Annotated in this window: 103 protein-coding genes and 1 riboswitch (2 of these 104 running past the window's edge); of the genes, 84 read left to right on the top strand and 19 right to left on the bottom strand. The window is 68.8% G+C overall.

The genetic code is table 11. From position 1 onward, the window contains the following. The 19 genes from AMD30_RS02850 to AMD30_RS02760 form a co-directional block, all read left to right on the top strand. A protein-coding gene (locus AMD30_RS02850) for a phosphatidylinositol mannoside acyltransferase (RefSeq protein WP_010840927.1) crosses the window boundary here: on the top strand, positions 1-42 show its 3' end. The gene continues 882 nt to the left of window position 1, outside the view; 42 of the gene's 924 nt are visible here — the last part of the coding sequence; its start codon lies beyond the left edge, outside the window; its stop codon occupies positions 40-42. A 46-nt stretch (positions 43-88) separates the two neighbouring features. Next, the gene (locus AMD30_RS02845; protein ID WP_055474653.1) at positions 89-1,213 is read left to right on the top strand and encodes a glycosyltransferase family 4 protein; all 1,125 of its coding nucleotides are present in this window, start codon (positions 89-91) and stop codon (positions 1,211-1,213) included. Continuing rightward, the gene (locus AMD30_RS02840; RefSeq protein WP_055474652.1) at positions 1,213-1,758 is read left to right on the top strand and encodes an NUDIX hydrolase; all 546 of its coding nucleotides are present in this window, start codon (positions 1,213-1,215) and stop codon (positions 1,756-1,758) included. Before AMD30_RS02845 ends, AMD30_RS02840 begins: the two co-directional genes overlap by 1 nt. 94 nt (positions 1,759-1,852) lie before the next feature. Then, positions 1,853-2,764 (top strand): pyridoxal 5'-phosphate synthase lyase subunit PdxS, encoded by a 912-nt coding sequence (pdxS, locus tag AMD30_RS02835; protein ID WP_010840930.1) that lies wholly within the window; start codon positions 1,853-1,855, stop codon positions 2,762-2,764. A gap of 130 nt (positions 2,765-2,894) precedes the next feature. Then, positions 2,895-3,761 (top strand): PP2C family protein-serine/threonine phosphatase, encoded by an 867-nt coding sequence (locus AMD30_RS02830; protein WP_010840931.1) that lies wholly within the window; start codon positions 2,895-2,897, stop codon positions 3,759-3,761. Positions 3,762-3,772: 11 nt separating this feature from the next. Next, positions 3,773-4,540: an FHA domain-containing protein gene (locus AMD30_RS02825; protein WP_010840932.1), complete on the top strand. Its 768-nt coding sequence runs from the start codon at positions 3,773-3,775 to the stop codon at positions 4,538-4,540. Positions 4,541-4,712: 172 nt separating this feature from the next. Then, positions 4,713-5,201, top strand: a complete 489-nt coding sequence (locus AMD30_RS02820) for a helix-turn-helix transcriptional regulator (RefSeq protein ID WP_010840933.1) — start codon at positions 4,713-4,715, stop codon at positions 5,199-5,201. 63 nt (positions 5,202-5,264) lie between these two features. Next, on the top strand, positions 5,265-6,119 hold the full coding sequence (locus AMD30_RS02815; protein WP_014926609.1) for an acyl-CoA thioesterase: 855 nt from the start codon (positions 5,265-5,267) through the stop codon (positions 6,117-6,119). After that, positions 6,116-6,736, top strand: a complete 621-nt coding sequence (pdxT, locus tag AMD30_RS02810; RefSeq protein ID WP_055474651.1) for a pyridoxal 5'-phosphate synthase glutaminase subunit PdxT — start codon at positions 6,116-6,118, stop codon at positions 6,734-6,736. Before AMD30_RS02815 ends, pdxT begins: the two co-directional genes overlap by 4 nt. Before the next feature lie 156 nt (positions 6,737-6,892). Next, positions 6,893-7,648: a YebC/PmpR family DNA-binding transcriptional regulator gene (locus tag AMD30_RS02805; protein WP_010840936.1), complete on the top strand. Its 756-nt coding sequence runs from the start codon at positions 6,893-6,895 to the stop codon at positions 7,646-7,648. 101 nt (positions 7,649-7,749) lie between these two features. Then, a complete protein-coding gene (gene ruvC, locus AMD30_RS02800; RefSeq protein WP_010840937.1) occupies positions 7,750-8,319 on the top strand; it encodes a crossover junction endodeoxyribonuclease RuvC in 570 nt (189 codons plus the stop codon). Beyond that, a complete protein-coding gene (gene ruvA, locus AMD30_RS02795; RefSeq protein ID WP_014926611.1) occupies positions 8,316-8,909 on the top strand; it encodes a Holliday junction branch migration protein RuvA in 594 nt (197 codons plus the stop codon). Before ruvC ends, ruvA begins: the two co-directional genes overlap by 4 nt. After that, the gene (gene ruvB / locus AMD30_RS02790; protein WP_014926612.1) at positions 8,910-9,998 is read left to right on the top strand and encodes a Holliday junction branch migration DNA helicase RuvB; all 1,089 of its coding nucleotides are present in this window, start codon (positions 8,910-8,912) and stop codon (positions 9,996-9,998) included. A gap of 148 nt (positions 9,999-10,146) precedes the next feature. Next, positions 10,147-10,527, top strand: coding sequence for a preprotein translocase subunit YajC (gene yajC / locus AMD30_RS02785; protein WP_010840940.1), 381 nt, complete (start codon positions 10,147-10,149; stop codon positions 10,525-10,527). Between the two features lie 250 nt (positions 10,528-10,777). Next, positions 10,778-12,406: a protein translocase subunit SecD gene (secD, locus tag AMD30_RS02780; protein ID WP_010840941.1), complete on the top strand. Its 1,629-nt coding sequence runs from the start codon at positions 10,778-10,780 to the stop codon at positions 12,404-12,406. Continuing rightward, positions 12,403-13,599 carry a protein translocase subunit SecF gene (gene secF / locus AMD30_RS02775; protein ID WP_010840942.1) on the top strand — a complete coding sequence of 399 codons (1,197 nt, stop codon included), beginning with the start codon at positions 12,403-12,405 and terminating at the stop codon, positions 13,597-13,599. The genes secD and secF overlap by 4 nt, the downstream gene beginning before the upstream one ends. Before the next feature lie 10 nt (positions 13,600-13,609). Then, on the top strand, positions 13,610-15,337 hold the full coding sequence (locus tag AMD30_RS02770; protein ID WP_055474650.1) for an ABC transporter substrate-binding protein: 1,728 nt from the start codon (positions 13,610-13,612) through the stop codon (positions 15,335-15,337). Positions 15,338-15,353: 16 nt separating this feature from the next. Then, complete coding sequence (locus tag AMD30_RS02765) at positions 15,354-15,929, top strand: adenine phosphoribosyltransferase (RefSeq protein ID WP_014926616.1); 576 nt, start codon at positions 15,354-15,356, stop codon at positions 15,927-15,929. Between the two features lie 108 nt (positions 15,930-16,037). Next, complete coding sequence (locus tag AMD30_RS02760) at positions 16,038-18,419, top strand: RelA/SpoT family protein (protein ID WP_055474649.1); 2,382 nt, start codon at positions 16,038-16,040, stop codon at positions 18,417-18,419. A 317-nt stretch (positions 18,420-18,736) separates the two neighbouring features. On the opposite strand, the gene AMD30_RS02755 is transcribed toward AMD30_RS02760, so the two are convergent. Continuing rightward, a complete protein-coding gene (locus AMD30_RS02755; protein ID WP_010840946.1) occupies positions 18,737-19,657 on the bottom strand; it encodes a peptidylprolyl isomerase in 921 nt (306 codons plus the stop codon). A gap of 259 nt (positions 19,658-19,916) precedes the next feature. On the opposite strand from AMD30_RS02755, the gene AMD30_RS02750 reads away from it, so the two are divergent. Together AMD30_RS02750 and hisS are read left to right on the top strand one after the other, a co-directional pair. Beyond that, complete coding sequence (locus AMD30_RS02750) at positions 19,917-20,657, top strand: MBL fold metallo-hydrolase (RefSeq protein ID WP_055474648.1); 741 nt, start codon at positions 19,917-19,919, stop codon at positions 20,655-20,657. After that, positions 20,654-21,919: a histidine--tRNA ligase gene (hisS, locus tag AMD30_RS02745; protein ID WP_014926620.1), complete on the top strand. Its 1,266-nt coding sequence runs from the start codon at positions 20,654-20,656 to the stop codon at positions 21,917-21,919. Before AMD30_RS02750 ends, hisS begins: the two co-directional genes overlap by 4 nt. A 5-nt stretch (positions 21,920-21,924) precedes the next feature. On the opposite strand, the gene AMD30_RS02740 is transcribed toward hisS, so the two are convergent. Both AMD30_RS02740 and ypfJ read right to left on the bottom strand, forming a co-directional pair. Beyond that, positions 21,925-23,598: a DUF885 domain-containing protein gene (locus AMD30_RS02740; protein ID WP_055474647.1), complete on the bottom strand. Its 1,674-nt coding sequence runs from the start codon at positions 23,596-23,598 to the stop codon at positions 21,925-21,927. Then, positions 23,595-24,449 carry a KPN_02809 family neutral zinc metallopeptidase gene (ypfJ, locus tag AMD30_RS02735; protein WP_055474646.1) on the bottom strand — a complete coding sequence of 285 codons (855 nt, stop codon included), beginning with the start codon at positions 24,447-24,449 and terminating at the stop codon, positions 23,595-23,597. Before ypfJ ends, AMD30_RS02740 begins: the two co-directional genes overlap by 4 nt. Before the next feature lie 195 nt (positions 24,450-24,644). Between ypfJ and aspS the strand changes: the two genes are divergently transcribed. From aspS to aroB, 14 genes are all read left to right on the top strand, one after another. Further along, a complete protein-coding gene (gene aspS / locus AMD30_RS02730; RefSeq protein WP_055474645.1) occupies positions 24,645-26,477 on the top strand; it encodes an aspartate--tRNA ligase in 1,833 nt (610 codons plus the stop codon). 170 nt (positions 26,478-26,647) lie between these two features. After that, on the top strand, positions 26,648-30,133 hold the full coding sequence (locus AMD30_RS02725) for a transglutaminase family protein (protein WP_055474644.1): 3,486 nt from the start codon (positions 26,648-26,650) through the stop codon (positions 30,131-30,133). Beyond that, positions 30,130-32,838 carry a circularly permuted type 2 ATP-grasp protein gene (locus AMD30_RS02720; RefSeq protein ID WP_055474643.1) on the top strand — a complete coding sequence of 903 codons (2,709 nt, stop codon included), beginning with the start codon at positions 30,130-30,132 and terminating at the stop codon, positions 32,836-32,838. Before AMD30_RS02725 ends, AMD30_RS02720 begins: the two co-directional genes overlap by 4 nt. Further along, entirely contained in the window at positions 32,835-33,740 is a 906-nt protein-coding gene (locus AMD30_RS02715; RefSeq protein WP_084817182.1) for a transglutaminase family protein, read from the top strand. Before AMD30_RS02720 ends, AMD30_RS02715 begins: the two co-directional genes overlap by 4 nt. A 148-nt stretch (positions 33,741-33,888) precedes the next feature. Continuing rightward, complete coding sequence (locus AMD30_RS02710) at positions 33,889-35,064, top strand: hypothetical protein (protein ID WP_035716982.1); 1,176 nt, start codon at positions 33,889-33,891, stop codon at positions 35,062-35,064. Between the two features lie 7 nt (positions 35,065-35,071). Continuing rightward, positions 35,072-36,457, top strand: coding sequence for a replication-associated recombination protein A (locus AMD30_RS02705; protein WP_010840957.1), 1,386 nt, complete (start codon positions 35,072-35,074; stop codon positions 36,455-36,457). A 121-nt stretch (positions 36,458-36,578) separates the two neighbouring features. Then, a complete protein-coding gene (alaS, locus tag AMD30_RS02700) occupies positions 36,579-39,254 on the top strand; it encodes an alanine--tRNA ligase (protein WP_014926630.1) in 2,676 nt (891 codons plus the stop codon). Continuing rightward, positions 39,254-39,715, top strand: coding sequence for a Holliday junction resolvase RuvX (gene ruvX, locus AMD30_RS02695; RefSeq protein WP_014926631.1), 462 nt, complete (start codon positions 39,254-39,256; stop codon positions 39,713-39,715). Before alaS ends, ruvX begins: the two co-directional genes overlap by 1 nt. Continuing rightward, complete coding sequence (mltG, locus tag AMD30_RS02690) at positions 39,702-41,597, top strand: endolytic transglycosylase MltG (RefSeq protein ID WP_055474642.1); 1,896 nt, start codon at positions 39,702-39,704, stop codon at positions 41,595-41,597. Before ruvX ends, mltG begins: the two co-directional genes overlap by 14 nt. Continuing rightward, the gene (locus AMD30_RS02685) at positions 41,594-42,481 is read left to right on the top strand and encodes a shikimate dehydrogenase (RefSeq protein WP_055474641.1); all 888 of its coding nucleotides are present in this window, start codon (positions 41,594-41,596) and stop codon (positions 42,479-42,481) included. Before mltG ends, AMD30_RS02685 begins: the two co-directional genes overlap by 4 nt. Before the next feature lie 87 nt (positions 42,482-42,568). Further along, entirely contained in the window at positions 42,569-42,973 is a 405-nt protein-coding gene (locus AMD30_RS02680) for a prepilin peptidase (RefSeq protein WP_055474640.1), read from the top strand. Positions 42,974-43,024: 51 nt separating this feature from the next. After that, a complete protein-coding gene (gene aroC / locus AMD30_RS02675; RefSeq protein WP_055474639.1) occupies positions 43,025-44,233 on the top strand; it encodes a chorismate synthase in 1,209 nt (402 codons plus the stop codon). Next, positions 44,230-44,799 carry a shikimate kinase gene (locus tag AMD30_RS02670; RefSeq protein ID WP_014926636.1) on the top strand — a complete coding sequence of 190 codons (570 nt, stop codon included), beginning with the start codon at positions 44,230-44,232 and terminating at the stop codon, positions 44,797-44,799. Before aroC ends, AMD30_RS02670 begins: the two co-directional genes overlap by 4 nt. Positions 44,800-44,810: 11 nt before the next feature. After that, positions 44,811-45,986 (top strand): 3-dehydroquinate synthase, encoded by a 1,176-nt coding sequence (aroB, locus tag AMD30_RS02665; RefSeq protein WP_231632629.1) that lies wholly within the window; start codon positions 44,811-44,813, stop codon positions 45,984-45,986. Positions 45,987-46,026: 40 nt separating this feature from the next. Here the strand turns inward: aroB and AMD30_RS02660 are convergent, their stop codons facing one another. Beyond that, on the bottom strand, positions 46,027-46,557 hold the full coding sequence (locus tag AMD30_RS02660; protein WP_010840966.1) for a B-4DMT family transporter: 531 nt from the start codon (positions 46,555-46,557) through the stop codon (positions 46,027-46,029). 96 nt (positions 46,558-46,653) lie between these two features. On the opposite strand from AMD30_RS02660, the gene AMD30_RS02655 reads away from it, so the two are divergent. The 18 genes from AMD30_RS02655 to AMD30_RS02570 all read left to right on the top strand — a co-directional run bounded on the left by AMD30_RS02655 (position 46,654) and on the right by AMD30_RS02570 (position 66,567). Next, entirely contained in the window at positions 46,654-47,763 is a 1,110-nt protein-coding gene (locus tag AMD30_RS02655) for a M24 family metallopeptidase (RefSeq protein ID WP_055474718.1), read from the top strand. A 21-nt stretch (positions 47,764-47,784) separates the two neighbouring features. After that, entirely contained in the window at positions 47,785-48,348 is a 564-nt protein-coding gene (gene efp, locus AMD30_RS02650) for an elongation factor P (protein WP_010840968.1), read from the top strand. Between the two features lie 3 nt (positions 48,349-48,351). Beyond that, complete coding sequence (gene nusB / locus AMD30_RS02645) at positions 48,352-48,837, top strand: transcription antitermination factor NusB (protein ID WP_055474638.1); 486 nt, start codon at positions 48,352-48,354, stop codon at positions 48,835-48,837. A gap of 118 nt (positions 48,838-48,955) precedes the next feature. After that, positions 48,956-49,540, top strand: coding sequence for a bifunctional pyr operon transcriptional regulator/uracil phosphoribosyltransferase PyrR (gene pyrR / locus AMD30_RS02640; protein WP_010840970.1), 585 nt, complete (start codon positions 48,956-48,958; stop codon positions 49,538-49,540). Next, the gene (locus AMD30_RS02635; protein ID WP_010840971.1) at positions 49,540-50,490 is read left to right on the top strand and encodes an aspartate carbamoyltransferase catalytic subunit; all 951 of its coding nucleotides are present in this window, start codon (positions 49,540-49,542) and stop codon (positions 50,488-50,490) included. The genes pyrR and AMD30_RS02635 overlap by 1 nt, the downstream gene beginning before the upstream one ends. Before the next feature lie 31 nt (positions 50,491-50,521). Further along, on the top strand, positions 50,522-51,847 hold the full coding sequence (locus AMD30_RS02630; RefSeq protein WP_055474637.1) for a dihydroorotase: 1,326 nt from the start codon (positions 50,522-50,524) through the stop codon (positions 51,845-51,847). Further along, positions 51,844-52,464: a PH-like domain-containing protein gene (locus AMD30_RS02625; protein WP_055474636.1), complete on the top strand. Its 621-nt coding sequence runs from the start codon at positions 51,844-51,846 to the stop codon at positions 52,462-52,464. The genes AMD30_RS02630 and AMD30_RS02625 overlap by 4 nt, the downstream gene beginning before the upstream one ends. After that, entirely contained in the window at positions 52,461-53,630 is a 1,170-nt protein-coding gene (carA, locus tag AMD30_RS02620) for a glutamine-hydrolyzing carbamoyl-phosphate synthase small subunit (protein WP_010840974.1), read from the top strand. The genes AMD30_RS02625 and carA overlap by 4 nt, the downstream gene beginning before the upstream one ends. After that, on the top strand, positions 53,630-56,965 hold the full coding sequence (carB, locus tag AMD30_RS02615; RefSeq protein ID WP_055474635.1) for a carbamoyl-phosphate synthase large subunit: 3,336 nt from the start codon (positions 53,630-53,632) through the stop codon (positions 56,963-56,965). Before carA ends, carB begins: the two co-directional genes overlap by 1 nt. Beyond that, positions 56,962-57,822 (top strand): orotidine-5'-phosphate decarboxylase, encoded by an 861-nt coding sequence (gene pyrF / locus AMD30_RS02610; protein WP_010840976.1) that lies wholly within the window; start codon positions 56,962-56,964, stop codon positions 57,820-57,822. Before carB ends, pyrF begins: the two co-directional genes overlap by 4 nt. 475 nt (positions 57,823-58,297) lie before the next feature. Beyond that, positions 58,298-58,612, top strand: a complete 315-nt coding sequence (mihF, locus tag AMD30_RS02605; RefSeq protein WP_004021989.1) for an integration host factor, actinobacterial type — start codon at positions 58,298-58,300, stop codon at positions 58,610-58,612. A gap of 40 nt (positions 58,613-58,652) precedes the next feature. Continuing rightward, a complete protein-coding gene (gmk, locus tag AMD30_RS02600; RefSeq protein ID WP_014926645.1) occupies positions 58,653-59,282 on the top strand; it encodes a guanylate kinase in 630 nt (209 codons plus the stop codon). Positions 59,283-59,323: 41 nt separating this feature from the next. Continuing rightward, positions 59,324-59,623, top strand: coding sequence for a DNA-directed RNA polymerase subunit omega (gene rpoZ / locus AMD30_RS02595; protein ID WP_010840978.1), 300 nt, complete (start codon positions 59,324-59,326; stop codon positions 59,621-59,623). Between the two features lie 15 nt (positions 59,624-59,638). Continuing rightward, positions 59,639-60,910, top strand: coding sequence for a bifunctional phosphopantothenoylcysteine decarboxylase/phosphopantothenate--cysteine ligase CoaBC (gene coaBC, locus AMD30_RS02590; RefSeq protein ID WP_055474634.1), 1,272 nt, complete (start codon positions 59,639-59,641; stop codon positions 60,908-60,910). A gap of 89 nt (positions 60,911-60,999) precedes the next feature. Further along, complete coding sequence (gene metK, locus AMD30_RS02585; RefSeq protein ID WP_044507891.1) at positions 61,000-62,208, top strand: methionine adenosyltransferase; 1,209 nt, start codon at positions 61,000-61,002, stop codon at positions 62,206-62,208. A gap of 64 nt (positions 62,209-62,272) precedes the next feature. After that, complete coding sequence (locus tag AMD30_RS02580) at positions 62,273-64,237, top strand: primosomal protein N' (RefSeq protein WP_014926648.1); 1,965 nt, start codon at positions 62,273-62,275, stop codon at positions 64,235-64,237. After that, on the top strand, positions 64,238-65,197 hold the full coding sequence (gene fmt / locus AMD30_RS02575) for a methionyl-tRNA formyltransferase (RefSeq protein ID WP_055474633.1): 960 nt from the start codon (positions 64,238-64,240) through the stop codon (positions 65,195-65,197). Then, on the top strand, positions 65,194-66,567 hold the full coding sequence (locus AMD30_RS02570) for an RsmB/NOP family class I SAM-dependent RNA methyltransferase (RefSeq protein WP_055474632.1): 1,374 nt from the start codon (positions 65,194-65,196) through the stop codon (positions 66,565-66,567). Before fmt ends, AMD30_RS02570 begins: the two co-directional genes overlap by 4 nt. A 15-nt stretch (positions 66,568-66,582) precedes the next feature. On the opposite strand, the gene AMD30_RS02565 is transcribed toward AMD30_RS02570, so the two are convergent. From AMD30_RS02565 to AMD30_RS02555, 3 genes are read right to left on the bottom strand one after another with little or no spacing between them, the layout of a single operon-like run. Next, a complete protein-coding gene (locus tag AMD30_RS02565; protein WP_055474631.1) occupies positions 66,583-67,218 on the bottom strand; it encodes a dihydrofolate reductase family protein in 636 nt (211 codons plus the stop codon). Further along, positions 67,215-67,694: an SRPBCC domain-containing protein gene (locus AMD30_RS02560; RefSeq protein ID WP_010840985.1), complete on the bottom strand. Its 480-nt coding sequence runs from the start codon at positions 67,692-67,694 to the stop codon at positions 67,215-67,217. Before AMD30_RS02560 ends, AMD30_RS02565 begins: the two co-directional genes overlap by 4 nt. After that, positions 67,694-68,038 carry an ArsR/SmtB family transcription factor gene (locus AMD30_RS02555; RefSeq protein ID WP_035716965.1) on the bottom strand — a complete coding sequence of 115 codons (345 nt, stop codon included), beginning with the start codon at positions 68,036-68,038 and terminating at the stop codon, positions 67,694-67,696. Before AMD30_RS02555 ends, AMD30_RS02560 begins: the two co-directional genes overlap by 1 nt. Before the next feature lie 191 nt (positions 68,039-68,229). Here AMD30_RS02555 and AMD30_RS02550 point away from each other — a divergent pair, with 191 nt between their 5' ends. The 19 genes from AMD30_RS02550 (at position 68,230) to ppc (ending at position 89,792) form a co-directional block, all read left to right on the top strand. Continuing rightward, positions 68,230-69,489: a DUF222 domain-containing protein gene (locus tag AMD30_RS02550; protein ID WP_197282735.1), complete on the top strand. Its 1,260-nt coding sequence runs from the start codon at positions 68,230-68,232 to the stop codon at positions 69,487-69,489. Between the two features lie 96 nt (positions 69,490-69,585). After that, positions 69,586-69,894 carry a hypothetical protein gene (locus tag AMD30_RS02545; protein ID WP_055474629.1) on the top strand — a complete coding sequence of 103 codons (309 nt, stop codon included), beginning with the start codon at positions 69,586-69,588 and terminating at the stop codon, positions 69,892-69,894. Further along, positions 69,894-72,398 carry a TPR repeat region-containing protein gene (locus AMD30_RS02540; protein WP_055474628.1) on the top strand — a complete coding sequence of 835 codons (2,505 nt, stop codon included), beginning with the start codon at positions 69,894-69,896 and terminating at the stop codon, positions 72,396-72,398. The genes AMD30_RS02545 and AMD30_RS02540 overlap by 1 nt, the downstream gene beginning before the upstream one ends. 169 nt (positions 72,399-72,567) lie before the next feature. Further along, on the top strand, positions 72,568-73,188 hold the full coding sequence (locus AMD30_RS02535; protein WP_084817181.1) for a hypothetical protein: 621 nt from the start codon (positions 72,568-72,570) through the stop codon (positions 73,186-73,188). Between the two features lie 53 nt (positions 73,189-73,241). Next, a complete protein-coding gene (rpe, locus tag AMD30_RS02530) occupies positions 73,242-73,946 on the top strand; it encodes a ribulose-phosphate 3-epimerase (RefSeq protein WP_055474626.1) in 705 nt (234 codons plus the stop codon). Between the two features lie 4 nt (positions 73,947-73,950). Beyond that, positions 73,951-74,976 carry a bifunctional diaminohydroxyphosphoribosylaminopyrimidine deaminase/5-amino-6-(5-phosphoribosylamino)uracil reductase RibD gene (ribD, locus tag AMD30_RS02525; RefSeq protein ID WP_055474625.1) on the top strand — a complete coding sequence of 342 codons (1,026 nt, stop codon included), beginning with the start codon at positions 73,951-73,953 and terminating at the stop codon, positions 74,974-74,976. An 82-nt stretch (positions 74,977-75,058) separates the two neighbouring features. Next, a riboswitch (FMN riboswitch) is annotated at positions 75,059-75,215 on the top strand. A gap of 44 nt (positions 75,216-75,259) precedes the next feature. Then, a complete protein-coding gene (locus tag AMD30_RS02520; protein WP_010840992.1) occupies positions 75,260-75,898 on the top strand; it encodes a riboflavin synthase in 639 nt (212 codons plus the stop codon). 20 nt (positions 75,899-75,918) lie between these two features. Then, positions 75,919-77,241 (top strand): bifunctional 3,4-dihydroxy-2-butanone-4-phosphate synthase/GTP cyclohydrolase II, encoded by a 1,323-nt coding sequence (locus AMD30_RS02515; RefSeq protein ID WP_010840993.1) that lies wholly within the window; start codon positions 75,919-75,921, stop codon positions 77,239-77,241. Next, complete coding sequence (gene ribH, locus AMD30_RS02510; RefSeq protein ID WP_010840994.1) at positions 77,238-77,750, top strand: 6,7-dimethyl-8-ribityllumazine synthase; 513 nt, start codon at positions 77,238-77,240, stop codon at positions 77,748-77,750. The genes AMD30_RS02515 and ribH overlap by 4 nt, the downstream gene beginning before the upstream one ends. Next, a complete protein-coding gene (locus AMD30_RS02505; RefSeq protein WP_010840995.1) occupies positions 77,747-78,241 on the top strand; it encodes a PH domain-containing protein in 495 nt (164 codons plus the stop codon). The genes ribH and AMD30_RS02505 overlap by 4 nt, the downstream gene beginning before the upstream one ends. 10 nt (positions 78,242-78,251) lie before the next feature. After that, complete coding sequence (gene uvrC, locus AMD30_RS02500; protein ID WP_055474624.1) at positions 78,252-80,303, top strand: excinuclease ABC subunit UvrC; 2,052 nt, start codon at positions 78,252-78,254, stop codon at positions 80,301-80,303. Beyond that, on the top strand, positions 80,296-81,228 hold the full coding sequence (rapZ, locus tag AMD30_RS02495; RefSeq protein WP_055474717.1) for an RNase adapter RapZ: 933 nt from the start codon (positions 80,296-80,298) through the stop codon (positions 81,226-81,228). The genes uvrC and rapZ overlap by 8 nt, the downstream gene beginning before the upstream one ends. Next, the gene (locus AMD30_RS02490; RefSeq protein ID WP_055474623.1) at positions 81,225-82,250 is read left to right on the top strand and encodes a gluconeogenesis factor YvcK family protein; all 1,026 of its coding nucleotides are present in this window, start codon (positions 81,225-81,227) and stop codon (positions 82,248-82,250) included. Before rapZ ends, AMD30_RS02490 begins: the two co-directional genes overlap by 4 nt. A 70-nt stretch (positions 82,251-82,320) precedes the next feature. Then, a complete protein-coding gene (gene whiA / locus AMD30_RS02485) occupies positions 82,321-83,298 on the top strand; it encodes a DNA-binding protein WhiA (protein ID WP_174316851.1) in 978 nt (325 codons plus the stop codon). 192 nt (positions 83,299-83,490) lie between these two features. Continuing rightward, entirely contained in the window at positions 83,491-84,510 is a 1,020-nt protein-coding gene (gene gap, locus AMD30_RS02480) for a type I glyceraldehyde-3-phosphate dehydrogenase (protein ID WP_010840999.1), read from the top strand. Positions 84,511-84,543: 33 nt separating this feature from the next. After that, positions 84,544-85,755 carry a phosphoglycerate kinase gene (locus AMD30_RS02475; protein WP_014926664.1) on the top strand — a complete coding sequence of 404 codons (1,212 nt, stop codon included), beginning with the start codon at positions 84,544-84,546 and terminating at the stop codon, positions 85,753-85,755. A gap of 3 nt (positions 85,756-85,758) precedes the next feature. Then, positions 85,759-86,547: a triose-phosphate isomerase gene (tpiA, locus tag AMD30_RS02470; protein ID WP_055474622.1), complete on the top strand. Its 789-nt coding sequence runs from the start codon at positions 85,759-85,761 to the stop codon at positions 86,545-86,547. A 131-nt stretch (positions 86,548-86,678) separates the two neighbouring features. Continuing rightward, positions 86,679-86,915 carry a preprotein translocase subunit SecG gene (secG, locus tag AMD30_RS02465; protein WP_010841002.1) on the top strand — a complete coding sequence of 79 codons (237 nt, stop codon included), beginning with the start codon at positions 86,679-86,681 and terminating at the stop codon, positions 86,913-86,915. A gap of 45 nt (positions 86,916-86,960) precedes the next feature. Next, on the top strand, positions 86,961-89,792 hold the full coding sequence (gene ppc / locus AMD30_RS02460; protein ID WP_055474716.1) for a phosphoenolpyruvate carboxylase: 2,832 nt from the start codon (positions 86,961-86,963) through the stop codon (positions 89,790-89,792). A 29-nt stretch (positions 89,793-89,821) separates the two neighbouring features. Here ppc and pgl read toward each other — a convergent pair whose 3' ends face one another. The 5 genes from pgl to tkt are packed head-to-tail and all read right to left on the bottom strand — an operon-like array spanning position 89,822 to position 96,349. Then, entirely contained in the window at positions 89,822-90,559 is a 738-nt protein-coding gene (gene pgl, locus AMD30_RS02455; RefSeq protein WP_055474621.1) for a 6-phosphogluconolactonase, read from the bottom strand. Continuing rightward, on the bottom strand, positions 90,556-91,488 hold the full coding sequence (locus AMD30_RS02450) for a glucose-6-phosphate dehydrogenase assembly protein OpcA (protein WP_010841005.1): 933 nt from the start codon (positions 91,486-91,488) through the stop codon (positions 90,556-90,558). The genes pgl and AMD30_RS02450 overlap by 4 nt, the downstream gene beginning before the upstream one ends. Positions 91,489-91,537: 49 nt before the next feature. Continuing rightward, positions 91,538-93,091 carry a glucose-6-phosphate dehydrogenase gene (gene zwf, locus AMD30_RS02445; protein WP_010841006.1) on the bottom strand — a complete coding sequence of 518 codons (1,554 nt, stop codon included), beginning with the start codon at positions 93,089-93,091 and terminating at the stop codon, positions 91,538-91,540. A gap of 6 nt (positions 93,092-93,097) precedes the next feature. After that, entirely contained in the window at positions 93,098-94,219 is a 1,122-nt protein-coding gene (gene tal / locus AMD30_RS02440) for a transaldolase (protein WP_010841007.1), read from the bottom strand. A 51-nt stretch (positions 94,220-94,270) separates the two neighbouring features. Further along, positions 94,271-96,349, bottom strand: a complete 2,079-nt coding sequence (gene tkt, locus AMD30_RS02435; RefSeq protein WP_010841008.1) for a transketolase — start codon at positions 96,347-96,349, stop codon at positions 94,271-94,273. Positions 96,350-96,658: 309 nt separating this feature from the next. Between tkt and AMD30_RS02430 the strand changes: the two genes are divergently transcribed. Further along, complete coding sequence (locus AMD30_RS02430) at positions 96,659-97,654, top strand: heme o synthase (RefSeq protein WP_010841009.1); 996 nt, start codon at positions 96,659-96,661, stop codon at positions 97,652-97,654. Between the two features lie 7 nt (positions 97,655-97,661). On the opposite strand, the gene AMD30_RS02425 is transcribed toward AMD30_RS02430, so the two are convergent. Beyond that, complete coding sequence (locus AMD30_RS02425) at positions 97,662-98,636, bottom strand: quinone oxidoreductase family protein (protein ID WP_010841010.1); 975 nt, start codon at positions 98,634-98,636, stop codon at positions 97,662-97,664. Between the two features lie 32 nt (positions 98,637-98,668). On the opposite strand from AMD30_RS02425, the gene AMD30_RS02420 reads away from it, so the two are divergent. Continuing rightward, positions 98,669-99,055 (top strand): hypothetical protein, encoded by a 387-nt coding sequence (locus AMD30_RS02420; RefSeq protein ID WP_055474620.1) that lies wholly within the window; start codon positions 98,669-98,671, stop codon positions 99,053-99,055. A 13-nt stretch (positions 99,056-99,068) separates the two neighbouring features. Here the strand turns inward: AMD30_RS02420 and AMD30_RS02415 are convergent, their stop codons facing one another. The 4 genes from AMD30_RS02415 to mptB all read right to left on the bottom strand — a co-directional run bounded on the left by AMD30_RS02415 (position 99,069) and on the right by mptB (position 103,860). After that, complete coding sequence (locus tag AMD30_RS02415) at positions 99,069-100,124, bottom strand: COX15/CtaA family protein (protein WP_010841012.1); 1,056 nt, start codon at positions 100,122-100,124, stop codon at positions 99,069-99,071. Further along, positions 100,121-100,936: an ABC transporter permease gene (locus AMD30_RS02410; RefSeq protein ID WP_010841013.1), complete on the bottom strand. Its 816-nt coding sequence runs from the start codon at positions 100,934-100,936 to the stop codon at positions 100,121-100,123. The genes AMD30_RS02415 and AMD30_RS02410 overlap by 4 nt, the downstream gene beginning before the upstream one ends. Continuing rightward, positions 100,933-101,964 (bottom strand): ABC transporter ATP-binding protein, encoded by a 1,032-nt coding sequence (locus AMD30_RS02405; RefSeq protein WP_055474619.1) that lies wholly within the window; start codon positions 101,962-101,964, stop codon positions 100,933-100,935. Before AMD30_RS02405 ends, AMD30_RS02410 begins: the two co-directional genes overlap by 4 nt. Positions 101,965-102,030: 66 nt before the next feature. Beyond that, entirely contained in the window at positions 102,031-103,860 is a 1,830-nt protein-coding gene (gene mptB / locus AMD30_RS02400; protein ID WP_010841015.1) for a polyprenol phosphomannose-dependent alpha 1,6 mannosyltransferase MptB, read from the bottom strand. 133 nt (positions 103,861-103,993) lie between these two features. Between mptB and AMD30_RS02395 the strand changes: the two genes are divergently transcribed. The 10 genes from AMD30_RS02395 to AMD30_RS02350 all read left to right on the top strand — a co-directional run bounded on the left by AMD30_RS02395 (position 103,994) and on the right by AMD30_RS02350 (position 113,385). Beyond that, the gene (locus AMD30_RS02395) at positions 103,994-104,845 is read left to right on the top strand and encodes a helix-turn-helix transcriptional regulator (RefSeq protein WP_014926676.1); all 852 of its coding nucleotides are present in this window, start codon (positions 103,994-103,996) and stop codon (positions 104,843-104,845) included. After that, complete coding sequence (gene sufB / locus AMD30_RS02390; RefSeq protein WP_010841017.1) at positions 104,842-106,293, top strand: Fe-S cluster assembly protein SufB; 1,452 nt, start codon at positions 104,842-104,844, stop codon at positions 106,291-106,293. The genes AMD30_RS02395 and sufB overlap by 4 nt, the downstream gene beginning before the upstream one ends. After that, positions 106,293-107,480 (top strand): Fe-S cluster assembly protein SufD, encoded by a 1,188-nt coding sequence (gene sufD / locus AMD30_RS02385; RefSeq protein ID WP_010841018.1) that lies wholly within the window; start codon positions 106,293-106,295, stop codon positions 107,478-107,480. Before sufB ends, sufD begins: the two co-directional genes overlap by 1 nt. A gap of 51 nt (positions 107,481-107,531) precedes the next feature. Next, positions 107,532-108,305, top strand: a complete 774-nt coding sequence (sufC, locus tag AMD30_RS02380) for a Fe-S cluster assembly ATPase SufC (RefSeq protein WP_010841019.1) — start codon at positions 107,532-107,534, stop codon at positions 108,303-108,305. 44 nt (positions 108,306-108,349) lie between these two features. Continuing rightward, positions 108,350-109,639: a cysteine desulfurase gene (locus AMD30_RS02375; protein WP_055474715.1), complete on the top strand. Its 1,290-nt coding sequence runs from the start codon at positions 108,350-108,352 to the stop codon at positions 109,637-109,639. A 3-nt stretch (positions 109,640-109,642) separates the two neighbouring features. After that, positions 109,643-110,110 (top strand): Fe-S cluster assembly sulfur transfer protein SufU, encoded by a 468-nt coding sequence (sufU, locus tag AMD30_RS02370; RefSeq protein ID WP_055474618.1) that lies wholly within the window; start codon positions 109,643-109,645, stop codon positions 110,108-110,110. Further along, entirely contained in the window at positions 110,107-110,532 is a 426-nt protein-coding gene (locus AMD30_RS02365) for a metal-sulfur cluster assembly factor (protein ID WP_055474617.1), read from the top strand. The genes sufU and AMD30_RS02365 overlap by 4 nt, the downstream gene beginning before the upstream one ends. Before the next feature lie 103 nt (positions 110,533-110,635). Continuing rightward, positions 110,636-111,028: a J-domain-containing protein gene (locus tag AMD30_RS02360; protein ID WP_055474616.1), complete on the top strand. Its 393-nt coding sequence runs from the start codon at positions 110,636-110,638 to the stop codon at positions 111,026-111,028. Positions 111,029-111,133: 105 nt separating this feature from the next. After that, the gene (locus AMD30_RS02355) at positions 111,134-112,372 is read left to right on the top strand and encodes an acyltransferase family protein (RefSeq protein WP_055474615.1); all 1,239 of its coding nucleotides are present in this window, start codon (positions 111,134-111,136) and stop codon (positions 112,370-112,372) included. 23 nt (positions 112,373-112,395) lie between these two features. Continuing rightward, entirely contained in the window at positions 112,396-113,385 is a 990-nt protein-coding gene (locus AMD30_RS02350; protein WP_055474614.1) for an SGNH hydrolase domain-containing protein, read from the top strand. Positions 113,386-113,400: 15 nt separating this feature from the next. Here AMD30_RS02350 and AMD30_RS02345 read toward each other — a convergent pair whose 3' ends face one another. Both AMD30_RS02345 and AMD30_RS02340 read right to left on the bottom strand, forming a co-directional pair. After that, positions 113,401-114,528 carry a lycopene cyclase family protein gene (locus AMD30_RS02345; RefSeq protein ID WP_055474714.1) on the bottom strand — a complete coding sequence of 376 codons (1,128 nt, stop codon included), beginning with the start codon at positions 114,526-114,528 and terminating at the stop codon, positions 113,401-113,403. Between the two features lie 58 nt (positions 114,529-114,586). Then, positions 114,587-115,343, bottom strand: the 3' portion of a protein-coding gene (locus AMD30_RS02340; protein WP_010841028.1) for an SDR family oxidoreductase. Its footprint extends 53 nt past the window's final position; the window shows 757 of its 810 coding nt (coding positions 54-810); its start codon lies off the right edge, out of view — the gene reads right to left on this strand; it ends in the stop codon at positions 114,587-114,589.

Below are 115,343 nucleotides of genomic sequence, written 5' to 3'. Positions count from 1 at the left end.
CGGCAGCGTGGTCGTGTGGAGCAGGACGGACCGCCACCGTGACCGGCGGGGACGATCGGGATTGGGGAACGACGACCAGGGGAGTGCCATGCGAATCGGGATGATCTGCCCCTACTCCTTCGATGTGCCCGGCGGGGTCCAGGCCCATGTCACCGAACTCGCCGACGTCTTCCTCGACCGTGGTCACGAGGTGAGTGTGCTCGCCCCGGCCGCCCGCGACACCGAACTCCCGGAGTACGTCGTCCGGGCCGGGCCGGCGCTGGCGCTCCCGTACAACGGGTCGGTCTCCCGGGTGAACTTCAGCCCGAAGGGCTACCTGCGAATGCGCCGCTGGATCGCCGAGAACGGCTTCGACGTCCTGCACGTCCACGAACCGAACTCGCCGAGCATCTCGATGCTGTCGCTGATGGTGGCGTCGGGACCCATTGTCACCACGTTCCACACAGCCACCTCGAAGTCGTTGTGGCTGAGCGCTTTCCAGGGGATCCTGCGGCCCTACCACGAGCGGATCGCGGGCAAGATCGCCGTGTCCGAGCTCGCGCGCCGGTGGCAGATGGAGTCGCTGGGCTCGGATGCCGTCGAGATCCCGAACGGCATCAACGTCTCGTCCTTCGCCGACGCGGAGCCCCTCGACGGTTATCCGCACCCCGGAGGGACGATCCTGTTCCTCGGTCGCTTCGACGAACCACGCAAGGGCATCGACGTGCTGATGCGCGCGCTGCCCTCGGTCGTGGCGAAGTTCCCCTACGTGCGAGTCCTCGTCGTCGGCGGCGGCAACCAGGCAGCGTTGCGCCGACGGGCGGGGGCGCTCGCCGAGCACCTCGTGTTCCTCGGACAGGTCGACGACGCGACCAAGGCGCGGGCGCTGGCCTCCGCCGACGTCTACTGCGCCCCCAATCTGGGCGGCGAGAGCTTCGGCATCGTCCTGGTCGAGGCGATGGCGGCCGGGGCGGCGGTGATCGCCAGCTCACTGAACGCCTTCCGCCGGGTTCTCGACGACGGCCGGGCGGGACATCTGGTCGAGACGGGCTCTCCGGACCAGCTCGCCGCCGGTCTGGTCGAGCTCCTCGCCGATCCGGAGGCACGTGAGGATCTCGTCGCCGCCGGGCGGGTGCGCGCCGACAGGTACGACTGGTCGCGGGTGGCCGATCAGATCCTCCGGGTCTACGACACCGTCACCGTGGGCGCCGGTCCCGTCGTGGTGTCGGACTGATGGCCACCTGGATCGTTCTCGGCGTCGTGGCCGTGCTGCTCGTGATCGGCTGGGCCTACCACACGGCGAATCGACTCGACCGCCTCAACGTGCGGGTCGACCTCGCCCGCCAGGCGCTCGAATCCAGCCTCGACCGGCGCGCGGTGGTCGTGCGTGCGGTGTCCGCCGAGATGATCGCGGGCGAGGGGAACGCGGGATACCGCAGGTCCGCGGGCGACGACGTCGCCGCGCAGGCGCGGGAACTGGCGCTCCTGGCCGACCTGGCCGAGCGTGCTGCACCGTCGGAGCGTGAGCACGCCGAGAACGCCGTGTCGGCCGCACTGGCGCGGACCGACCCGAATCGCCGATCCGCAGCGCTCGTCGTCGAACTCGCCGACGCCGAGACGCGGGTGATGATGGCGCGTCGTTTCTACAACGACGCCGTGCGCGACACCCGGGCTCTCGCGCAACGCCGGCCCGTCCGGTGGTTGCGGCTCGGCGGACACGCGACGCCCCCGGAGTACTTCGAGATCATCGAGCGCGTCACCCCAGGCCAGGCGGACTGACCCTCGTCAGGGGCGATCGGCCCCTCACCTAGACTGGTGGGGTACCGCCGCTGCGATCGCGGCAGGTCGAGACTGCGACACGAGGAGATCTTCAGTGAGTCACAACGGCGCGACCGTCCCCGAGGTCGGCCAGGGCACGGCCCGGGTCAAGCGCGGCATGGCAGAGATGCTCAAGGGCGGCGTGATCATGGACGTCGTGACCCCCGAGCAGGCGAAGATCGCCGAAGACGCCGGTGCGGTCGCGGTCATGGCGCTCGAGCGGGTGCCCGCCGACATCCGCGCCCAGGGCGGCGTGTCCAGGATGAGCGATCCGGACATGATCGACGGCATCATCGCCGCGGTGTCCATCCCGGTGATGGCCAAGGCCCGCATCGGTCACTTCGTCGAGGCGCAGATCCTGCAGAGCCTGGGTGTGGACTACGTCGACGAGTCCGAGGTCCTGACGCCGGCCGACTACAGCAACCACATCGACAAGTGGGCCTTCACCGTGCCGTTCGTGTGCGGTGCGACCAATCTCGGTGAGGCCCTGCGCCGGATCACCGAGGGTGCGGCGATGATCCGCTCGAAGGGTGAGGCCGGCACCGGCGACGTGTCCAACGCGACCACGCACATGCGCAAGATCCGCGACGAGATCCGCCGGCTGACGTCTTTGCCGAAAGACGAGTTGTACGTCGCGGCAAAGGAGTTGCAGGCGCCCTACGACCTCGTCGTCGAGGTGGCCGAGGCCGGCAAGCTGCCGGTCACGCTGTTCACCGCAGGCGGGATCGCCACCCCGGCCGACGCCGCGATGATGATGCAGCTGGGCGCCGAGGGCGTGTTCGTGGGATCGGGGATCTTCAAGTCGGGCAACCCCGCACAGCGCGCCGCGGCGATCGTGCAGGCCACCACCTTCCACGACGACCCCGATGTGCTCGCGAAGGTCTCGCGCGGTCTGGGCGAGGCGATGGTCGGCATCAACGTCGACGACATCCCGCAGCCGCACCGCCTCGCCGAGCGCGGCTGGTGAGGATCGCGACCAGATCGTAGGTGGTCAGACGGACCGCCGTCCGCCGCGGCGCCCCCGCCCAACACGCCGAGACCGAACAGTCGACATGCGTAGCGGGTCAGGGGCTCCGCGGCGGTAGTATCTGCTGATCATGGATGCGGCGACCATCGTTCGAGACGCCTCGGTCTCGGGCACACACATCGTGGGTGAATTGCGGCTCGAGTGGTCGGCCGCGTGCAACGTGGGGCGAGTCCGGGAGACCAACGAGGACGCGGCTCTCGCGCTGCCGGGGATGTACCTGCTCGCCGACGGCATGGGCGGACACGACAGCGGTGAACTGGCCAGCGAGGCGGCACTGCTCACGCTGTCGGAGGCCACCAGCGCCGGTGACCTCAAGGCAACCCAGCTGCAACTCGACGACCTGCTGCTCGCCGCCCAGCGCCGCATCGGGGAGATCGACACCGAGACCGAGCGCCGCGCGGGCACCACCGCGACCGGCATCGTGCTCGTCACCCACGAGCAGAGCCCCCACTGGCTGGTGCTCAACATCGGCGACTCGCGGACCTACCGCTTCCAGAACGGGTCGCTCAACCAGCTCACCACCGACCACTCGCAGGTGCAGGAATTCATCGACGCCGGCTTCCTCACTCCCGAGCAGGCCCGAACCGACCCGCGCCGCAACGTGATCACCCGTGCGCTGGGTGCGGGCATGGTCGATCCGGTGGCTGACTACTCGAGCACGCCGGCCTTCCCCGGCGACGTGCTGCTGCTGTGCACCGACGGCCTGACCGGAGAGCTGCCCGACGAGGAGATCGGTGACATCCTGCGCAACGCGGCCGACTCCCAGCAGGCGGCCGAGCGACTCGTCGACGCCGCGCTGGCACTCGGCGCACACGACAACGTCACCGTGATCGTGGTGACCGTCCACGAGTCGGTACCGACCCTGACGATGCCCGCGCTCGACGATTCGGCGCCGGGAGAGGCCGCCGGACAGGCACCGGCCCCCGACCCGAGCTGATCGGAGAGCTGATGACCACGGGGCAGGACCGAGCCGCGACCCCCGCAGAACCGGGCGACGCCGCGCTCGATGCCGGGGCGACCTACGTCGAGTACTGCGGCGAGCGCATCGCCCTCGACGCCGACCGCCGGTTCTTCATCGGGCGTGAGGCAGATCTGTCGATCGACGACAATCCCTACCTGCATCGGCGATTCCTGGTGATCCACAACGAGAACGGGCTGTGGTGGCTCACCAACCTGGGTACGCATCTGTCGGCGAGCGTGTCGGCGGGCGACGTCGGGTTCTCGGCGACGCTGGGCCCCGGTGCGCGGATGCCGCTGGTCTTCGGTGAGACGACCATCGTCTTCACCGCCGGCCCCACCACCTACGAGCTGAGCCTGTTCGCCCGCGCCCCCCAGGTGAAGTCGGTGACGCGTCCGGAATACAGCGGGGGACACACCACGCAGGGGGTGCCGACCCTCACCGAGAGTCAGAAGCTGCTGATCATCGTGCTGGCCGAGGAGATCCTGCGACGCGAGGGGACCGGCGCGAGTGCCATCCCGTCGTCGGCGCAGGCGGCCCGCCGGCTGGGGTGGCCGCTCACCAAGTTCAATCGCAAGCTCGACAACGTCTGCGACAAACTCGATCAACTCGGGGTGAGCGGAATGCGCGGCGGGGGTGGCAAACTCGCCAGCAACCGCCGGACCAAACTCGTGGAGTACGCGGTGTCGTCGCGCATCGTCACCCGCGAGGATCTCCCGCTCATCGACGCCGAGGCGGCACGCAACGCCGCCGGCTGAGTCCGGTGTCTCATCACTGCCCGTCTGACCTGCGGTTTCGTGGTGGGTAGTTCTCCCCACGGGTAGGGGAGTTCTCCCCATCGACCACCCGGGCGAAAGCTCATAATCTTCATCTCATCGCCGGGACAACCCGGGTGACCACCGGAAGACAATGAGTGAAGAGGAAGCACACATGACTGCGATCGCCCACCAGGCCCCCCAGCACCTGCGCTCGGTCAGCGCTCGTCGCGATGCGGAGGCCATCGCGCGCCGGAAGGAAGCACTGGCGCGTCTCGCAGCCCGCCGGATGCCGTTGCCCGGCCACCAGATCCAGCCGTCGCGCGCTGGTCAGCCGCTGGCACTCGGACATCGTCCGGGACATCCCCACCTGCACCGGGCGGTCACCGTGCCCGCCGCCGAGATCCCCGAGGTGGCAGCGTCATCGGTCGATCGGGCCAAGCCCAATCTCACCTCGCGCGAGGTCGAGGTCCTGCGCACCTGGATGCTGGTCGATTCCAAACCCGCTGTGGCACAGGAGCTCTACATCTCCCTCGGCACGGTCAACACCCACCTCACCCGCATCCGTGCGAAGTACGCCGAGATCGGCCGTCCGGCCCCGACGAAGGCGTCGCTGGTGGCCCGGGCCATCCAGGACGGGATCATGACGCTCGACGAGCTCTGATCGTCGCCGGCGCTTCGGTGGGCAGGGGAGTCCCCACCGGGGTCGTGCGCGATACTGGTCTGCGTGGCAGCCATCGAGGACATACTCCAGGTCGAGCAGATCGAGACCGACATCTACCGCGGCGGTGCGTTCCCGAGCCATCTCCGGCGGACCTTCGGCGGACAGGTCGCCGGACAGTCGCTGATGTCGGCGACCCGAACGGTGTCCGAGGAGTTCGACGTCCATTCCCTGCACGGCTACTTTCTGCGTCCCGGTGACCCGGACCGCCCGGCGGTGTTCCTCGTCGACCGGATCCGGGACGGGCGCTCGTTCGTCACCCGGCGGGTGACCGGCGTCCAGAACGGTGAGGCGATCTTCACCATGTCCGCGTCGTTCCACGTCCGCACCGACGAGGGTTACGAGCATCAGGACCGCATGCCTCCCGCGCCGCAACCGGACGAATTGAACGACCGCCTGGACGAACTGGGCGCGGAGGAACGCGCGGTGTTCAAGGAGTGGGCCAACTTCGACCTGCGCATCGTGCCGCGGGAGAAGATGGTCACGTCATCGTATTTCGCTGCGCAGCAACGGGTGTGGTTCCGCTACCGCCACCGGCTGCCCGACGACACCGTCTTCCACGTCGGCACCCTCGCCTACATGAGTGACATGACCCTCCTCGGGTCTTCGCGGGTGCCGCACCCGGAGTCCAACCCGCAGGTCGCCTCGCTCGACCACGCGATGTGGTTCATGCGGCCGTTCCGCGCCGACGACTGGCTGCTCTACGACCAGACGTCGCCGTCGGCGGGGTCGGGCCGAGCGCTGACCCAGGGACGGATCTTCGACATCCGGGGCAGACTCGTCGCCGCGGTCACCCAGGAGGGGCTGGCCCGCACCGGCCGCGCGATGCCTGCCGACCAGCACGCGCGGACCGATCGGTGAGCGGGCCGAGCCGACCGCGTATCGGGGTCCTCGCCCTGCAGGGCGACGTGCGCGAACACGTCTTCGCATTAGAGGCGGCCGGCGCCGACGCCGTGGCCGTCCGACGACCGGCCGAACTCGACGAGATCGACGGGATCATCATCCCCGGCGGTGAGTCGACGACGATGAGCAAGCTGCTCGGCATCTTCGATCTCTTCGACCCGCTGGCGGAAAAGCTGTCCGACGGACTGCCGGCCTACGGGTCGTGCGCCGGCATGATCATGCTCGCGTCCACGATCCTCGACACGCGGCCCGACGCACGCCATCTCGATGCCCTCGATGTGACGGTGCGGCGCAACGCATTCGGTCGCCAGGTGGAGAGCTTCGAGACCGACCTCGAGTTCACCGGCATCACCGACACCGACGGCGCCGCGCCCATGCGCGCGGTGTTCATCCGTGCGCCCTGGGTCGAGACGATCGCCCCCGAGGTCGAGGTGCTGGCGCGCGTTCCCGACGGCCCGGCGGCCGGACGCATCGTCGCGGTCCGCCAGGGGAACGTGCTCGCGACGTCGTTTCACCCAGAGGTGACCGGCGACCGGCGCGTACATGAATACTTCGTGGAGATGGTGCGTCGGTAAGATCGTGCCGAACCAGCGGTAGACCACGAGCCCGGCACGCCGGGAACAATCCACCAGGGCGCCCAACCGACAGGGCGACCGAGTAGAGCCAGGAATGCGCCGGATGCGGGCCGCGGCCCGCCGCACGTGCCGGCGCCGGGAAAGGAATCGACGGACATGAGCGGCCACTCCAAATGGGCCACCACCAAGCACAAGAAGGCGGCCATCGACGCCAAGCGCGGCAAGATGTTCGCCAAGCTCATCAAGAACATCGAGGTGGCGGCACGGACCGGCGGCGGCGACCCGGCGGGCAACCCCACGCTGTTCGACGCCATCCAGAAGGCGAAGAAGTCGTCGGTCCCCAACGACAACATCGAGCGCGCGCGCAAGCGCGGCGGCGGTGAAGAGGCCGGCGGCGCGGACTGGCAGACCATCATGTACGAGGGCTATGGCCCCAACGGGGTGGCCGTCCTCATCGAGTGCCTCACCGACAACCGCAACCGCGCGGCGGGCGAGGTCCGGACCGCGATGACGCGCAACGGCGGCAACATGGCCGATCCCGGCTCGGTGTCCTACCTGTTCACCCGCAAGGGAGTGGTGACGCTGGAGAAGAACGGGCAGAGCGAGGACGACGTGCTGATGGCGGTGCTCGACGCGGGCGCCGAAGAGGTCACCGATCTCGGTGATTCCTTCGAGATCGTCAGCGAGCCAAGCGATCTCATCGCCGTCCGCAGCGCCCTCCAAGAGGCCGGGATCGACTACGACTCCGCCGAGGCGAGCTTCCGCGCGTCGGTCGAGGTGGCGGTGGACGCCGACGGTGCCCGCAAGGTGTTCAAGCTGATCGACGCGCTCGAGGACTCCGACGACGTCCAGAACGTCTACAGCAACGTCGACATCAGCGACGAGGTCCTCGCCGAACTCGAGAACGACTGACGCCGAGACCCCGCGCGGTGTGTTGATCACCGGACTTGTCCGTCCTCCCGGATAAGATCTCGAACAACTGTTCGCAGAACACGATGCCTGGGAGGGTACGAGTGCGCGTCATGGGCGTCGATCCGGGTCTGACCCGGTGCGGTATCGCGCTGGTCGAGTCGGGTCGGGGCCGAACGGTGACCGCCCTCGACGTCGACGTGGTGCGAACCCCGAGCGACATGGAACTCGCCGAGCGGCTGCTCGCGATCTACACCTCCGCGTGTCACTGGCTCGACGTCCACCAGCCGGATGTGGTGGCCATCGAACGGGTCTTCGCGCAGAACCAGGTGTCCACCGCGATGGGGACCGCGCAGGCCGGCGGCGTCATCGCGCTCGCGGCGTCGCAACGTGATGTCCCGGTCCGATTCCACACCCCGTCGGAGGTGAAGGCGGCGGTGACCGGCAGCGGGCGCGCCGACAAGGCGCAGGTCACCGCGATGGTCACCCGGATTCTCGGCATGCAGACCAAACCGCGTCCTGCCGACGCCGCGGACGCGCTGGCGCTCGCGATCTGTCACTGCTGGCGCGGACCGATGATGGAACGGATGGCCGCCGCGCAGAAGCAGGCCGACGCGGCCGCGGCCCGTCACCGCGCGCGGGTGGCCCAAGCACGAGAGGGGAGTCGCGCATGATCGCGTCAGTCCGCGGACCGGTGCTCGAGATCGCCCTCGACCACGCCGTGATCGACTGCGGAGGAGTGGGTTATCGCGTGCTGGCCACACCCGCGACACTGTCCCGGCTCCACCGGGGCGACGAGGCGACGCTGCTGACCTCGATGATCGTCCGCGAGGACTCGATGACGCTCTACGGCTTCACCGAACCCGACGCCCGTTCCCTCTTCGCGCTCCTGCAGACGGTGACCGGCGTCGGTCCGCGACTGGCGATGGCCACCCTCGCGGTCCTCGAGCCCGATGCGCTGCGCCGCGCGCTCGCCGAGTCCGACACCAAGGCCCTCACCTCGGTTCCGGGTATCGGCAAGCGGGTGGCCGAACGGCTCTGCGTCGAACTGCGGGACAAGGTCGACCGGCCCACCGGCGAGCCGTCGGGCGGTGTCACGGTCGTCGGCGGCATCCGCGATCAGGTGGCCGAGGCCCTCGTCGGCCTCGGGTTCACGCCCGGCCCCGCCGAGAAGGCGGTCACCGCGGTACTCGCCGAACACCCCGATGCCGACGCGTCGACGGCGCTCCGGCACTCGTTGTCGCTGCTGGGAAAGGCGTCCTAGATGACCGAGGACCCGGACTACGTCGACGATCGCGACGTGAGCGCGATGCCGGTGCGGTCCGACGGTGACCTCGACGCCGGACTGCGGCCCCGATCGCTCGCCGAATTCGTCGGCCAGCCGCGCGTCTGCGAGCAACTCGAACTCGTGCTCCAGGGAGCCAAGGGTCGCGGCGGGACCCCCGATCACATCCTGCTGTCGGGTCCGCCCGGGCTCGGCAAGACGTCGCTGGCCATGATCATCGCCTCGGAGATGGGCGCCGCGATCCGCGTGACCTCGGGCCCGGCACTCGAGCGAGCCGGCGATCTCGCGGCCATGCTCTCCAATCTCGTCGAGGGCGATGTGCTGTTCATCGACGAGATCCACCGCATCGCGCGGCCGGCCGAGGAGATGCTCTACCTGGCGATGGAGGATTTCCGGGTCGACGTCGTGGTCGGCAAGGGCCCGGGTGCCACCTCGATCCCGCTGGATGTCGCGCCGTTCACCCTGGTCGGTGCGACGACGCGGTCGGGGTCGCTGACCGGTCCGCTGCGCGACCGCTTCGGTTTCACCGCGCACATGGAGTTCTACGAGCCGGAGGAACTGGTCCGGGTGTTGCGCCGGGCGGCGGCGATCCTCGGCATCGAACTGCGCGACGACGCCTCCGGCGAGATCGCCCGCCGCTCACGCGGCACCCCCCGCATCGCGAACCGGCTGCTGCGTCGGGTTCGGGACTACGCCGAGGTGCGCGGCGACGGTTCGATCACCGTGGAGGTCGCCCGCGCGGCCCTCGCGGTCTACGACGTCGACGAGCTGGGGTTCGACCGACTCGACCGGGCCGTGCTGGACGCCCTGATCCGCGCCTTCGGCGGCGGTCCGGTCGGTGTGTCGACGCTGGCCGTGGCGGTCGGCGAGGAGCCGGCGACCGTCGAGGAGGTCTGCGAGCCGTTCCTGGTGCGTGCGGGCATGATCGCCCGGACGCCACGCGGGCGGGTGGCCACGGCAGCCGCCTGGCATCACCTCGGTCTCACCCCGCCGGCAGGTGCGATGAACGCCACCTTCGGGGTGCGTCCGCGCGACGTCGCCGCGGAGACGTTGTTCGACGACCTCTGACCCCACCGGCACCACCTGCGGGGATGACCTCCCCGCAAGACGTGGCACACTGTGTGGAGCACAGCTGAGCTGATGCTGCCCGGATCCGTCCGGACAGGCCGCTCGCTCACGCCGTACATCCCGATACCCGAAGGATTGACTCGCACTCATGGACGCTCTGCTCTTCCCGCTCCTGCTCGCCCTGCTCGCCGGCTTCATGTTCCTGTCGATGCGGAAGCAGAAGAAGCGTGTGGCCGAGATGCAGGAGATGCAGAACTCGGTGTCCACGGGCACCCGCGTCCAGCTGACCTCCGGGCTCTTCGGCACCGTGATCGACGCGAGCTCGCCCGACGTCGTCGACGTCGAGATCGCGACCGGTGTGGTCACCCGCTGGAACCGGCTGGCCGTCATGCGTGTCGTCCCCACCGACGAAGCCGCCGCCACCTATGCGGGCCATGTCGCACCGGAGATCGACTCCGACGACTACGACGTCGACTCGGTCAGCCTGGACAAGCCTGCCACCGACGACGCACGCGACACCGACAAGTAAGCCGAATCCGCGCCGCGTCGGTTCACGACGCGGCGCGCCCACCTGCCCGCGCGGCCGCCCTGGACCTCCTCTGGTGTGTCCCGGACACCGGGCCGATGGTGGCCGTGCCGGTCGAGATGCCTGTCGGCCGGTTGACGCTCTCAAGGAGACCTGAACAGCTGTGACAACTCCCTCTCGGACTTCGGGGAAGGGCCGGACTGCAGGGAAGCGGTCGCGACCGGCTCGAGAGATCCCGCCGTGGCGCCCGCTCGTGGCCTTCATCGGCCTGCTCGCGGTCGTCTACGGACTGATCTTCTTCACCGGCCCACAGACCATCGAACCGAAGCTCGGTATCGACCTGCAGGGCGGTACGCGCGTCACCCTGACCGCGCGGACCGAAGACGGTAAGGCTCCGACCCGAGAGCAGCTCGACCAGGCCAAGCAGATCATCGAACAGCGTGTGAACGGACTCGGTGTCTCCGGTTCCGAGGTCGTCGTCAGCGGTGACAACCTGATCATCACGGTCCCGGGCCAGGACGGCGCTCAAGCCCGCTCCCTGGGCCAGACGGCGCGCCTGTATGTCCGGCCGGTGGTCGGGCAGCCCGTCATGGCGACCCCGCAACCGCCGAAGCCCGAAGGCGCCGACGATCAAGCGGACGCCCTGCCGACCGAGGCCGCGGCAGCCGCGATCGACGAGCAGCGCAAACTGCGTCAGGCCCCCGCGAACGCGAGCCCGCAGCAGCTCGAGGCGCTTCAGCAGCAGATGGCGAAGATGGACTGTTCGCCGACGGCCAACGATCCGCTGCTGGGCAACGACCGCCCCGACCAGTACCTGGTGGCCTGCTCGACCGACGGCTCGGAGGTCTACCTTCTCGGCCCGGAGATCATCGACGGTCGCGACATCAAGAACGCGAACGCCGGAACCGACCCGCAGACCGGCGAATGGGTGGTGACCCTGGAGTTCGAGGGCGAGGCCGCGAGCTTCTGGCCCCGGTACACCGCCGAGCAGGCGCCCAACCGGACCCAGACCGCGTTCACCCTCGACTCGCGCGTCGTGTCGGCGCCGGCGATCAACGAGCCGATCCCGGGCGGTCAGACCCGGATCAGCGGCGGCAGCGCCAGCCCGTTCACCGAGTCGTCGTCGAACGAGCTCGCGAACGTGCTGAAGTACGGTTCGCTGCCGTTGTCGTTCACCGCCTCCGACGCCGAGACGATCTCGGCGACCCTGGGTCTCGCCTCGCTGCAGGCCGGTCTGATCGCCGGACTGGTCGGCCTGATCGCGGTGTTCATCTATGCGCTTGCCTACTACCGCATGCTCGGCATCCTGACAGTGCTGTCACTGGTCCTCGCGGGAGCGATGGTCTACGGCATCATCGTCCTGCTCGGCCGCTGGATCGGGTTCACGCTCGACCTGGCCGGTATCGCGGGTCTGATCATCGGTATCGGTATGACCGCCGACTCGTTCGTCGTCTACTTCGAACGAATAAAGGACGAGATGCGCGAGGGTCGCAGCTTCCGGTCCGCGGTGCCCCGCGGCTGGGCGAGCGCGCGTCGCACCATCTGGTCCGGTAACGCGGTGAGCTTCATCGCCGCCGCCGTCATCTACATCCTGGCGATCGGCGAGGTCCGCGGATTCGCGTTCACCCTGGGTCTGACCACGATCCTCGACGTCATGGTCGTGTTCCTGGTCACCCATCCGCTGGTCGTCTACGCGAGCCGTTCGACGTTCCTGTCGAAGCCGAGCGTCAACGGACTCGGGGCGATCAGCGAGGTCGCCCGCCAGCGTCGCGTGGCCGCGCACCGGCAATCGGGTGCGAGTCCCGCCGCCGGGTCCGCCGCCGCGACGGCCGACGCCGATGACACCACGGACGCCACTCGGGAGAAGGGGACGGTGCGATGACCGGGCCGGACAACAAGGCAGCCGGCGACTCGGCCGTCCTCGACGCCGACAAGGCGCAGGCCGGCGCGGACGCCGACTTCGTCGCCGACCGCGACCGGTCGTTCCTGTCCCGGCTCTACACCGGTACGGGTGCTTTCGAGATCGTCGGACGCCGCCGGATGTGGTACGGCGTGACCGCGGCGATCCTGTTGATCTGCCTGGCCTCGATCGGTATCCGCGGGTTCACCCTCGGCATCGACTTCGAGGGCGGTACCCAGATGTCGGTGCCGGTCGTCTCCTCGGAGATCACCGCCGAATCCGTGGAAGAAGTCGTCACCGCAGCCCTGGGTGAGGCGCCCGAGTCGGTGCAGACCGCGGGCGCCGGTGGCAGCCAGACGATCCAGGTGCGCACCGAGACACTCGACCTCGCCGAGGCGGAGTCGGTGACCCGCGCGCTCGCCGACGAGTTCGGGCCGGAGCTCGCACCCGCCGAGGTGAGCATCTCGGATGTGAGCTCGACCTGGGGCAATGAGATCACCGAGCGGATGCTGATCGCGCTTGCCGTGTTCCTGGTCATCGTCTTCGTCTACATCGCGGTGCGATTCGACCGGGAGATGTCCGTCGCGGCGATGGGGTCGTTGTTCTTCGACCTGGTCGTGACCGCCGGGATCTACTCGCTGGTCGGCTGGGAGGTCACGCCGGCGACCGTCATCGGTCTGCTCACGATCCTCGGCTTCTCGATCTACGACACCGTGGTGGTGTTCGACAAGATCTCCGAGAACACCCGCTCGGTCCTGCAGACCACCCGGCGCACCTACGCCGAACAAGCCAATCTCGGCGTCAACCAGACCCTGATGCGGTCGATCAACACCACGGTCATCTCGGTGTTGCCGATCATCGCGCTGATGATCATCGCGGTCTGGCTGCTCGGGGTGGGCACGCTCAAGGACCTCGGCCTCATCCAGCTGGTCGGCGTGATCGTCGGCGCGTACTCGTCGATCTTCCTCGCCGCGCCGCTCCTGGCGACGCTGAAGGAACGTCGACCCGACGTCGCCCGGCACACCGAGAAGGTCCTTCGGCGTCGCGCCGCGGTCGAGGCCGGCGTGCCGGTCGGCGACGCGCGACCGGTGCGGACCCACCGTCGAGGCGAGACCGTCGACACCGACGACGCGGACCGGGCGGTCCCGACCGGCAAACGCCGCCGCAACCGCTAGTCTCACCGACGTGACCAGTCGGAGCCGGGAGTTCGTCAGGATCCTGAGCCTCGTCGTCGGGCTCGTCACGGTCGCCGGGTTGCTGACGGCGTGCGGCGACGACGGACCCCCGACCATCGACTACGTCGTCGACGCCCGGATCTCGACCTACAACGCGAACACGGTGGGCGGCAACGCCGATGGCGTGCTCATGGCGACCACCCGGTTGCTGCCGGGTTTCAGTCTCCTGGGCCCGGCCGGTCAGGTCATCCCGGATCGTGACGTCGGCACGGTCACCCAGGTGCCCGGCCGGGTCCCGACCCTGCGGTACGAGTTCCACCCCGAGGCGACCTTCTCCGACGGAGTGGCCCTCGACTGCGACGACCTCCTCCTGGCCTGGGCGGCGATGAGTGGACGCCTTCCCGGGTTCACCCCGGCGACCACCGCGGGCTACCGGGACATCGACTCGGTGGACTGCGCGGCCGGCGACAAGAGCGCGACCGTGACCTTCGCGCCTGGACGTGAGTACCGGAACTGGCTCTCGCTCTTCGGCGCCGGCGCGATGGTGCCGGCACACGTCGTGGCCCGGGTGGCGGGACTCACCGACGTCATCGACCCGATCCGCGCCATGGACCGGGCCGCCATCGGGCGTATCGCAGACGCGTGGAACACCGGCTTCGATCTGACGTTCGGCCGGGTCGACCACGCGCACTACCCGGCGTCCGGGCCCTATCGCATCGACCGGTACTCGCGATCGGGCGGTCTGGTCCTGGTGCCCAACGAGACCTGGTGGGGAGACAAGCCCGAGACCTCGCGCATCGTCGTCTGGGGTCGCGGCACCGACGCGACCCGCCGGCTCCCCGAGGGCCGGTTCGACGTCGTCGACGTGACGGCGGGCCTCGTCGACGGCGATGTGGCCGGCTCGGCGGGTGCTGCCGGCCCGGCGTCGCCCGCACGGGCACTCGGGGTGGAGGAGCTCGTCCTGGCCGGTCGCGGCGTCTTCGGTGATGTGCGGATGCGCCGTGCGTTCGCGTCGTGTGTGCCGCGTGCCGACCTCGCGCGCGACTTCGGGGCGGGTGCGCAGATCTGGAATCTCCGTGTGCTCTCACCCGCGGACAATCTCGCCGGGCAGATGAACACGGAGTTCGGTCAGGCCTACCAGCGGCCCGACATCGAACGGGCGCGGGGACTCGTGCGGTCTGCGACCGGTCAGGGCGCGGGTGTGGATCCGGCCACCGGTGAGACGACCGCGTCCGGAGTCGCGCCGCGGACGGTGCGCATCGGCTATGTCGCACCGACCCCGCGATGGGAGCAGATGACCGCCGCGATCGCGGCATCCTGCCGCGCCGCCGGCCTCGTCGTCGACGACGTCTCTTCCCCGGAGCTCGGTCCCGATGCGCTCGGGCGCGACGCCGACGTCCTGATCGTCGCCGGTGGCGCGTCGTTCGCCGCGGCCGGGGCCGCCGACCCCAGCCGCGACGCCTACGCCCTGCGCGGAGGCGACCCGCTGAATCTGTCCGGCATCCGGGAGCCGATGGTGAGCCGGGGAGTCGACCAGCTCGCGACGACCGTGTCGGCGCCCGATCGTCTGCGTCTGGCCCGGTCCATCGAGAACGCGACCTGGGCGACGATGCCGTCGGTGCCCCTGTTCGCGGCACCGCGGGTACGGCAATGGAAGGATCGGGTGGGCAACGTGGTGGCCGGCATGGGCCGCGACGGCACCGGATGGAACATGGATCGGTGGACGATCCGTGGCTGAGCAGGGGAGTGAACCGATGGGTGGTGTCGTGCCCGAACGTACGGCGGAAGCGGTCTCGCGAGCACGGGCGGCCATCGCCGAACATGCCCGCCTCGTCGACGACTTCCCTGCTCCCGGAATCGCTTTCAAGGATCTGACGCCGGTTCTCGCCGACCCGGAAGGGTTGTCGACGATCGTCACCGCGCTCACCCACGGCTGCACGTCGATCGATCTCGTGGCCGGTATCGACGCGCGCGGGTTCCTGCTGGGCGGTGCGGTGGCGCGTGAACTCGAGGTCGGGGTGCTCGCGGTGCGCAAGGGAGGCAAACTGCCGCCGCCGGTCATCGCGATCGACTACAGCCTCGAGTACGGACAGGCCACGCTCGAGATCCCGGCGAACGGTCTGAACCTGTCCGGCCGCCGCGTGCTGCTCGTCGACGACGTGCTCGCAACCGGCGGAACTGCGGTCGCCGCGGCCGAACTGCTGCACCGGGCGGGCGCACACGTCGTCGGGGTCGCGGTGATCATGGAACTCGCCGGTCTCGGCGGTCGGGACACGATCGCACGCGGGCTCGGACCGGACGTTCCCGTCCACGCGGTCGCGCTGGACTGACGGCGTCGACACGATGCCGGCCGGCGCGCGACTAGAATCGACTGAGCGCGCCCGGGCAGGCCGGACGGCTCGCCGTGTGGCGGCAGACAACCGTGAGGAGGACCGCTGATGCCCGATGAATCCGACACGGCGCAGCGCGGCGTGACCCCCGCGGAGACCGCCGGGACGACGACCGAGAGCGCCGACCGGGCGAGCGGATCGGGCGCGGTGGGCTCCATCCAGCCCGGTGCGTCCTCGTCGGCCTCGCGCCGGGTGCGCGCACGACTCGCCCGCCGCATGACCGCCACCCGCAGCCAGGTCCGCCCCGTGCTCGAACCCCTGGTCACCCTGCACCGCGAGATCTACCCGAAGGCCGACGTCGCGCTGCTGCAGCGCGCCTACGACGTCGCCGACGAACGGCACAGCGGCCAGAAGCGCAAGTCCGGCGACCCCTACATCACCCATCCGCTGGCGGTCGCCACGATCCTCGCCGATCTGGGTATGGACACCACGACCCTCATCGCGGCGCTGCTGCACGACACGGTCGAGGACACCGGCTACTCCCTGCCGGCACTGGAGGCGGACTTCGGGCCGGAGGTCGCCCATCTCGTCGACGGCGTGACCAAGCTCGACAAGGTCGCGCTCGGCAGCGCCGCGGAGGCCGAGACCATCCGCAAGATGATCATCGCGATGGCGCGCGATCCGCGTGTTCTGGTCATCAAGGTCGCCGACCGCCTGCACAACATGCGCACGATGCGCTTCCTGCCGCCGGAGAAGCAGGCCCGCAAGGCGCGCGAGACCCTCGAAGTCATTGCGCCGCTTGCGCATCGGCTCGGTATGGCGACGGTCAAATGGGAACTCGAGGATCTGTCGTTCGCGATCCTGCACCCCAAGCGCTACGAGGAGATCGTCCGGCTCGTGGCCGATCGCGCGCCGTCCCGCGACACCTACCTCGCCCGGGTGCGTGCCGACATCAACAACGCGCTGTCCGGCGCGCGCATCAACGCGACCGTCGAAGGACGTCCCAAGCACTACTGGTCGATCTATCAGAAGATGATCGTCAAGGGCCGCGACTTCGACGACATCCACGACTTGGTGGGGATGCGCATCCTCTGCGAGGAGGACCGCGACTGCTACGCCGCCGTCGGCGTCGTGCACTCCCTGTGGCAGCCGATGGCGGGCCGCTTCAAGGACTACATCGCCCAGCCTCGGTTCGGTGTCTACATGTCGTTGCACACCACCGTGATCGGACCCGAGGGCAAGCCCCTCGAGGTGCAGATCCGCACGCACGAGATGCACCGGACGGCCGAGTTCGGGATCGCCGCGCACTGGCGCTACAAGGAGAACGGCTACCGCAAGTCGGGCAAGAAGTCCGACACCGCCGAGATCGACGACATGGCGTGGATGCGTCAGCTGCTCGACTGGCAGCGGGAGGCCGCCGATCCGGGTGAGTTCCTCGAGTCCCTGCGCTACGACCTCGCCGTGCGCGAGATCTTCGTGTTCACGCCGAAGGGCGACGTCATCACGTTGCCCGCCGGGTCGACGCCGGTGGACTTCGCCTACGCGGTCCACACCGAGGTCGGGCACCGATGTATCGGGGCGCGCGTCAACGGCCGACTGGTCGCGCTGGAACGCACGCTCGAGAACGGCGAGGTGGTGGAGGTGTTCACCTCCAAGGCGCCCACCGCCGGCCCGTCGAAGGACTGGCAGACCTTCGTGGTCTCGCCCCGCGCCAAGGCGAAGATCCGGCAGTGGTTCGCCAAGGAACGCCGTGAGGAAGCGCTCGAGGCCGGCAAGGACGCGATCGCCAAGGAGGTCCGCCGCGGTGGACTCCCGCTCCAGCGGCTCCTCAGTGCGGAATCGATGTCGGCGATCGCGCGCGAACTGCGCTACACCGACGTGACCGCCCTGTACACCGCGGTCGGCGAGAACCACGTCTCCGCACGCCACGTCGTCAACCGGCTGGTCGCCTCACTGGGCGGCATCGAGGACGCCGAGGAGGCGATCGCCGAGCGGTCGACGCCGTCGACGATGCCGACGCGGTCGCGGCAGGGCGGCGACGCGGGCGTGATGGTCGACGGCATCGACAACGTGGTGATCAAGCTCGCCAAGTGCTGCACCCCGGTGCCCGGCGACGACATCCTGGGGTTCGTGACCCGCGGCGGTGGCATCAGCGTGCACCGCACCGACTGCACCAACGCCGAATCGCTGCGGCAGCAAGAGGAACGCATCCTCGACGTGTCGTGGGCCCCGTCGCCGGAATCGGTGTTCCTGGTGGCCATCCAGGTGGAGGCCCTCGACCGTCACCGCCTGCTGTCGGACGTCACCAAGGTGCTCGCCGACGAACGCGTCAACATCCTGTCCGCATCGGTGACGACGAGCCGCGACCGGGTGGCCATCAGCAAGTTCACCTTCGAGATGGGCGACCCCAAGCACCTCGGCCACGTCCTCAACGTCGTACGCAACGTCGAAGGCGTGTACGACGTCTACCGGGTCACCTCGGCCGCCTGATCGCAGCGCGGACCGGGCCGCACCGGGAGAACAAAACCCCCGCTCCCCAATCCGAAAGAACCTCATAACCCCTGGTCCCTGAGGTGCGAGGAGCGATAGCGACGAGCCTCGAAGGGCCTGGCGAGGCATCTCACCATGCCCTTCGTGGCTCGCTTCGCTCGCACCTCAGGGAGCAGAGGGGTTTGCCAGCGGCAACTCTCAGGGAGCGAAGGGGTTTGCCAGCGGCAACTCTCAGGGAGCAGAGGGGTTTGCCAGCGGCAACTGCTCAGGGAGCAGAGGGGTTTGCCACCGGCAACTCAGGATCAGAGGCTCGGCGACTACTCGATGGTGGCGGTCTCGATGGTCACGGGGAGTTTGGGCTCGCCGTCGCCGGGCTGACTGCCGACCGGGCCGGGGTTGATGCCGCCGGCGTAGACCTTGTCGAGCACCGCGAGTCCGGGCTCGTCGACCTTGCCGACGATCGAGTAGTCGGGACCGAGCTCGCTGTCGTTGATGACGATGAAGAGCTGGCTCGACCCGGTGTTCGGGTTCTGTCCGCCCTGGCTGCTGTTGGCGATCGCGATCGTCCCGCGGGGATAGATCACGGGCTGCGAGCCGGTCATCGGATCCGGCTGGCCGACCTTCTGCAGGTCGGTCGGCGGCTCGTCGGGACTGGTCCAGCCGGGCCCGCTCATGCCGGTGCCGGTGGGGTCGCCGCACTGCAGGATCTTCAGCTTGTCGCTGGTCGTCATCCGGTGGCACGTCGAGTCGTCGTAGAACTTGTTCTCGATCAGCGAGGTGACCGCCGCGGTGTTGCACGGCGCGCCGTCGCGCTCGAGTGTGATCGGCAGGTTGCCCTGGGTGGTGGTGAAGAGGGCCTGCTCGGTGCCCGACTTGAGGACCCGCTCGTCGGGCTTGGGGGAGGTCCGCTCGTTCTTCGCGGCCGCTTTCAACTCGTCGAGTTCGGCCTGATACTGCGGGCGCTGATCAGCCGGGACGGTGTCGGGCACCTGATCGGGCAGCTGGTCGAAGCGGCTCGGGGAGTCCTCGTAGGCGCAGGTCGTCCAGCGTGCGGCCTCACGGTCGTCCATGATCTTCTTCACCACGACGGCCGTCACGCCCGCGACCACGGCCACCACGACGGCGGTCGACACCGAGGCGATCACGATCTTCCGCTTGCGCCGGGCGAGGCGCTCGGTCTCGAGGCGTTCTTCGAGCTTCCGCTTCGCCGCCTCACGGCGCTCCTCATTGCTGGACACGCGGGTGAATCCTCCTGAATCCCGGCACGAGGTGCCGATCTGCTGCCCGCACGGAGTGCCGATCTGCTGCACCGCACGGAGTGCCGACGGTCTGTCGGCATGGCAGTGCCGACATCGTCGTGGATGTCACTTACTCGGGGGCAAGTGTGCCAGTTGTACCTGAGAACAGGGTGCGGCGGGTGGCGAGCCATGCCGCCTACGCAACAATGGACTCTCGACGTGTGTGCGTCGTCCTGTCCGCGCCGACCCGAGGAGCATCATGCTCATCACCGGATTCCCCGCCGGGATGTTCCAGACGAACTGCTACATCGTCGCCGCCGAGGCGGGATCAGATGCGGTGATCATCGATCCGGGACAGGACGCGGCTCCCCGGGTCCGGGAGTTGCTGGCCGAACACGACCTCACCCCGGTGGCCGTCCTCCTCACGCATGGTCACCTCGACCACACCTGGAACGCCACGCAGCTGTGCGACGAGTACTCCATCCCGGCCTACATCCACGCCGCGGACCGGCCCATGCTCGCCGATCCCGGCCTGGGCATCGGACGCGCGCTGGGCGCGATGATCGGGGACGAGGTGTTCACCGAGCCGGAGAAGGTCATCGAATTCTCCGACGGTGAACCGGTGGAGCTCGCCGGGATCTCGTTCTCGGTCGACCTCGCGCCCGGACACACGCAGGGCTCGGTGCTGCTCGGTGTCGAGGTCGACGTGCCGGGCGAGGCCCGCGACCAGGCCGGACCCGACACGCCCGCGGTGGTCCCGGTGTGCTTCTCCGGTGACGTACTCTTTGCCGGGTCGATCGGTCGGACCGACCTGCCCGGTGGCAACCACCAGCAGTTGCTCGACTCGATAGCGGCGAAGCTGTTGCCGCTGCCCGCTGAGACACTGGTGCTGCCCGGGCACGGACCCCAGACCACGATCGGCCAGGAGAGCGCGAGCAATCCCTTCCTGGCCGGACTCGACAGCCAGAGCGCACGACCGAAGGGACGACACGGACTGTGAGCGGAGCATTTCAGGCCCCCCGGGGCATCCCGGACTACTTCCCGCCGAACTCGGCGGACTTCCGGAGGGTCCGGGACACGCTCACCGACGCGGCGCGTCGCGCCGGCTACGGGCACATCGAACTCCCGGTGTTCGAGGACACCGCGCTGTTCGCGCGTGGGGTCGGCGAGTCGACCGACGTGGTCAGCAAGGAGATGTACACCTTCGCCGACCGCGGCGACCGGTCGGTGACGTTGCGTCCGGAGGGCACCGCGGGGGTGGTGCGGGCAGTGATCCAGCACGGCCTCGACCGCGGTCAGCTCCCGGTGAAGGTCTGTTATGCCGGGCCGTTCTTCCGCTACGAGAAACCGCAGACCGGTCGCTACCGTCAGCTTCAGCAGGTGGGCGTCGAGGCGATCGGCGTCGACGACCCGGCGCTCGACGCCGAGGTCATCGCGATCGCCGACGAGGGGTACCGGCGCCTCGGTCTGACGGGATTCCGGCTCGAGATCACCTCGCTGGGTGACGACGAGAGCCGTCCGCGATATCGAGAGGCGTTGCAGGAGTTCCTGTTCGGACTCGACCTCGACGAGGCGACCCGGGCGCGCGCCGAGATCAACCCGCTGCGGGTCCTCGACGACAAGCGTCCGGAGATCAAGGCGGCCACCGCGGGTGCGCCGCTGCTCATCGACTACCTGTCCGACGACGCGAAGTCGCACTTCGATCTCGTCCTCGCCCACCTCGACCGGCTCGGCGTCGTCTACGAGATCAATCCGCGCCTCGTCCGCGGCCTGGACTACTACACGAAGACCACCTTCGAATTCGTCCACGACGGGCTCGGTGCGCAGTCGGGCATCGGCGGTGGCGGGCGCTACGACGGTCTCATGCGACAGCTCGGCGCCAAGCAGGACCTCTCCGGTATCGGCTTCGGGATCGGCGTCGACCGGACCATGCTCGCGCTGGAGGCCGAGGGCGTCGCGGGTACCGAGGCGGCGCGCTGCCAGGTCTTCGGGGTACCGCTGGGCTCGGCGGCAAAGGCCGAACTCGTCGGTGTCGCAGGCACTCTGCGCGCCGCCGGGATCAGTGTCGACCTCGCCTACGGCGATCGCGGCCTCAAGGGTGCGATGAAGGCCGCCGACCGCTCGGGTGCGCGGCTGGCCCTGGTGCTCGGGGAGAACGAACTGGCCGAGCGCCGGCTGGAGATCAAGGACCTGGGCAACGGCGAACAGCACCGGGTGGCCCTCGACGATGCGGTCGCCGAGGTCCGTCGCCTCCTGGGCTGAGAACGTCAGTCGTCGGGACGGCCGACGACCTCGGCCGCGAGTACGTCCAGGGACACACCGCCGAGAGCCAGTGCGCGCGAATGGAAGTCCTTGAGGGTCCAGTCCGGGTGGAGGCGGAGCGCGTCGGTGCGGGTCTGTTCCCAGACGCGCTGGCCGAGCGCGTACGAGGGGGCCTGACCGGGCCAGCCCAGATAGCGGTCGAGCTCGAAGCGCAGCACCGAGTGGTCCATCGCCACCGACGAGGTCAGGAACGTCCAGGCCTTGTCGGCGTCCCAGATCCCGCCGCCGAGGGACTCCGGCGCGGGCAGACGGCAGTGCACGCCGATGTCGACCACGATACGCGCGGCCCGCAGCCGCTGGGAGTCGAGCATGCCCATGCGATCACCCGGGTCCTCGAGCCAGCCGAGCTCGTCCATCAGCCGCTCGGCGTACAGGGCCCAGCCCTCGCCGTGTCCGGAGGTGAAGGAGGCGAGCTTGCGCCAGGAATTGAGGTCCGGGTCGACGATCGCCGAGCCGAGCTGCAGGTGATGTCCGGGGACGCCCTCGTGGTAGACGGTCGTCTTCTCCTGCCAGGTGTGGAAGACGGTCTGATCGTCGGGTACCGCCCACCACATCCGGCCCGGCCGGGACAGATCCTCGCTGGGCTGGGTGTAGTAGATGATGCCGGTCGACGACGGGGCGAGCCGGCATTCGAGCCGGGACAGCCGGGCCGGCAGGTCGAAGTGGGTGCCCGCGAGGCCGGCGACGGCCGCGTCGGAGGTCGCCTGCATCCAGTCGACGAACTCGCCGCGATCGTGGATCTGATACTGCGGCTGGCGATCCAGCCAGGCGAGCGTCGCCGGCACGCCCTGTCCCGGGAGCAGTCCCTCGGCGATCTCCTGCTGCTCGGCGACGATCTGCTGCAGCCGGGTCATCGCCCACGCATAGGCGTCGTCGGGGTCGGCGTCGGCGCCCAGATACGCCGGCAGGTGCAGCAGGTACCGGTCGCGGCCGACGGCGTCGTCGTCGACGGCGTGATCGAGAACCTCGGTGCGCAGGTAGTGGGCGAACGTCCCGAACGAGGTGCGGGCGGCGTCGAGCGCGGTGGCGAGCGTGCCCGCCAGCGCCGGGTCGGCCGCAATCGGCGCCGTGTTGCCGCCGATGCCGTCGGCCGCCGAATCCGCTTGCCGGGCGACGGCCTCCACCTGCCGGCGTGCCGGCCGCGGACCGTGCCGGAGCCGGTGGGCCAGACCGTCGACGACGCCGGTGAGCGAAGCCGGGATCGCGGTGAGCCGGGACAGGAAGACCTCGCGTTGTTCGCGGGTGTCGGTCGGCATGAGGTCGAAGACGTCGCGCAGTGCCTGCAGCGGCGACGCGATGACGTTGCATTCGCCGATGTGCTCGCCGGCCTCGGCGAGCGCGAGTTCACGACGCAGCGAGGCGCTCATGGTGGCGACGGTGACGCGGTCGATGGCATCGGCGACGTCGGCGCGCGCCAGGGCGGACAGGGTGCCGGCGGCGACCTCGGCGCGTTCGGCGCACCCCTGCGCCGAGAAATCGGTCATCCGGTCGTCGTGCTCGCCGTGACCGATCTCGGTGGCGAACAGCGGATCGAGCGTGCACAACCGGTCCAGATGCGCCTCGGCGATCGCGTCGACGGCGGTGGGCTCGCGCGCGCCCGCGGTGTCGGTGGCGTTCACAGGGCGTCGGTGGCGAACGTGTCGCAGCGATCCGGGTCGCCCGCCTGATAGCCGATGGTGAACCAGCGGGTGCGCTGCGCGGCCGAACCGTGGGTCCAACCCTCGGGATTGGAACCCGGACCCTGGATGGTGTCGTCGCCGATGGCCTTCGCGGTCTGGATCACGGTCGCGATCTGTTCCTCGGTGATGGGCGCCAGCAGCGCGTCGGGACCGTCGTCGGCGTGGTGGGCCCACACCCCGGCGAGGCAGTCTGCCTGCAATTCGACCCGGACCGACCCCGATCGCGGTCCCTCCGAACCCATCCGCTGTCCCTTCGCGAGCGCGCCGGTGAGGTTCTGCACGTGGTGCCCGTACTCGTGGGCCACGACGTACTCCTGCGCGAGAGGTCCGTCGCTGCCGCCCATGCGGCGGAGCTGGGCGAAGAACGTGGGGTCGAAGTACGCCGTCGAATCGGCGGGGCAGTAGAACGGGCCGGTCGCCGAACTCGCCGAACCGCAACCGGTGTTCACCGCATCGGCGAAGATGACCGTCTGCGGCGCCTGGTACTCGGGCCAGAGGTCCGACCACACCGTGTCGACGCTCACGGTGGTCGCCTTGATCCGGCAGATCGTGTTCTCATTGGCCATCTCGTAGGTGCACGAGTCCAGCTGCTGCTGGATCTGTGCCGCGTCGGACGACGTCCCGGGCGCCGGACCACCGCCGCCGAGCAGGTCGCCGGGATTCACGCCGAAGAACAGCGCGACGATCGTGATGAGGAGCCCCGCGCCACCGCCCAGCGCGATCCGGCCCCCGCCGCCCCCGCCGCCGGAGACGTTGCCGGTGTCGATCGATCCGCTGCCTTGGAAGGTCACGCGGCCATTCTGGCACGATCGGCACCCGCCCCTCGTTGGTTGAGCAGCTGAGGAGCGAAAGCGACGAGCCGTGGCGAAACCTGTTTCGGTGAGGCAGCGCCGGTATGCGATTGACGCCTCGGGGCACGGATACGGCACCATGGACACCTGGTCTGCGTTTCCGCCGGCCGATTTCGACTCCGGGAAGGATTCTCAGTGCTCCGCACGCATTCCGCAGGTTCGCTGCGCCGCGCCGACGCGTCGCAGACCGTCACCGTCGCCGGGTGGGTCGCACGCCGTCGCGACCACGGTGGCGTGGTCTTCATCGACCTGCGCGACGCCACCGGGCTGGTCCAGGTGGTATTCCGGGACGAGTCGGTCGCACCGGCCGCCCACCGGCTGCGCGCCGAGTACTGCGTGGCGGTGACCGGCGTCGTCGAGGTGCGCCCCGAGGGCAGCGAGAACCCCAACCTGAGCTCCGGCGAGATCGAGATCAACGCCGTCGAGCTCGAGGTCCTCAACGAGTCGGCGCCCCTGCCGTTCCAGCTCGACGAGACGCCGGGCGAGGAGGCGCGTCTGCGCCACCGCTACCTCGACCTCCGGCGCGAGGGGCCGAGTGCGGCCCTGCGTCTGCGCTCGCGGGCCAACGCGGCCGCGCGTGGCGTGCTCGCCGCGCACGACTTCACCGAGATCGAGACGCCCACGCTGACCCGGTCCACGCCGGAAGGGGCCCGGGACTTCCTGGTCCCGGCGCGCCTGCAGCCGGGCACGTTCTACGCGCTACCGCAGAGCCCGCAGCTGTTCAAGCAGCTGCTGATGGTCGCCGGCATGGAGCGCTACTACCAGATCGCGCGTTGTTACCGCGACGAGGACTTCCGGGCCGACCGGCAGCCCGAGTTCACCCAGCTCGACATCGAGATGAGCTTCGTCGACCAGGACGACGTCATCGCGGTCGCCGAGGAGATCCTGGTCGCGCTGTGGAAGCTCATCGGGGTCGACATCTCGACCCCGATCCCGCGGATGACCTACGCCGACGCGATGCGCCGCTTCGGTTCGGACAAGCCGGATCTGCGCTTCGGGATCGAACTCGTGGAATGCGCCGAGTACTTCAAGGACACCCCGTTCCGGGTGTTCCAGTCCCCGTACGTCGGTGCCGTGGTCATGTCGGGCGGGGCGTCGCAGCCGCGTCGCCAGCTCGACGCGTGGCAGGAGTGGGCCAAGCAGCGCGGTGCGCGCGGTCTGGCGTATGTGCTCGTCGGTGAGGACGGCACGCTCAGCGGGCCGGTCGCCAAGAACCTGTCCGAGGAGGAGCGCTCCGGTCTGGCCGCTCACGTCGGCGCGAAGCCCGGCGACTGTGTCTTCTTCGGTGCGGGAGAGGTGAAGTCGACGCGCGCGCTGCTGGGCGCCGCCCGCGGCGAGATCGCCTCGAAGCTGGGTCTGATCAAGGACGGCGACTGGGCGTTCACCTGGGTGGTCGACGCGCCGATGTTCGAACCGGCCGCCGACGCGACCGCTTCCGGCGATGTGGCACTCGGGCATTCGGCCTGGACCGCGGTGCATCACGCGTTCACCTCGCCCAAGCCGGAGTCGATCGACGCCCTCGAGTCCGATCCCGGCGCGGCCCTGGCCTACGCCTACGACATCGTGTGCAACGGCAACGAGATCGGCGGCGGATCGATCCGTATCCATCGCCGTGACGTGCAGGAGCGGGTCTTCGAGATCATGGGCATCGGCCACGACGAGGCGCAGGAGAAGTTCGGCTTCCTGCTCGATGCCTTTGCCTACGGCGCACCGCCGCACGGCGGCATCGCCTTCGGCTGGGACCGCATCACCGCGCTGCTCGCCGGTGAGTCGTCCATCCGCGAGGTGATCGCCTTCCCGAAGTCGGGTGGTGGCGTCGACCCGCTGACCGATGCCCCGGCCGCGATCACCGCGCAGCAGCGCAAGGAATCGGGGATCGACGCCAAGCCCGCGCCGCGGGGCGGCGCCGGCCGGCCGGACAGCGAGCAGAAGGGTGCCGAGACGGGCGCCGAAGGTACCTCGGCCTGAGCCGAAATGCGGTGGCCGGACGTGAGTTCGGCCACCGCGGGTCCTTCCGCGGTGCTCGCCACCCGGCGCCTTCCGGTCATCTGTGATGAGATCTCCTCCATGGCGCACAGCGGTGGGACCGAGTCGGCTGCCGGGACCGTGGTGACACGCACCGGCGGGGAGGTCAGTCGGTGACGATCAAGGTCGCCCTCGAACACCGGACGGTGTACTCCTTCGACCGGCCGACCAGGATCTACCCGCACGTCGTCCGCCTGCGTCCGGCGCCGCACTCACGCACTCCCATCGAGGCCTACTCGCTCACCGTCGAGCCCGGTGCGCATTTCCTGAACTGGCAGCAGGACGCGTTCAGCAATTACCTGGCGCGCCTGGTGTTCCCGGAGCCGTCGAACTCCCTCGGGATCACCGTGAGCCTGGTCGCGGACCTCACCGCGATCAACCCGTTCGACTTCTTCATCGAGGACTGGGCCGAGTTCTTCGGGTTCGAGTATCCCGCGGAACTACGGCGCGACCTGGAGATCTTCCTTCGCCCGGCCGGTGTCACCGAAGGTGAATTCGCCGGTGCACCAGTACATCCGGAGATCGCGCAGTTCGCGGCCAAGCACCGTCCGGCCGGTCGTACGCGCGTCATCGACTTCCTCGTGCGCCTCAACGCGGCGGTCCGGGACGCCGTCGGCTACACGGTTCGTCTCGAGGCGGGCGTTCAATCACCGGAGTACACCCTGTCCAGCGCCATCGGGTCGTGCCGGGACTCGGCCTGGTTGCTGGTCGCCCTGCTGCGCGAACTCGGGTTCGCGGCGCGTTTCGTCTCCGGCTATCTCGTCCAGCTGACCTCGGATGTGAAGTCGCTCGACGGCCCGTCGGGTCCCGACGCCGACTTCACCGATCTGCACGCATGGACCGAGGTGTACCTCCCCGGTGCCGGATGGGTGGGTCTGGACCCGACGTCCGGGTTGTTCGCCGGCGAAGGGCACATTCCCTTGGCCGCCACCCCACACCCCGTCGGTGCCGCCCCGATCACCGGATCGACCGGTCCGTGCCACGCGACACTCGATTTCACCAACACGGTCACGCGGTTCCACGAGGACCCGCGCGTCACCTTGCCCTACACCGCCGAACAGTGGAACCGGGTGACCGACCTCGGTGCCCTGGTCGACGAGCGGATGGAACGCAACGACGTGCGCCTGACGATGGGTGGCGAGCCGACATTCGTGTCCATCGACAACCAGACGGATCCGGAATGGCGGACCGCGGCGGACGGCCCGCACAAACGGTTGCTGGCCGGACGGCTGGCCGGCCGTCTGCACCAGGCGTATGCCCAAGGTGGGCTGATCCGGCGCAGCCAGGGCAAGTGGTATCCCGGCGAACCGCTCCCGCGCTGGCAGCTCGAACTGATGTGGCGCGCCGACGGTCTGCCGATCTGGCGGGACCCGCAACTGCTCGCCGATCCGTGGGCGACGCCGGAACAGTGCGCGGCCGCGATCGAGACCGAGACCCACGGCCCGGATCCGGAGAACATCGGCGATGCCGGCCCCGCGCGGGAACTGCTCACCGCGTTCGCCGAGGCGCTCGGGCTCCCGGCCGGCCAGGTCGTGCCCGCCTACGAGGACCCGCTGGTGCGCATGCGCGAGCTCGCCGCGATGCCACCCGGTGATCCCGGGACCGACCCGACCCTGCCCGCCGCGCGGTCGTTCGCGCAGGCCGAGATCGCCGTCGACGCCGATTCGACGGAGGGCGACGACGACGAGAGCCTCGCGCCGGCAGTGGATTCCGTCAACCGCAGGCGAGCGCTGATCGCCCGGCTCGACGCCGCCGTCACCGAGCCGAGCGCCCACCTGTTGCCGTTGAGCCGGTCGGAGGACCGGACCGCGTGGCAGAGCGCGGTGTGGACGACCCGGCGAGGACGGATCGTGCTGACCCCCGGCACCTCGCCGGCCGGGTTGCGCCTGCCGCTCAACTCATTGTCGTGGGGTCCGGCGCCGACACTGTTCGAGGCCGACCCGTCCGCACGCCACGAGGACCTGCCGGCCGACCCGTCGGAGGCCCTGGGCCACACCGTGCGCGCGGTGGACCCCGCGCAGTTCCTCCCGCGCACGGCCCTCGTCGCCGAGGTCCGCGGCGGCGTGGTCCACGTGTTCATGCCACCGACCTCGACGCTCGAGGAGTACCTCGCGATCGTCGAACTCGTCGAGGACGCCGCGGCCGCGACATCGACGCCGGTCGTCGTCGAGGGATACGGACCGCCCGCCGATCCGCGCCTCGTCTCGTTGTCGGTGACCCCGGACCCGGGCGTCGTCGAGGTCAACATCCAGCCGACCCATGGTTTCGCCGAGCAGTCCGAACTGCTCGAATCGCTGTACGAGCACGCGCGACAGGTGCGCCTGGGCACGGAGAGTTTCGATCTCGACGGCAGCCACGGCGGCACGGGCGGCGGCAACCACATCACTCTCGGCGGCGTCACGCCGGCGGATTCGCCGATGCTGCGCCGCCCCGACCTGCTGGTGTCGATGCTGACCTACTGGCAGCGTCATCCCGCGCTGTCGTACCTGTTCTCCGGCCGGTTCATCGGCACCACGTCGCAGGCACCGCGCGTCGACGAGGGACGCGAGTCGGCGCTGTACGAACTGGAGATCGCCTTCGCCGAGATCGACCGGCTCGCGGTCAAGAACGCCACCGGCGGGCGATTCGACGGCGCGCCGCCCAATCCCTGGGTCACCGACCGGGCGCTGCGACACCTGCTGACCGACATCACCGGGAACACCCACCGGGCCGAGTTCTGCATCGACAAGCTCTACAGTCCGGACTCGGTGCGCGGCCGGCTGGGCCTGCTGGAACTGCGGGCCTTCGAGATGCCGCCGCACCACCGGATGGCGATGGTGCAGTCGCTGCTGGTGCGCAGCCTGGTGTCGTGGTTCTGGGAGAAGCCCTACCGTGCCCGGCTGATCCGCCACGGCGGTGACCTGCACGGCAAACACCTGTTGCCGCACTACGTCATCGCCGACATCGCGCTGGTCGCCGAGGAACTGCGCGAGGCCGGCTACCCGTTCGAGACCGCGTGGCTCGATCCGTTCACCGAATTCCGCTTCCCGCGTCTGGGGACCGTGCAGATCCGCGACCAGGAGATCGAGTTGCGCAGTGCCATCGAACCGTGGAACACGCTGGGGGAGGAGTCGACCGGAACCGGCACCGCCCGGTACGTGGACTCCTCCGTCGAACGCGTACAGGTGCGGGTCCTGGGCGGCGAGGACGATCGATATCTGCTGACCTGCAACGGGTTCCCGATCCCGCTGCGTGCCACGGGACGTACCGGCGAGCGCGTGGCCGGCATCCGCTTCCGGGCCTGGCAGCCGCCGAGCTCGCTGCACCCGACGATCACCATCGACACCCCGCTGACCTTCGACCTGATCGACACGGTCAACGGCCGGTCGGTGGGCGGCGCGACCTATCACGTCGTGCACCCCGGCGGACGCGCCTACGATCGTCCGCCGGTCAACGCCGTCGAGGCCGAATCGCGGCGCAACGGGCGGTTCGAGGCCGCCGGACACACCACGGGCACCGTCGACGTCGGACTGTTGCGCGAGCGGCAGTCCCGGCAGGCCATCGACTTCGGGGTGCCCGGAATCCTCGACCTCCGGCGGGCACGTACAGTTCTTCGGTGACCTCTTCGCCGGGCAGCGCTTCCGCGGTGTTCGACCGCTACCGCGCCGAGGGCCACACTCTCTTCGATCCGGGCCGGCCGCTCGACTCCTACGACGAACTCCTGGAACCCGGTGGGGAAATCCGCCCGGCATGGGCGGACCTGGCCCGCATCTACCAGCTGCGCGGACCCGACCGCCTCCGGGATTCCGCCGCCCGGCTAGCCGCCGCGGTGAGCGACGACGGCGTGGTCTACAACGAGTTCGACGGCCGCGACACCGTGACCCGCGACTGGGAGGTCGACGCGGTGCCGCTGGTCGTCGACGGCGTCGAGTGGGCCGAACTCGAGAAGGCCATCACGCAGCGTTCTATGCTGCTGGACCTGCTGCTGCGTGACCTCTATCGAGATCAGAAGACAATCGCCGCCGGACTCGTCGCGCCCGAGATGGTCTTCGGGCATCCGGGGTACATCCGCAAGGCCGCGCGCCTGGAGGTCGCCGGCCCGCATGCCTTGTTCCTGCACGCGGTCGACATCTCGCGAACCCCCGACGGCGAATTCGTCGCCTACCGCGATCGCACCCAGGCGCCGTCGGGCGTCGGGTACGCGATCGTCGGTCGCCGGCTGATGTCGAAGACCTTCCCGCAGCTGTTCCAGGCGTGCGCGCCACGGCCGATGGCCAACTTCGCCGCCACGATGCGGCTGGCGCTCACCGAGTACGCGCCGCCGGGGGTCGACGACCCGACGGTGGCGGTCCTCAGTCCGGGCAGCATGTCCGAGACCGCGTTCGACCAGGCCTATCTCGCCTCGGTGCTCGGCTTCCCGCTCGTCGAAGGTGCCGATCTCACCGTCCGCGACGGTGCGGTCTACATGCGATCGCTGGGCCGGTACAAGCGCGTGGACGTGTTGTTGCGGCGCGTCGACGCCGCCTACGCGGATCCGCTCGACCTGCGGACGGACTCCCAGCTCGGCGTCGCGGGCCTGGTCGAGGCGATCTCGCGCGGCACCGTGACGGTCCTCAACACCCTCGGCTCGGGCGTCCTGGAGAACCCGGCGCTGCACACCGTGCTGGAGCGTCTGGCGCCGGTCCTGCTCGACGAGGATCTGCGGTTGAGGTCGGTCACCACCCACTGGGCGGGAGATCGGCTGCAGCGCGGTCTGATCCGTGACCGGCTGGCCTCCCTGGTGCTGACCAACACGTGCACGGGGGAGGAGTTCATCGGTCCGCTGCTCGCCGCTGCCGATCGCGCCGAGCTCGACGCCCGGATCGAGGCGCAGACGTGGCAGTGGGTGGCGCGCGACCTCGAGGCGTTCTCGGTGGCCCCCACGGTCACCCCCGGCAGTGGTTCCGGCGGTCCACCGGCGACGCTGCGCGCGGCACCGGTGTCGGTCCGCGCCTTCAGCGTCGCGCAGGGTCCCGGCTACGCGGTGATGCCGGGCGGGTTGGGCGCGGTCCTCGCCGACGGGGTCGAGGGTGCTGCTCACCATGTGGTTGCCGCCAAGGACGTCTGGGTCACCAGCACCGAGGTGGGCGGGCACATATCGCGCCGTTCGGAGACGCGCGGCGAGCCGGCCGCCGAGGTCGCCGCGGGTGCGGCGGGGCGTCCGGTGACCCGTGAATACTCCGACGTCGCGGCCGCGGCCAGCCCTCGTGTGCTGGCGGACCTGTTCTGGCTGGGCCGCTACGGCGAACGGACCGAGCTGGTGACGCGACTGGCCAAGGTGTCCCGCGAGCGGTATCAGGACTTCCAGTACCGCCCGTGGATGTCGGGAACACCGGCGGTGCCGCTGCTGCTGCACGCCGTCGCCACGGTGACGGGCACCGCGCGCTACCTCGACACCGCCGATCTCCTGATGTCGGGATCGGACCGGCCGCCGTCGCCCGACCAGGTGAACGAGGCGATCGAGAAGATGGCCGACCTCACCGTGTCGCGGTCGGTGCCCGGGACCATCGCGTATTCGGTCGACCGGCTTCTGAGTACGGCCCGGGCGGTCCGGGATCAGATGTCGACCAGCACCTGGATGGTGCTCGCGCCCGTCGAACGGATCATGGCGAGCACGACCCGGCTGGTCGCCCGGTCGCGCACCGACGCCGACGCCGGTGTCGGCGACGCCGCACTCGATCTCGGACCCGACCTGGCCCGCGCACATGACGAGATCCTGCATGGCGTCCTGGCCCTCACCGGACTGCAGGCCGAGTCGATGGTGCACGACCCGGGCTGGATGTTCATGGACGTCGGCCGACGCATCGAACGGGCGGTCACCCTCGCCGACCTCACGCGCGCGATGTTCGCCGAGGCGCAGGACACCGACGTCGAGCAGACGCTGCTGGAGTCGTACCTGGTGGCCAACGAGTCGTCGGTCATCTATCGCCGCCGCAATCGCGGTCTGTACCAACCGGCCAGTGTCGCCGAGCTGTTGCTCTTCGACCCGACCAATCCGAGATCGATGATCTTCTGCCTGGAGCGGATGAACGCCGACCTGTCCTCGGTACCGGAGACCCTTCGGTCGGCCGGTGCCGAACGAGCCGTCCAGGACATGATCGCCGAGCTGCGTCGCGGTGACCCCGCCGACCTGGTGCGCGTCGACGCCGACCGCAGGCGCCCTGAACTCGTCGAACTGATGACGACGCTGCGCACCGGTGCCACCGAGCTCTCCGACCTGCTGACCCGGACCCGCTTCGCCACCCCGCGCCAGGCGCGACCGATCTGGGCAGGTGGGCAGTCGTGAGTTCGCGTGTCTACCGCGTGATGCACCGGACGAGCTACACCTACGACGACGACGTGTCGTCGTCGTACGGGCGTTGTCACCTGACCCCGCGCGACCTGCCGGGCCAGCGCGTGCACTCGACATCGCTGGAGATCGAGCCCGAACCCGACGACCGGTCGACCGGGCTCGACGTGTACGGCAACCACGACAGCTACTTCCACGTCCGGACCTCGCATCGCGAGCTGACCGTCACCGCGCGGTCGGTCGTCGAGGTGGATTCCGTGGACCCGGGTGTGCTCCTGAGCCCGGCGGCCCGGACGCCGTGGGAACAGGCACGACCCTGCGTCGTCGACGGCCGGGAGAGCGCCCTGGCTGCCGAATTCGTCCTCGATCTCGATCCGCCCGAGATCACCGACGCGGTCCGCGAGTACGCCGCCGGGGTCTTCACCCCGGGCCGTCCGCTCGTCGAGGCCGTCACCGACCTCACCTCACGGATCTTCGCCGACTTCACCTACCGGTCGGGTTCGACGGCCATCACCACTCGGGTCGACACCGTCCTGCAGCGGCGCGAGGGCGTCTGCCAGGACTTCGCGCGGGTCGCGATCGCCTGCCTGCGGTCGCAGGGCCTGGCCGCCAGGTACGAGTCGGGCTATCTCGCGACCGAACCGCCCCCCGGCAGAGAAAAGGTCTACGGTGCCGACGCCAGCCACGCATGGGCTGCGGTCTGGATGCCCGACGGCCGGTGGCTGCCCTTCGACCCGACCAACGACAAGCTGGTCGACGAACGTCACGTCACGCTGGCGTGGGGACGTGATTACGACGACGTGCCGCCGCTTCGCGGGGTCATCTACACCGACTCCACGAAGAGCCGCATCGACGTCTCGGTGGACGTCAGCCCGACGGATGGCCTCACGCCGGGCTGAACGGGGCACGGTCTGATGACCCACCTGGTGATCCGTTCTGCCGCAGTGTGTTCGGCAACCGGTTCGGCGATTTGTCAGCTGCGACGTGATACAGATGAACGAATATTGCTGTTGCGACATCGTTGCAACGGGTAGGTTGGTGGGCGACATGACGGTCATTACGGAAAGCCGCATCACCAGCGTGGTGCGGGCGGCAGAGGCGCTGCTGTCACACCGCGCCGGATCAGCAGTGGTCCTCGACGATCCCGAGGACCTCGGTGGCAGCGGACGCACGACGGTGGTGCGGGTCCGGGTCGCCCAGAATCCTCTGAGCCTGGACCGATCACTCGTGATCAAGGCTCTTCCCGAACACGAGGACCCGCAGGCCTTCCATCGGGAGATCGCGTCCTACAAGTACGCGACGGCGCTGCCGAACGAGTCACGCCCGGGCCCGCAGCTCATCGCGTCGGATCCGGACCTGCGCATCATGGTCCTCTCCGACCTCGGCCACGGCCGTTCGATGCTCGAGTATCTCGCCGGCGTCGACCCGGTCGAGACCTCCCGCGCGGTCAGCGCCTGGGGTCAGGCCCTCGGCCGGATGCACGCGGCGACGGTCGGCGGCGAAGGGGACTTCCTCGCGCTGCTGCGCCGCGGACCGTCGGGCATGCACGGACGCGACATCCTGCGCGACGAGGCACTGCGGTCGATCGACTCGGTGGTGGGGCACGCCGCGGCCCTCGACGTCGTGGTCCCGGACCGGGTGGTGGAATCCCTGCGTACCGCGGCCACGCTGTTCGACGAGGGCGACCACCGTGCGTTCAGTCCCTCCGACGTCGGTCCGGAGAACATCCTGCTGAACGACGACGGCGTGCAGTTCATGGACTACGAGTGGGGCGGATTCCGCGACGCGACCCTCGACATCGCCTACGCGGTCGTCACCATCACCGCGCAGCTGCCGCCCCGGGCCTCCGCTCGTGCCACCGACCTCGAGGTGTCGATGGTCGACGCCTGGCGCTCGGAGGTGCATTCGATCTGGCCGGCACTCGCCCACGAGCGGGAGATGCAGCGCAAGGTGCTGCTCGCCCGTCAGCTCTGGGTGTGGCTGTCGACGGTGTGGATGCTGCCGGGCGATCCGGAGGCCGATCACGCCGACGCCGACTTCGACGTGGCCGACTTCGGCGCGTCCGGTTTCACCCACGACTGGGCCCTGCACACGAACGACCCGCGCGTGATCGTCAGCCGCTGGACCGATCTCGCCGCCGCGGCGGGACGTGCGGGTGACGACGAGATCGCCGTGTTCGCGACCGCGATGGGCGTCGCGCTACAGCGCATCTGGCTGGCCTGACCCGCTCGTGGACGGACTGTTCGACCCACCCGACGACCCTCGGGCCGGCTCCGGTGGGCGTGGTGCCGCCGGGGGCCTCACCGCCCCGCCGTCTCCGTCGGCACCCCTGGCGGTCCGGATGCGGCCACAGACCCTCGACGAGATCGTCGGGCAGCAACACCTTCTCGGGACCGGCTCGCCGCTGCGGAAGCTGATCAGCGGTTCGGGCGCGGCGTCGGTGCTGCTCTACGGGCCGCCCGGGACCGGCAAGACCACGATGGCCTCGCTCATCGCGCGAGCCACCGGCGGCCGTTTCGAGGCCCTGTCCGCGCTGACTGCCGGGGTCAAAGAGGTACGTGCGGTCATCGACGTGGCCCGGCGCCGCCTCATCGGTGATGCCAGGTCCGGCGGTCAGCAGACGGTCCTGTTCATCGACGAGGTGCATCGGTTCTCCAAGACGCAGCAGGACGCGTTGCTCGACGCCGTGGAGAACCGCATCGTCCTGCTCGTCGCCGCCACGACCGAGAATCCGTCGTTCTCCGTGGTCGCACCGCTGTTGTCCCGATCCCTGGTGCTGCAGCTGCGGTCGCTGACCGATTCCGACATCCGGGAGGTGCTCACCCGGGCGGTCGCCGACCCGCGCGGGCTGGACGGCAAGGTCGAGGTCACCGACGCCGCCTATGACCACCTCGTCGCGGTGTCGGGCGGGGACGCGCGCCGGGCGCTGACCGCCCTCGAGGCCAGTGCCGACTCGACCGACCGCATCGACCTCGCCGACGTGGAGACCGCCATCGACCGCGCCGCGGTGCGCTACGACCGGGACGGCGATCAGCACTACGACGTGACGAGCGCGTTCATCAAGTCCATCCGTGGTTCCGACGTCGACGCCGCCGTGCACTATCTCGCGCGGATGATCGCGGCGGGGGAGGACCCGCGCTTCATCGCACGGCGCCTGATGATCCACGCCAGCGAGGACATCGGGATGGCCGACCCGACGGCCCTGCAGTCCGCGGTCGCGGCCGCCCAGGTCGTGAACCTCGTCGGGATGCCGGAGGCCAAACTGGCGCTCACCCAGGCGACCATCCATCTCGCGACGGCGCCGAAGTCGGCCGGTGTGGTCTCGGCCATCGGCGCCGCCCTCGCCGATGTCGAGTCGGGCAAGGCCGGCGCGGTTCCGGCCCACCTGCGCGACAGTCACTATCCGGGAGCCAAGAAGCTCGGCAACGGCGTCGCCTACCGATACCCGCACGACGACCCCGATGGTGTTGTACCGCAACAGTATCCGCCCGACGAACTCGTCGGCAGGGACTATTACGTCCCCACCGACCACGGTCTGGAGCGCGAGATCGGGCCGCGGGTCGCGAAGTTGCGGTCGATCGTGCGCGGCGCGGTCTCACGGCGCCGGTCCCGCTGACGGTCCGCGACGACGTCGTCGCGGTCGAGAGTCCCTCCGCTCTGCGGCGACCCGCCGACGGTAGTCTGGGATGTCGCGACATCAACGGCCGCTACCACCAACGGCGAGGACGAGACCCACAGTGCAGACGCATGACATCCGGAAGCGCTTTCTGGACCACTTCATCAAGGCCGGGCACACCGAGGTGCCGAGCGCTTCGTTGCTGCTCGACGATCCCAACCTCCTGTTCGTCAACGCCGGCATGGTCCCGTTCAAGCCGTTCTTCCTGGGTGAGCAGACCCCGCCCTACTCGCGGGCGACCAGCGTGCAGAAGTGTGTCCGGACCCTCGACATCGACGAGGTCGGCATCACCACCCGCCACAACACCTTCTTTCAGATGGCGGGCAATTTCTCCTTCGGCGACTATTTCAAGCGCGAGGCCATCACGTTCGCCTGGACGCTGCTGACCAACAGCGTCGAGGACGGCGGCTACGGGATCGACCCGCAGAAGCTGTGGCCGACGGTCTACCTCGACGACGACGAGGCCGAGGCAATCTGGCGCGACGAGATCGGTGTGCCGGCCGAGCGCATCCAGCGGCGCGGGATGAAGGACAACTACTGGTCGATGGGCGTGCCCGGCCCCTGCGGGCCGTGCTCGGAGATCTTCTACGACCGCGGACCCGACTACGGCGTCGAGGGCGGCCCGGAGGCCGACGAGGACCGCTACATCGAGATCTGGAATCTCGTCTTCATGCAGAACGTCCGCGGTCCCGGCGGCGGCAAGGACAACTACGAGATCCTGGGCCCGCTGCCCAAGCAGAACATCGACACCGGCATGGGCGTCGAGCGCGTGGCGTGTCTGCTGCAGGGCGTGGACAACGTCTACGAGACCGACCTGTGCAAGCCGATCATCGACCTCGCCGCGCAGCTGTCCGGGCGCGCATACGGTGCCGGTTCGCACGCCGACGACGTCCGGTTCCGCGTGGTCGCCGACCACGCGCGGACCTCGGCCATGCTGATCGGCGACGGTGTGCTGCCCGGAAACGACGGCCGCGGGTACGTCTTGCGTCGTCTGCTGCGCCGGGTCGTGCGGTCGATGCGTCTTCTCGGTACCGCCGACAATGAGCCCACCATGGGCGCGATCATCGGTAAGGTCATCGACCTGATGTCGCCGTCGTACCCCGAGCTGGAGACGCAGCGCCGGCACATCGTCGACGTGGCGGTGGGCGAGGAGACCTCGTTCTCCAAGACCCTCGCCGCGGGTTCGAAGCTGTTCGCCGACGCGGCGACCGCCACCAAGAGCGCGTCGCGCACGACCATCAGTGGGTCTGACGCCTTCACGCTGCACGACACCTACGGCTTCCCGATCGACCTGACCCTGGAGATGGCGGCCGAGGCCGGTCTCGCGGTCGACCAGGAGGGCTTCACCTCCCTCATGGCCGAGCAGAAGCAGCGCGCCAAGGCCGACGCCACCGCCCGCAAGACCGGACACGCGGACCTCAGTGTGTACCGCGACTTCCTCGACCGCGGGCCCACCGAGTTCACCGGTTTCGACGAGCTCGTGTCGGAGGCGCGGGTGCTCGGCCTCGTCGCCGACGGTGCCCGGCTGCCCGCCGCGTCCGCCGGACAGGAACTGACGGTCGTCCTCGACCGGACGCCGCTCTACGCCGAATCCGGCGGTCAGATGGCCGACGTCGGCACCATCACCACCGGCTCGGGTGTGCGCATGTCGGTCACCGACGTGCAGAAGGTCGGCAAATCGGTGTGGCTGCACAAGGTGCGCATCGACGAGGGCGAGATCGAGGAGGGCGACGAGGTCCTGGCTGCGGTCGACACGGCGTGGCGGCACGGCGCCACCCAGGGGCACTCGGGGACCCACATGGTCCACGCCGCGCTCCGCGAGGTCCTCGGCCCCGGTGCGACACAGGCCGGTTCGCTGAACCGTCCCGGCTACCTGCGTTTCGACTTCAATGCCACCGGTCCGGTGACCGAGGCCCAGCGCCGCGAGATCGAGGAGATCAGCAACGCCGCGGTCGAGGCGAACTACCAGGTCAACACATTCGAGACCGGGCTGTCCGAGGCCAAGGCGATGGGCGCGATGGCGCTGTTCGGCGAGAACTACGGTGACGTCGTCCGCGTCGTCGAGATCGGCGGGCCCTTCTCGATGGAGCTGTGCGGCGGCACGCACGTCGCGTCGTCGTCGCAGATCGGACCGATCACACTGATCGGAGAGTCCTCGGTCGGTTCCGGGGTCCGGCGCGTCGAGGCGTATGTCGGCATGGACTCGTTCCGATTCCTGTCGAAGGAGCGGGCTCTGCTCGCCGGCCTGGCCTCGTCGTTGAAGGTGCCGTCGGAGGAGGTGCCCGGGCGCGTCGAGCAGCTCGTCACCAAACTGCGCGACGCCGAGAAGGAACTCGAGCGGGTGCGTGCCGAAGCCGCGCGGGCCGCGGTGTCCGGTCTCCTCGACACCGCGACGACCGTCGGTGCCACCCTCGTGGTCGAGGGCCGGGTGCCGGGCCTGGACGCCAACGGGCTGCGTTCGGTGGTGACCGACCTTCGTGGCCGGGTCGCCGACCGCCAGGCGGTGATAGCGCTCTTCTCGCCGAGCGGTGACGGGCCGGAGGCCAAGGTGCCGTTCGTGATCGCCACCACCGCGGCCGCCCGTGATGCCGGGATCAAGGCCGGCGACCTCGTCAAGGAGGTCGCGCCGCTGCTCGGCGGCCGTGGCGGTGGCAAGCCGGACCTGGCCCAGGGCGCCGGCACCGATCCGTCCGGGATCGACGCCGCGCTGATCCGCATCCGTGAGTTCGTCGCCTGATGCCCGACCCGCAAGCCCGGCCCGACGCTGCGCCGCGGACCCGAGGACGACTCCTCGGCATCGACGTCGGGAGCGTGCGGATCGGCGTCGCCGTGTGTGACCCCGACGGCATCCTCGCCACGCCGGTCGAGACCGTGCGTCGGACTCCCACGGGCGCAGACGATCTCGACCGGATCGCCGCCCTGGTCGCCGAGTACGAGGCCGTCGGCGTGGTCGTGGGGCTGCCGAAGACCCTCAAGAACACCGCGGGCGCGGCGGCGGAGACCGCGCGTGCCTTCGGGGACCGTCTCGCGACCCGGATCGACCCGGTGGCAGTGCACTGGCACGACGAACGTTTCACGACGGTGACCGCACAGCAGGCACTGCACGCCAGCGGCCGGACGGTGAAGTCCTCACGCGCGGTGATCGACCAGGCCGCGGCGGTCGCTATTCTTCAGGGGTGGTTGGATGCACGACGGTGAGTCAGGGGAGCCTCCGGTGACCGACGATCGGCGTCGCACACGCCACCGCGACGGCCAGGGCCGCCGCACCGAGGGCATGGACCCCGAGCGTCTGCGGTACTTCACCCAGCCGGCCGCCGGGTCCCCGCACACGCGGCACCGTCGGCGTCGGACCGGCCCGGAATCCGGGGACTCCGCCGGTCGTCGGCCGGCCCCGCCGCCCGTCCCGCCGGCCGAACAGGCGCGACCGGTCACCGGGACGCCCGGACCGCGCGCGACACCGGTCCGCATCCCGCCGGGACAGGCACCCACGCCGCCCCCCGCCCCGCCTCGACCGGCCCCGCCTCAGCGGCCGCGGGTCGAGGACGACGTCGACACCGACTTCACGATGGCTCGCCCGGCCACTCCCGAACCGCCCGTCCGTGGCGCCCGCAACGAGGGATTCCGTTCTGCCCCCGCCGGATACGAATCCGCGGGGAAAGAGCAGGACGACTACGCCGACCCTGGCTACGGCAACGAGAACTACCGCGACGAACACCACGGCGACGAGCACTACCCCGAAGAGAGCTACGCCGAAGAGAGCTACGGCGACCCGCGCCAGGACCGGCCTGCCGACACCGCGCGTACGGTGCGCGACCCGGGCCCGGTCACCCCTGCACCCGTCCGGGAGGCCGAGGAGCACGACGACTGGTGGGCCGGGGTCGACGACGCCGAGGCAGCGCAGCAGACGCGCCGGGCTCCGCGCCGCAAGCGCAGCCGGGGGAAGCGTCGTGCGGTGCTGGCGATCGCGATCGTCTTCATGCTCGCGCTGATCACCGGCGTCGGCTACTACGGCGTGCGCGCGACCGGCCTGCTCGAGTCCCGCAAGGACTACACCAACGCCGCCGGTGCGGGCGACGTCGTCGTCGACATCCCGGACAACTCCACACTCGCCGACTTCGGCCGCATCCTCGTCGACGCCGACGTGGTCGGCAGCGTGCGGGCGTTCGTCGATGCCGCCGGCGGACAGCCGATCTCCGGCGGGCTGTACAAGATGCGCACCCAGATCCCGGCGACCACCGCCGTGGAGATGCTCACCGACGACGGAGCCGAGCACCGTGTCGGGCGAGTGGTGATCCCGCCGGGGCTGCAACTCGATTCGAAGACCGGTATCGACGGCAAGGTCACCCCGGGGATCTTCCAGCTGATCGAGAACGCCACGTCGTTCTCGGTCAACGGTCAGCAGGAGGGTGTGACCGTCGCCGACCTCGAGAAGGCCGCGGCCGAGGCCACGCCGGAGGAACTCGGCGTACCCGAATGGGCCCGTCAGAACGTCGCCGGGATGACAGGCGATCACCGTCGGATCGAAGGGCTGATCGCACCGACCACCTGGGAGCGCGTGGAACCCGATCACACCGCCACGCAGATCCTGCAGGAGATGATCTCCCAGAGCGGGTCGATGTTCGAGCAGTGGGGACTGCTGGACCGCAACAACTCCGGGCTCGAGCCGTACGAGACGCTGATCGCGGCGTCGATCGTGGAGCGTGAGGTCCGCCACGTCGAGGACGCGCCGAAGGTCGCGCGGGTCATCCGCAACCGCCTCGACCGCGACCAGCTGCTGCAGATGGACTCGACGCAGAACTACACCGCCGACATCACGAACATCGATGTGCACGGCGAGGCGTACAAGAACGACAACGAATGGAACACCTACCGCTACAAGGGGTTGCCGCCCACACCGATCGCGGCGGTGGGCGTACCGGCTCTCGAGGCGATGCTCGACCCCGCCCCGGGGGGCTGGCTGTACTTCGTCACCGTCGACACCGCCGGGACCACGTTGTTCGCCAACACCTTCGAAGACCACAAGCGCAATCGCGAGGTCGCCTGCCGCAACAAGCTGGTGGCCACGGGATGTAGTCAGTGACCAGCGGACCCGCCGTGAACACCGTGCCCGCCGACGTCCGTTCCCCGCACGGCGACCACCGTCGGGCCGCGGTCCTGGGTTCGCCGATCACCCATTCGCGGTCACCGCGCGTCCATCTCGCCGCCTATCGGGCGCTGGGGCTCGCCGATTGGCGGTACGACCGGATCGAGTGCACCGCCGAGCGCCTGCCGGAGATCGTCTCCCGCGCGGACGCCGACTTCATCGGGTTCTCGGTCACCATGCCGAACAAACGCGCTGCCCTCGACTTCGCCACCGAACGCACCGAGCGCGCGGAGTTGGTCGGGTCGGCCAACACCCTCGTCCGGGTGCCGTCCGGATGGCGCGCCGACTGCACCGACATCGACGGCATGTCGGGTGCCCTCAACGATCTCGCGATCGGTGCCGACATTGATTCCGGGACAACACCTCTCGCCGTGGTCGTCGGGGCGGGCGGAACCGCCCTGCCGACGATCATGGCGCTCGACGACGCCGGCGTCACCGACGTCGTGGTCGTCGCCCGAGACGCCGGGCGCGCCGCACCCGTCCTCGACCTCTGTGAACGGTTGGGCATGAGCGGCGACATCCTGCCCTTCGAACCCGGCAAGGCCCTCGACCGCCGGTGCCGCGACTCCGCGGTCGTCGTGTCGACCGTGCCCGCCCAGGCGGCCGCCTGCCTGACATCGGCGGTGGCGCGGGCGCGCAAGGTCGTGGACGTGATCTACGACCCCTGGCCGACGCCTCTCGCGACCGCGGTCGACGCGGCCGGCGGAACCGTCGTCGGCGGTCTGGTCATGCTGGTCAACCAGGCCTTCCGGCAGGTCGAGCTGTTCACCGGGCTCCCCGCGCCCCGCGACGCGATGATCGAGGCCCTGAGCGCAGACTGACGCCTGGTCGTTCCGAGACCGTCCACAGGACGTGGGGCTTGTGAACGGACCGGCGGCGAGGTGCCGATGTCGCGCCATGCTCGGCCCATGGGCGAGTGCGCGATCCTGCTGTGGCTGTCGGTCATCGCCGTGACCGATGCCGACACCCACCGGATCCCGAATGTGCTCGTCTGGCCGGGCATCTGCGGTGCGATGGGCGCGTGCCTGGTTCATCCGGGGGCGGCGGTGGCCGCACTGACGGCGGCGACCCCGTACGCGTTCGCGTTCGGCATGCGATGGTGCGGCGGCGGAGACGTCAAGCTCGCCGCGGCCTGCGGCGCGCTCGCCCTGCGCTGGGATGCCGCGCTTCTCGTGGTGGCGCTCGCCTCGCTCGTCGCGGCGGGCACGGTGGTCACCGACCGGATGGGTCGGCGGGACCCCGCCGGTACGGGCGCGCATCCGCACGGACCGGCGCTCGTCGCCGCGACGATCGTCGTCGCCGGTCTGCTGTGACAGGAGCTACCCGTGGTTCGGCGGCGCCGCCGTCGGACGGGGCGCGGGAGCATGGAACAATCGTCCACTGTGTTGCGCTGGATAACTGCCGGAGAATCCCACGGGCCCGCCCTGGTCGCCATCGTCGAGGGCATGGTGGCCGGCGTCGAGGTCACCTCGTCCGACATCGGCGAGCAACTGGCTCGCCGCCGACTCGGCTACGGCCGCGGTGCTCGGATGAAGTTCGAGGCCGACAAGGTGACCGTGCTCGGCGGGGTCCGCCACGGCCAGACCATGGGCGGCCCGGTCGCCATCGAGATCGGCAACACCGAGTGGCCCAAGTGGGAGACGGTGATGGCAGCCGACCCCGTGGACGCCGCCGAACTCGAGGGCAGCGCCCGCAACGCACCGCTGACCCGTCCCCGGCCCGGCCACGCCGACTACTCGGGCATGCTCAAGTACGGCTTCGACGACGCCCGCCCGGTGCTCGAACGCGCCAGCGCTCGGGAGACCGCGGCACGCGTCGCGGCCGGCACCGTCGCCCGTAACTTCCTCCGTCAGGTGCTCGGCATCGACATCGTCTCCCACGTCATCTCGATCGGCGCGAGCGATCCGTATGTCGGTCCGCCACCGCGCATCTCCGACCTCGAGGCCATCGACGCCAGTCCGGTCCGCGCCTTCGACTCCGACGCCGAGAAGTCGATGATCGCCGAGATCGAGGCGGCGAAGAAGGACGGCGACACCCTCGGCGGCGTGGTCGAGATCGTCGCGACCGGAGTGCCGGTCGGCCTCGGTTCGCACGTGAGCGGTGAGACCCGCCTGGACGCCCGGCTGGCGGCCGCGGTGATGGGCATCCAGGCCATCAAGGGCGTCGAGGTCGGCGACGGCTTCACCACCGCCCGCCGCCGAGGCAGCGAGGCCCATGACGAGATGGTGCCCGGCGCCGACGGTGTGCTGCGCTCGACCAACCGTGCCGGCGGGCTCGAGGGCGGCATGACCAACGGCGAGGACCTCCGCGTACGCATCGCCATGAAGCCGATCTCGACGGTGCCGCGCGCACTGTCGACGATCGACATGTCGACGGGGGAGACGGCCAGCGCGATCCACCAGCGTTCCGACGTCTGCGCCGTGCCCGCGGCGGGTGTGGTCGCCGAGGCGATGGTCGCACTCGTCGTGGCCCAGGCCGCGCTGGAGAAGTTCGGCGGGGACTCGGTCACCGAGACCGCCGCGAATCTCGCCGCCTACCGGGCTGCCGTCGACGCGCGCCCGCCCCGGGCATGACCCAGCCCCCGGTACCGCCGACCCCGCCCCCGACCCCGACGCGTACGACGACGGGTCGTCGTCCGGCGGCCGTGCTGATCGGCTTCATGGGGGCCGGGAAGTCCACGGTCGGGCGCGTGCTCGCCGATCGGCTCGGCGTCGACTTCATCGACACCGATGTCGAGCTCGTCCGACGGACCGGGCGCAGCATCCCGGAGATCTTCGTGTCCGATGGCGTCGAGGCGTTCCGGACGATCGAGGAGAACGTCGTCACCGACGTCCTGGACAACCATGGTGGCGTGGTGTCGCTCGGCGGCGGAGCGGTCACCACCGCCGGCGTCCGGGAGGCCCTGACCGATCATCGCGTTGTATACCTTCGGGTCTCGCCCGAGCGCGGATACGAGCGCGTCTCCGGGACCGATCGCCCGCTCCTGGCGTCGGCGGACCCTGCCGCCCGGTACGCCGAACTGCTCGCCGAACGGACGGCCACCTACGAGGCGATGTGCACCTTCGACGTCGATGCCGACGCCGACCCCGACACCGTGGCCGATGCCGTCGTCGTCCGACTCGCCCGCGAACTGATGTGAGGAAGCCGAGAATGTCAGTGAACGCACAGCCGGGGAACGAACAGCCCGGGAACGACCAGGCCGGGAACGAACCCGCAGGGACCGAACCGGTGGCCATCCGCGTCAACGCCGGCGCGCCCTACGACGTGATCATCGGCCGGGGACTCCTCGGCGAGGTGGCCGCAGCTGCACAGGGTGCCGACCGCATCGCGATCCTGTATCAGCCGCCGCTGGCCAAGACAGCCGAGCAGGTTCGAGAGTTCTTGGCGGAGAAGGGGTTCGACGCCCATCGGATCGAGATCCCGGACGCCGAGGATGGCAAGGACCTCTCCGTCGCGTCCTTCTGCTGGGAGGTGTTCGGCCGGATCGGCCTCAAGCGCAACGACAAGGTGATCAGCCTCGGCGGCGGAGCCGCCACCGATCTCGCCGGGTTCGTCGCGGCCACCTGGATGCGTGGCGTCGGGGTCATCCACATCCCGACCACGCTGCTGGCGATGGTCGACGCCGCCGTCGGCGGCAAGACCGGCATCAACACCGAGGCGGGCAAGAACCTCGTCGGGTCGTTCCACGAGCCCGACGCCGTGCTGATCGACATCGGCACCCTGGAGACCGTCCCGCGGAACGAGATCGTCGCCGGGCTCGCGGAGGTCATCAAGACCGGCTTCATCGCCGATCCCACGATCCTCGACATCATCGAGGCCGATCCCGAGGCCGCCCTCGACCCGACGTCGGGGGTGCTGCCAGAGCTCATCCGCCGCTCGGTCCAGGTCAAGGCGGACGTGGTCTCGGCCGACCTCAAGGAGTCGTCGCTGCGCGAGATCCTCAACTACGGCCACACCCTGGGACATGCGATCGAGCGCCGTGAGCGCTACCGCTGGCGTCATGGCGCGGCGGTGTCGGTGGGGCTCGTGTTCGCCGCCGAGCTCTCCCGCCTGGCGGGGCGCCTCGACGACGCCACGGCGGATCGGCACAAGGCGATCCTTGATCTCGTGGGGCTCCCCACGACCTATGACCCGGATGCGTTCGCCGATCTCCTGCAGGGCATGGCGGGGGACAAGAAGAACCGCTCGGGTGTGTTGCGCTTCGTGGTCCTGGACGGGCTGGCCAAGCCCGGCCGACTCGAAGGGCCGGACCCCGGGCTGATCGCGGCCGCCTACTCCGCGGTGGCCGGCGGACCGGCGTCGAAGAGCACCTCGGTACTGCTCTAGGACCCGGTGCCGTCAGCCGGCGGTCACGACCGGTGCCGCCTCAGCGGATGCGCTGGGTCGGCGCGTCCGCGTCGGTGGGGGTGCCGTCCTCGTGGCGGGGTGAATCGTCCTCGTGGACCGACCAGTCGTCGTCGGCGGCGTTCTTGTTCTGGTCGCGCCGGACGAGGAACCGGCCGATCGCCGCGCCGACGAAGGCCGGGACGAAGACGAGCAGTGCGGTGAACGACGCACCGGCGATGAGTTCGACGAACAGGCTGGCCTGCCCGATGCCGGCGAGGACGACCGTGCCGAGGATCCAGGAGATCAGCCCGGCGAGGACACCCGCCAGGACGCCGGCCTGCAGCCAGCGCACGGTGAGGTCCTCGTAGTCGTCGGGATCCGGGTTCGCGCGGGCGTCGCGGATACCGTCGTAGCCACCCCACACCAGGGCGATGAGGACGACGGCGGCGATCGCGATGGTGCGCCAGACGGTCGAGTTCAGCGGCGCCTGGACCACTGCGAACCCGAGCAACACGCGGGCGAGGACGTGAACTGCGGTCATCGTCAGACCGCGCACCAACCACGAAGACATGCGCGTCATCTTACGCACGGGTCGCGTGACAGCGGACACACCTGGTCGAAGTGGTCGGGTTCGCGCGGTTCGGACGCCCGCCGTAGCGTGGCGGGGGTGCCGATCATCCATGACACCGGTGGCCGCCGCGACCGGTTGCGTACCGAGCTGCGATCCGCAGCCGACCCGGTCTCGTTCCTCGTCGTCTCCGACCTCGTCAACGTCCGCTATCTGACCGGTTTCACCGGCTCGAATGCCGCTGTGCTGATCGACGTCGACGATCCCGCGGGCGATCGGATCGCCACCGACGGCCGCTACCTCACCCAGGTCGCCGAACAGGTGCCCGACGTCGAACCGATCATCGAACGCGCGGTGGTCCGTGCGCTCGTCGACCACGCACGGACCGCCGGGGCGGGTCGCGTCGGCTTCGAGTCCGACACCGAGACGGTGGCCGGGCATCGGGCGCTGTCCACGGCCGTCGGGGACTCCGGGGTCGAGCTGGTCGGCATGTCCGGGATCGTGCAGAACCTGCGCGCGGTCAAGGACCCGGGGGAGATCGAACTGCTGCGGGCGGCGTGCGCGATCGACGACGCCGCCCTGGCGCAGATCGTCGCCGACGGCGTGCTGCGGGCCGGGACGACCGAACGTCAGGTCGCGCGTGCCCTCGAGTGGGAGATGTACCGGCTCGGGGCCGACGGCATCGCCTTCGAGACGATCGTGGCGGCCGGCGCGCACTCGGCGATCCCTCACCACCGGCCCACCCACACCGCCCTCGCCGACGGCGATCTCGTCAAGATCGACTTCGGTTCGGTCGTCGGCGGGTATCACTCGGACATGACGCGGACCTTCGTCCTGAGGCGCGCCGCGTCGTGGCAGCGAGACCTCTACGAGCTCGTCGCGACCGCGCAGACCGCGGGCCGGGCGGCGCTGACGCCCGGCGCCGACCTCCGGGCGGTCGACGCGGCGGCCCGGGACGTGATCGACGACGCCGGACACGGCGAGCACTACGTGCACGGTCTCGGCCACGGGGTGGGGTTGCAGATCCACGAAGCGCCGGGAATCGGCAAACTCGCGGCGGGTACACTGCCATGCGGTGCTGCGGTCACCGTGGAGCCCGGTGTCTATCTGCCCGGATGGGGCGGGGTCCGGATCGAGGACACTCTGGTGGTCACCGACGGCGACCCCGACCTGCTGACCGCCACCGACAAGACATTCACCGTCATCTGACTGCAAGGGAACGAATACCACATGGCATCCACCGCCGACTTCAAGAACGGCCTCGTGCTGCGCATGGACGACCAGCTCTGGCAGATCATGGAGTTCCAGCACGTCAAGCCGGGCAAGGGGCCTGCGTTCGTGCGTACCAAGATCAAGAACGTGCTGAGCGGCAAGACCGTCGACAAGACCTTCAACGCCGGCGTCAAGGTCGAGACCGCCACCGTCGACCGTCGTGACATGACCTTCCTCTACAACGACGGCACCGACTACGTGTTCATGGACTCGCAGGACTACGAGCAGTTCTCACTGCCGCCGGCCACTGTCGGCGACGGTGCGCGCTTCCTGCTGGAGAACATGACCGTGCAGGTGTCGTTGAACGAGGGCAACCCGCTGTTCGTCGAGCTCCCGGTCACCGTCGAGCTGATCGTCGCCCAGACCGATCCCGGACTCCAGGGCGACCGCTCGACCGGCGGCACCAAGCCGGCCACCCTCGAGACCGGCGCCGAGATCCAGGTGCCGCTGTTCATCAACACCGGTGACAAGCTCAAGGTCGACTCGCGCGACGGCAGCTATCTCGGCCGCGTCAACTCCTGACCTGTGAAACAACCCGGAACCCGACACAAGGCGCGGCGCCGCGCGGTGGACTTGCTCTTCGAGGCCGAGGCCAAGGAGGTCAGTCCCGCGCAGCTCGTCGCCGAACGCCGCGAGTACGTGCGATCCGACGAGAGCGTCGGCTCGATCCACGACTACACCGCGACCGTGATCCAGGGCCTCGCCGACGATCAGGCGCAGGTCGACGCGGTCATCTCCTCGTACCTGCGGGACTGGACCCTCGAACGACTCCCGGCGGTCGACCGCGCGATCATGCGCCTGGCGACCTGGGAGCTCTTCAACTCTCTCGACGTCGACACGATCGTGGTCGTCGACGAGGCGGTGGAGCTCGCCAAGGAACTGTCCACCGATGACTCGCCGGCCTTCGTCAACGGGGTGCTGGCCAAGATCGCCGAACTCGCTCCGCAGGTCCGCGCGGCCGCGTCCGCCGAGCCCGGTGGTGCCGCACCCGGACGGCCGGAGCCGAACTGATCCGCACCGGGTGTGGCGTAGGTCGCGGGAATTCGTCCGCGTCGCCGCCCGGTGTAGAGTGTCGCGAGACAGACATCCTTTAACGATCCGTCCCGAGAGGCGGAGAAGGAGGTCGGCTGTGGCCAGCCCCGCTCCCAGGGTGCTGCTCGATGCCGCTGACGTGTCGCGCACGATTGCCCGTGTCGCACACCAGGTCATCGAGAAGACTGCTCTGGACTCGCCCGACGCACCCCGCGTCGTTCTCATCGGAATCCCCACTCGCGGAACATCTCTCGCCACCCGGCTGGGTGGCAAGATCGGTGAGTTCGCGGGCGTCGACGTACCGGTGGGTTACCTCGACATCACGCTGTACCGCGACGATCTGCGCGGTAAGCCGCACCGTCCGCTCGAGCGGACGATGGTGCCGGCCGGCGGCGTCGACAACGCGATCGTGATCCTCGTCGACGACGTCCTCTACTCCGGGCGGACGGTGCGCGCGGCGCTCGACGCGCTGCGTGATCTCGGTCGTCCCGCGGCCGTTCAACTCGCGGTCCTCGTCGACCGCGGCCATCGCGAACTCCCGTTGCGCGCAGACTATGTCGGCAAGAACATCCCGACCGCCCGCGACGAGCAGGTCTCGGTGCACCTCGTCGAGCACGACGGCATCGACGAGGTCGTCCTCGGGTCGGCATCGAGTTCGGCTGCAGCAGAAAGTGATTCGTGATGCGGCACCTGCTGTCGACCCAAGACCTCAGCCGCGACGACGCCACCGCCCTCCTCGACGACGCCGAACGTTTCGAACAGGCCCTCACCGGGCGCGAGGTTCGTAAGCTGCCGACGCTGCGCGGGCGCACGGTGATGACCGTGTTCTACGAGAACTCCACCCGCACCAGGGTCTCCTTCGAGGTCGCGGGCAAGTGGATGAGCGCCGACGTCATCAACGTCAGTGCCTCGAGTTCCTCTGCGGGCAAAGGGGAATCGTTGCGCGACACGGCCAAGACCCTGCACGCGGCCGGCGCCGACGCGCTGATCGTCCGGCACCCGGCCTCGGGTGCGCCGGCCCAGATCGCCGACTGGACGACGACGCCGGACGGCGACGGCCCCGCGGTGATCAACGCCGGTGACGGGACACACGAGCATCCCACCCAGGCGCTGCTCGACGCGCTGACGCTCCGCCAGCGCCTCGGGTCGCTCGAGGGCAGGCGCATCGCGATCGTGGGCGACATCATCCATTCCCGTGTCGCGCGGTCGAACGCCCATCTGCTGTCGACGCTCGGCGCCGAGGTCGTCCTGGTGGCGCCCCCGACGCTGTTGCCGGTCGGCGTCGACGAGTGGCCGGTGAGCGTCTCGGGGAGCCTCGACGCCGAACTCCCCGCCGTCGACGCGGTGATGATGCTCCGGGTCCAGGCCGAACGCATGAACGGCGGGTTCTTCCCGAGTGCCCGCGAGTACTCGGTCCGATTCGGGCTGAACGACCGCCGCCTGGGACTGCTGCACGACGACGCGGTGGTCCTGCATCCCGGGCCGATGCTGCGCGGCATGGAGATCGGCTACTCGGTGGCCGATTCGCCCAAGGCCACCGTTCTCGAACAGGTCCGCAACGGTGTGCACGTCCGGATGGCGGTTCTCTTCCGCCTGCTCGTCGGTTCGGATTCCGCGGGAGCCCACCTATGACCCCCCTCGACACCATTGCAGGAGTTGGACAGTGAGCGCCTCCACCGGATCCGTACCGCAGACCGGGTCCGTCGTCATCAGTGCCGTCCGCCCGTATGGCGAGGGAGACCCGATCGATGTCCTCGTCGTCGACGGCGTCATCAGCGAGATGGGCTCGGCGGTCACCGCTCCCGAGGGCACCGAGACGATCGACGGCAGGGGTGGCGTGCTGCTGCCCGGTTTCGTCGACCTCCACACTCACCTGCGTGAACCGGGTCGTGAGGACACCGAGACGATCCGCTCGGGCTCGGCGGCCGCGGCGCTGGGCGGTTACACCGCGGTCTTCGCGATGGCCAACACCAGTCCGGTTGCCGACAACTCGACCGTCACCGACAACGTGTGGCGGTCCGGGCGCGAGGTCGGACTCGTCGACGTGTACCCGGTCGGCGCGGTCACCGTCGGTCTCGCCGGCAAGCAACTCGCCGAGATGGGCATGATGGCCGCCGGTGCCGCCGGCGTCCGGATGTTCAGCGACGACGGCAAGTGCGTCGACGACCCGCTCCTGATGCGTCGCGCGCTGGAGTACGCGACCGGTCTCGGCGTCCTCATCGCCCAGCACGCCGAGGAGCCGCGGCTGACCGTCGGTGCCGTCGCCAACGAGGGGCCGACGGCCTCACGCCTGGGCCTGGCGGGCTGGCCCCGCGCCGCCGAGGAGTCCATCGTCATCCGCGACGCCCTCCTCGCGCGCGACGCCGGCGCCCGGATCCACATCTGCCACGCCTCCACCGAGGGCACCGTCGAACTGTTGCGCTGGGCCAAGGACCAGGGGATCGCGATCACCGCCGAGGTGACGCCACACCACCTGTTGCTCGACGACTCGGTTCTCCACACCTACGACCCGGTGAACAAGGTCAATCCGCCGCTGCGCGAGGTCCGCGACAAGACGGCGTTGCGGCAGGCGCTGGCCGAGGGGATCGTCGACTGTGTGGCCACCGACCACGCCCCGCATGCCGCGCAGGAGAAGTGCTGCGAGTTCGCCCAGGCCAAGCCCGGGATGCTCGGCCTGCAGACCGCGCTGCCCATCATCGTCCAGACCCTCGTGAAGCCCGGCCTCCTCGACTGGCGCGGCGTCGCGCGCGTCATGAGCGAGCGGCCCGCGCAGATCGTCGAACTCACCGATCAGGGCCGTCCGATCGAGGTCGGCGAGCCGGCGAACCTGACCGTCGTCGATCCCGAGACGTCCTGGGTGGTGCACGGTCCCGACCTGGCGAGCCTGTCGGCCAACACCCCGTTCGAGGCCATGACCATGCCCGCCACGATCACCGCGACCGTGCTGCGCGGCGTCGTGACCGCCCGCGACGGTGAGGTGACCCGATGACCGCGATCTCCAGGCGTGGGGTGGTGCCGGCGATCCTCGCGGTGCTGGTGATCGCCTCGGTGATCGCCTCGGTGCTCGGATACGGCAAAATCGTGTTCAACGCGTGGTTCATCGGCGTCGTCGCCTTGCTCGCCATCGGCGTGGTCTCGGTGTTCTACCTGCTGGCCACCGGGAATCAGAAGAAGACCGCGGCGCAGGCGGACGCGATCGGTGCACTCCCGGTGATACCCGCGGACCCGGGCGCCGTGCTCAGAGGTCCAGACACCGGCCTCTACCTCGGCAGCACCATGGCGCCGAGCTGGCAGAACCGGGTGACCGTGGGTGACATCGGTGACCGCGCGTCGTCGGTGCTGACCGAATTCGAGACGGGCATCCTCATCGCACGTCAGGGCGCGAGCGACATCTGGATCCCGCGCGAGTCGATCACCGCGGTCCGGACGGAGCGCGGTATCGCCGGCAAGGTGATGACCGCCGACGGGGTCCTCGCCATCCGCTGGGTCCTGCCCAGCGGCACCGAGATCGACTCCGGGCTGCGCGCCGACGACAAAACGATCTACCCCGGCTGGGTGAACGCCTTCGCCGGGACGCATGACAGTGGACAAGGGGCACAGGAATGAACACAGCGGTCTTGGTGCTGGAGAACGGCCAGGTGTTCACCGGCCGGAGCTACGGCGCAGTCGGCGAGACCCTTGGCGAGGCGGTGTTCTGCACCGCGATGACCGGCTATCAGGAAACCCTGACCGATCCGAGCTACCACCGGCAGATCGTGGTGGCCACCGCGCCGCAGATCGGCAACACCGGCTGGAACACCGAGGACGGCGAGAGCACGGGCAGCGCCGGGAGCACCGGCGTCGACGGTGACTCGGGCAAGATCTGGGTGGCGGGGTACGCCGTGCGCAACCCCACCCGACGCGTCTCCAACTGGCGCGCGACGACCTCCCTCGAGGAGGAACTGGACCGCCAGGGCATCGTCGGGATCGGCGGCATCGACACCCGCACCGTGGTACGCATCCTCCGCGACCACGGGTCGATGAAGGCCGGGATCTTCTCCGGCCCGGCGCTCGCCGACACCGACGAACTCGTCTCCCGCGTGCGCAACCAGCCGGACATGAAGGGCGCCCGGCTGGCCGACGAGGTGACCACCGACAGCGGCTACGTCGTCGAACCCCTCGACCAGCACCGTTTCACGGTGGCCGCGATCGATCTGGGGATCAAGACCAACACACCGCGCATGTTCGCCGAACGCGGCGTCCGCACCCACGTGCTGCCGGCGACCGTCGCGCTCGACGCCATCGCCGACCTCAAGCCGGACGGGGTGTTCCTCTCCAACGGTCCCGGCGACCCGGCCACCGCCGACGACATCGTCGAACTCACCCGCGGGGTTCTCGGCCGGGACATCCCGCTGTTCGGCATCTGCTTCGGCAACCAGATCCTGGGCCGCGCACTCGGCCGCTCGACGTACAAGATGAAGTTCGGGCACCGGGGCATCAACATCCCGGTCGTCGACCACGCCACCGGCAAGGTGTCGATCACCTCGCAGAACCACGGCTTCGCGCTCGAGGGCGAGGCGGGGGAGGAGTTCGACTCCGACTTCGGCCGCGCGCGCGTCAGCCACGTCTGCGCCAACGACGGCACGGTGGAGGGCGTCGAGTTGCTCTCCGGCCGCGCCTACTCCGTGCAGTACCACCCGGAGGCGGCCGCCGGACCCCACGACGCCGCGTACCTGTTCGACAAGTTCGTCACCCTGCTCGAGGGCGACCGTGAGCAAGGAGCGAGTGCCTGATGCCGCGCCGCGAAGACATCAACCACGTCCTGGTCATCGGCTCCGGACCGATCGTCATCGGCCAGGCCTGCGAATTCGACTACTCCGGCACCCAGGCGTGTCGGGTGCTCAAGGCCGAGGGCCTGCGGGTCAGCCTGGTGAACTCCAACCCGGCCACGATCATGACCGATCCGGAGTTCGCCGACGCCACCTACATCGAGCCGATCACGGCCGAGTACGTGGAGAAGGTGATCGAGGCCGAGCGCGACGCGGGACATCCCATCGACGCCGTCCTCGCGACCCTCGGCGGTCAGACGGCGCTGAACACCGCGGTCGCCCTGCATGATCGCGGCTCGCTGGAGAAGTACGGCATCGAGCTGATCGGTGCCGACTTCGACGCCATCCAGCGCGGCGAGGACCGGCAGATGTTCAAGGACATCGTCGAGAAGGTCGGCGGCGAGAGCGCGCGGTCGCGCGTGTGCCACACGATGGACGAGGTCCGCGACACCGTCGCCGATCTCGGTTTCCCGGTCGTCGTGCGCCCGTCGTTCACCATGGGCGGCCTCGGCTCGGGTATGGCCTACGACGACAAGGACCTCGACCGGATCGCCGGTGGTGGCCTCGCCGCCTCGCCCACCGCGAACGTCCTCATAGAGGAATCGATCCTCGGGTGGAAGGAATACGAACTCGAGCTCATGCGCGACAACCGCGACAACGTGGTCGTCGTCTGCTCGATCGAGAACCTGGACCCGGTCGGCGTCCACACCGGCGACTCGGTGACGGTCGCCCCGGCGATGACGCTCACCGACCGCGAGTACCAGATCATGCGGGACCTCTCGATCGACATCCTCCGCGAGGTCGGCGTCGACACCGGCGGCTGCAACATCCAGTTCGCGCAGGACCCGCGCGACGGTCGCCTCGTCGTCATCGAGATGAACCCGCGGGTGTCGCGGTCGTCGGCACTGGCGTCGAAGGCCACCGGCTTCCCGATCGCCAAGATCGCCGCGAAACTCGCGATCGGCTACAGCCTCGACGAGATCGTCAACGACATCACCAAGGAGACTCCGGCCTGCTTCGAGCCCACCCTCGACTACGTCGTGGTCAAGGCGCCCCGGTTCGCGTTCGAGAAGTTCCCGGGCGCCGACGACACCCTCACCACGACGATGAAGTCGGTCGGCGAGGCGATGAGCCTCGGCCGGAGCTTCGCCGAGGCCCTGGGCAAGGTCATGCGGTCGCTGGAGACCAAGGCGGGCGGTTTCTGGGCCGAGCCCAACCGTCCCGACCCGGCGACCGTCGACCTGCCCGCGCTGCTCGAGGACGTCAAGACGCCCCGGGACGGGCGGCTGTACAAGCTGATGCTCGCCTTCGAGGCCGGCGCGACGATCGAGGACCTCTACGAGGCCACCGCGATCGATCCGTGGTTCCTCGCCGAGATCGGCGGGATCGCCGCGCTCGGTGCGGAGATCCGCGACGCCGACACACTGGACGAGGCGTTGCTGCGCGAAGCCAAGTCCACCGGCTTCTCCGACCGTCAGATCGCCGCTCTGCGAACGGATTTCGCCGATGAGGCGGCCATTCGCGCACGGCGGATCGAGCTGGGCGTGCGTCCCGTCTACAAGACCGTGGACACCTGCGCCGCCGAGTTCGAGGCGAAGACGCCGTATCACTACTCGAGCTACGAGCTCGATCCCGGGGCGACCAGCGAGATCGCCCCGCAGACCGACCGGCCCAAGGTGCTGATCCTCGGGTCGGGCCCCAACCGCATCGGGCAGGGCATCGAGTTCGACTACTCCTGTGTGCACGCCGCGCTCACGCTGTCGGACGCCGGATACGAGACCGTCATGGTCAACTGCAACCCGGAAACGGTGTCCACGGACTACGACACCGCCGATCGCCTCTACTTCGAGCCGCTGACCTTCGAGGACGTGCTCGAGGTCTACCACGCCGAATCGCAGTCGGGCACCGTCGAAGGTGTGATCGTGCAGCTCGGCGGCCAGACCCCCCTCGGCCTCGCGCACCGTCTCGAGGAGGCCGGCGTGCCGATCGTCGGCACCAGCCCGGCCGCCATCGACCTCGCCGAGGACCGTGGTGAGTTCGGAAGGGTGCTGACCGCGGCCGGTCTACCGGCTCCGGCGTTCGGCACCGCGACGAGCTTCGACGAGGCCCGGGATACCGCCGCCCGGATCGGCTACCCGGTGCTCGTCCGGCCGTCGTATGTCCTCGGTGGTCGCGGCATGGAGATCGTCTACGACGAGAAGTCGCTGGAGGACTACATCTCTCGCGCGACCGAGCTGACCCCGGACCACCCGGTGCTGGTCGACCGGTTCCTCGAGGACGCGATCGAGATCGACGTCGACGCCCTGTGCGACGGTGACGAGGTCTACATCGGCGGCGTGATGGAGCACATCGAGGAGGCCGGTATCCACTCCGGTGACTCGGCGTGTGCGCTGCCGCCGGTGACCCTCGGACGCGCGGACCTCGAGATGGTGCGGACCTCGACCGAGGCCCTGGCCAAGGGGATCGGCGTGAAGGGACTCCTCAACGTCCAGTACGCGCTCAAGGACGACGTCCTGTACGTGCTCGAGGCCAACCCCCGCGCGAGCCGGACGGTCCCGTTCGTCTCCAAGGCGACCGCCGTGCCGCTGGCCAAGGCGTGCGCGCGCGTCATGCTCGGTGCGTCCATCGCCGACCTGCGGGAGCAGGGCATCCTGCCCGCAACCGGCGACGGCGGAGAGGCCCCGGCGACGGCCCCGATCTCGGTGAAGGAGGCGGTCCTCCCGTTCAACCGGTTCCGGCGTCACGACGGCAGCGGGGTCGACAACCTGCTGAGCCCGGAGATGAAGTCGACCGGTGAGGTCATGGGCATCGACGCGGACTTCGGGCGCGCGTTCGCCAAGTCGCAGACCGCCGCCTACGGATCGCTGCCCACCAGCGGCAAGATCTTCGTGTCGGTGGCCAACAAGGACAAGCGGGCGCTGATCTTCCCGGTCAAACACCTCGCCGACCTGGGATTCGAGATCCTGGCCACCGAGGGCACCGCGGACGTGCTGCGCCGCAACGGGATCAAGTGCGAGACGGTGCGCAAGCACTTCGAGGCCGCCGAGGGGCAGCGCACCATCGTCGACATCATCCGTGCCGGCGAGGTGACCATGGTCATCAACACCCCGTACGGAAACTCGGGCCCGCGTGTCGACGGCTACGAGATCCGCAGCGCCGCGGTGTCGGTGAACATCCCGTGTATCACCACGGTGCAGGGTGCCTCGGCCGCCGTGCAGGGCATCGAGGCCGCGATGACCGGTGACATCGGCGTGCGTTCGCTGCAGAATCGCCACGCCGACCTGGCCGGGCGGTCGTGACGGACACGTCCGGTATCGGCGACTTAGGTTCGGGCGGCCCCGGTTTCGGGGGCCGTTACGCCCGTGCGGTCGCCGAACGCGGGCGTCTGTGCGCGGGGATCGATCCACACGCGGCGCTGCTCGACGAGTGGGGTCTGTCGGTGGACGTCGACGGGCTGTCGGCGTTCGCCGATCTCTGCGTCGAGGCGCTGGCCCCGGTGGCGGCCGTCGTCAAGCCCCAGGTGGCGTTCTTCGAGCCGTTCGGGGCGGCTGGTTTCGCCGTCCTCGAACGCGTCGTCGCCGCCTGCCGAGAGGCCGGGGCGCTCGTCATCGCCGACGCCAAACGCGGGGACATCGGATCGACGATGGCCGCGTACGCGCAGGCCTGGCTGTCCGAGTCGTCGCCGCTGTGTGCCGATTCGGTGACCGCCTCTCCCTATCTTGGGTACGAAGCCCTGCGCCCGGCCCTCGATCTCGCACGCCAGGGGGAGCGGGGGGTCTTCGTGCTGGCGCGGACGTCGAATCCTGAGGGCGCCGACATCCAGCGGGCCCGGGCGGGCGAACGGACGGTCGCGCAGTCGATCGTCGACGCCGCCGCGGCCGAGAACGCCGACGGCACGGCCACGGTCGGTCTGGTCGTCGGGGCCACGCGTGAGCACGGTCTGGATCTCGCGGACCTCCGGGGCCCGATCCTGGCCCCCGGCCTGGGCGCGCAGGGGGCCACTCCCGCGGACCTGCCGGTCGTGTTCGACGGGGCCGACCCCGCATGGCTGCTGCCCGCCAGCTCCCGTGGTGTGCTCCGCGCCGGGCCGGACGCGACCGCGCTGCGGGACGCGTTCGTCCGCACCCGCGACGAGGTCGAGGCCGCACTGGGCTGACGGTCCGGTCGAGGATCGGTCGGCCTGCGACACGCGCGGAGCGTCGCCGATTTCGCACGGATTCCGTCACACCTCTGGCGTCACACGCGTATCACCTGGTGCATGTTCACAATGCAGGTCTTTCGTCGTGCTATCGACCCAGCCCTCTCCAGCCGACCTGCTGACCTGCGAGAACACCGGAAAACGCGTAGTCAGGACGACGACGGGAACAGTGAATCGGTGCTGTGCTCCCGTGAACGCACCGACTGCCCTACAACATGAGAAAACGCCGCGAAAACGGGGGGTCGCACTCGCAAATGCCTGCTCACGTCGGTACGGTCGCATTCGCCGCCAACATTTGATGGCGTCGGCCGGGTGCAGACCCGGCTGACAGGCCGGCGATGGCGATCCAGCCGCGGTCGCACGGCAACAGCGCCTCGGACGCCCCAGGGCGAACGATGCAGTCCCACTCGAGAACGAAAGACGGAGGAACCCCGTGGCCCTTCCCCAGTTGACCGATGAGCAGCGCGCCGCTGCGTTGGAGAAGGCAGCTGCCGCTCGTCGTGTCCGCGCGGAGCTCAAGGAGCGCCTCAAGCGCGGTGGCACCGATCTCCAGCAGGTGCTCAAAGATGCCGAGAACGACGAGATCCTGGGCAAGATGAAGGTCTCGGCCCTGCTCGAGGCCCTGCCCAAGGTCGGCAAGGTCAAGGCACAGGAGATCATGACCGAGCTCGAGATCGCCCCGACCCGCCGCCTGCGCGGTCTCGGCGACCGTCAGCGCAAGGCTCTGCTCGAGAAGTTCAGCTCCTGAGCGTGAGCAACCGAACCGAATACGGCAGCGAGACGAACCCGTGGACCGGACGGTGAACAACCGCCCGAACCACGAGGGAACCGGACGCACGAGGGGTCGACTGATCGTTTTGGTCGGCCCCTCGGCCGTCGGCAAGTCCACCGTGGTCGCGAAGGTCTGCGCCGCGGTGCCCGACGTCTACTTCAGCGTGTCGGCGACGACGCGCGACCCGCGGCCCGGCGAAGTCGACGGCCGCGACTACCACTTCGTCTCGGCCGGCGAGTTCGACCGGATGATCGCCGCCGACGAGCTCCTGGAGTGGGCCGAGATCCACGGCGGGCTGCAGCGCTCGGGCACCCCGATCGCGCCGGTCCTGGCCGCACTGGAAGCCGGTAAGCCGGTTCTGGTCGAGGTCGACCTGGTCGGCGCGCGCAATGTGGTGGCCCGACTCCCCGAGGCGGTCACCGTCTTCCTCGCACCACCCAGCTGGGACGAACTCGTGTCCCGCCTGACCGGCCGGGCCACCGAGACGCCCGAGGCGATCGAGCGCCGACTCGCCACCGCTCGGACCGAGATGGCCGCCCAGGACGAGTTCGATCACGTCATCGTGAACAGCGAAGTCGACCGGGCCGCCGATCAGTTGGTATCCTTGCTGGTCGGACCCGAACAGCCGGCCGCATCCGCGACCTGACCGGCCTTTTCCGACACCCAGACCTCGACGCAGGAGTTCGTGTGAGCACCCCGACCAATTTCGACATCTCCGAGATCAGCGACGCACCGGCGTACGACACGCCGCTGGGCATCACGAATCCGCCGATCGACGATCTGCTCGACCGCGCGTCGTCGAAGTACGCGCTCGTCATCTACGCGGCCAAGCGCGCGCGCCAGATCAACGACTACTACAACCAGCTCGGCGACGGGATCCTCGAGTACGTCGGCCCGCTGGTCGAGCCCGGCCTCCAGGAGAAGCCGCTGTCGATCGCGATGCGCGAGATCCACTCCGACCTTCTCGAGCACACCGAGGGCGAATAGTCTCCGGCGCCGTTGATGAGCACTGCGATCGGAACCCGACGCCGCGTCCTGATCGGCGTCGGCGGCGGGATCGCGGCCTACAAGGTCTGTTCGGTCATCCGGCACTTCACCGAGGCCGGCCACGACGTCCGCGTCGTGCCCACCCCGGCCGCGCTGGAGTTCGTCGGTAAGGCGACCTTCGAGGCGCTGAGCGGCAATCCCGTCTCCACGACCGTGTTCGACGATGTCGACGAGGTCGCCCACGTCCGTCTCGGGCAGGGCGCCGACCTCGTGGTCATCGCCCCCGCCACCGCCGACCTCATGGCCCGCGCCGCCCAGGGTCGCGCCGACGATCTGCTGACCGCGTCGCTGCTGACCGTGCGATGTCCGGTGCTGTTCGTCCCGGCGATGCACACGGAGATGTGGGAGCACCCCGCGACGCAGGCCAATGTGGCGACGCTCCGGGCCCACGGCTCGGTGGTGATGACCCCCGCGTCGGGACGCCTGACAGGAACGGATTCCGGTCGCGGCCGTCTTCCTGACCCTCAGGAGATCGCTCTTCTGGGTGAGCTGCTCCTCGACCGCGTCGACGCCCTGCCGTACGACCTCGACGGTGTCCGCGTGCTCATCAGTGCCGGCGGTACCCGGGAGCCGCTCGACCCGGTCCGCTATCTCGGCAATCACAGTTCGGGCAAGCAGGGTTTCGCGCTGGCCCGGGCCGCGGCGCAGCGCGGGGCGAGTGTCACCGTGGTCGCGGGATCGACGTCCGGCGCGGGTGACCCGGCCGGTGTCTCCATCGTGCGGATCTCGACCGCCGAACAACTCGCCGACGAGATGACCAAGCGCGCGGCAGACGCCGACGTCGTGATCATGGCTGCCGCGGTCGCGGACTTCCGCCCGGTCGCCGTCGCCGAGTCCAAGATCAAGAAGGGCGACGAGGGCCCTGCGCCGATCCGGCTGACGACCAACCCCGACATCCTGCGCGGCCTCGTCACCGCCCGCGACGATGGCCGGATCCCGCGCGACACCGTGATCGTCGGTTTCGCCGCCGAGACCGGCGACGAGTCCGGCGGCGTCCTCGACCACGGTCGCGCGAAGCTCGCCCGCAAGGGCTGTGACCTGCTCGTCGTCAACGCCGTCGGCGATGGCAAGGCCTTCGGAACCGAGGACAACACCGGCTGGTTGCTCGCCGCCAACGGCGACGAGACCGCACTGCCCTTCGGGTCGAAAACACTCATGTCGAGTCGGATACTTGACGAAGTGCGCCAACTGGTGCCTGATGGTCGAGGAGCTCGACCGACCGATTAGGTTGGATGTATTCCCCCGGCCAGTCGCACCTGGCCGACACTGCCAGCGGCGCGGCGACCATCGACGCGCGTAGATCTCGAGAGGATCTGATGACCACCTCGTCACGCCTGTTCACGAGCGAATCCGTTACCGAGGGACACCCCGACAAGATCTGTGACGCGATCAGCGACTCGATTCTCGACGCCATCCTCACCGACGATCCGAAGGCGCGTGTCGCGGTCGAGACCCTCGTGACCACGGGACAGGTGCACGTCGCCGGCGAGGTCACCACCACCGCCTACGCCGACATCCCGAAGATCGTGCGCGACAAGGTCCTGGAGATCGGTTACGACTCGTCGACCAAGGGTTTCGACGGCGCGTCGTGCGGCGTGAACGTCGCCATCGGCGCGCAGTCCCCGGACATCGCGGGCGGCGTCTTCAACTCGCACGAGAGCCGCAGCGGCATCTCCGAGGATGAGATCGACAGCCAGGGTGCCGGTGACCAGGGCCTGATGTTCGGCTACGCCACCGACGAGACCCCCGAACTCATGCCGGTGCCGATCGCCCTGGCGCATCGCCTGTCGCGCCGCCTGACCGAGGTCCGCAAGAACGGCACCCTGCCGTACCTGCGCCCCGACGGCAAGACCCAGGTCACCATCGAATACGACGGTGACACCCCGGTCCGCCTCGACACCGTCGTGCTCTCCACCCAGCACGCCGCCGACATCGACCTCGACAACCTCCTGGCCCCGGACATCAAGAAGCACGTCGTCGACGCGGTGCTCGCCGAGATCGACCTGCCCAGCCTCGACACCACCGACTACCGCCTGCTGGTCAACCCGACGGGCAAGTTCGTCCTCGGCGGCCCGATGGGTGACGCGGGTCTGACCGGCCGCAAGATCATCGTCGACACCTACGGTGGCATGGCCCGTCACGGCGGCGGCGCGTTCTCCGGCAAGGATCCGTCGAAGGTCGACCGCAGCGCGGCCTATGCGATGCGCTGGGTCGCCAAGAATGCGGTGGCCGCAGGCCTGGCCAGCCGCATCGAGGTGCAGGTCGCCTACGCGATCGGCAAAGCCGCCCCGGTCGGCCTGTTCGTCGAGACCTTCGGCACGGAGAAGGTCGACCCCGCGGTCATCGAGCGCGTCATCGCGGAGAATTTCGACCTGCGTCCGCTCGCGATCATCCGCGACCTGGACCTGCTGCGCCCGATCTACGCACCCACCGCGGCGTACGGCCACTTCGGCCGCACCGACGTCGACCTGCCGTGGGAGCGGACCGACCGCGCGGAGAAGCTGCGGGCCGCCGCGGGTCTGTAGACCCTCTGCGGAAGTACTCTCACTGACACCCAAAGGAGCACGGGTCCCGGCGGCTGAGCTGCCGGTGGCCCGTGTTCTGCCTGTTCTGGGACTCGCGCACCTCGATCGACCCTTCGACTATCTCATCGACGTCGACCAGGACGAGGCCGCGCAGCCCGGCGTGCGCGTCCGTGTGCGATTCTCCGGCCGTCTCGTCGACGGATACCTCCTCGAGCGGATCGACAAGAGCGATCATCCCGGCAAGCTGGGCTGGCTCGACCGTGTCGTGTCCGCCGAACCGGTCCTGACCCCGCAGCTGGCCACGCTGTGTCGCGCGGTGGCCGACCGGTACGCGGGCACCATGGGCGATGTCGTGCGCCTGGCGATACCGCCGCGGCACGCGCGCACCGAGAAGGAGACGACACCGGAACCGACCGCCGTCGTCGAGACCCCCGAACTCACCGACTGGCACCGGTACCCGCTCGCCGATTCCTACGTCGAGAACCTCGTCGACGGTCATCCTCGTGCCGTCTGGCAGGCCCTGCCGGGGGAGGACTGGCCACGGCGTCTCGCCGAACTCGCCGCAGCAACCCTCGCCGCCGGACGGGGGTGCATCCTCACCGTCCCCGATCAGCGAGATCTCGACCGCGTGTGGGCCGAGGTCGAGCCGTTGATCGGCGACCGCGGTGTCGCGCTGTCCGCCGGACTCGGACCCACCGCTCGCTACCGGCGATGGCTGGCCGTGCGTCGTGGCGCGGCGCAACTGGTGATCGGTACGCGCAGCGCGGTGTTCGCGCCGGTCGCCGATCTCGGGCTCGTCGTCGTCTGGGATGACGGTGACGACAGCATGTCGGACCCGCGGGCGCCTTATCCGCATCCCCGCGAGGTGGCGGTGCTGCGTTCCCATCACGAACGGTGTGGTCTCCTGCTCGGCGGTTTCGCCCGGACCGCCGAGGCACAGGCGCTGGTGGCGTCGGGCTGGGCACACGATCTCGTCGCCGACCGCGCGACCGTCCGCACCCGCAGCCCACGGGTCCAGGCCATCTCCGACGACGACCGCCAGATCGCCCGCGACCCCATGGCGAGGTCCGCACGCATCCCCGAAGTCGCGTTCGACGCGGCGCGGTCGGCGTTCGCCGCCGATCGTCCGGTGGTGTTCAGCGTGCCGCGGCGCGGCTATGTGCCGTCGCTGGCGTGCACGCGCTGCCGCGAACACGCGCGCTGTCGCGCCTGTCACGGTCCATTGCAGCTCGACTCCGACCAACGGCTGAGCTGTCGATGGTGCGGGCGCCCCGAGCGCTCCTTCCGCTGTCCGGAGTGCGGCAACACCTCGGTGCGCGCCACGGTCACCGGTGCGCGCCGGACCGCCGAGGAGCTGGGGCGCGCTTTCGCCGGTGTGCCGGTGCTGACCAGCGGAGGCGACACCATCCTCGACGAGATCGAACCCGGTGCACGGCTCGTGGTCGCGACACCGGGCGCCGAGCCGGTCGCGCCGGGCGGGTACGGCGCGGCGATCGTCGTCGACACGTGGGCGCAACTCGACCGTGCCGATCTGCGTGCCGAGGAGCATGCGGTCCGCCGCTGGATGGCGTTGGCCGCCATGGTCACGCCGCACGGTGACGGCGGTCGCGTGGTGATCGTCGCCGATTCCTCACTCGCACCCGTGCAGGCGCTGATCCGTTGGGACCCGGTGGGTTTCGCCTCCATCCAGCTTCGGCAACGAGTGGAGCTCGGGTTCCCGCCCGCCGTGACGATGGCATCGGTCGACGGACCGACCGGGGTGATCACCGACTTCGTCGAGCACCTGGAGTTGCCGACCGACGCCGACGTCCTCGGGCCCGTTCCGTTGCCGCCGGGGGTGCGCCCGCCGGCCGGCAGCGCCGAGTGGGAGGCCGCTCCGGACGACGAGATGGATCGCATCCTGGTGCGGTTGCCGCGCAAGCACGGACGCCTGCTGGCCGAGGCCCTTGTCGCCGGTCAGGTCCGGCGCAACACGCATCGGCAGACCGGGCCGATCCGGGTGCAGATCGACCCGCCTACGATCGGATGAATGCGCATCGTTTTCGCCGGGACCCCCGAGGTGGCCGTGCCGTCGTTGCAGGCCCTCATCGCCTCGTCGCATGAGGTGGTCGGGGTCATCACCCGCCCCGATGCCGTGTCCGGCCGCGGTCGCAAGGTGATGCGGTCTCCCGTCGGCCGGCTCGCCGACGAGCATTCGCTCGAGGTGATCACCCCGCAGCGGTTGTCGGAACCGGAGGTCGATGATGTTCTCCGGCGCTGGGCGCCCGACTGCGGGGCCGTCGTGGCCTACGGCGGGCTCGTGCCACCCGGGTTGCTCGACCTCCCGCAGCACGGCTGGATCAATCTGCATTTCTCGGTGCTGCCCGCCTGGCGCGGTGCGGCCCCGGTTCAGGCCGCGATCGCGGCCGGCGACGAGGTGACGGGAGCCAGCACGTTCCGGCTCGAGAAAGGCCTCGACACCGGCCCGGTCTTCGGCGTGCTGACCGAGACCATCCGACCCACCGACACCAGCGGTGACCTACTGGCACGCCTGGCCGACGCCGGTTCGGGACTCTTGCTGTCCACCCTCGACGGTCTGGAGGCCGGCGAACTCGCCCCCGAACCGCAGCCGACGACCGGGGTGAGCCATGCGCCGAAGGTCGAGGTCGACGACGCGCGGGTCCGGTGGGATCTGCCGGCGCACATCATCGATCGCCTGATCCGCGCATACACCCCCGCGCCCGGGCCGTGGACGAGTCTCGACGAGGCTCGGATCAAGGTCGGGCCGGTGTCGGTCGTCGCGTCGACCGAGGATCCCGGTCTGCCCGATGCGGTGCGGGACGGTGCGCTCGCGCCCGGTGTGCTCGCGGTCACCAAGAAGGCGGTCTTCGTCGGAACCGGTTCGCAGCCGGTCACTCTCGGCACCGTGCAGCCGCCGGGTAAGAAACCCATGCCCGCCGCCGACTGGGCGCGCGGTGCACGGCTGACCGACGGGACGGTCCTGCGATGAGCGGCAAGTTCCGGCAGAAGGATCTCGATCCCGCGCGTGTGGCTGCCCGCGACACCCTGCGCGCGGTGCGTGAACGTGATGCCTACGCCAATCTCGTCCTCCCGAAGATGCTGCGGGACAGGAAAATCGAAGGCCGCGACGCCGCCTTCGCCACCGAACTGGCCTACGGCGCCGCGCGGGCGCAGGGGTTGCTGGACGCAGTGATCTCCGCCGCGGCCCAACGGCCCGTCGCCGACATCGACGGCACTGTCCTCGACGTCCTGCGCCTCGGCACCTATCAGTTGTTGCGGACGAGGGTCGGCGCGCACGCGGCGGTGTCGACGTCGGTGGATCTGGTGCGCGCGGAAAACGGGATGGGGCCGTCGGGCTTCGTGAATGCGGTGCTGCGCAAGGTGTCGCAGAAGGACGAGGACCTGTGGGTGGACGAGCTCGCCCCGTCACCCGCGGACGATCTCATCGGTTACCTCGCCTTCCAGTACGCGCATCCGAGATGGATCGCGGAGGTGTTCCGTGATGCGCTCGGCGGCTCGGCGGGACAACTGCAGGCGGCGCTGGCCGCCGATGACGAGCGACCGCCGGTGCATCTGGTGGCCCGCCCCGGATTCATCACCGCCGAAGAACTCGCCCTCACGAGCGACGGTGAGGTCGGCGACTTCTCCCCGTACTGCGTGTATCTCCCGGGTGGTGATCCCGGTGACGTCGCGGCGATCCGCGAGGGGTACGCGGGCGTGCAGGACGAAGGCAGTCAGCTCGTCGCACGTGCGGTGACCGTGGCCGAGGTCGTCGATGACGGCGGGCGATGGCTCGACATGTGCGCCGGCCCCGGCGGGAAGGCCGCACTCATCGGTTCGCTCGCCGAGATCGACGGTGCCCGGCTCGACGCGGTCGAGGTGTCCGAGCATCGAGCCGGGCTGATCCGCAAGGTCGTGTCCGATCTGCCCGTGACCATCCATGTCGCCGACGCACGGTCGAGCGGACTCGACACCGGTTACGACCGGATTCTGCTCGACGCCCCGTGTTCGGGGCTTGGCTCGCTGCGCCGACGACCCGAATCCCGCTGGCGCCGGACCGCTTCCGACGTCGACGAACTCGTCGTTCTGCAGAAGCAGTTGCTGACCGAGGCCCTACGGTTGGTGAAACCCGGTGGCGTCGTGGTCTATTCGACCTGTTCGCCGCACCCGGCCGAGACCACCGCGGTGGTGGCCGACGTGGTGGCGTCGGTCGACGGCGCGCGCCAGCTCGATGCCCGCCCGCTCGTGACGGTCGGCAAGCTGGGCCCGGATCTGTTGGGCGAGGGCCCCCACGTACAGCTCTGGCCGCATGTCCACGGCACCGACGCCATGTTCCTGGCGGCGTTGACGCGGGACTAGCCGCCAGCTCGCGGTCTATCGGGTCACGGCGCTCGCTCCTGCGTAGTCCGCGACCGCCGGCGGTCCCACCGCCTCGTACTCGAGAATCATCAGATCTCCGGTCGTGGCGTGGTGTTCGGCCAGTCGGAAGCCGGTCCCGACCCTGTTGCGGCCGAACAGCGTTCGCCCGGAGCCCAACAGGGTGGGCGCAACCACGAGGCGCAGGGTGTCCACGACACCCGCCTCGAGAAGCGACGACGCCAGCGTCGCGCTTCCGTGGACCTGCAGCTCACGGTCGGAGTCTGTGCGCAGGTCCCGTATCGCGCCGATCGGGTCGTCGACCAGCAGTGTCGCCGGCTGCCATGCCAGATCAGTCTCGGTGAGTGAGCGGCTCACCACATACTTCGGCAGTCCGTTCATCCGCACCATGAACGGGTCGTCGGGATCGGTGATCGCGGGCCAGTCGCGGGCGAACGCCTCATAGGTGCGCCGTCCGAGAAGTAGCCCGTCGGCGAGATCGAGCCACCGCGACGCCTGGCGGATGAACTGCTCGTCCATGTGAGGCACCAGCCAACCGCCCGCGAGGAATCCGTTCGAGGTGTCCTCGTCGGTGGCACCGGGACCCTGGGTGACCCCGTCGAGTGTGATGAACTGCGTGATGGTGATCTTCACTGTGAGACTTCGCGTTCCACGAGCTCGGCAAGTGCGGCGGTGACCGAACCCCAGCCGTCGTAGAAGCCGAGTTCGTCGTGGCGGTCACGGTCAGACGGACTGCGATGGCGCACCACGACGTTGTACTCGGTTCCGTCCGCATGCTCGGCGAACGTGATCTCTGCGGTCATGGCGACGGGTGCTGGTTCGGCGGGACGCCACGAACTGTCGACGGCATTGGTGAACACCAGACGCTCGCGCACGTCCGCAACGAGGAAGACGGCATCCATGTGCGGGACGAAAGTGGTTCCGTCCTCGCTCATCCGGGTCACGAGCGCACCGCCGGGCGCGGGCTCGAGGCGGTCGACACGGGTGACCGTGGGGGCCGGAGTCCACCACTTGGCAAACTGATCGGGTTGAGTCCACGCGTCCCAGATACGTTGTCGCGGAGCGCGGATCACCCGGTGCAGGGTGAGGTCCAGTTCGGGGTCGATCATCATGTCTCCTCGGTGTCGGTGTCGGTGTCGGTGACGAAGTGTTCGAGTCGGTCGGTGCGTTCGGTCCAGACGGTCCGCTGATGGTCCAGCCAGGTGGACAACCGACGTAGACGGCGTCGGTCGAGCGTGCACATACGCGTGCGGCCCACCTTCTTGGTCAGAACCAGCCCGCTGTCCTCCAGTACGCGTAGGTGTTTCATGAAGGACGGCAGAGTGATGGGGAAGGGGTGGGCGAGTTCGCCGACGCTCGCCGGTCCGTGCCCCAGCCGCTCGACGACGGCGCGGCGCGTCGGGTCGGAGAGCGCGCCGAAGATGTCGTCCAAAGGGGCCGTACTATGTGCCATATGGCTAAGTGTTGCAGATCCCGTCACTGATCTCAATGGCTAAGTGAAAATATCTTTGGATGTGCTGTGGAAAGTGCCTCCTGAAACGCGCATACTTCGGTACTATCGAATGTATGAACGAGGCTAGGCCGGACACAAAGTCCTCCTTGGGAACCGACCATCTGCGATCGATCGTTGATGGTATGTCGGTGATGCCGGTTGGCCTCGACGAAGCGGAATCGGTAAGCCGACTCACTCTCCTCGAGGAGATCAAGTCGGCGTGCACGGCGGCTCAGGTGCGTGAGACGGCAAACCTCGACGACCTGCGTGCAGCGGATGAAGCCTCACGGAACATCCCAGAGCGCAGACGTGGTCGTGGACTGGCCGCCGAAGTGGGTTTGGCGCGGAAGGTTTCGCCGCGCAAGGGAAGCCAGTGCCTCGGGTTCGCCCGTGCGCTGGCGCACGAGATGCCGCATACCCTGGCGGCACTCACCACAGGAGTCCTCACGGAGTGGCGGGCGACGATCTTGGTGCGTGAGACCGCATACCTGACACGCGAATCGCGTGAAGAGATCGACCGTCGGATCTGCGGTGATCCCGTGGCGGTGGTCGGCGTGTCCGATCGTGAGATCGAGGTGCTGGCCAAGTCTCATGCCTATGGGTTGGAACCTGAAGCGGTCGTGGCTCGGAAGGCCAAGGCGGAGAAGGACCGTCACGTTACCGTCCGGCCTGCGCCCGACCTGATGACGCAGTTCTCGGCGCTTCTGCCGATGACAGACGGGATCGCGGTGTACGCCGCGCTCAAGAAGCACGCTGACGCCGTGTGCGGTTCCGATGACCGCTCGCATGCAGAAGTCATGGCCGACACTCTCGTGGAGCGTGTCACCGGTCGCTCGATTGCCGAGCCGACGCCGATCGCGCTGAATCTTGTTATGTCCGAGCAATCTCTGTTGGGTTTCGACGACTCGGCTGCGGACGTCCCCGGGTATGGACCCATCCCGGCGACCGTCGCGCGGCACCTGGTTGCCGATTCGGTGACACCTGGGGGCGAGACAGCGTCGACACTTCGCCGCCTGTATGCGCGACCGTCGGATGGATCGCTGGTGACGATGGAATCGCGATCGCGTGTCTTCCCGCCTTCACTCGCCGGTTACATCCGCCTGCGTGATCAACGATGCCGGACCCCGTACTGCGGTGCGCCGGTCGCCGAGATCGACCACGCCAGACCGCACCGTCGCAACGGCCCGACCAGCGCGGTCAACGCCGACGGAACGTGCGTGACCCACAACCGCGCCAAGGAGGCTCCCGGGTGGTTCTACGACGTCAGAGTCGTCGACGGGGTGCGCGTGATCGACGTGATCACCCCGACCGAGGCCCGACATCGGAGCGTGCCTCCGCCTGCGATCGGACACACGCCGGCAGCGCGGAGTGGTGTCGAGACTCGGCTGATCCAGATACTGGCCGCCTCCTGAGTGTGGATGACCGACGCACGGTGGGGCCGAGTCGTACTAAGTTGTTCGTCGTGGCGGTGTGCCACGACGAGGATTGCTGCAAACTCGGGGGTTTGTATGGCTGAGCGCTTTGGTGTCGAGGAACTGGGTGTCATCACGGGCGTCGGAGATGCGCTGGCTCGGTGTTCCTCGGAGACGCGCGCCCTGTGGACCGGGAAGTCCGCTTTCGGCGACGCCTCGAACGCGATGCCGGCCTCGGCCATCGGGGCTGCGTGCGCCGGCAAGGACGAGACCGTCCGGTCGCTGCTCGGCCGGGCGGCGGCGAGGATGGACCTGGTGTCGCAGACCTGCTACCAGGCAGCCGGCGAAGTCGCCGACACGGAGGAGTCGCTCGCCAGTGGTTTCCGCGCGATCAGCGAATTCTGATGTCGCGTCCATCGCGTTCCATCGTCAACGGCTGGGACCTGATGTCTCTCGATGCTGCGGCCAGTGCGCTCGATACGGCGGTGAATGACCTGGGGAGTCTGACCCAGCGGATGGCCGAAGCGCCGATGAGAGCCGGCGATTCCAGAGGATGGGTGGGGGCCTCCCAACTCGGGTGTGAGAGCCGCACCGACTCGGATCGAGCCGAGATCAACAAACTGGGGGCCGACCTCACGCACGCCGCCAACGTCTTGCGAAACACGTCGGCCGCGATCAGTCCGAATCGCACCACGGCGCTGGTCCGCGCGCTCGGCCTGGAACGCGACAAGTTCAGCGTTGCCGACGACTGGACGGTGCGCGACACCCGCGACTATGCGGCCGAGCTGAAGGGCGTGGAGGCGGGCAGCGCAACGGAGCGCGCGATTCTCGACGCTCAGGCCGCCCGAGCGGAGGAGGCGAAGACGGCGACGCTGTCGCTCCAGTCCCTGGCCGATCAGATGGGTGAGGACGATCGCAACGGGGCGAGAGTTCTCGCGGCAGCTTTTGGCGATGCCGAAGGTAATGCGCCACTCGCGTCAAGCTACTCACCGGGCCAGGCGAGCATCGATGTCCAGGCCATCATGAGTGGCACCGCCACCACCGAGCAGAAGGACCGTTTCTCCCGCGCGACCAGCCTGACCCCAGAGCAGCGAGCAGCACTCGCCCGCGGTGATTTCGCAGTCATCCCGAAGGAGCAGTTCGACTACCTGAAGGCGATTTACACACCGAGTTGGGGTGGCGGACCTCAAGGGCAGCCGCTGTCCCTCGGCGCCCTGGAGTCGTTCGGCGACAAGTACACCGGCGCAGAGCGAGAGACTTTGAAACAGAGTCTCGCTGACGGCGTGTATCTGCTGGGAAACCGACATCTGCGGACCGGCCAGACAGACTCGAACGTGTTCGCCGAGATCTGGGGGACGGATGCCCCGTTCGTGACCGGCGGGATGAGTCAACTCCCGGCGCCGATCCGGGACGCGCTGTCCGAAGCTGCTGCGAGTAGGGGACGACTGACGGTTCCGGACTCAGGCGCGCACTCCGGCGGCCACAGGTCGGTCACCGATCTGAAGACCTTCGCCGACCTCAAGTCGATCATGGGCATCTTGGAGCACCGCTCCGTCGACCCGCCGGGGGGTGCGTACGGCTCGGGGTCCGTGCAGTTGGGAAGCGACGTCGACCGGGCATTGATCGCGAGGGCCAGTGAGATTGCAGCTGCAGGCGCCACGGAATACGCGTCGAATCCAAGCATGTTGGACCACAACATCGTTGGCAAAAGCGAAGCCGAGGGCCTCCTCGTCGACATGCTCGGTGTCGCGGGCGCCGATCACATCGCGGTACATGATGCAGTGATGTCGGCAACCGGTAACCCGTCCAGCAGTTCGATGCCGACGACCTACGATCTCGGCGGCGCCGAACGGTCGTTCAAGGACGCAGAGGCCCTCAAGCATCTGTTGACGTTCGACTGGACTGATGAAGCGGGCAAGGACTCGGACGGAATCAACAGGCTGTTCAACTGGATGCCCGGTGCTGCCTACGCGCCTGATGGTAGTTCTCCCGAAGCGGTGCTCGAGAGCGAACGTGCCGGCAACATTTCGACCGCCCTTGCGCAGTACTTCGGCGACAACAAGGACGCGCTGATTGACATCGGAGACCGGAAACCGGCTCTGGGCGAACTCAACCCCGAGCTGACCCGCACGCTGGCCTCCGCGATCGGCTCGCACACTGCTGTTATGGCAGGCGCCGATCCACAGCTCTTTCACACGCATGGTGTGTCGGAAGTCGACGCGAGCGACTTGAAGTCGACCTTCGAAGTATTGAATTCGGATGCGACCGCAGGAAGAATCGTCAACTCTTTGACCGCCTTGCAGATCGATGTGATGCAACAGGAGTTCGGAAAAGACCCGCACGACTACGGGCTCGGTGAAGTCACCGGACGCCTCGAAGGAGCCATGATCGGCGGATTGGACGCGCACATCGAGGAAACAAAGGTCGACGGCCGGCACCTGGCTGCCTACGACGCCGCAGTCGTCGGCGCGATGTTCGACAGCGCGAAGGCGCTGCTGACGGCAGTTCCAGGTCTGGACCCGGCTGTGAAGGTCTTGATCGACGGCGTGGCGCCCCAGGCGAAGCTGGACTTGTCTGGCCTGCCGGTCGACCCGGATACGGTCAAGGCCGACCCGGAACTCCAACGGCTTCGGACCGAGTTGTTCGAAGACGAGATCAATCCGAACGCGAAGTACGTGCAGATCCTTGCGGGATACTTCGAGACCCATCCAGAACTCGCGGATCACCCTGAGTTTCGAAATCTGTTCTCGAGCGACGCCGATTTCGCCGAAATGAAGCGGACTGGTGTCATGGCTAGCGTCACTCAAGAAAGCGAGGCCGCAACGTTCATTCAGCAGAAACTCATGTCCGACATCAACTCTTTCGCGTTACGACACAACGAGAATCTGGAAGATGTATACAAACGGTAAGCGCATCGCAGGTCGCTCTGCCAGGCACAGTTATCGTCTGCGTCTGACGCCGGTGCTTCTTGTGGTCCTTGCGGTAGTCGGTTGTTCAATGGCTCCGTCGCACAATGAGCAGCCAACTAGCAGTTCTGCCGTCGCTCCTCCAGGAAAACGCTTGCCGCCTGGTCTGGATATGTCTTTCCGCTGGATTCCCACCAGCATGCTGGACCTTGCGAGTTCAGAGGGTACGTTTGTTCGCGCGTACACGGAGTCATTCGAGCTTGCCTTCGAGGGGCAGTCGATGGAATGGGGATATCCCGGCTTCGCGGCGGCATCGCCGCCAGGCACCGACGAGCGGATCCGCTTGGTAGCGAGCAACAGCCAGACAAGCAGAGTGGTAAACACACTTTTCCTGCGGCCACTGCGTCGCGAAGATATCGATGACCGCAGTCGGTTGACGATATGTCGCAGCGAGCTGTTGTCCATCGAGCAACGATCGGACGCTGGCGTCGAGTGGCGGAACATTGGTGACCCCTGGGCTTTTCCGATCACGATTGAGCTCGTACGCACGGGCGAGAGGTTGCCGCCTGCAGATCAGCACGGCTCCCAGATCACGCCTTCGACTTCGATGTTTGGCAGTTGGAGGGTGTCGTACTTCGACCGCTTGGGGGTTGGGCCGGAGAACCGCGCCGACGTCGTCGCGTGCAACGCTTTGCCGCCGAATCCCGACCTGCCGAGACTCGGGGTCGAGCCCGGTCCCGAGCCTTGGCCGGTACTGCCACCCACTCCCGGCTGGCCGGTCAACGGCCTCTGAGACTGCGGAGCTCTTTCGTCCGTACCGGAACCCGCGTCCTACACTTGTCGACCATGTGCACCGCCGGTTCCGCGCCCATGATCGCCCCGTCCATCCTGTCCGCGGACTTCGCGAATCTCGCGGCCGAGGCCGCTGCCGTGGCGCGGCCGGGCGAGACCCGGGCCGACTGGTTGCACGTCGACGTCATGGACGCACACTTCGTGCCGAACCTGACCCTGGGACTACCGATCGTCGAGAGCCTGCTGAAGGCAACCGACATCCCGCTCGACTGCCACCTGATGATCGAGAACCCGGAGCGGTGGGCGCCGCCGTACGCCGAGGCGGGGGCGCACAACGTCACGTTCCACGCCGAGGCCACCGAGAACCCGATCGGCGTCGCCCGTGACATCCGCGCCGCCGGGGCCAAGGCTGGGCTGTCGATCAAGCCGGGTACCGCGCTCGAGCCGTATCTGGAGATCCTGCGGGACTTCGACACCCTGCTGATCATGAGCGTCGAGCCGGGCTTCGGAGGTCAGAAGTTCATCCCGGAGGTTCTCGAAAAGGCCCGCGCCATCCGGAAGTTCATCGATTCCGAGGATCTGAGGCTTCTCGTCGAGATCGACGGCGGCATCAACGCCGACACGATCGAGGAGGCCGCGGAGGCCGGGATCGACTGCTTCGTCGCCGGATCGGCAGTCTACGGCGCCGACGATCCCGGACAGGCCGTCGCCGCACTCCGTGAGTCGGCCGCCACCGCACGGGCGCAGAGCCAGGCCTGACCCGATGGACATCGCCGGTGCCATGGAGCGCGCGATCAGCGCGTCCCGGGAGGCGATGGGGGTCAGCTCACCGAATCCGCCGGTCGGCGCTGTCATCCTCGCCGCCGACGGCACCCTAGCCGGCATCGGCGCGACCCAACCGCCCGGCGGACCGCACGCGGAGATCATGGCCCTGCGAGCCGCGGGCGACGCCGCGCGCGGCGGCACCGCGATCGTCACCCTCGAACCGTGCAACCACACCGGCAGGACCGGCCCGTGCGCGCAGGCACTCGTCGAGGCGGGTGTCGCCGAAGTCCACTACGCGGTGAGTGACCCGAACCCGGTCGCCGCCGGCGGCGCCGACACGCTGCGGGCCGCCGGGGTGCGCGTCACCGGGGGAGTCGCGGCCGACGACGTCGAGAACGGCCCGCTCCGCCCGTGGCTCACCCGGCAGCGTCTCGGGCGGCCGCACGTCACCGCGAAGATCGCCGCCGGAGTCGACGGCCGGATCGCCGCCCCCGACGGCACCAGCCAGTGGATCACCGGCCCGCAGGCCCGCGACCACGCGCACTCGCAGCGCGCTCGCATCGACGCCATCGTCATCGGCACCGGTACCGCGCTGGCCGACAATCCCACTCTCACCGCGCGCACAGCCGACGACACGTTGCACACGCACCAGCCCGCCCGCGTCGTCCTCGGTCACCGCGACCTCCCGGCCGACGCCCGTCTCCGAGACCCGGCGGGCGGCCCGCTGATCCGGGTCGAATCCCACGACCCGGCCGACGTGCTCGCCGCACTGCCGGACGCATTGTGGGTGCTGGTCGAGGGCGGACCGCACATCCTGGGGGCCTTCTTCGCGGCCGGACTCGTCGACGAGGTGCACGCCTACGTCGCCCCGCTGGTGCTGGGCGCCGGACGCGGCTCGGTGGAGATCCCGGGCGTGACCACCCTCACCGACGGCCTGCGGTTCCGCACGACGTCGGTGACGCGGCTCGGGGACGACGTCCTCCTGACACTGTCGCGACCCTCGACCGCCTCGCGTGAACGGTGAGCGGCACGACATGCCCGCGGCGCCTTTCGCTCACCGGAATCGCAATGCGACTGACATCTCGGACCGTGCTAGCGTCGATGTCACCAGTTCTCGGGGCGGGGTGAAACTCCCCACCGGCGGTGATGAGGGTGCGGTGGATCCGCATCGTCCAGCCCGCGAGCGCCTGCCACCAGGTAGGGACAGCAGATTCGGTGCGAATCCGAAGCCGACGGTCACAGTCCGGATGCGAGAGAACAGGCGACACGAGGCCGCCCTGTCTGCTCCGAGCGAGCAGGAGGAGTGCGTGTTCACCGGAATCGTGGAAGAACTCGGCGTCATCGCCGACCGCGAGGATCTCTCCGACGCCGCCCGATTCACCGTCCGCGGGCCCGTGGTCACCGCCGATGCCGGTCACGGCGACTCGATCGCCGTCAACGGCGTGTGTCTGACCGTCGTCGACCTCCGCCCAGGTGAGTTCACCGTCGATGTGATGGGCGAGACGCTGCGCCGGAGTTCGCTGTCCGACCTGGGTGCCGGCAGCACCGTCAATCTCGAGCGCGCCATGCCCGCCAACGGTCGTTTCGGCGGCCACATCGTGCAGGGACACGTCGACGGCACCGGGACGATCGCCGCGGTCAACCCGTCGGAGAATTGGACGGTCGTACGGATCGCGGTTCCCGCGAAGCTCACGCGCTACCTCGTCGAGAAGGGATCGATCACCGTCGACGGGGTGTCGCTCACCGTGTCGGCCGTCGGCGGGGCCGGCGACGACTCCTGGTTCGAGATCTCCCTGATCCCGACGACACTCAACGAGACCAACCTCGGCGCCGCCCGACCCGGCACCGTGGTCAACCTCGAGGTCGACGTCATCGCCAAGTACGTCGAGCGCCTCCACCTGGGTTCGGACACGACTGGTACTCCTGATGTTGCGGGGGCGAAATGAGCACAACGAGTGAGGTTCTGATGAGCGAGTCGTCGCGAGACGGTGAAGACGTGACCGCAGCTGAGGGCACCGGAGTCGCGTTCGACACGATCGAACGCGCCATCGCCGACATCGCGGCGGGCAAGGCCGTCGTCGTGGTCGACGACGAGGACCGCGAGAACGAGGGCGACCTGATCTTCGCGGCGGAGAAGGCGACCCCCGAACTGGTGGCGTTCATGGTGCGCTACACCTCCGGGTACCTGTGCGTCCCGCTCGACGGCGACGCGTGCGACCGGCTCGGTCTGCCCCCGATGTACTCGATGAACCAGGACAAACACGGCACGGCCTACACCGTGACCGTCGACGCCCGCGAAGGCATCGGCACCGGTATCAGTGCCGCCGACCGTGCCACGACGATGCGCCTGCTGGCCGATCCCGACGCTGCGGCGGCCGATTTCACCCGACCCGGTCACGTGGTTCCGCTGCGTGCGAAGGAAGGCGGCGTACTTCGCCGCCCGGGTCACACCGAAGCCGCGGTCGACCTCGCCCGTCTGGCCGACCTCTCGCCGGCCGGGGTGATCTGCGAGATCGTGAGCCAGAAGGACGTCGGCTCGATGGCGCAGACCGACGAGCTGCGGGTGTTCGCCGACGAACACGACCTCGCCCTGATCTCGATCGCCGACCTGATCGCCTGGCGCCGCCGCCACGAGAAGCACGTGGTCCGCGTCGCCGACGCCCGGATCCCCACCCGCCACGGCGATTTCCGCGCTGTCGGGTACTCCAGCGTCTACGACGACGTCGAGCATGTCGCGCTCGTCAAGGGCGACATCACCGGCGAAGCCGACGGTCACGATGTTCTCGTGCGCGTGCATTCGGAGTGCTTGACGGGCGACGTGTTCGGTTCACTCCGCTGCGATTGCGGGCCCCAGCTCGACGCGGCGATGGAGATGGTGGCCGACGAGGGCCGGGGCATCATCCTGTACATGCGCGGTCACGAGGGCCGTGGCATCGGGTTGTTGCACAAGCTGCAGGCCTATCAGCTGCAGGATGCCGGGTCCGACACCGTCGACGCCAACCTCGAGCTCGGCCTGCCCGCCGACTCGCGGGACTACGGACTCGGCGCACAGATCCTGGTCGACCTCGGGGTGCGGTCCATGCGCCTGCTGACCAACAATCCGGCGAAGCGCGTCGGCCTCGACGGGTACGGTCTGCACATCGTCGACCGGGTCCCGATGCCGGTGCGCGCCAACGCCGAGAACCTGCGCTACCTGCGTACCAAGCGCGATCGGATGGGCCACGACCTCGTCGGGCTCGACGATCACGCCCAGCCCACCGACGGCGCGTCCGAAGGAGCACCCGCATGAGCGGCCACGGAGAGCCGACCCTCGAACTCGCCGATGCCGGCACGCTGCGTCTGGCCATCGTCTCGTCGCAATGGCACGAGACCGTCTGCGGTGCACTCCTCGACGGCGCCATCCGGGCCGCACGCGACAACGGCGTGACCGAACCGACGATCGTGCAGGTCGCCGGCGCGATCGAGCTGCCCGTCATCGTGCAGGCGCTGGCCCGCACCCACGACGCGGTGGTGGCGCTTGGCGTCGTGATCAAGGGTGAGACACCGCATTTCGAGTACGTGTGCGACGCGGTGACCGCCGGTCTCACACGGGTGTCCCTCGACGAGTCGACACCGGTCGGCAACGGGGTGCTCACCGTGCTCACCGAGGACCAGGCGATCGCCCGTGCCGGGCTCCCGGGTTCGACGGAGGACAAGGGCGCACAGGCCACCGTCGCCGCGCTGGCGTCGGCGCTGACCCTGCGCGCGCTGCAGCGCGGCGAGACCCTCCCGGTGGCGGTCGGAGGAGCGTCGGCGTGAGTTCTGCGGACTCCCACCCGGCCGGCACCGACGCGGCCGGGTGGGACCTGGTGTACCGGCCCCGCAACCTGCCGCGATGGGCGATCGTGACAGCCGCGGTGGTGCTCGCGATCCACATCACGTTCGGCCTGCTGTTGACCATCGACGACGTCGGCGTCCGCAATCTGGGCGGCTCCGACCAGGTCGCGATCATCCTCATCGGCGTCCTGATCTCGGCGGCCATCCTGCTGTTCACCCGCCCGCGCCTGCGTGTCGGCGCCGCCGGGGTCGAGGTCCGCAACCTGGTCTCGGTGCGACTCTTCGAGTGGGACCGTGTTCTCGGTCTCACCTACCCGGAGAAGGGTTTCGGGGCGTGGCTGTTGTTCCCGGCCGACGAACACATCACCGTCCTGGCTGTTCAGGCCGGCGACGGCCAGCGCGCCATCGACGCGATGGGCCGGTTCCGCGAGCTGGAGGAGCGCTACCGCGGGACTGTCCGGCCCGGCCACTAGCCTGGAACACGTGGCCGACCCGACTACCTACCGCCCCGCGCCGGGGTCCATCCCGACCGATCCCGGGGTGTACAAATTCCGCGACGAGCATCGTCGCGTCATCTACGTGGGCAAGGCCAAGAATCTCCGGTCGAGGCTGACGTCGTACTTCGCCGACATCACCTCCCTGCATCCGCGCACCCGCCAGATGGTGACCACCGCCGCGTCGGTCGAATGGACCGTCGTCGGCACCGAGGTGGAGGCGCTGCAGCTCGAATACAACTGGATCAAGGAGTTCGACCCGCGCTTCAACGTCCGCTATCGCGACGACAAGAGCTACCCGATGCTCGCGGTCACGCTCAACGAGGAGTATCCCCGGCTGTTCGTCTACCGGGGCCCGCGCCGGCGCGGCGTGCGCTACTTCGGCCCGTACGCGCACGCCTGGGCGATCCGCGAGACGGTCGACCTGCTCACCCGGGTCTTCCCGGCCCGGACCTGCTCGGCCGGTGTGTTCAAACGGCATCGCCAGATCGACCGGCCGTGCCTGCTCGGTTACATCGACAAGTGTTCGGCCCCCTGTGTGGGGCGGGTGGACGCCGAGGAGCACCGGGAGATCGTCGAGGACTTCTGCGACTTCCTCGCCGGCCGCACCGACCTGATGATCCGCAGGATGGAACGGGACATGACCGTCGCCGCCGAGGAACTCGATTTCGAGCGCGCCGCACGGCTGCGCGATGACATCGGCGCGATGCGACGCGCGATGGAGAAGCAGGCGGTCGTGCTCGGCGACGGCACCACCGCCGACGTGATCGCCCTCGCCGGCGACCAGCTCGAGGTGTCGGTCCAGGTCTTCCACGTCCGCGACGGGCGGGTACGCGGTCAGCGCGGATGGGTTGTCGAGCGCAGCGACAACGGAACCGACGGCGATGTGGTGGGGGAGTTCGTCACCCAGTTCTACGGCGCCCAGGTCGATTTCGACGCCACGGTCGACGTCGGGACCGACCGGGCACACGGGGAGTCCATACCGCGCGAGGTGCTGGTCCCGGAGTTGCCCTCCGACGCCGAGGAACTCGAGGAGTGGCTGTCCGGTCTCCGGGGAAGCCGCGTGCGGCTGCGGGTTCCCCAGCGCGGCGACAAGAAGGCGTTGTTCGAGACCGTCGCCCGTAACGCGTCCGAAGCCCTTGCGCAGCACAAGCTCCGGCGCGCCGGCGACCTCACGACCCGTTCGGCGGCCCTCACCGAGCTGCAGGAGTCGCTGCTGCTCGATCAGGCACCGCTGCGCATCGAATGCGTGGACATCTCGCATGTCCAGGGCACCGACGTGGTCGCCTCGCTCGTCGTCTTCGAAGACGGCCTGCCGCGCAAGTCCGACTACCGGCACTACTCGATCCGCCATGCCGCCGGCGAGGGTCACTCCGATGACGTCGCGTCCATCGCCGAGGTCACGCGACGGCGGTTCCTGCGGCACCGTACCGACCGTGACGCACCGCCACCGGTGTCCGGGGAGATCAGCGCCGCCGCCGACACGCCGGCACAGCCGCGGAAGTTCGCCTACCCGCCGAACCTGTTCGTCGTCGACGGTGGTGCGCCGCAGGTCCACGCCGCGGCCGCGGTACTCGACGAGCTCGGCATCACCGACGTCTCGGTGATCGGGCTGGCCAAACGCCTCGAGGAGGTGTGGGTCCCCGGCGACGACGACCCGATGATCCTGCCGCGCAACAGCCAGGCCCTGTTCCTGCTGCAGCGAGTGCGTGATGAAGCCCATCGCTTCGCCATCACGTTCCACCGCAGCAAGCGCAGCAAGCGCATGACCGAGTCGGTGCTCGACGGCGTTCCCGGTCTGGGCCGAACCCGCCGCACCGCGCTGGTGACCCACTTCGGCTCGGTCGCACGCCTGCGTGAGGCATCCTTGGACGAGATATCCCAGGTACACGGAATCGGCCTCACCACGGCGCGCGCGGTCAAGTCCGCGCTCTCCGACGAGGCGCCGGTGCCGGAGCAGGCCCCGACCCCGGCCCCGGCGGAGGCCGAGAAGGAGATGACGGTGGCAACCGGTGACGCGGGACGAGGTGTCGATGAGTGACCACACCGAAGTGGAGGGCACGGTGACCGCGGAGCAGACCGGGACCGACTTCACCGTGCTGTTCGTGACGGGGATGTCCGGCGCGGGACGATCCACCGCGGCGAACGTGCTCGAGGACGACGGCTGGTACGTCGCCGACAACGTGCCGCCCTCACTGATCTCGACGATGGTCGGGATGGTGCGGGAGGACGATCCCTCGATCACGCGGCTCGCCATGGTGCTGCGCGCCTCCGACGACAACCTCGCCCACCAACTCGAGCAACTGCGGGACCGTCTCGAACAGTCCGGGATCCGCACCCGACTGCTGTATCTCGACGCCAGCGATCAGGTGCTGGTGCGCCGGTTCGAACAGGTTCGCCGCCGTCACCCGTTGCAGGGCAAGGAGACCCTCGTCGAGGGGATCGCCCGCGAGCGCGCGATCCTGGCCCCGATCAAGAACGTCGCCGACCTGGTGGTGGAGACCTCGGCGCTGACCGCGGCGAAGCTGCGCGCGATCGTCGAGGGCGTCGCGCCCGGCGACACCGAACCCCGCCTGTCGATCGTGGTGCAGTCGTTCGGCTTCAAATACGGGCTGCCCATCGACTCCGATCTCGTCGCCGATGTCCGGTTCCTGCCCAACCCGCACTGGATCGACGAGCTGCGCGACCACAACGGCCGGGAGGCGCCGGTCCGCGACTACGTGCTCGGTCAGCCGGACGCCGACGGGTTCCTCGACCTCTACACCGGACTGGTCTCGATCGTCGGTCGCGGGTATCTGCGAGAAGGCAAGCGCTACATGACGATCAGCGTCGGATGCACCGGTGGCAAGCACCGCAGTGTGGCCATCGCCGAGGAGTTGTCGGCTCGTCTGCGCCGCGCCGTCGACGACGCCGGGCTCGCGTCCTACGACGTACGGGTCATGCACCGCGACCTGGGGCGCGAATGAGTTCCGCCGAGCCGCGGATCGTCGCCCTCGGCGGCGGACACGGCCTCTACGCGACGCTGACCGCGATGCGCTACCTCAGTGCCGACATCACCGCGGTGGTCACCGTCGCCGACGACGGGGGATCGTCGGGGCGACTGCGTGCCGAACTCGGACTCATCCCACCCGGTGACCTGCGAATGGCGCTCGCCGCGTTGATGAGTACCCCCGAGGGGCTCGAGGATGCACAGCCCGCCGATCCGGTCGTCCGCCGCCGCCACGAACTGTGGGCCGAGGTCCTCCAGCACCGATTCGGCGGCCGCGGGGCCCTGGCCGGACATCCCATCGGCAACCTGCTCCTCGCCGGACTCACCGAGGTGCTCGGCGACACGGTCGGTGCGCTCGCGGAGTTGCGGGCGATCTTCGGCATCACGGGGCACGTGCTGCCCATGTCGACCGTGCCGCTCGACATCGAGGCCGACGTCTCGGGACTCGAGGCCGATCCGCGCATCAGCCGTGAGATCCGTGGGCAGGTCGCGGTCGCCACCACCCCCGGCAAGGTGCGTCGTGTTCGGCTGCTGCCGGACGATCCGCCGGCCTGCGAATCGGCCCTCGCGGCAATCGAATCGGCCGATCTGGTGATGTTGGGCCCGGGCTCGTGGTTCTCGAGCGTGATCCCGCACGTCCTGGTGCCCGAGCAGTTGAAGGCCTTGCAGCGCAGCCGTGCTCGCAAGGTGCTCGTGGTCAACCTGGCTCCCGAGCCGGGGGAGACCCCCGGGTTCTCGGTCGAGCGACACCTCCACGTGCTGCACGCCCACGCGAACACGTTCCGCGTCGACCATGTCCTCGTGGACGCGTCGTCGGTCCCGGCCGGGCGTGAACGTGATCACCTCGAGCGTGCGGCCGGATTGTTCGGCGCGGAGCTGAATGTCGGGGACGTCGCGGTGCCCGGCCGTCAGGTCCATGACCCGGCGAAAGTCGCCGCCGTGGTGAACGAACTGTGCGAAGGTGAATTGACCCGTTACTCTGGCCGAGCGGACGCCTGACCCGGGCGATGTTCCGCGACTTTCTCGAGGGACGTGTGGTCTGTTGACAGGAGGACAGGTACCGGTGGCGATGACGGCGGCGGTGAAGGACGAACTCAGTCGCCTGTCGGTGACTCAGGTGAGTTGTCGGAGAGCCGAGGTGTCGGCATTGCTGCGTTTCGCCGGCGGCCTGCACATCGTCGCGGGTCGCGTGGTGGTCGAGGCCGAGGTGGACATGGGCAACGTGGCGCGTCGCTTGCGCCGCGAGATCCACGACCTCTACGGCTATGCCTCGGATGTCCACGTCCTGCGCGGCGGTGGACTCCGGAAATCGGCGCGCTACATCGTGCGGATCACCAAGGACGGCGAAGGCCTGGCACGGCAGACCGGATTGCTCGACCTGCGCGGCCGGCCGGTGCGCGGACTGCCCGCACAGGTCGTCGGCGGCAGCGTCGCCGACGCCGAGGCCGCCTGGCGCGGAGCGTTTCTCGCGCACGGCTCGCTCACCGAACCCGGTCGGTCGTCGGCTCTGGAGGTCAGCTGTCCCGGACCGGAGGCGGCACTCGCCCTGGTCGGCGCGGCCCGGAGGCTCGGTGTCACGGCCAAGGCGCGCGAGGTCCGCGGCGCCGACCGGGTCGTCATCCGCGACGGCGAGGCCATCGGCGCGTTGCTGACCCGCATGGGTGCCCACGACACGAGGCTCGTCTGGGAAGAACGCCGCATGCGGCGGGAGGTCCGCGCCACCGCCAACCGCCTCGCCAACTTCGACGACGCGAACCTGCGTCGATCGGCGCGCGCGGCCGTCGCGGCCGCAGCCCGGGTGGAACGCGCGCTGGACATCCTCGGCGACGAGGTGCCCGACCATCTCATCGCGGCTGGGCAGCTTCGCATCACGCACCGGCAGGCGTCTCTCGAGGAGCTCGGTCAGCTCGCCGACCCGCCGATGACCAAGGACGCCGTCGCCGGACGGATCCGCCGGCTGCTGTCGATGGCCGACAAGAAGGCCCGCCAGGACGGGATCCCCGACACCGAGTCCGCGGTCACCTCCGAGCTGCTCGACGAGGCCTGAGACCCGCACCGGAGCACCACCGGCGTGCGTGACCCGGACCTGCGGTGTGCCGAGCGCAGGGTCGCCTACTAGGCTGGTGGCGACGTGCGCGGAGGCGTGACCACTCAGGTGTGCTCTCGCCGACCGCGCACGCGCGGCCAGACAGGGCTTGACCACCAGGCCCGACCATGAATACCGCTAAGGAGCACAACTGTGACTGTTCGGGTAGGCGTCAACGGATTCGGCCGGATCGGCCGCAACTTCTTCCGCGCCGTCGAAGCGCAAAAAGCTTTGGGCACCACCGACATCGAGATCGTCGCGGTCAACGACCTGACCGACAACGCGACCCTCGCGCACCTGCTGAAGTTCGACTCCATCCTCGGTCGCCTCTCCGACGACGTCTCCCTCGAGGGCGACGACACCATCGTCGTCGGCGAGCAGAAGATCAAGGCCCTCGAGGTCAAGGAAGGCCCGGCCGCGATCCCGTGGGGCGACCTGGGCGTCGACGTGGTCGTCGAGTCGACCGGTATCTTCACCGCGCGCGCCAAGGCGCAGGGACACCTCGATGCCGGCGCCAAGAAGGTCATCATCTCCGCCCCGGCGTCGGATGAGGACATCACGATCGTGATGGGCGTCAACGACGACAAGTACGACGGCAGCCAGAACATCATCTCCAACGCCTCGTGCACCACCAACTGCCTCGGCCCGCTGGCGAAGGTCCTCAACGACGAGTTCGGCATCGTCAAGGGCCTCATGACCACGATCCACGCCTACACCCAGGACCAGAACCTGCAGGACGGCCCGCACAAGGACCTGCGTCGCGCGCGCGCCGCGGCCATCAACATCGTGCCGACCTCGACCGGTGCCGCCAAGGCCATCGGCCTGGTCCTCCCGGAGCTGAAGGGCAAGCTCGACGGCTACGCGCTGCGTGTCCCGATCCCCACCGGTTCGGTCACCGACCTCACCGCACAGCTGTCGAAGACCGCCACCGCCGACGAGATCAACGCAGCGCTCAAGGCAGCTGCCGACGGTCCGCTCAAGGGCATCCTCAAGTACTACGACGCGCCGATCGTCTCGTCCGACATCGTCACCGACCCGCACAGCTCGCTGTTCGACGCCGGCCTGACCAAGGTGATCGACGACCAGGCCAAGGTCGTGTCCTGGTACGACAACGAGTGGGGCTACTCCAACCGCCTCGTCGACCTCATCGGTCTCGTCGGCAAGTCGCTCTGATCCACCCCCAACGACTTTAGGAGTCAACGCCTCATGGGTGTTCCCACTCTGAAAGACCTTCTGGAGGAAGGTGTTTCGGGCAGGGGTGTGCTGGTCCGGTCGGATTTCAACGTCCCGCTCGACGGGTCGACGATCACCGATCCGGGTCGCATCCTCGCGTCCCTGCCGACGCTCAACGCGCTCATCGACGCCGGTGCGAAGGTGATCATCACCGCGCACCTGGGTCGTCCGAAGGGCGAGCCGGACCCGGAGTTCTCGCTGGCCCCGGTCGCCGCCCGGCTCGGCGAGGAACTCGGCCGCAACGTGCAGCTCGCCGGTGACGTCGTCGGAACCGACGCGCTGGCACGCGCGGAAGGGCTCACCGACGGCGACGTCCTGCTGCTGGAGAACATCCGCTTCGATCCGCGGGAGACCTCCAAGGACGATGCCGAACGCGAGGCGCTCGCCAAGGCGCTCGTCGAGCTCGTCGGCGATGACGGCGCGTTCGTCTCCGACGGTTTCGGAGTGGTGCACCGCAAGCAGGCCTCGGTCTACGACGTCGCCAAGCTGCTCCCGCACTACGCGGGTGAGCTCGTCGCCGCCGAGGTCGAGGTGCTGTCGAAGCTCACCGACGAGGTCACGCGTCCCTACGCCGTCGTCCTCGGCGGCTCGAAGGTCTCGGACAAGCTCGGCGTCATCGAGGCCTTGGCACCCAAGGTCGACACCCTGGTCATCGGCGGCGGAATGGCGTTCACGTTCCTTGCCGCGCAGGGGTATTCGGTCGGCACCTCGCTCCTGCAGGAAGATCAGATCGATGTCTGCAAGAGCCTGCTCGAGCGGTTCGGCGACGTCATCCACCTGCCCGTCGACGTCGTGGTGGCCGACAAGTTCGCCGCCGACGCCGAGTCGGACACGGTGGCCTCCGACGCGATTCCGGACGGCTGGATGGGACTCGACATCGGGCCGGAGTCGGTGAAGCGGTTCGCCGCGGTGCTGTCCGGTGCCAAGACCATCTTCTGGAACGGTCCGTCGGGGGTGTTCGAGTTCGAGAAGTTCTCGTCGGGCACCCGCGGTGTCGCCGAGGCCATCGCCGGCGCGACCGGGAACGGCGCGTTCACCGTGGTCGGTGGCGGCGACTCGGCCGCCGCGGTGCGCACGCTCGGCCTGCCCGACTCCGACTTCTCGCACATCTCCACCGGAGGTGGCGCGTCGCTGGAGTACCTCGAGGGCAAGGAACTGCCCGGTCTCAAGGTCCTGGAGAGCTGAACCATGGCACAGCGTAAGCCGCTCATCGCGGGCAACTGGAAGATGAACCTGAACCATCTCGAGGCGATCGCGCTGGTGCAGAAGATCGCGTTCGCGCTGCCGGCGAAGTACTTCGACAAGGTCGACGTGACGGTGATCCCGCCGTTCACCGACATCCGCAGCGTGCAGACTGTCGTCGACGGGGACAAGCTGCTGCTCACCTACGGTGCGCAGGATCTGTCCGCACACGACTCGGGTGCCTATACGGGCGAGATCAGCGGCGCGTTCCTCGCGAAGCTCGGCTGCACGTTCGTGGTCGTCGGGCACTCCGAGCGGCGCACGCTGCACGGTGAGACCGACGAGGTCGTGCTCGCGAAGACCAAGGCCGCCCTCAAGCACGAGCTCACGCCGATCGTGTGCATCGGCGAGGGTCTCGACGTCCGCGAGGCCGGCGAGCACGTGGCGTACAACGTCGCGCAGCTCAAGGGCTCGCTCGCCGGTCTGTCCGCCGCCGAGATCGCCAAGACCGTCATCGCCTACGAGCCGGTCTGGGCGATCGGCACCGGTCGGGTGGCCGGCGCGGACGACGCCCAAGAGGTGTGCAAGGCCATCCGCGATGCCCTGGTGGACATCGCCGACGCCGACACCGCGGCATCGGTGCGCATCCTCTACGGCGGATCGGTCAACGCCAAGAATGTCGGCGACCTGGTCGGACGGCCGGACGTCGACGGCGCGCTGGTGGGCGGGGCCTCGCTGAAGTCCGACGAGTTCGCGACGCTGTCGGCGATCGCCGCGGGTGGCCCCTTGCCCTGACGGGTCATACCCACGCGTACACTGTGGCAGGTTGGCCTCGAGTCGATGCGATTCACGTCGTCTCGATCGGGGGCCGGCCTGCCACAGCTGTATGTAAAGGGCTTTACGGAAGGGCGTTTCGACTCGTGACTGTGCAAGGTGCACTCGACATCGGATTGATCGTGACCAGCGTGTTGCTGATCGTGCTCATCCTGCTGCACCGCGGCAAGGGTGGCGGTCTGTCGTCGCTGTTCGGCGGCGGTGTCCAGTCCAGCCTGTCGGGCTCGAGCGTCGTCGAGCGCAACCTCGACCGGCTGACCATCTTCGTCGGACTGATCTGGGTGATCTTCATCGTCGGCGTCGGCGTCGACATCAAACTGTCCGGATAGCATCTCGGGATGCCGCTCCCGGGTGATGCCGGGATACTTGTCGGCATGAGTGAAACCGTCCCCACACGGGGAGTCCCGGACTGGCGCCCGTCCATCTCGATCGTCGACCACATCGTCGTCGACGACGAGGGCCGTGCGCTCACCGAACCTTTGCGCGAGGACATCCGCCTGCTCGGCGGAATCCTCGGTGACGTCGTCCGAGAGCACTCCGGGGCCGACGTGTTCGATCTCGTCGAAGCCGCCCGCGTCGCCGCGTTCCGCGTGCGCCGCAACGAGATCGACCGGAACGAGCTCGCGGACATGTTCGTCGATCTGGACATCTCCACCGCGGTCCCGGTCATTCGGGCCTTCAGCCATTTCGCCCTGATGGCCAATCTGGCCGAGGACATCCACCGCGAGCGGCGTCGGGCCATCCACGTCCGGGCCGGAGACCCGCCGCAGGACAGCAGTCTCGCCGCCACCTACCGCAAACTCGCCGCCGCGGGCCTGGGCGACGAGGAGGTCGGCCGGACCCTCGCCGACGCCGCGGTGGTCCCGGTCATCACCGCGCACCCCACCGAGACCCGCCGCCGCACCGTCTTCGAGGCCCAGAACCGCATCACCGAGCTCATGCGGTTCCGCGGCCGCACCGAGCTGACACCGGACGAGGACGCAGAGGTCACGGAGTCCATCCGACGTCAGATCCTGACGCTGTGGCAGACCGCTCTCATCCGACTCGAACGCCTCACCATCCAGGACGAGATCCGTTCCGGGTTGCGGTATTACGATGCGTCGTTCTTCGAGGTCGTGCCGGCCATCAACACCGCGGTGCGTGCCGCGCTGCGCGCGACGTACCCCGATGCGGGGCTCGCCGACGAGCCGATGATCCAGATGGGGTCGTGGATCGGCGGCGACCGCGACGGCAACCCGTTCGTGAATTCCGAGGTCGTGACCCTGGCCACGACCCTCGCCGCGCAGACCGCCGTCGGACATCATCTGTCCGAGCTCGAGAGTCTGGCTCAGGAACTGAGCATGTCGGCGCGACTGATCGATGCCAGCGATACCCTGTTCGACCTCGCCGGCGCGTCGGCCGATGATCCGGGCGCCGACGAACCCTTCCGGCTCGCCTTGCGCGCCATCCGCTCCCGTCTGCTGGCGACCGCTCGGGACATGTTCGACGACGACTTCCTCACCTCGAGCGAGGAGTCCCTGATCGACGGCAGGCAACCGTACGGCCATGCGGCCGAGCTTCTCGCCGATCTCGACGTGATCGACGGTGCGCTCCGCGCCAACAACGACGACTCGATCGCCGACGATCGGCTGCTCGCCTTGCGGGAAGCGGTGCGCACGTTCGGTTTCCACCTGTCGGGACTGGACATGCGGCAGAACTCCGACATGCATGAGGAAGTCGTCGCCGAACTCCTGGCGTGGGCGGGGGTGCATCCGGATTACGCGTCGCTCGAGGAGTCCGAGCGGGTGAGGATCCTGTCGGCCGAGCTGAGTGCGCGTCGTCCGCTGACCAGCCCCGACGCCGAACTCAGCGAACTCGCGACCAAGGAACTCGGGATCGTGCGGGCAGCCGCCAGGGCTGTGGCGACCTTCGGACCGGCGGCCGTACCGAACTACATCATCAGCATGTGCACCTCGGTGAGTGACATGCTCGAGGCGCTGATCCTCCTCAAAGAGGCCGGACTCTACGACCCGGATGGCGGTACGCCTCGCTGTACGGTCCGGGTGGTTCCGCTGTTCGAGACCATCGAGGATCTCCAGCAGGGTGCACAGACGCTGCTCGCAGTCCTCGACGTCCCGTTCTACCACGCGATGGTCCAGTCCCAGAACGGGATTCAGGAGATCATGCTCGGCTACTCCGATTCCAACAAGGACGGCGGCTACATGGCCGCGAACTGGGCACTCTATCGAGCCGAGCTCGATCTGGTCGACGCGGCGGCGCGGTCGGGGATCCGGCTGCGCCTGTTCCACGGACGCGGCGGCACCGTCGGACGTGGCGGCGGTCCCAGCTACGACGCCATCCTGGCCCAGCCTCCGGGCGCGGTCCAGGGTTCGCTGCGCATCACCGAGCAGGGCGAGATCATCGCCGCGAAGTACGCCGAACCGGTCACGGCTCGTCGCAATCTCGAGACGCTGCTCGCCGCGACCATCGAGTCCTCACTCCTGGACGTGGAGGGTCTCGGTGACGAATCCGATTCCGCCTACGAGATCATGGACGACATCGCAGCAAAGGCCAGAGCCGCCTACAGCCGCCTGGTCCACGAGACACCGGGGTTCGTCGAGTACTTCACCACCTCGACACCGCTGTCGGAGATCGGGGCCCTCAACATCGGCAGCCGCCCGGCGTCGCGCAAGCAGACCGAGAAGATCTCCGACCTCCGTGCGATCCCATGGGTGCTCTCGTGGACCCAGTCACGGGTGATGCTGCCCGGCTGGTACGGCACGGGGTCGGCGTTCGAGGAGTGGGTCGGTGACGACCCGGACCGCCTCGAGACACTGCGCCGGTACTACGCGAAGTGGCCGTTCTTCCGCACCGTCATGTCGAACATGGCCCAGGTGCTGGCGAAATCCGACATGGGGCTGGCTCACCGGTACGCGCAGCTCGTTCCCGACGAGGAGTTGCGCGACAGGGTGTTCGGCATGATCGTCGACGAACACGAACGGACCATCGCGATGTGCGCGAAGATCACCGGTACCGACGACCTGCTCCACGACAACGCCGCACTCAAGCGGTCGGTCTACAACCGGTTCCCGTACCTCGAACCGCTGAACCTGCTACAGGTCGAGCTTCTCCGCCGTTTCCGGGCCGGGGAGGACACCCCCATCGTGCGACGCGGGATCCAGCTCACCATGAACGGTCTCGCGACCGCGCTGCGCAATTCGGGCTGATCACAAGGCAAATGGGGCCAGTCGGCCGATCACTTGAGGTCGGCGGCGGCCGCGTCATCGAGGAACCAGATCGTCTCCTCGGTGCCGCGGGCGCCGGCGGCGGGCCAGTCGGCCGGATCCGCGCCGCGGTGGGCGGCGCCGACCGCCTCGGACTTGTCGGCCCCGGCGACCAGGAACCACACCTGTCGCGAGCGGTTCACCACGGGCAGGGTCAGCGTGATCCGGCGCGGTGGTGGTTTCGGCGAATCCTCGACGGCGACAACCGACTTGGTGGTCTCCGCAGTTGCCGCGGTGTGCGGGAACAGGGAATTGACGTGCCCCTCACCACCCATGCCGAGCAGGTGGAGATCGAAGTCCGGGGCCATACCGTCACTCGACCGGCCGGCGAGGATCGCGGCATAATCGGCTGCCGCCGCCTCGATGTCGTCACCGAGCGGACCGTCCGACGGCGCCATCGGGAACACCCGCGACGGGTCGACGGGCACCTTGTCGAGCAGCGCCTCACGTGCCTGACCGGAGTTGCGCTCCGGGTCGTCGGCGGGCACGAATCGGTCGTCGCCCCAGTAGATGTCGACCTTCGACCAGTCGATGGTGCCGCTGTCCGCCGCGAGCGCCGAGAGGAGTCCGATCCCGTTGCTGCCGCCCGTCAGCACCACGCTGGCGACACCGCGTTCGGCCTGGGCGCGGGTGACGAGGTCCACGAAACGGGTGGCTGCGGTCTCGACCAGTTCCTGCTTGGAGTCGAAGACGAGGGTCTCGGTGGTCATCGGGCGGCAACTCCTTCGGCGTCGTCTGCGAACTCGACCTCGGGCACTCCCTTGAGTGCTTCGACGTACACCTCGTCGGTGTCGAGTCGTCGTAACTCCTCGGCGATACAGGCGGGCAGTTCGCGCCGGCCCATCGCGACGCGCCCGTCGGGTTTACCCGGCATCGAGAGCACCGCGTTGTTCTCCTCGTCCACGGCGAGGATGGTCGGGCCGTCGTCGCGGAACAGGCGGATCTCGAAACTCCCACGCCGGCGCCGGGTCGGCACGCGCAGGGTGGACCGGAGCCACCCGGCGAGCAGATCGACCGATGGCGAGTTCTGCGCTCCCGTCACCTGGACCTCGGTGACCGGGGTGTGCGGCGGACGATCGAATGCGGAGGCGAGGATCGCGCGCCAGTGCGTGACGTGGGTCCAGGCGAGGTCGGTGTCGCCGGGGGAGTAGGTCTCGAGGCGCTGCGCGAGCACCGCGAGCGAGTCGTCGGCCTTGCTCGCGTCGACGATGCGCCGATGTCCGAGCCTGCCGAGTGGATCGTCGGCGGGACGCACCGGACCCTTGCCCGGCCACCAGGTGACGACCGGGGTGTCGGGCAGGAGGAACGGAGTCACGACACTGTGGGGATGGTCGGCCAGTTCGCCCTGCAGCGACAGCACCACAACCTCCGAGGCGCCGGCGTCGCCGCCCACGCGGATCTGCGCGTCGAGCCGTGAGTCACCCTCGCGCACACCCCGATACACGACGATGACGCGGCTGGGATGCTCGCGACTGGCGCCGACCGCCGCCTCGATGGCGCCTTCCATCGGTTCGCCCAGTTCGACGCACACGACGAGAGTGAGGACGCGTCCGAGACTGAGCGCACCACCCGCGGCCCGCACCTCGATGATCTTCTTCGCGACCTTTCCGGTCGACGTGTCGGGCAGTTCGACGATCATCGGGTGGCCTCCTGAACGGAACGGTCGGTGAGGACGTGCGGGCTTCTCGTCACGGCCGGCGCCACGCGCGACCGGTGCGGGCCATCATCTCCTCGGCCGACGGCGGACCCCACGTGCCGGACTCGTAGGTGTCGGGGGACCCCGACGCGGCCCAGTGTTCGAGCACCGGATCGAGGATGCGCCACGACAACTCGACTTCCTCGTTGACGGGGAACAGCGAGGGTTCACCCAGCAGGACGTCGAGGATCAACCGCTCGTAGGCCTCCGGCGAGGCCTCGGTGAAGGCGGTGCCGTAGCTGAAGTCCATGTTGACGTCCCGGACCTCCATGCTCGACCCGGGGACCTTCGAGCCGAAGCGCAGGGTGATGCCCTCGTCCGGCTGGACCCGGATGACGAGCGCGTTCTGGCTGAGCTCCTCGGTCATCGTCTGATCGAAGGGCAGGTGTGGTGCGCGTTTGAACACGAGCGCGATCTCGGTGACCCGTCGGCCCAGACGCTTACCGGTACGGAGGTAGAACGGCACACCGGCCCAGCGTCGGGAGTCGACTTCGAGTGCGATCGCGGCGAAGGTCTCGGTCGTCGAGTCCTTCGCGAAGCCGTCTTCCTCTTTGAGGCCCGGGACCTTCTCGCTGCCCTGCCAACCGGGTCCGTACTGACCGCGGGCGGTGTTCTCGTCGATCGGCAGGACGTTGCGGGTCGCGGCGAGGACCTTGATCTTCTCGGCCTGTAATTGCTTGGGCTCGAAGGAGATCGGCTCCTCCATCGCGACCAGGGCCATGAGCTGCATGAGGTGGTTCTGGATGACGTCGCGCGCCGCGCCGATGCCGTCGTAGTAACCCGCCCGACCGCCGAGACCGATGTCCTCGGCCATGGTGATCTGGACGTGGTCGACGTAGTGCGAACTCCAGAGCGGGTCGAAGAGCTGATTGGCGAACCGCAGGGCCAGGATGTTCTGGACGGTTTCCTTGCCGAGGTAGTGGTCGATGCGGAACACCGACGACTCCGGGAAGACGTTGTTGACGATCGCGTTCAGCTCGCGGGCGGACTCGAGGTCGTGACCGAACGGCTTCTCGATCACCACCCGGCGCCAGCTGTCGCCCGTCGGGGCGGCGAGTCCGCTGCGTTCGAGCTGCTCGCAGACCGTGGGGAACGCCTTCGGTGGGATCGACAGGTAGAAGGCGTGATTGCCGTCGGTCCCGCGTTCGACGTCGAGCGACTTGAGGGTGTCGCGCAGCCGGTCGAAGGCGGCGTCGTCGTCGAAGGCGCCCTGCACGAAACGGAATCCCTCGGCGAGGCGCTCCCACACCTCTTCGCGGAATCCGGTCCGTGCGTGCTCGCGGACGGCGTCGTGGACGATGGCGCCGAAGTCCTCGTCGGTCCAGTCGCGACGGGCGAACCCGACGAGAGCGAACGAGGGTGGCAGGAGGCCGCGGTTGGCCAGGTCGTAGACCGCCGGCATCAATTTCTTGCGTGCCAGGTCACCGGTCACCCCGAAGATGACCAGGCTGCATGGTCCCGCGATGCGTGGCAGCCGTTTGTCCTGTGGGTCACGGAGCGGATTGGTCCACGAACCGGACCCGACCGACTGCTCGCCTCCGGCCACCTGCGCTCAGCCCTCGTTCGCTGCGGACAGTTGCTCGGCGGTCGCGCTGAGCAGATCGTTCCACGCGTCCTCGAACTTGCTGACGCCCTCGTCCTCGAGAACTTTGAAGACGTCGGCGACGTCGACGCCCACCGCCGAGATCTTGTCGAAGATCTCCTGCGACTCGGCGGCGAGACCGATGATGGACCCGGTGTTGACCCAGCCGTGGTCGGCGAAGGCGTCCATCGTCTTGCCGGGCATCGTGTTGACCGTGTTCGGCGCGACGAGCTCGCTCACGTACAGCGTGTCCGGGTAGTCCGGGTTCTTCACACCCGTCGACGCCCACAGTGCGCGCTGCGGCCGCGCGCCCTTGGCGAGCAGGTCGGGGAAGCGGGACTCGACCTCGAAGACCTGCTGGTAGGCCGAGTAGGCGAGGCGGGCGTTGGCCAGTGCGGCCTTGCCCTTCAGTTCCACGGCCTCCGGGGTTCCGATGGCGTCGAGCCGCTTGTCGATCTCGGTGTCCACGCGCGACACGAAGAACGACGCGACGGAGTGGATGCGCGACAGGTCATGGCCTGCCTGGGCGGCGGCGTCGAGGCCGTCGAGGTAGGCGTCGATGACCTTCTCGTAGCGCTCGACCGAGAAGATCAGCGTGACGTTCACGCTGATGCCCTCGGCGATCACCTTGGCGATGGCCGGCAGGCCCGCCTCGGTGGCCGGGATCTTGATGAGCAGGTTCGGCCGGTCGACGATCTTCCACAGTTCGACGGCCTGGGCCACCGTGGCGTCGGTGTCGTGGGCCAGGCGCGGGTCGACCTCGATCGATACCCGGCCGTCGACGCCGTCGGTCGCCTCGAAGGTCGGGGCGAGGACGTCACAGGCGTTGCGGACGTCGTCGGTGGTGACCGTCCGGATGGTGGCGTCGACATCGGCGCCCCGTGCGGCCAGCTCGTTGACCTGATCGTCGTAGGCGTTGCCCTTGGACAGCGCGGCCTGGAAGATCGACGGGTTGGTGGTCACCCCGACGACCGACTTGGTCGCGATCAGGTCTGCGAGGTCGCCGGAGCTGATCAGGTCCCGGGACAGGTCGTCCAGCCACACCGAGACTCCGGCAGCGGACAGTTCGGCGAGCTTCTCGTTCTGGGTCACGATTCTCTCCTCATGGGGTTGGCTTGTCAGCCGGTGTTGTCTACGGCTTTGTCAGCCGGCGACGACGCGCTCGGCGGCCGCGGTCACGGCCTCGGCGGTGATACCGAACTTGGTGAACAGCACCTTGTAGTCGGCGGAAGCCCCGAAGTGCTCGATCGAGACGATCTCGCCACCGGCGCCGACGATGCGGTACCACGGCATCGCGATACCGGCTTCGACGGCGACGCGCGGGACCGACGGCGGCAGCACGTCGTCCCGGTAGCCCTGCGGCTGTTCGTCGAACCACTCGACGCAGGGCATCGAGACGACACGCGCCTTGATTCCCTTCTCCGCCAACGCCTTCTGCGCGTCGACGGCCAGGTGGACCTCGGAACCGGTGCCGATGAGCACGACCTGCGGGTCACCCTCGGAGTCGCTCAGGACATACCCGCCGTTGGCGACGCCCTGCGCCGAGGTGCCCTCGAGGATCGGGATGTTCTGCCGGGTGAGTGCCAGGCCGACCGGATGGTTGCGTCGCGTCAGCAGGTGCTGCCATGCGAACGCCGTCTCGTTGGCGTCGCCGGGACGCACCACATCGAGATTCGGGATCGCACGCAGCGCGGCGAGGTGTTCGATCGGCTGGTGGGTCGGGCCGTCCTCGCCGAGACCGATCGAGTCGTGGGTCCAGACGTAGATCGGGTCGATCTCCATCAGGGCGGCGAGCCGGACCGCGGGACGCATGTAATCGGCGAACTGCAGGAACGTGCCGCCGTAGGCGCGGGTGGGACCGTGCAGGACGATGCCCGACAGGATCGAGCCCATCGCGTGCTCGCGCACACCGAAGTGCAGGGTGCGGCCGTACGGGTTCGCCGACCACTTCTTGGTGCTGATCGAGGTCGGTCCGAACGACGGTTCGCCGTCCATCGTCGTGTTGTTGGAGCCGGCGAGGTCGGCCGAACCGCCCCACAGCTCGGGTAGCACGGGCGCGAGGGCGCCGAGCACCTTGCCCGACGCGCTTCGCGTCGCGACGTCCTTGTCGCCCACGTTCCAGCTCGGGAGGGCGTCGGTCCAGCCCTCGGGGAGCTCCTGGGCGGTCAGCCGGTCGAACAGCTTCTTGGCGTCGGGGTTCTTCTCCGCCCAGGCGTCGAACGACGACGTCCACGCCTTGCGCTGCTCGGCGCCGCGGTCGATGAGCTTGCGGGTGTGCCCGATGACCTCGTCGCTCACCTCGAAGTTCTTGGCGGGGTCGAAGCCGAGGACCTTCTTCGTCGCCGCGACCTCGTCTTCGCCGAGCGCCGCACCGTGGGCCATGCCGGTGTTCATCATGTTGGGTGCCGGGTAGCCGATGATCGTCCGCAGGCAGATGATCGACGGCTTGTCGATGACCTGGCGGGCGGCCTCGACCGCGGCCTCGATGGCGACGATGTCCTCGCCGCCCTCGACCGTCTGGACGTGCCAGCCATAGGCCTCGTACCGCTTGGCGACGTTCTCCGACAGCGCGATGTCGGTGTCGTCCTCGATCGAGATCTGATTCTGGTCGTAGAACACGATCAGGTTGCCGAGCTGCTGGGTTCCGGCCAGCGAGCTGGCCTCCGAGGTCACGCCCTCTTCGATGTCGCCGTCGGAGGCGACGACATAGATGTAGTGGTCGAACGGGCTCTGCCCGGGGGCCGCATCCGGGTCGAACAGGCCGCGTTCGCGACGGGCGGCCATCGCCATGCCCACCGACGAGGCCAGACCCTGACCGAGCGGGCCGGTGGTGATCTCCACGCCGCGCGTGTGACGGAACTCGGGGTGGCCCGGGGTGAGGGAGTCCCAGGTCCGCAGCGCCTCGATGTCGGAGAGCTCGAGGCCGAATCCGCCGAGGTAGAGCTGGATGTAGAGCGTCAGGCTCGAATGCCCGCACGAGAGGACGAAACGGTCGCGGCCGGCCCAGTCGGTGTCGGTCGGGTCGTGGCGCATCACCCGCTGGAACAAGGTGTAGGCGAGTGGAGCGAGGCTCATCGCGGTGCCGGGGTGTCCGCTTCCGCATTTCTGCACTGCGTCGGCCGCCAGGAGCCGGGCCGTGTCGACGGCGCGGGTGTCGAGGTCGGTCCAGTCGTCCGGGTGACGGGGGGTGGTCAATGCGCGGATCTCGTCTGTGTCGGCCACGATGCTGATTGTCTCCTGTGCCTGCTCGGTGCGATTCGTACAAGTGGCGATCGGTACTGGGGCTGTCGGCGCTCGGGCGACCGACGCCCGTCGGCGCGTACGGGTCCAGAGTAATCGGCGCCGGGCTCGCACTGCGCGCCGACCGATGGTTACCGGCGAGTTCATGCGTCCGCGCCGGTCGTGGGCCCGCCCGCGTCGTCGCCGTGCCTCGATTCACGGTTCGCAAAGGCAAACGTCTACCATGCTGTGTAGTAGCCCGCGGGCGTCTGTGCGGGCGGACGAGGAGTGTTCGTGAGGATAGGGGAGCGTGTGAGCGGGGACAGTTCCGCCGCATCTCACTCGACCGACACCGCATCGAATCCGCAGGTATCGACCGATCCGGTCGCACCGGCCGATCAGTCGTGGGCCGGGCGCGTGCGTGCGACGGTGCTCGCCTACATCGCGTTGACCAAACCGCGCGTCATCGAGCTGCTTCTCGTCGCGACGATCCCGGTCATGCTGCAAGCCGACCGCGGCCACGTCGACATCGCGGTCATCGCCTTCACCCTGATCGGCGGCTGGCTCGGAGCCGGGAGTGCGAACACTCTCAACATGGTGGCCGACGCCGACATCGACAAGAAGATGAAGCGCACCGCCCGGCGTCCGCTGGCCCGCCGTGCCGTCGCGACCCGCAGTGCCCTCATCTTCGGTCTCGTCCTCTGGGCGGCGTCCTTCGCGGTTCTCTACTTCGCCGCCAATCTGCTGTCCGCCCTGCTCGTCTCGGCGACCATCCTCTTCTACGTCGGTGTCTACACGCTCATCCTCAAGCGTCGGACCTGGCAGAACGTGGTCTGGGGTGGTGCTGCGGGCTGCATGCCGACCCTGGTGGGGTGGGCTGCGGTCACCGGCTCGCTGAGTTGGCAGCCGATCGTTCTCTTCGCCGTCATCTTCTTCTGGACGCCGCCGCACACCTGGGCGCTCGCGATGCGCTACAAGGAGGATTACAAGGCGGCAGGCGTGCCAATGCTCCCGGTCATCGCGACCGAGGAACGCGTCACCCGGCAGATGCTCATCTACACGTGGCTCACCGTGGTGAGTTCGCTCCTGCTCATCCCGGCGACGAGCTGGATCTACACCGTGATCGCGCTGGCAGCCGGCGGCTGGTTCCTCGAGCGCGTGCACAAGTTGTACCGCGATACCAAGCGTGGCGCCGAAGTCGCTCCGCTGAAGGTCTTCCTGCAGTCCAACGAGTATCTCGCCATCGTGTTCTGCGGACTCGCGATCGACGCGGTCGTCGGACTGCAGACCATCTCGTCCTACTTCTGAGCCCCGCTCAGATCCCGGCGGGCAACAGCACCGTGGTGCCCGTCGTGACGCGTGCCTCCAGATCGGTGTGCGCCGCCGCCGCGTCGGCGAGTCGGTACCGCTGCCCGACGCGCACCTCGACGCTGCCGTCGACGATCGCATCGAAGTACTCGCCCGCTCGCCAGTGGAGTTCCTCGGCCGTGTCGGTGAAATGGCCCAGTGTCGGGCGGGTCACCGACAGCGATCCCGCCGGGTTGAGACGCTGCAGATCGAACGGCGGAACCGGTCCGCTCGCCGCTCCGAAGAGCACGACGATCCCACGTATCGCGGTCGACGCCAGTGACTGCTCGAAGGTGTCGGCGCCGACGCCGTCGTACACCACGGGCACGCCGCGCCCGTCCGTGAGTTCACGGACCCGCGAGCTCAGGTCCTCGCCGTAGCGAAGCACGTGGTCGGCGCCTGCCGCCCGGGAGAGTTCCTCCTTCTCGTCGGACGACACCGTCGTGATGACCCTCAGTCCGCGGCGTTTGGCCAGCTGGGTCAGGATCAGCCCGACACCGCCGCCACCGGCGTGCACGAGAATCGATTCACCGGACCGGGGATGAGCGCTTCCGTCGAGGAGGTAGTGCGCGGTCAGGCCGCGGAGCAGCGACGAACCGGCGACCGCATCGTCGACCGCGTCGGGCACCGGAACGGCTTTCGACGCCGGGACCGCGACGAGCTCGGCGTAGGAACCGGGCGCCGCACACCACGCCACACGCTGACCCTCCCGCAGCGACGTCACGTCCGAGCCGGTCGCGACGACGACGCCGGCGCCCTCGCTGCCGGGGATGTAGGGCGGGGTCGAGGGATAGAGGCCGCGTCGCAGATAGGTGTCGATGAAGTTGACGCCCACCGCAGATGTCCGGACGATCACCTCGTCGGGCGCGGGTATGGGGTCGTCGACGCTGCCGAAGGTCAGGACGTCGGGTCCGCCGTGGCGGGTCACCTGAATCGCTCGCACGACACCGTTCTACACGCCGAAACCGCCCCGGTATGCTGACCCCCATGACGAACACCACCGCCGACGAGAACTCGAGCCAGCAGAAGAAGGTCGAGGCACCCACCGAGGTCGTCGCCTCGGTACGCAAGTTCGTCGAGCGCGAAGGTGGCAGCGCGAAGGTGGTTCTCCAGGCGATCGGGGACGCCGGGGTACGGATCACCATGGTGGGCGACGCGAACGGCATCCTCGGTGACCGGGTGGTGCCGGACCTGGCGACCGCACAGGCCGTGGTCGATGCGGTCGACGGTCTCGAGATCGCCGAGTGGGACCGCGACCTCACCTCGGAGACGACGGTGTCGACCTCGCACTACCGCAAGATGGCGGGCTGGGTCGCTCGGCAGAAGCGCTTCCCCCGAGCGCGTAACCGCGCCATCCTCTGAGGCCGGGCGTCGATCAGGCAGACTCGCGCAGCGGGTCTGCCTTTTTCGTGCCTGAGTTACTCACGTCTGTGTTCTTCGCGACCACGAGCTGCCAGGTGGCGCCGATGAGCAGCAGAGCGCTGCCGAACATGTGCGCGATGACGAGAGCGACGGGCAGATCGGTGGCGAACTGGACGAACCCGATCAGGCCCTGGAGCAGCAGGAGCAGCATGAACACCACTGCCGATCGCTGCTGCGGGCGAGCGAAGACGCGGGCGTAGACGAGAGCTGCGATCGCGAGTCCGACGAGGGCGAAGACGGCGTCGGCGTGCAGCTGGGTCGCGTTGTCGGGGTCGAGGCCGTTGCGTGGCGCGTCCGCGTCGCCGGCATGCGGCCCGGAGCCGGTCACCACCGTGCCGAGGTAGATCGTTCCCCAGGTGACGAGGTAGACGAGCCAGGCGAGGTAGATACCGAGTCGGCGGGTTGCGGTGGGAGGAGCGTCGGAGTCGGACGACTCGGGCGCGACGGGCGTCGGATACGGCCGCATCCGGTAGACCAGCACCGTGGCCGCGGACACCAAGGCCATGGAGAGAAGGAAGTGCAGTGCGACGACCCACGGGTTGAGCTGCGTCAGCACCGTGATGCCGCCGATGACCCCTTGGAAAGGGATGCCCAGGGCGATGAGGGTGACCAGCCACTTGTCCCGTCGCGCCGACCCGGCGAACCGGAGAACGGCCACCCAGGTCGCGATGGCGATGACGATCAGCACCCAGGTGAGCATGCGGTTGCCGAACTCGATCGCGCCGTGCACGCCCAGCTCGCCGTGCGGCACGAAGGACTCGTCGGTGCATCGCGGCCAGGTCGGGCAACCGAGTCCCGAGCCGGTGACGCGGACGGCGCCGCCGGTGGCGACGATGCCCACGTTCGAGATGAGCAGGGCGATCGCCCAGCGGTGCACGAATCGGGCGGTCGGCCGGCCGAAGCCGGGGATGAACCGCCACGGACCGGTCAGCGGACGCGGTTCGTCGGTCGGCGCCGGTCGCTCGCCGGACCGGGATGCCGCCGGCGCGTTCGAAGTATCGGATGTCATCGGAATCGGAACCACCTCACCGCCAAGGTGCCGGCCACCGCGGCCCACACCAGCAAGACACCCACCCCGAAGGCGTCGAACGAACCTTCCGAAGCCATCTCGAGCGCCTCACTCAGGGCCCCCGACGGGAGGCACCGCGCGATCCAGTACACGGCGTCGGGGACATTGGAATCGACGACGACGAGACTGCCGAGGCCGATCAACGCGAACCACAGCAGATTCGCCAGGGCCAGGACGACCTCCGCCTTGAGCGTGCCGCCCAGGAGCAGACCGAGAGCCGCGAAACACGCGGTGCCGACCACCAGGACCACCGCGCCGATGAGCAGGCCGACGGGACTCGGCCGCCAGCCGAAGGTCGCACCGATTGCACCCAGGATCACCGACTGCGACGCGACCACCACGAGCACCGCGATCGATTTGCCGACGATGATCCCCCAACGCGGGATCGGGGTGGCGCCGAGCCGTTTGAGGGCTCCGTAGCGGCGGTCGAAGCCCACCGCGATCGCCTGCCCGGTGAACGCCGTCGACATCACCGCCACGGTCAGGATCGCCGGGACGAACAGAGCCGCGCGCTCCGCCGGGCCCGCGCCGAAACCGGTGTCGATCGGCAGCAGGCACAGGCCGACGAGCAGCGTGATGGGGATGAACATGGTGAGCAGTAGCTGCTCGCCGTTGCGGAGCAGGAGCTTGAGTTCGAGTCCGGACTGCGCGGCGATCATGGCCGGCAGCGACGCCGGACGAGGAGCCGGACGGAACAGGCCGTCGGGGAACGTGCCGGACCGCTGCGCGTCGGTGGGAACAGGTGAGGTCACGGTCGTAGGGCCCGTCCGGTCAGGTCGAGGAAGACGTCTTCGAGGCTGCGGGTCTCGACCCGGAGGTCGGTGGCCAGGACGTTGATCTTCGCGCACCACGCCGTCACGGTCGCCAGCACCTGCGGCGTCATCGGACCGATCACGAGGTACGAACCGGGGGTGGCCTCGGTGCAGTGATACCCCTCCGGCAGGGCCAGCACCAGCATCGACAGATCCAGTCCGCGGGGAGCGGTGAAACGCAGTTCGTTCTCCGCGCCGGTGCTGGTGAGGTCGGCGGGTGTCCCGTCGGCGACGACCCGGCCGTGATCGATGATCGTCACGTGGTCGGCGAGTTCCTCGGCCTCGTCCATCAGATGCGTGGTCAGGAGCACCGATACGCCGTCGGCCCGCAGCCGGTCGATGAGTTCCCACACGACGAGCCGGGCGTGGGCGTCGAGCCCGGCGGTCGGCTCGTCGAGGAAGACCAGCTCTGGCCGGTTGACGACGGCGCACGCCAGCGCCAGGCGCTGTTGCTGCCCGCCGGACAGTCGCCGGTAGGACGTACGCCGCACCTCGGTCAGGCCGAGTGCGTCCAGAAGGAACTCGGGGTCGATGGGATCTGCCGCGTACGCCGCGACGAGGCGCAACATCTCCTCGGCACGCGCTCCCGGATAGGCGCCGCCGCCCTGGAGCATGACGCCGATGCGGCGCCGGAGTGCATCGTTGTCGGCGATGGGGTCGAGTCCCAGGACGCGGACGGTACCGGCGTCGGGCTCGGTGAATCCCTCGCAGATCTCGACGGTGGTCGTCTTGCCCGCCCCGTTGGGCCCCAGGAGAGCCAGGATCTCGCCGCGTCGGAGCGTGAGGTCGAGCCGGTCGACGGCCGCACGGTCGCCGAAACGTTTGACCAGGCCGCTGATCTCGACCGCGGGACCGGCGGAGTCCGACCGGTCCGCGGTCACTTCTCCGGAAGTGGACCCGGGATCGCGGAGCCGACGATCGTTCACCCGATCGTCGTCGTTGATCTGCCGAGAGGTCGTGCTTCGCACACAGGTCAGACTAGGCGCTCGGAGCCCAGGGACGAAAAACGGTGACCCGGCCCACCACGCACGTCGTCATCGGCGCGTCGAGGCCGACGCGGCCGGGGTCTCGTCGTCATCCGGAGCGGATGCACGCCGACGTCGGCGTCGCGGCGCGCGGTCCTCGAAGAACAGCGCGGTGAGGACCGCGACCATGATCACGCCGGCCAGAAGTCCTTGTGCCAGCACCACTCCGCTGGTGTTCGAACTCGTGGGCATCACCACGATGGCGATGATCGCCGACGCGGCGATCGTCGAGATCCGGAACCAGGCGCCGGTCGCCCACGCGGCCAGCGGGATCACGGCCCACAGGAGGTACCAGGCCTGGACGAACGGGAAGAACAACACCACTGTGGCCATCGACACACCGAGCGCGCCGAGCGGATGGAGGCGGCCGCCGAGCGTGGCGAGCATCCACCGGACGATGAAGAGCGCGGCGACGAGTTGCGCGATCGGCCGGGCGACCTCGAGGATCGCCTGCGTGTGCTCACCGAGGCCCAGGGTCACCCCGATCCGCCCGGTGGTCACCGACAGCAGCGTCGGCATCGACATCCAGGAGCGGACGATCTCACCCGTCGACAGCGTGCCGGTCCAGCCGAAGCCGAGCCCGGTGCCGAGGGAGATGGCCATCATCACGACGCCGAGGACCACCACGTAGAAGGCCGCGGACGCACTCAGCATGAACACCGACCACCGCGACCGGCCCCACCATTCGCGGACCGGCGCGTGCCGGAGCGCGGGCAGGGTCGCGCCCCACCGCATGGCGAGGGCGATGCCGACGAAGCCCAGCGCGAGCATCGACGTGACCTTGATCATCGCCGACGCCGCGAGGACCGCGCCCCCGGCGATGAGCAACCAGCCCGCGCGGGTGGGGACGAGGGTGCCGGGTCTGCGGAGGCGTTCGGCGCCGTAGATCGCGCGAAAGCTCAACTCGAGACCGACGAGCATCAGCCCGAGCATCAGGGCCTCGTTGTGGATGCCGCCGACGAGATGCAGGATGACCAGCGGGTTCATCGCGCCGAGCCACAGTGCGGCCACCGACGACACCCCGCATCGCCGGGCGAGCCGGGGGAGTGCCCACACGATGAGTGCCACTCCGATCAGCGCGACGATGCGGTGCAGGAAGATCGCGGCGGTGATGTTGTCGCCGGTGACCTTGGTGATGCCCTCGCCGATCCACAGGAAGAAGGGACCGTAGGGCGCCGGGGTGTCACGCCACAGGTTGGGCACCGACCGGGTCAGGATGTGGTCGACCCCGAGTCCCCGGACCGGGCTGACCGAGTACGGATCCATGCCGCGGAACGCGATCGCGCTCTGGGCGAGATAGGAGTAGATGTCCTTGCTGAGCAGCGGGGGCGCGACGATGATCGGGGCGATCCAGAGCATCAGGGTCCGGTCGGCCTGGCGGCGGCTCATACGGCGCTCGGGGCTCCGCCCGTGGCGCACCTCGACGCTGAACCGGCCGACCGCGAACCGCCCTAGCAACAGCCATGCGACGACCAGGGTGATCGCGCCGCCGATGGACAGGGCGAGCGCGGTGCCGAACATCCGTGACGGCAACGACAGGACCCGCATCCCGGCCACCGGATTCTGCAGCACGGGTACTGCGCCGGTCCCGAGGGCGCCGATGAGGATGAGGACCGACCCGGTGGCACCGAACAGCTTGATGCGGCGGAGCCTGCGGTTCTCCTCGGCGTTGAGCGGCCCGACCTCGCGCTCGTCGTCGTGCAGGCGGGCGACGGTCTTGCCGTAGTCGCCGCGGGCGGTGTCGGCGGACGCGGCGTCGGCAGGGCGCTGTTTGCGCAGTCCGAGATAGTTCAGCACCGCCAGCAATCGCGTCCACACGAGTCCGAAGTAGTCCGGCACGCGGCGCGGAGCTGTGGTTTCGGGCACACGACGACTGTAATCGGCGGACGTGGGGGCCTCACGACCCCCTGCGATTAGGGCACCCTTGCTGGCAGCTGGGAAGCAATTACGTCACACTCGTGTTGTGAAAACCATGCGGAACGATGTTGTGCTGTCTTCAGACAGCTCCGGCGCCGTGCCATCCGCTGGTACCGGTGCCACGACGACCGGTGGTGCCGACCCGCACCACGACGGTCAGACCCGTGAGGCCGTGGTCACCTTGCTCGTCGAGGACGGCCCCCTCACCGCGGGCGAGATCGGCGAGCGCCTCGGGATCTCCGCGGCGGGTGTCCGACGTCACCTCGACGCCCTCGAAGGCGCGGGGGACATCGAGGTCGCCTCTCCGGGATTCGGCCAGCGCGGTCGCGGCCGGCCGGCGAAATACTTTCAGCTCACCGCTTCCGGACGCGGCAAGATGCGCCACGCCTACGACGATCTGGCCGGCGCGGCGATGCGCAAGCTCCGCGACCTCGGCGGATCCGACGCGGTCACCGAGTTCGCCCGCGAGCGAGTCGAACGCATCGTGGCCGGCGTCCGTCCCAACACCGACCCGGTGACGGTGGCCGACACGGTCGAGGAGATCGCCGACGCGCTCACCAGCGCCGGATACTCCACCAACACCCGGCAGGTGGGCACCGGCCTGCAGATCTGTCAGCACCACTGCCCGGTGGCGCACGTCGCCACCGAGTTCCCGGAGCTGTGTGAGGCGGAGACCGCGGTCTTCACCGAACTCCTCGGCACGCATGTGCAGCGCCTGGCGACCATCGCCAACGGTGACTGCGCCTGCACGACCCACGTGCCGATCCACCCGCCGCCGGGCGGGACCACCGACGAGAGACCCGATCGATCCGGGGCCGTCGCGGTGTCCGATACGCAGCCCGTATCGCGCCGCGCCACCCCGATTCCCACCCCGACCGCCACGACAACCCGAAAGGCCACGCGATGACTGTCACCGATCCGGCCGCCACCCCGACCCCAGCGGCGCCCCTCACGCAAGAGGAGACGATCGCCGCCCTCGGCAAGTACGGCTACGGCTGGGCCGACTCCGACGTCGCGGGCGCGAGCGCCAAGCGCGGGCTGTCCCCGGCGGTCGTCGCCGACATCTCGGCGAAGAAGAGCGAGCCCGAGTGGATGCTCGAGCAGCGCCTCAAGGCACTCAAGATCTTCGACAAGAAGCCGATGCCGGGCTGGGGCGCGGGGCTCGAGGGCATCGACTTCGACAACATCAAGTACTTCGTGCGGTCCAGCGAGAAGCAGGCCGCCACGTGGGACGACCTGCCCGAGGACATCAAGAACACCTACGACAAGCTCGGCATCCCCGAGGCGGAGAAGCAGCGTCTGGTCTCCGGCGTCGCGGCGCAGTACGAGTCCGAGGTCGTGTACCACTCGATCCGCGAGGACCTCGAGAAGCAGGGTGTCATCTTCCTCGACACCGACACCGCGCTCAAGGAGCACCCGGAGATCTTCCAGCAGTACTTCGGAACCGTCATCCCGGCCGGTGACAACAAGTTCTCCGCACTCAACACCGCGGTGTGGTCGGGCGGCTCGTTCATCTACGTGCCGCCGGGTGTCCACGTCGACATCCCGCTGCAGGCCTACTTCCGGATCAACACCGAGAACATGGGCCAGTTCGAGCGCACGCTGATCATCGTCGACGAGGGTGCCTATGTGCACTACGTCGAGGGTTGTACCGCGCCGATCTACAAGACCGACTCGCTGCACTCGGCGGTCGTCGAGATCATCGTGAAGAAGGGCGGCCGCTGCCGGTACACGACCATCCAGAACTGGTCGAACAACGTCTACAACCTGGTGACCAAGCGCGCCAAGGCCGAGGCCGGCGCCACGATGGAGTGGGTCGACGGCAACATCGGCTCCAAGGTCACCATGAAGTACCCGGCGGTCTGGCTGACCGGTGAGCACGCCAAGGGCGAGGTCCTCTCGGTCGCGTTCGCAGGTCCCGGCCAGCACCAGGACACCGGATCGAAGATGGTCCACCTGGCGCCGAACACCTCGAGCAACATCGTCTCCAAGTCGGTGGCGCGGGGCGGTGGCCGCGCGTCCTACCGCGGCCTGATCAAGATCAACAACGGTGCTCACGGCAGCCGGTCGACGGTGAAATGTGATGCGCTGCTGGTGGACACGATCTCCCGCAGTGACACCTACCCCTACGTCGACATCCGCGAGGACGACGTGACGATGGGCCACGAGGCGACCGTCTCGAAGGTCAGCGACGACCAGCTCTTCTATCTGATGAGTCGTGGCCTGACCGAGGACGAGGCGATGGCCATGGTCGTTCGCGGCTTCGTCGAGCCGATCGCCAAGGAACTCCCGATGGAATACGCGCTCGAGCTCAACCGCCTGATCGAGCTCCAGATGGAAGGAGCTGTCGGCTGATGGCCGATCCCACACTCCCCGTGTCCACCCCCGGCTCCCAGGCGCCCGTCGTCAACAAGGGTGAGCTGTTCACCTCGTTCGACGTGAACGCCTTCGAGGTGCCGAGTCCCCGGGAGGAGGCCTGGCGGTTCACCCCGTTCCGTCGTCTCCGTGGTCTGCACGACGGTTCCGCGGTACGCACCGCGGAGGCGAACGTGGAGGTGACCGGGCTTGCCGACGGTGTGACCGTCGAGACCGTCGGTCGCGACGACAAGCGACTCGGCGATGGCGGTGTGCCGTTCGATCGTGTTGCCGCGCAGGCTTATTCGTCGTTCACGCAGGCGACCGTGGTGACCGTCGGCCGCGAGGTCGAACTCGCCGAGCCGGTCACTGTCACGGTCACCGGCCCCGGTGAGGGCGAAACCGGCTTCGGCCACACCCAGGTCCGTCTGGAGGCGTTCGCCCGCGCAGTCGTCGTCCTCGACCAGAGGGGCAGCGGAACGTACGCGGAGAACGTCGAGTTCGTCGTCGGCGACAGCGCGGCCCTGACCGTCGTGAACATCCACGACTGGGCAGACGACGCCGTTCATGTCGCGACACACCACGTGCGCGCGGGTCGCGATTCCGTGGTGCGGCACTTCGCGATCAGCTTCGGTGGCAACCTGGTTCGCCTGTCGCCGATCGTCCACTACGACGCACCGGGTGGTGACGTCGAGTTGTGGGGTCTGTACTTCGCCGACGCCGGCCAGCACCTCGAGCAGCGTCTCCTCGTCGACCACAGTCAGCCGCACTGCCGCTCGAACGTGGTCTACAAGGGTGCGCTGCAGGGCGACACCTCCGGTGATCGGACCCGCGAGGCCCACACCGTCTGGGTGGGCGATGTGCTGATCCGCGCGGAGGCCGAGGGCACCGACACCTTCGAACTCAATCGCAACCTGGTGCTCACCGACAATGCGCGCGCCGACTCGGTGCCCAACCTCGAGATCGAGACCGGCGAGATCGTCGGCGCCGGACACGCGAGTGCCACCGGACGATTCGACGACGAGCAGCTGTTCTACCTGCAGGCGCGCGGCATCCCCGAGGATCAGGCGCGTCGACTGGTGATCCGCGGCTTCTTCGGCGAGGTGATTGCCAAGATCGGCGTGCCGGAGCTCCGCGAACGCCTGTCCGCAGCTGTCGAGCGAGAGCTCGAGCTCGCCGACGCCTGACCGCATTGCGCGCCGGACCACTAACATTCCACAGCCTGAGAAAGAACACACATGACCACACTCGAAATCCGTGACCTGCACGTCGACGTCGTCCAGACCGACACCGACGCCGAGCCCATCCACATCCTCAAGGGTGTCGACCTCACCGTGAAGTCCGGTGAGACGCACGCGATCATGGGCCCGAACGGCTCGGGCAAGTCCACGCTGTCCTATGCCATCGCCGGACACCCCAAGTACCAGGTGACCTCCGGGTCGATCACGCTCGACGGCGAAGACGTCCTCGAGATGAGCGTCGACGAGCGCGCACGCGCCGGCCTGTTCCTCGCCATGCAGTACCCGGTCGAGGTGCCCGGTGTCTCGATGTCGAACTTCCTGCGCACCGCCGCCACTGCCGTCCGCGGTGAGGCGCCCAAGCTCCGTCACTGGGTCAAGGAGACCAAGGAGGCGATGACCGCCCTGGAGATCGATCCGTCGTTCTCCGAGCGCAGCGTCAACGAGGGCTTCTCCGGTGGCGAGAAGAAGCGCCATGAGATCCTGCAGCTGGATCTGCTGAAGCCGAAGATCGCCATCCTCGACGAGACCGACTCGGGCCTGGATGTGGATGCCCTGCGCGTCGTCAGCGAGGGCGTGAACCGCTACAAGGAGCGCGACAACGGCGGCGTGCTGCTGATCACCCACTACACGCGCATCCTGCGATACATCAAGCCGGACTTCGTGCACGTGTTCGTCAACGGGCGCGTCGTCGAGTCGGGTGGATCCGAGCTCGCCGACGTGCTCGAGGAGAACGGGTACGAGCGGTTCACCTCGGCGGCCAAGGCCGTCTGAGTCACCCGACCGGTCCGAGTCCCTCAGTACAGGAGGTGTACCAGGTGACACTCTCGACAGAGGCAACGACACAGGCTCCCGCGGCACTGGACGTCGACGCGTTGCGGGCTGATTTCCCGATCCTGTCCCGCACGGTGCGCGACGGGAAGCCGTTGGTGTATCTGGATTCCGGCGCGACCTCGCAGCGTCCGGTCCAGGTGCTGGATGCCGAGCGGTTCTTCCTCACGCATCACAACGCCGCGGTGCATCGCGGTGCGCACCAGCTCGCCGAGGAGGCGACCGACGCCTACGAGGACGCCCGCGAGGTCATCGCGGGTTTCGTCGGGGCATCCGCCGACGAACTCGTGTTCACCAAGAATGCGACCGAGGCGCTCAACCTCGTGACCTACACCCTCGGCGACCCGCGGGCCGCCGATGTTCTCGGCGGTTCAGCACTCGGACCCGGCGACACCGTCGTCATCACCGAGCTCGAACACCACGCGAACCTCGTTCCCTGGCAGGAGCTGTGCCGACGCACGGGTGCGACCCTGCGGTGGTTCGGGGTGACCGATGACGGCCGCATCGACCTGGATTCGCTGACCCTCGACGAGTCGGTGAAGGTCGTCGCCTTCACACACCAGTCCAATGTGACCGGCGCGGTCGCCGATGTGGCCGAGCTCGTCTCACGCGCTCGCGCGGTGGGCGCGCTCGTCGTGCTCGACGCGTGCCAGTCGGTGCCGCACATGGCGGTCGACTTCCGCGCCCTCGGCGTCGATTTCGCTGCCTTCTCGGGCCACAAGATGTTCGGTCCCAGTGGCGTCGGCGCGCTGTACGGCAGGTCGGACCTGTTGAACGCGTTGCCGCCGTTCATCACCGGCGGGTCGATGATCGAGACCGTGACGATGGAGGCGTCGACCTACGCTCCGCCGCCCCAGCGGTTCGAGGCCGGCGTGCCGATGACCTCGCAGGTCGTCGGACTCGGTGCTGCGGTGCGGTACCTCACCGATCTCGGCATGGAAACCGTTGCCGCGCACGAGCACGCGCTGACGGCGCGGGCGCTCGAGCAGCTCGCCGGCATCGACGGCGTACGGATCATCGGACCGCAGACCGCGGAGAATCGCGGCGGGGCCGTGGCCTTCCTGGTCGACGGCATCCACGCCCACGACCTCGGTCAGATCCTCGACGACGAGGGCGTGGCCATCCGGGTCGGTCACCACTGCACGTGGCCGCTGCATCGTCGCTTCGGTGTCGCAGCGACCGCACGCGCATCGTTCGCCGCCTACAACACGTTCGACGAGGTCGATGCACTCGCCGCCGCGATCGTGAAGGCGCAGAAGTTCTTCGGGACGGTCTGAGCCATGCGGATGGAACAGATGTACCAGGAAGTGATCCTCGATCACTACAAACATCCGCACGGCCGCGGACTCCGTGAGCCGTTCGGCACCGAGGTCCATCACGTCAACCCGACCTGCGGTGACGAGGTGACCCTACGCGTCGCGGTGTCCGACGACGGCTCCCGGATCGACGACGTGTCCTATGACGGACAGGGGTGTTCGATCTCGCAGGCGTCGACGTCGGTGCTGCACGATCTGATCGTCGGCCGCCCGGTCGGGGAAGCCCTGGCCACCGTCGAGTCGTTCAGCTCGATGATGACCTCACGCGGTAAGGACGCCGGGGACGAGGACGTCATCGGCGACGGGATCGCCTTCGCCGGAGTGAGCAAGTACCCGGCGCGCGTCAAGTGCGCACTCCTGGGCTGGATGGCCTTCAAGGACGCACTCGCGCAGACGATGGAAAGCCACGAGACACGAGCGGAGACAGCATGACTGACGACACAGTGACCACCGATACAGCGACCACCGATACAGCGACCACCGAGACAGCGACCACCGACACCGGCGTGACGGGCACACCCCCGGCACCGGCGACCTCGCTGCCGGCCATCGAGGACGTCGAGGAGGCCATGCGCGACGTGGTGGATCCAGAGCTGGGCATCAACGTCGTCGACCTCGGGCTGGTCTACGGGATCGAGGTGACCGACGACGCGGTCGCGAAGATCGACATGACCCTCACCTCGGCGGCCTGCCCGCTGACCGACGTGATCGAGGACCAGTCCCGCGGGGCACTGGTCAGCAGTGGTCTGTGCACCGAGTTGGAGATCAACTGGGTCTGGCTGCCGCCGTGGGGCCCCGACAAGATCACCGACGACGGTCGCGAGCAACTGCGCGCCCTGGGCTTCACCGTCTAGCCGACGGTCGGGAACTCCCACGCGCCGGCACTCGGGTCACCATCGGTGACCGGGTGCCGGCGTTTTTTTGATCATGGTGCTGGACGTGCGAGGAGTTGATCGCATGAGACGTTTCGAGTCGCGAGTCGAGCGGATGATCCGCGAGGCAACCGAACGCGGCGAGTTCGACAATCTGCCGGGCGCGGGCAAGCCGCTCGATCTCACCGACAGCGACGACCCCGACTGGTGGGTCAAACGCAAGATCCGCGACGAGAACCTGGACTCGTCGGCGCTGCTTCCCGCGCCGCTGCAATTGCGCCGGGAGGCGCAGGACTTCCCGGAGTCGTTGCGCGACATCGCCGACGAGGCGGCGGTCCGTGACATCCTCGTCGACTTCAATCGCCGTGTGCGCGAAGCACATCTCGCGTCGCGCCAGATCGCGCTGCCGCACAGTGTCGTCGCGCACACCGTTGACGTCGACGACATGATCAGGCGCTGGCGGGCACTGCCGCGCTGATCGGTAGTGCCCGGGATGCCAGGATTTGAGGTTAGCCTAACCTGCATGCTAGCTTCGCCTCAGGAGCTGCGCGGGTAGCTCACAGGGGAGCGAAGGCAGGGGCCGGTGGCAGTCGCAGTCGGTGCCGCGCGCGATGATCAGCCCGCCGTTTCCGGACACCTTCGCAGTCCCGTCGTGCAGGGCCTGCGCGCGGTCGCGGTTCTGGTGGTGATCCTCGACCATGTCGGAATGCCCGGTTTCCCAGGTGGTTTCATCGGCGTCGACGTCTTCTTCGTGATCTCCGGGTATGTCATCACCCAGATGCTCCTGCGGCGGTCCACCGAATCGCGCGGCGCCTGGTTCCTCGGTTTCTACGCCGCACGTGCGCGACGTATCGTGCCCGCGGCGACCCTGGTCATCGTTCTCACCGTCATCGCGACATTCGAGTTCACGAACTTCGTCCGGGGCGCCCGGGTGTTGCCGGACGCGACGGCCGCGTCGCTGTTCCTCGCGAACGTCCACTTCATCGAGACCGGGTCCGACTATGCCCGGCTCGGCGCCGATCCGTCACCGCTGCAGCACTATTGGTCGCTGGCCGTCGAAGAGCAGTTCTATCTGGTCTGGCCGGCGCTGATGATCGTGGCGATCGGCGTCGCCGCCCGGACGAGCCGGGTGACGTTGCGACAGTTGCTGTTCGCTCTTCTGATCGTGCTTGCGGTGGCCGCCTACCTCTACTCGATCGTGCTGACGCCGGTCAACGGGACCGAGGCCTTCTTCTCGCCGTTCACCCGCGCCTGGGAGCTCGCAGTCGGTTGTCTGCTCGCCGTCGCGGGCCCGTGGTTGATGAACGCTGTCGCGGATCGGCCGGTCGTGGCCTCCGCGCTAGGCTGGGCCGGGTTCGCGGCCATCGCGTGGTCGGTCGGGGCCCTGGACGGCACAGACGGTTTCCCGGGGTGGGTCGCCGTCGTCCCGGTGTTCGGCACCGCCGCGGTGCTGATCGCCGGAATGCGCAGTCGCGGCACGGTTCCCGTGTCGGTGCTGGGCACCCGCGTGCTGGTCTACCTCGGGAACATCTCGTACTCGCTCTACCTCGTGCACTGGCCGCTGTTCACCCTCACCGCCGCCCGCATCGGCGCCGACTTCACGCTGCCGATGCAGCTGCTTCTCGTCGGTGTGACCGTCGTGTGCGCGGCGGTCATCTACCACGCGTTCGAGAACCCGATCCGCCGGTCGCGCGGACTCGCCGGCCGGCCGTGGTGGAGCCTGGCCGTCATCCCGGTGAGCATCGCGGTCGTGTTCGCGGTCGCAGCATTCGAGCGCTATCGATGGGCGCTCCCCGTTCCCCTTGTCCAACAACTGTTCTGAGAGTTTCACGAAAGGGTCAGCGGATGACCAGGAGAGTCACCGCCACGGTCGTGGCGGTCGTGTCGTTGTGTGTGGCCGTGATGGTGGCCGGTTGCCAGGCGGTGCCCGAACGGCCCGCCGCCGCTACGTCGGAGTCCGAGGCGGTCCCGGCGGCGGTGTCCACCGCCGATGTTCTCGCAGCGGTCCGGGCCGCGACCGCGGTGCGAGACCTCCCGCCGACGATCACCACCGACGAGTTGCTCGCCGCCAGCGGTGACTACTCCGATCAATGGTCGATCGAGGGGTGCGAACCACCCCTGGAGGTCAGCCGTCTCGACGACATCGGACCGTGCATCCTCGGTGACACGACCAGCGACCGGACCGTGGCGCTGATCGGCGACTCGGCGGCATCGATGTGGCATTCGGCGCTCGATCTCGTCGGCAAACGCCACGGCTGGCGAGTACTCGCGCTGACCAAGAGCAACTGCGGACCGGCCGCGCTGACGTACTACCAGTGGCAGCTCAAGCGGGCCTACACCGAATGTGACGACTGGCAGGACTGGCGGATGGAGACCATCGCCCGCGAGAACGCCGAGATCGTCGTGATGGCCGGCTGGCACGACGGCGGCAACCAGGGACCAGGACGGGACACGACGCCGGAGGTGTGGCGCGACGGCCTGGTCTCCACGATCAACGACCTGCCGGCGGGCGCGAGGGCATTTCTGCTCGGCGGTGTCCCGCGTCCGTCACAGAGTCCGTCGGAGTGCGTGGCGGCCAACCCCGCCGACCTCATCCGGTGCGCCGAACCGGCCAGCGACGCCCTCCCGGTCCAGGCGGGGTGGTCGGCTGCCGCGGAGCTCACCGGACAGACTTTCATCGACGTCGACCCCTGGTTCTGCGCTCAGACGTGCCCCGCGGTGATCGCCGACCGGCTGGTGTACTCCGGCAAGTTCCACGTGACGGGGCAGTACGCCCGCCACCTGTCGGGTCCGCTCGAGGAGATCATGGCGCCCGCGCTGCGCGCGCAACCCTGACACCTGCGCGAGCGGTCAGTCGGTGTCGCCGGCCCACGCCGGCGTCGACATCGCACCCCGCGCCACCACGGCGCGGGTGCGCATGTCGACGGCCTTGATGACACGCGTCATCGCGCCCATCGTGCCGGTGAGATCGTCGCGTCCGCTGAGATAGCTGCGCTGGGCGGCGATGGGCATGGCGAAGAACGCCTCGAAGAAGGCGATGGTCTGCGAAGGACTCAGCCGCAGTAGCGCGCTGAGCCCGCGCAGACGGAGGTTGTGTACCGCGCGGGCGGACGACGGCCACAGCTCGGTGGCGGGGTCGCGACCCGAGGCAAGAGCGGTGACCACTGCGTCCGTGCACATCAGGGATGTCGCGACGCTGTAGCCGGTCGTCGGGTTCTTGAAACCACCCGCGGCGCCGAACCGGAAAGTGGGATCGCGCCACGGTTGTGGCGACGAGCCGGTCAGCGGGAAGTCGACGTGCTCGACCCGCAGGATCTCCGACGGCATACCGCCCAGGCGGTCGGCGAGCCGCCGCTGGAGTTCGTCGAGGCCCAGCGCGGGGTATCCGGCGAGGCAGGTCTCTTCGAGGAGATACTCGCCCCCGCCGAGGGGTACGACATACAGGAACGACGGCAGCGCCCGACGATGCTTCGCGCCGCCCCGCCAATCCATCAGCAGCGCTTCGTGTCCGGCCAGGATCGGCTCGGCGGTCCGGGCGCCGACGACGATCCCGTACGCGGTCTGCCGGGGTGCGTCGTGGGGGAGCGCACCACGACAGTCGACCACCGCCTCGCCGGTCAGGACCTTTCCGTCGTCGAGATGCACACGCGCACCGTCGATCTCGACCACGCGTGCGGCCACGGCCGGAACCCCGTCGAGGGTCAGCGACCGTTGCAGCCCGGGGGTGTCGAAGACGGTGTAGCCGCGGGCGATCTCCTCGAGGTCGCGACCCGCGACGCCGATGCGCGCGGTGCCGGCGGCGATCGCGGCCGGATCGATCCAGTCAGGCAGCTCGTCGGACCAGCAGGCGAACGTGGACCGCCAGATCCGCTCGGGAGACGGGTCGACGAGGGTCACGGACACACCCGCGCGTGCCAGTCGGTGCACGAGGGCCCGCCCGGCCGGCCCGGCCCCCGCGACGATGACTCCAGAACTCACATCCCGTCCTTCGTCGCGGGCGGCGATCCGGACGGGCACGCGCCGTCGGGCAGGAGGCTCACGAACCGCCGGTGGCCAGCATGCCACCGTCGACGGTGAGGGTTTCGCCGGTGATCCACGCCGACTCGTCGCTCGCGAGGAACGCGACGGCGCGGGCGACGTCCTCCGGCTCGCCGATGCGCTTCAGCGGATACGAACTCGCGACGCGTGCCTCGTTGTCGCCCTCGGTGAACACCGAGGCGAACTTCGTCCGCACGACCGACGGGGCGATCGCATTGACCCGGATGTTCGGCCCCAGTTCCCAGGCGAGTTCGGCGGTGAGGCGGATCAGCGCCGCCTTCGACGTGCCGTAGGCCGCGATCACCCCGGTCGACCGCAGGCCCGCCACGGACGCGATGTTGACGATCGAACCGCCGGTCTCCTTCATCCCCGCCCGGTAGGCCTCCTGGACGAACCCCAGCGCGGCGACCACGTTGGTGTCGAAGGTCTTGCGGTACGCGGAGAGATCGGCGCCCATCAGCGGGCCGGCCAGCGGCGCGATGCCGGTGTTGTTGACGAGGATGTGGATACCGCCCTGGGCGACGGCCGCGGCCACCGCAGCCGACCGGTCGTCGGCGTCACCGGTGTTGGCCGCGCACACCGAGACGGTCGCGCCGGGCACCGACTCACGAATCCGGCCGGCCGCCTCCTCGAGGGGCTCGGCCTTGCGGCTGGTGATGACGACCGAGGCGCCGCGCCGGGCGAGTTCGGTCGCGATCGCCTCTCCGATGCCGCGACTGGCGCCGGTGACCAGTGCCGAGCGGCCCGTGAGGTCG

Origin of the sequence: Gordonia sp. HS-NH1 (genome assembly GCF_001418765.1) — a bacterium.
Taxonomy (GTDB): Bacteria; Actinomycetota; Actinomycetes; order Mycobacteriales; family Mycobacteriaceae; genus Gordonia.
The sequence above is the reverse complement of the archived record's forward strand: the minus strand, read 5'-3'. Positions and strand labels throughout refer to the sequence as shown.

Coding starts and splice junctions, on each gene's coding strand:
- AMD30_RS02415 (WP_010841012.1), bottom strand. CDS start 100,124: ATGACATCCGATACTTCGAACGCGCCGGCGGCATCCCGGTCCGGCGAG.
- AMD30_RS02710 (WP_035716982.1), top strand. CDS start 33,889: ATGACGGTCATTACGGAAAGCCGCATCACCAGCGTGGTGCGGGCGGCA.
- AMD30_RS02760 (WP_055474649.1), top strand. CDS start 16,038: ATGCCCGATGAATCCGACACGGCGCAGCGCGGCGTGACCCCCGCGGAG.
- rapZ (WP_055474717.1), top strand. CDS start 80,296: ATGAGTGACCACACCGAAGTGGAGGGCACGGTGACCGCGGAGCAGACC.
- AMD30_RS02540 (WP_055474628.1), top strand. CDS start 69,894: ATGTCGCGTCCATCGCGTTCCATCGTCAACGGCTGGGACCTGATGTCT.
- AMD30_RS02360 (WP_055474616.1), top strand. CDS start 110,636: ATGAGACGTTTCGAGTCGCGAGTCGAGCGGATGATCCGCGAGGCAACC.
- fmt (WP_055474633.1), top strand. CDS start 64,238: ATGCGCATCGTTTTCGCCGGGACCCCCGAGGTGGCCGTGCCGTCGTTG.
- sufC (WP_010841019.1), top strand. CDS start 107,532: ATGACCACACTCGAAATCCGTGACCTGCACGTCGACGTCGTCCAGACC.
- AMD30_RS02840 (WP_055474652.1), top strand. CDS start 1,213: ATGGCCACCTGGATCGTTCTCGGCGTCGTGGCCGTGCTGCTCGTGATC.
- ribH (WP_010840994.1), top strand. CDS start 77,238: ATGAGCGGCCACGGAGAGCCGACCCTCGAACTCGCCGATGCCGGCACG.
- sufD (WP_010841018.1), top strand. CDS start 106,293: ATGGCCGATCCCACACTCCCCGTGTCCACCCCCGGCTCCCAGGCGCCC.
- AMD30_RS02830 (WP_010840931.1), top strand. CDS start 2,895: ATGGATGCGGCGACCATCGTTCGAGACGCCTCGGTCTCGGGCACACAC.
- AMD30_RS02625 (WP_055474636.1), top strand. CDS start 51,844: ATGACCGCGATCTCCAGGCGTGGGGTGGTGCCGGCGATCCTCGCGGTG.
- sufU (WP_055474618.1), top strand. CDS start 109,643: ATGCGGATGGAACAGATGTACCAGGAAGTGATCCTCGATCACTACAAA.
- AMD30_RS02825 (WP_010840932.1), top strand. CDS start 3,773: ATGACCACGGGGCAGGACCGAGCCGCGACCCCCGCAGAACCGGGCGAC.
- whiA (WP_174316851.1), top strand. CDS start 82,321: ATGACGGCGGCGGTGAAGGACGAACTCAGTCGCCTGTCGGTGACTCAG.
- AMD30_RS02450 (WP_010841005.1), bottom strand. CDS start 91,488: ATGATCGTCGAACTGCCCGACACGTCGACCGGAAAGGTCGCGAAGAAG.
- carA (WP_010840974.1), top strand. CDS start 52,461: ATGAACACAGCGGTCTTGGTGCTGGAGAACGGCCAGGTGTTCACCGGC.
- AMD30_RS02845 (WP_055474653.1), top strand. CDS start 89: ATGCGAATCGGGATGATCTGCCCCTACTCCTTCGATGTGCCCGGCGGG.
- AMD30_RS02570 (WP_055474632.1), top strand. CDS start 65,194: ATGAGCGGCAAGTTCCGGCAGAAGGATCTCGATCCCGCGCGTGTGGCT.
- aroC (WP_055474639.1), top strand. CDS start 43,025: ATGGAACAATCGTCCACTGTGTTGCGCTGGATAACTGCCGGAGAATCC.
- metK (WP_044507891.1), top strand. CDS start 61,000: ATGACCACCTCGTCACGCCTGTTCACGAGCGAATCCGTTACCGAGGGA.
- AMD30_RS02805 (WP_010840936.1), top strand. CDS start 6,893: ATGAGCGGCCACTCCAAATGGGCCACCACCAAGCACAAGAAGGCGGCC.
- AMD30_RS02550 (WP_197282735.1), top strand. CDS start 68,230: ATGCCGGTTGGCCTCGACGAAGCGGAATCGGTAAGCCGACTCACTCTC.
- AMD30_RS02545 (WP_055474629.1), top strand. CDS start 69,586: ATGGCTGAGCGCTTTGGTGTCGAGGAACTGGGTGTCATCACGGGCGTC.
- AMD30_RS02635 (WP_010840971.1), top strand. CDS start 49,540: ATGCGGCACCTGCTGTCGACCCAAGACCTCAGCCGCGACGACGCCACC.
- yajC (WP_010840940.1), top strand. CDS start 10,147: ATGGACGCTCTGCTCTTCCCGCTCCTGCTCGCCCTGCTCGCCGGCTTC.
- ruvA (WP_014926611.1), top strand. CDS start 8,316: ATGATCGCGTCAGTCCGCGGACCGGTGCTCGAGATCGCCCTCGACCAC.
- AMD30_RS02535 (WP_084817181.1), top strand. CDS start 72,568: ATGTCTTTCCGCTGGATTCCCACCAGCATGCTGGACCTTGCGAGTTCA.
- AMD30_RS02515 (WP_010840993.1), top strand. CDS start 75,919: ATGAGCGAGTCGTCGCGAGACGGTGAAGACGTGACCGCAGCTGAGGGC.
- AMD30_RS02765 (WP_014926616.1), top strand. CDS start 15,354: ATGGGTGGTGTCGTGCCCGAACGTACGGCGGAAGCGGTCTCGCGAGCA.
- AMD30_RS02475 (WP_014926664.1), top strand. CDS start 84,544: ATGGGTGTTCCCACTCTGAAAGACCTTCTGGAGGAAGGTGTTTCGGGC.
- AMD30_RS02555 (WP_035716965.1), bottom strand. CDS start 68,038: ATGGCACATAGTACGGCCCCTTTGGACGACATCTTCGGCGCGCTCTCC.
- AMD30_RS02670 (WP_014926636.1), top strand. CDS start 44,230: ATGACCCAGCCCCCGGTACCGCCGACCCCGCCCCCGACCCCGACGCGT.
- secF (WP_010840942.1), top strand. CDS start 12,403: ATGACCGGGCCGGACAACAAGGCAGCCGGCGACTCGGCCGTCCTCGAC.
- sufB (WP_010841017.1), top strand. CDS start 104,842: ATGACTGTCACCGATCCGGCCGCCACCCCGACCCCAGCGGCGCCCCTC.
- AMD30_RS02420 (WP_055474620.1), top strand. CDS start 98,669: ATGCTGACCCCCATGACGAACACCACCGCCGACGAGAACTCGAGCCAG.
- ruvX (WP_014926631.1), top strand. CDS start 39,254: ATGCCCGACCCGCAAGCCCGGCCCGACGCTGCGCCGCGGACCCGAGGA.
- carB (WP_055474635.1), top strand. CDS start 53,630: ATGCCGCGCCGCGAAGACATCAACCACGTCCTGGTCATCGGCTCCGGA.
- coaBC (WP_055474634.1), top strand. CDS start 59,639: ATGAGCACTGCGATCGGAACCCGACGCCGCGTCCTGATCGGCGTCGGC.
- AMD30_RS02820 (WP_010840933.1), top strand. CDS start 4,713: ATGACTGCGATCGCCCACCAGGCCCCCCAGCACCTGCGCTCGGTCAGC.
- AMD30_RS02365 (WP_055474617.1), top strand. CDS start 110,107: ATGACTGACGACACAGTGACCACCGATACAGCGACCACCGATACAGCG.
- efp (WP_010840968.1), top strand. CDS start 47,785: ATGGCATCCACCGCCGACTTCAAGAACGGCCTCGTGCTGCGCATGGAC.
- AMD30_RS02750 (WP_055474648.1), top strand. CDS start 19,917: ATGCTCATCACCGGATTCCCCGCCGGGATGTTCCAGACGAACTGCTAC.
- AMD30_RS02395 (WP_014926676.1), top strand. CDS start 103,994: ATGCGGAACGATGTTGTGCTGTCTTCAGACAGCTCCGGCGCCGTGCCA.
- ppc (WP_055474716.1), top strand. CDS start 86,961: ATGAGTGAAACCGTCCCCACACGGGGAGTCCCGGACTGGCGCCCGTCC.
- mltG (WP_055474642.1), top strand. CDS start 39,702: ATGCACGACGGTGAGTCAGGGGAGCCTCCGGTGACCGACGATCGGCGT.
- tpiA (WP_055474622.1), top strand. CDS start 85,759: ATGGCACAGCGTAAGCCGCTCATCGCGGGCAACTGGAAGATGAACCTG.
- pgl (WP_055474621.1), bottom strand. CDS start 90,559: ATGACCACCGAGACCCTCGTCTTCGACTCCAAGCAGGAACTGGTCGAG.
- ribD (WP_055474625.1), top strand. CDS start 73,951: ATGGACATCGCCGGTGCCATGGAGCGCGCGATCAGCGCGTCCCGGGAG.
- AMD30_RS02660 (WP_010840966.1), bottom strand. CDS start 46,557: ATGTCTTCGTGGTTGGTGCGCGGTCTGACGATGACCGCAGTTCACGTC.
- AMD30_RS02490 (WP_055474623.1), top strand. CDS start 81,225: ATGAGTTCCGCCGAGCCGCGGATCGTCGCCCTCGGCGGCGGACACGGC.
- AMD30_RS02560 (WP_010840985.1), bottom strand. CDS start 67,694: ATGATCGACCCCGAACTGGACCTCACCCTGCACCGGGTGATCCGCGCT.
- AMD30_RS02680 (WP_055474640.1), top strand. CDS start 42,569: ATGGGCGAGTGCGCGATCCTGCTGTGGCTGTCGGTCATCGCCGTGACC.
- aroB (WP_231632629.1), top strand. CDS start 44,811: ATGTCAGTGAACGCACAGCCGGGGAACGAACAGCCCGGGAACGACCAG.
- rpe (WP_055474626.1), top strand. CDS start 73,242: ATGTGCACCGCCGGTTCCGCGCCCATGATCGCCCCGTCCATCCTGTCC.
- AMD30_RS02350 (WP_055474614.1), top strand. CDS start 112,396: ATGACCAGGAGAGTCACCGCCACGGTCGTGGCGGTCGTGTCGTTGTGT.
- ruvB (WP_014926612.1), top strand. CDS start 8,910: ATGACCGAGGACCCGGACTACGTCGACGATCGCGACGTGAGCGCGATG.